At 64.8% G+C, this 114,054-nt stretch carries 98 protein-coding genes and 5 pseudogenes (2 of these 103 running past the window's edge); 68 read left to right on the top strand and 35 right to left on the bottom strand.

Annotation, left to right across the window (positions count from 1 at the left end):
* On the bottom strand, positions 1-1,381 hold the 5' portion of the coding sequence (locus L0U84_RS28135; RefSeq protein WP_233854902.1) for a phospholipase C. Its footprint begins 452 nt before the window's first position; 1,381 of the gene's 1,833 nt are visible here — the first part of the coding sequence; its start codon is at positions 1,379-1,381; its stop codon lies off the left edge, out of view.
* A gap of 325 nt (positions 1,382-1,706) precedes the next feature.
* Between L0U84_RS28135 and L0U84_RS28130 the strand changes: the two are divergent.
* The 6 genes and pseudogenes from L0U84_RS28130 to L0U84_RS28105 form a co-directional block, all read left to right on the top strand.
* Positions 1,707-1,829, top strand: a pseudogene (locus L0U84_RS28130) (YXWGXW repeat-containing protein); the annotation flags it as partial.
* A 257-nt stretch (positions 1,830-2,086) separates the two neighbouring features.
* A pseudogene (locus L0U84_RS28125) lies at positions 2,087-2,665 on the top strand (RNA polymerase sigma factor); the annotation flags it as partial.
* A complete protein-coding gene (locus L0U84_RS28120; RefSeq protein WP_233854898.1) occupies positions 2,662-3,078 on the top strand; it encodes a hypothetical protein in 417 nt (138 codons plus the stop codon). The pseudogene L0U84_RS28125 and the gene L0U84_RS28120, both read left to right, overlap by 4 nt.
* On the top strand, positions 3,075-3,587 hold the full coding sequence (locus tag L0U84_RS28115; RefSeq protein WP_233854896.1) for a periplasmic heavy metal sensor: 513 nt from the start codon (positions 3,075-3,077) through the stop codon (positions 3,585-3,587). The genes L0U84_RS28120 and L0U84_RS28115 overlap by 4 nt, the downstream gene beginning before the upstream one ends.
* 83 nt (positions 3,588-3,670) lie before the next feature.
* The gene (locus L0U84_RS28110; RefSeq protein WP_233854894.1) at positions 3,671-5,239 is read left to right on the top strand and encodes a DUF1800 domain-containing protein; all 1,569 of its coding nucleotides are present in this window, start codon (positions 3,671-3,673) and stop codon (positions 5,237-5,239) included.
* A 5-nt stretch (positions 5,240-5,244) separates the two neighbouring features.
* Positions 5,245-6,393 carry a DUF1501 domain-containing protein gene (locus tag L0U84_RS28105; protein WP_233854892.1) on the top strand — a complete coding sequence of 383 codons (1,149 nt, stop codon included), beginning with the start codon at positions 5,245-5,247 and terminating at the stop codon, positions 6,391-6,393.
* 88 nt (positions 6,394-6,481) lie between these two features.
* On the opposite strand, the gene L0U84_RS28100 is transcribed toward L0U84_RS28105, so the two are convergent.
* A complete protein-coding gene (locus L0U84_RS28100; RefSeq protein ID WP_233854890.1) occupies positions 6,482-6,997 on the bottom strand; it encodes a flavin reductase in 516 nt (171 codons plus the stop codon).
* Positions 6,998-7,173: 176 nt separating this feature from the next.
* On the opposite strand from L0U84_RS28100, the gene L0U84_RS28095 reads away from it, so the two are divergent.
* Entirely contained in the window at positions 7,174-8,250 is a 1,077-nt protein-coding gene (locus tag L0U84_RS28095) for an IS110 family transposase (protein ID WP_233856842.1), read from the top strand.
* A gap of 273 nt (positions 8,251-8,523) precedes the next feature.
* Here L0U84_RS28095 and L0U84_RS28090 read toward each other — a convergent pair.
* A pseudogene (locus tag L0U84_RS28090) lies at positions 8,524-9,760 on the bottom strand (RNA-guided endonuclease InsQ/TnpB family protein).
* Between the two features lie 23 nt (positions 9,761-9,783).
* On the opposite strand from L0U84_RS28090, the gene tnpA reads away from it, so the two are divergent.
* A complete protein-coding gene (gene tnpA / locus L0U84_RS28085) occupies positions 9,784-10,200 on the top strand; it encodes an IS200/IS605 family transposase (protein ID WP_233854888.1) in 417 nt (138 codons plus the stop codon).
* A 158-nt stretch (positions 10,201-10,358) separates the two neighbouring features.
* Here tnpA and L0U84_RS28080 read toward each other — a convergent pair whose 3' ends face one another.
* On the bottom strand, positions 10,359-11,753 hold the full coding sequence (locus tag L0U84_RS28080) for an LLM class flavin-dependent oxidoreductase (RefSeq protein WP_233854886.1): 1,395 nt from the start codon (positions 11,751-11,753) through the stop codon (positions 10,359-10,361).
* A gap of 292 nt (positions 11,754-12,045) precedes the next feature.
* On the opposite strand from L0U84_RS28080, the gene L0U84_RS28075 reads away from it, so the two are divergent.
* From L0U84_RS28075 to L0U84_RS28065, 3 genes and pseudogenes are all read left to right on the top strand, one after another.
* Positions 12,046-12,336, top strand: coding sequence for a nucleotidyltransferase family protein (locus tag L0U84_RS28075; protein WP_233854884.1), 291 nt, complete (start codon positions 12,046-12,048; stop codon positions 12,334-12,336).
* Positions 12,333-12,718 (top strand): annotated as a pseudogene (locus L0U84_RS28070) (HepT-like ribonuclease domain-containing protein). The gene L0U84_RS28075 and the pseudogene L0U84_RS28070 overlap by 4 nt, the downstream one beginning before the upstream one ends.
* Positions 12,719-12,746: 28 nt before the next feature.
* Complete coding sequence (locus tag L0U84_RS28065) at positions 12,747-13,316, top strand: helix-turn-helix domain-containing protein (protein ID WP_129960960.1); 570 nt, start codon at positions 12,747-12,749, stop codon at positions 13,314-13,316.
* 117 nt (positions 13,317-13,433) lie between these two features.
* Here the strand turns inward: L0U84_RS28065 and L0U84_RS28060 are convergent, their stop codons facing one another.
* On the bottom strand, positions 13,434-13,811 hold the full coding sequence (locus tag L0U84_RS28060; protein WP_233854882.1) for a BON domain-containing protein: 378 nt from the start codon (positions 13,809-13,811) through the stop codon (positions 13,434-13,436).
* A 459-nt stretch (positions 13,812-14,270) separates the two neighbouring features.
* Here L0U84_RS28060 and L0U84_RS28055 point away from each other — a divergent pair, with 459 nt between their 5' ends.
* Positions 14,271-15,056 (top strand): IclR family transcriptional regulator, encoded by a 786-nt coding sequence (locus L0U84_RS28055; protein WP_233856840.1) that lies wholly within the window; start codon positions 14,271-14,273, stop codon positions 15,054-15,056.
* A gap of 39 nt (positions 15,057-15,095) precedes the next feature.
* On the opposite strand, the gene L0U84_RS28050 is transcribed toward L0U84_RS28055, so the two are convergent.
* Positions 15,096-16,901, bottom strand: coding sequence for an acyl-CoA dehydrogenase (locus tag L0U84_RS28050; protein ID WP_233854880.1), 1,806 nt, complete (start codon positions 16,899-16,901; stop codon positions 15,096-15,098).
* A 276-nt stretch (positions 16,902-17,177) separates the two neighbouring features.
* Between L0U84_RS28050 and L0U84_RS28045 the strand changes: the two genes are divergently transcribed.
* From L0U84_RS28045 to L0U84_RS28025, 5 genes are all read left to right on the top strand, one after another.
* Positions 17,178-17,951: an SDR family oxidoreductase gene (locus L0U84_RS28045; protein WP_233854878.1), complete on the top strand. Its 774-nt coding sequence runs from the start codon at positions 17,178-17,180 to the stop codon at positions 17,949-17,951.
* 65 nt (positions 17,952-18,016) lie between these two features.
* On the top strand, positions 18,017-19,240 hold the full coding sequence (locus L0U84_RS28040; protein WP_233854876.1) for an acyl-CoA dehydrogenase family protein: 1,224 nt from the start codon (positions 18,017-18,019) through the stop codon (positions 19,238-19,240).
* 80 nt (positions 19,241-19,320) lie between these two features.
* Positions 19,321-21,027: a long-chain fatty acid--CoA ligase gene (locus L0U84_RS28035; RefSeq protein ID WP_233854874.1), complete on the top strand. Its 1,707-nt coding sequence runs from the start codon at positions 19,321-19,323 to the stop codon at positions 21,025-21,027.
* On the top strand, positions 21,024-22,580 hold the full coding sequence (locus L0U84_RS28030) for a class I adenylate-forming enzyme family protein (protein WP_233854872.1): 1,557 nt from the start codon (positions 21,024-21,026) through the stop codon (positions 22,578-22,580). The genes L0U84_RS28035 and L0U84_RS28030 overlap by 4 nt, the downstream gene beginning before the upstream one ends.
* Before the next feature lie 50 nt (positions 22,581-22,630).
* Entirely contained in the window at positions 22,631-23,536 is a 906-nt protein-coding gene (locus L0U84_RS28025; RefSeq protein WP_233854870.1) for an SDR family oxidoreductase, read from the top strand.
* A gap of 81 nt (positions 23,537-23,617) precedes the next feature.
* Here the strand turns inward: L0U84_RS28025 and L0U84_RS28020 are convergent, their stop codons facing one another.
* The 6 genes from L0U84_RS28020 to L0U84_RS27995 form a co-directional block, all read right to left on the bottom strand.
* The gene (locus L0U84_RS28020) at positions 23,618-24,802 is read right to left on the bottom strand and encodes an ABC transporter substrate-binding protein (protein ID WP_233854868.1); all 1,185 of its coding nucleotides are present in this window, start codon (positions 24,800-24,802) and stop codon (positions 23,618-23,620) included.
* Between the two features lie 74 nt (positions 24,803-24,876).
* Positions 24,877-25,584 carry an ABC transporter ATP-binding protein gene (locus tag L0U84_RS28015; RefSeq protein ID WP_233854866.1) on the bottom strand — a complete coding sequence of 236 codons (708 nt, stop codon included), beginning with the start codon at positions 25,582-25,584 and terminating at the stop codon, positions 24,877-24,879.
* On the bottom strand, positions 25,571-26,335 hold the full coding sequence (locus L0U84_RS28010; protein ID WP_233854864.1) for an ABC transporter ATP-binding protein: 765 nt from the start codon (positions 26,333-26,335) through the stop codon (positions 25,571-25,573). Before L0U84_RS28010 ends, L0U84_RS28015 begins: the two co-directional genes overlap by 14 nt.
* A complete protein-coding gene (locus L0U84_RS28005) occupies positions 26,328-27,350 on the bottom strand; it encodes a branched-chain amino acid ABC transporter permease (protein ID WP_233854862.1) in 1,023 nt (340 codons plus the stop codon). Before L0U84_RS28005 ends, L0U84_RS28010 begins: the two co-directional genes overlap by 8 nt.
* Positions 27,347-28,210 carry a branched-chain amino acid ABC transporter permease gene (locus L0U84_RS28000; RefSeq protein WP_267940060.1) on the bottom strand — a complete coding sequence of 288 codons (864 nt, stop codon included), beginning with the start codon at positions 28,208-28,210 and terminating at the stop codon, positions 27,347-27,349. Before L0U84_RS28000 ends, L0U84_RS28005 begins: the two co-directional genes overlap by 4 nt.
* A gap of 439 nt (positions 28,211-28,649) precedes the next feature.
* Entirely contained in the window at positions 28,650-29,741 is a 1,092-nt protein-coding gene (locus L0U84_RS27995; protein ID WP_233854858.1) for a porin, read from the bottom strand.
* 666 nt (positions 29,742-30,407) lie between these two features.
* Here L0U84_RS27995 and L0U84_RS27990 point away from each other — a divergent pair.
* The 5 genes from L0U84_RS27990 to L0U84_RS27970 all read left to right on the top strand — a co-directional run bounded on the left by L0U84_RS27990 (position 30,408) and on the right by L0U84_RS27970 (position 35,452).
* Positions 30,408-30,722, top strand: a complete 315-nt coding sequence (locus L0U84_RS27990) for a hypothetical protein (protein WP_233854856.1) — start codon at positions 30,408-30,410, stop codon at positions 30,720-30,722.
* 230 nt (positions 30,723-30,952) lie between these two features.
* Positions 30,953-32,080, top strand: coding sequence for a VIT1/CCC1 transporter family protein (locus L0U84_RS27985; RefSeq protein ID WP_233854854.1), 1,128 nt, complete (start codon positions 30,953-30,955; stop codon positions 32,078-32,080).
* A gap of 261 nt (positions 32,081-32,341) precedes the next feature.
* Positions 32,342-33,517 (top strand): quaternary amine ABC transporter ATP-binding protein, encoded by a 1,176-nt coding sequence (locus tag L0U84_RS27980; protein ID WP_233854851.1) that lies wholly within the window; start codon positions 32,342-32,344, stop codon positions 33,515-33,517.
* Entirely contained in the window at positions 33,510-34,412 is a 903-nt protein-coding gene (gene choW / locus L0U84_RS27975; RefSeq protein WP_233854849.1) for a choline ABC transporter permease subunit, read from the top strand. The genes L0U84_RS27980 and choW overlap by 8 nt, the downstream gene beginning before the upstream one ends.
* 41 nt (positions 34,413-34,453) lie before the next feature.
* Entirely contained in the window at positions 34,454-35,452 is a 999-nt protein-coding gene (locus L0U84_RS27970) for a GlxA family transcriptional regulator (protein ID WP_233854847.1), read from the top strand.
* Between the two features lie 31 nt (positions 35,453-35,483).
* Here the strand turns inward: L0U84_RS27970 and L0U84_RS27965 are convergent, their stop codons facing one another.
* On the bottom strand, positions 35,484-36,566 hold the full coding sequence (locus L0U84_RS27965) for a GlxA family transcriptional regulator (RefSeq protein WP_233854845.1): 1,083 nt from the start codon (positions 36,564-36,566) through the stop codon (positions 35,484-35,486).
* A gap of 337 nt (positions 36,567-36,903) precedes the next feature.
* Here L0U84_RS27965 and L0U84_RS27960 point away from each other — a divergent pair, with 337 nt between their 5' ends.
* The 6 genes from L0U84_RS27960 to L0U84_RS27935 all read left to right on the top strand — a co-directional run bounded on the left by L0U84_RS27960 (position 36,904) and on the right by L0U84_RS27935 (position 43,939).
* Positions 36,904-38,298 carry an L-serine ammonia-lyase gene (locus L0U84_RS27960; RefSeq protein WP_233854843.1) on the top strand — a complete coding sequence of 465 codons (1,395 nt, stop codon included), beginning with the start codon at positions 36,904-36,906 and terminating at the stop codon, positions 38,296-38,298.
* A 58-nt stretch (positions 38,299-38,356) separates the two neighbouring features.
* Entirely contained in the window at positions 38,357-39,601 is a 1,245-nt protein-coding gene (locus L0U84_RS27955) for a sarcosine oxidase subunit beta family protein (RefSeq protein ID WP_233854841.1), read from the top strand.
* Between the two features lie 17 nt (positions 39,602-39,618).
* Positions 39,619-39,942, top strand: a complete 324-nt coding sequence (locus L0U84_RS27950) for a sarcosine oxidase subunit delta (protein WP_233854839.1) — start codon at positions 39,619-39,621, stop codon at positions 39,940-39,942.
* Positions 39,939-42,941: a sarcosine oxidase subunit alpha family protein gene (locus tag L0U84_RS27945; protein ID WP_233854837.1), complete on the top strand. Its 3,003-nt coding sequence runs from the start codon at positions 39,939-39,941 to the stop codon at positions 42,939-42,941. Before L0U84_RS27950 ends, L0U84_RS27945 begins: the two co-directional genes overlap by 4 nt.
* Positions 42,931-43,587: a sarcosine oxidase subunit gamma gene (locus tag L0U84_RS27940; protein WP_233854835.1), complete on the top strand. Its 657-nt coding sequence runs from the start codon at positions 42,931-42,933 to the stop codon at positions 43,585-43,587. Before L0U84_RS27945 ends, L0U84_RS27940 begins: the two co-directional genes overlap by 11 nt.
* Positions 43,588-43,675: 88 nt before the next feature.
* Complete coding sequence (locus L0U84_RS27935) at positions 43,676-43,939, top strand: hypothetical protein (RefSeq protein WP_233854833.1); 264 nt, start codon at positions 43,676-43,678, stop codon at positions 43,937-43,939.
* A 12-nt stretch (positions 43,940-43,951) separates the two neighbouring features.
* On the opposite strand, the gene ampC is transcribed toward L0U84_RS27935, so the two are convergent.
* A complete protein-coding gene (ampC, locus tag L0U84_RS27930) occupies positions 43,952-45,133 on the bottom strand; it encodes a class C beta-lactamase (protein ID WP_233854831.1) in 1,182 nt (393 codons plus the stop codon).
* Positions 45,134-45,410: 277 nt separating this feature from the next.
* Between ampC and fdhA the strand changes: the two genes are divergently transcribed.
* Positions 45,411-46,610, top strand: coding sequence for a formaldehyde dehydrogenase, glutathione-independent (fdhA, locus tag L0U84_RS27925; protein WP_233854829.1), 1,200 nt, complete (start codon positions 45,411-45,413; stop codon positions 46,608-46,610).
* 110 nt (positions 46,611-46,720) lie between these two features.
* Here fdhA and L0U84_RS27920 read toward each other — a convergent pair whose 3' ends face one another.
* Complete coding sequence (locus L0U84_RS27920) at positions 46,721-47,716, bottom strand: GlxA family transcriptional regulator (RefSeq protein WP_233854827.1); 996 nt, start codon at positions 47,714-47,716, stop codon at positions 46,721-46,723.
* Between the two features lie 418 nt (positions 47,717-48,134).
* Between L0U84_RS27920 and L0U84_RS27915 the strand changes: the two genes are divergently transcribed.
* The 10 genes from L0U84_RS27915 to L0U84_RS27870 all read left to right on the top strand — a co-directional run bounded on the left by L0U84_RS27915 (position 48,135) and on the right by L0U84_RS27870 (position 60,569).
* Complete coding sequence (locus tag L0U84_RS27915; RefSeq protein ID WP_233854825.1) at positions 48,135-49,409, top strand: serine hydroxymethyltransferase; 1,275 nt, start codon at positions 48,135-48,137, stop codon at positions 49,407-49,409.
* A gap of 18 nt (positions 49,410-49,427) precedes the next feature.
* On the top strand, positions 49,428-50,399 hold the full coding sequence (locus L0U84_RS27910; protein ID WP_233854817.1) for a dipeptidase: 972 nt from the start codon (positions 49,428-49,430) through the stop codon (positions 50,397-50,399).
* A 34-nt stretch (positions 50,400-50,433) separates the two neighbouring features.
* Positions 50,434-50,973, top strand: coding sequence for a DUF5943 domain-containing protein (locus L0U84_RS27905; RefSeq protein ID WP_233854815.1), 540 nt, complete (start codon positions 50,434-50,436; stop codon positions 50,971-50,973).
* Between the two features lie 25 nt (positions 50,974-50,998).
* Positions 50,999-53,062 (top strand): NADH:flavin oxidoreductase, encoded by a 2,064-nt coding sequence (locus tag L0U84_RS27900; RefSeq protein WP_233854805.1) that lies wholly within the window; start codon positions 50,999-51,001, stop codon positions 53,060-53,062.
* 2 nt (positions 53,063-53,064) lie between these two features.
* Positions 53,065-54,990 carry a (Fe-S)-binding protein gene (locus L0U84_RS27895; protein ID WP_233854803.1) on the top strand — a complete coding sequence of 642 codons (1,926 nt, stop codon included), beginning with the start codon at positions 53,065-53,067 and terminating at the stop codon, positions 54,988-54,990.
* A gap of 7 nt (positions 54,991-54,997) precedes the next feature.
* Positions 54,998-56,182 (top strand): electron transfer flavoprotein subunit alpha/FixB family protein, encoded by a 1,185-nt coding sequence (locus tag L0U84_RS27890; RefSeq protein WP_233856838.1) that lies wholly within the window; start codon positions 54,998-55,000, stop codon positions 56,180-56,182.
* A complete protein-coding gene (locus L0U84_RS27885; RefSeq protein WP_233854801.1) occupies positions 56,179-56,958 on the top strand; it encodes an electron transfer flavoprotein subunit beta/FixA family protein in 780 nt (259 codons plus the stop codon). The genes L0U84_RS27890 and L0U84_RS27885 overlap by 4 nt, the downstream gene beginning before the upstream one ends.
* Positions 56,959-57,029: 71 nt before the next feature.
* Positions 57,030-58,316, top strand: a complete 1,287-nt coding sequence (locus L0U84_RS27880) for an aromatic ring-hydroxylating oxygenase subunit alpha (RefSeq protein ID WP_233854799.1) — start codon at positions 57,030-57,032, stop codon at positions 58,314-58,316.
* Between the two features lie 34 nt (positions 58,317-58,350).
* Positions 58,351-59,526 carry a hybrid-cluster NAD(P)-dependent oxidoreductase gene (locus L0U84_RS27875; RefSeq protein WP_233854797.1) on the top strand — a complete coding sequence of 392 codons (1,176 nt, stop codon included), beginning with the start codon at positions 58,351-58,353 and terminating at the stop codon, positions 59,524-59,526.
* A 185-nt stretch (positions 59,527-59,711) separates the two neighbouring features.
* Positions 59,712-60,569 (top strand): glycine betaine ABC transporter substrate-binding protein, encoded by an 858-nt coding sequence (locus tag L0U84_RS27870; RefSeq protein ID WP_233854795.1) that lies wholly within the window; start codon positions 59,712-59,714, stop codon positions 60,567-60,569.
* A 67-nt stretch (positions 60,570-60,636) separates the two neighbouring features.
* Here L0U84_RS27870 and purU read toward each other — a convergent pair whose 3' ends face one another.
* The gene (purU, locus tag L0U84_RS27865; RefSeq protein WP_233854793.1) at positions 60,637-61,512 is read right to left on the bottom strand and encodes a formyltetrahydrofolate deformylase; all 876 of its coding nucleotides are present in this window, start codon (positions 61,510-61,512) and stop codon (positions 60,637-60,639) included.
* Positions 61,513-61,648: 136 nt separating this feature from the next.
* Entirely contained in the window at positions 61,649-62,563 is a 915-nt protein-coding gene (locus L0U84_RS27860) for a LysR family transcriptional regulator (protein WP_233854791.1), read from the bottom strand.
* A gap of 109 nt (positions 62,564-62,672) precedes the next feature.
* On the opposite strand from L0U84_RS27860, the gene L0U84_RS27855 reads away from it, so the two are divergent.
* The gene (locus tag L0U84_RS27855) at positions 62,673-63,314 is read left to right on the top strand and encodes a glutathione S-transferase family protein (RefSeq protein WP_233854789.1); all 642 of its coding nucleotides are present in this window, start codon (positions 62,673-62,675) and stop codon (positions 63,312-63,314) included.
* A gap of 43 nt (positions 63,315-63,357) precedes the next feature.
* Positions 63,358-64,314, top strand: a pseudogene (locus L0U84_RS27850) (pyridoxamine 5'-phosphate oxidase family protein); the annotation flags it as partial.
* A 70-nt stretch (positions 64,315-64,384) separates the two neighbouring features.
* Here L0U84_RS27850 and L0U84_RS27845 read toward each other — a convergent pair.
* Positions 64,385-64,789, bottom strand: a complete 405-nt coding sequence (locus L0U84_RS27845) for a helix-turn-helix domain-containing protein (RefSeq protein WP_129961001.1) — start codon at positions 64,787-64,789, stop codon at positions 64,385-64,387.
* A 401-nt stretch (positions 64,790-65,190) separates the two neighbouring features.
* Positions 65,191-65,457, bottom strand: coding sequence for a hypothetical protein (locus L0U84_RS27840; protein ID WP_233854787.1), 267 nt, complete (start codon positions 65,455-65,457; stop codon positions 65,191-65,193).
* A 44-nt stretch (positions 65,458-65,501) separates the two neighbouring features.
* Here L0U84_RS27840 and L0U84_RS27835 point away from each other — a divergent pair, with 44 nt between their 5' ends.
* The 3 genes from L0U84_RS27835 to L0U84_RS27825 all read left to right on the top strand — a co-directional run bounded on the left by L0U84_RS27835 (position 65,502) and on the right by L0U84_RS27825 (position 69,358).
* Positions 65,502-65,924: a hypothetical protein gene (locus L0U84_RS27835; protein WP_233854785.1), complete on the top strand. Its 423-nt coding sequence runs from the start codon at positions 65,502-65,504 to the stop codon at positions 65,922-65,924.
* Positions 65,925-66,126: 202 nt separating this feature from the next.
* Positions 66,127-67,599 carry an ISNCY family transposase gene (locus L0U84_RS27830; protein WP_442794054.1) on the top strand — a complete coding sequence of 491 codons (1,473 nt, stop codon included), beginning with the start codon at positions 66,127-66,129 and terminating at the stop codon, positions 67,597-67,599.
* 295 nt (positions 67,600-67,894) lie between these two features.
* Positions 67,895-69,358: an amino acid permease gene (locus tag L0U84_RS27825; RefSeq protein ID WP_233854783.1), complete on the top strand. Its 1,464-nt coding sequence runs from the start codon at positions 67,895-67,897 to the stop codon at positions 69,356-69,358.
* Positions 69,359-69,467: 109 nt separating this feature from the next.
* Here the strand turns inward: L0U84_RS27825 and L0U84_RS27820 are convergent, their stop codons facing one another.
* Complete coding sequence (locus L0U84_RS27820; RefSeq protein ID WP_233854781.1) at positions 69,468-70,445, bottom strand: LysR family transcriptional regulator; 978 nt, start codon at positions 70,443-70,445, stop codon at positions 69,468-69,470.
* Between the two features lie 105 nt (positions 70,446-70,550).
* Here L0U84_RS27820 and L0U84_RS27815 point away from each other — a divergent pair, with 105 nt between their 5' ends.
* The 8 genes from L0U84_RS27815 (at position 70,551) to L0U84_RS27780 (ending at position 81,155) form a co-directional block, all read left to right on the top strand.
* Positions 70,551-71,570: an asparaginase gene (locus tag L0U84_RS27815; protein WP_233854779.1), complete on the top strand. Its 1,020-nt coding sequence runs from the start codon at positions 70,551-70,553 to the stop codon at positions 71,568-71,570.
* A gap of 10 nt (positions 71,571-71,580) precedes the next feature.
* The gene (locus L0U84_RS27810; RefSeq protein WP_233854777.1) at positions 71,581-72,345 is read left to right on the top strand and encodes an amino acid ABC transporter ATP-binding protein; all 765 of its coding nucleotides are present in this window, start codon (positions 71,581-71,583) and stop codon (positions 72,343-72,345) included.
* Positions 72,346-72,403: 58 nt separating this feature from the next.
* Entirely contained in the window at positions 72,404-73,240 is an 837-nt protein-coding gene (locus tag L0U84_RS27805) for a glutamate ABC transporter substrate-binding protein (RefSeq protein ID WP_233854768.1), read from the top strand.
* Positions 73,241-73,270: 30 nt separating this feature from the next.
* The gene (locus L0U84_RS27800; RefSeq protein ID WP_233854766.1) at positions 73,271-73,924 is read left to right on the top strand and encodes an amino acid ABC transporter permease; all 654 of its coding nucleotides are present in this window, start codon (positions 73,271-73,273) and stop codon (positions 73,922-73,924) included.
* Complete coding sequence (locus L0U84_RS27795; protein ID WP_233854764.1) at positions 73,921-74,817, top strand: amino acid ABC transporter permease; 897 nt, start codon at positions 73,921-73,923, stop codon at positions 74,815-74,817. The genes L0U84_RS27800 and L0U84_RS27795 overlap by 4 nt, the downstream gene beginning before the upstream one ends.
* Before the next feature lie 446 nt (positions 74,818-75,263).
* Complete coding sequence (locus tag L0U84_RS27790) at positions 75,264-76,472, top strand: efflux RND transporter periplasmic adaptor subunit (RefSeq protein WP_233854762.1); 1,209 nt, start codon at positions 75,264-75,266, stop codon at positions 76,470-76,472.
* A gap of 11 nt (positions 76,473-76,483) precedes the next feature.
* Positions 76,484-79,681 (top strand): multidrug efflux RND transporter permease subunit, encoded by a 3,198-nt coding sequence (locus tag L0U84_RS27785; protein WP_233854760.1) that lies wholly within the window; start codon positions 76,484-76,486, stop codon positions 79,679-79,681.
* On the top strand, positions 79,674-81,155 hold the full coding sequence (locus L0U84_RS27780; RefSeq protein WP_233854758.1) for an efflux transporter outer membrane subunit: 1,482 nt from the start codon (positions 79,674-79,676) through the stop codon (positions 81,153-81,155). The genes L0U84_RS27785 and L0U84_RS27780 overlap by 8 nt, the downstream gene beginning before the upstream one ends.
* Positions 81,156-81,221: 66 nt before the next feature.
* On the opposite strand, the gene L0U84_RS27775 is transcribed toward L0U84_RS27780, so the two are convergent.
* Entirely contained in the window at positions 81,222-82,640 is a 1,419-nt protein-coding gene (locus L0U84_RS27775; protein WP_233854756.1) for a trypsin-like peptidase domain-containing protein, read from the bottom strand.
* Between the two features lie 328 nt (positions 82,641-82,968).
* On the opposite strand from L0U84_RS27775, the gene L0U84_RS27770 reads away from it, so the two are divergent.
* The 6 genes from L0U84_RS27770 to L0U84_RS27745 all read left to right on the top strand — a co-directional run bounded on the left by L0U84_RS27770 (position 82,969) and on the right by L0U84_RS27745 (position 88,313).
* Entirely contained in the window at positions 82,969-83,490 is a 522-nt protein-coding gene (locus L0U84_RS27770) for a 2,4'-dihydroxyacetophenone dioxygenase family protein (RefSeq protein WP_233854754.1), read from the top strand.
* 106 nt (positions 83,491-83,596) lie between these two features.
* Complete coding sequence (locus tag L0U84_RS27765) at positions 83,597-84,898, top strand: MFS transporter (protein WP_233854752.1); 1,302 nt, start codon at positions 83,597-83,599, stop codon at positions 84,896-84,898.
* 13 nt (positions 84,899-84,911) lie between these two features.
* The gene (locus tag L0U84_RS27760) at positions 84,912-85,640 is read left to right on the top strand and encodes an SDR family NAD(P)-dependent oxidoreductase (RefSeq protein WP_233854750.1); all 729 of its coding nucleotides are present in this window, start codon (positions 84,912-84,914) and stop codon (positions 85,638-85,640) included.
* 84 nt (positions 85,641-85,724) lie between these two features.
* A complete protein-coding gene (locus tag L0U84_RS27755; protein ID WP_233854748.1) occupies positions 85,725-86,582 on the top strand; it encodes an IclR family transcriptional regulator in 858 nt (285 codons plus the stop codon).
* Between the two features lie 146 nt (positions 86,583-86,728).
* Positions 86,729-87,772, top strand: coding sequence for a rod shape-determining protein (locus tag L0U84_RS27750; RefSeq protein ID WP_013091688.1), 1,044 nt, complete (start codon positions 86,729-86,731; stop codon positions 87,770-87,772).
* 22 nt (positions 87,773-87,794) lie between these two features.
* Positions 87,795-88,313 carry an SLATT domain-containing protein gene (locus L0U84_RS27745; protein ID WP_233854746.1) on the top strand — a complete coding sequence of 173 codons (519 nt, stop codon included), beginning with the start codon at positions 87,795-87,797 and terminating at the stop codon, positions 88,311-88,313.
* 42 nt (positions 88,314-88,355) lie between these two features.
* Here L0U84_RS27745 and L0U84_RS27740 read toward each other — a convergent pair whose 3' ends face one another.
* Entirely contained in the window at positions 88,356-89,051 is a 696-nt protein-coding gene (locus L0U84_RS27740; RefSeq protein ID WP_233854744.1) for a YceH family protein, read from the bottom strand.
* A gap of 132 nt (positions 89,052-89,183) precedes the next feature.
* Positions 89,184-89,579 carry a PaaI family thioesterase gene (locus L0U84_RS27735; protein WP_233854743.1) on the bottom strand — a complete coding sequence of 132 codons (396 nt, stop codon included), beginning with the start codon at positions 89,577-89,579 and terminating at the stop codon, positions 89,184-89,186.
* A 142-nt stretch (positions 89,580-89,721) separates the two neighbouring features.
* On the opposite strand from L0U84_RS27735, the gene L0U84_RS27730 reads away from it, so the two are divergent.
* Positions 89,722-89,976 carry a BON domain-containing protein gene (locus L0U84_RS27730; protein WP_233854742.1) on the top strand — a complete coding sequence of 85 codons (255 nt, stop codon included), beginning with the start codon at positions 89,722-89,724 and terminating at the stop codon, positions 89,974-89,976.
* 165 nt (positions 89,977-90,141) lie between these two features.
* Here the strand turns inward: L0U84_RS27730 and L0U84_RS27725 are convergent, their stop codons facing one another.
* Positions 90,142-92,535, bottom strand: a complete 2,394-nt coding sequence (locus tag L0U84_RS27725) for a phosphoketolase family protein (protein WP_233854741.1) — start codon at positions 92,533-92,535, stop codon at positions 90,142-90,144.
* A gap of 291 nt (positions 92,536-92,826) precedes the next feature.
* On the opposite strand from L0U84_RS27725, the gene L0U84_RS43850 reads away from it, so the two are divergent.
* Together L0U84_RS43850 and L0U84_RS27720 are read left to right on the top strand one after the other, a co-directional pair.
* Positions 92,827-92,958, top strand: a complete 132-nt coding sequence (locus L0U84_RS43850; RefSeq protein WP_267939964.1) for a hypothetical protein — start codon at positions 92,827-92,829, stop codon at positions 92,956-92,958.
* A 114-nt stretch (positions 92,959-93,072) separates the two neighbouring features.
* The gene (locus L0U84_RS27720) at positions 93,073-93,603 is read left to right on the top strand and encodes an ankyrin repeat domain-containing protein (RefSeq protein WP_233854740.1); all 531 of its coding nucleotides are present in this window, start codon (positions 93,073-93,075) and stop codon (positions 93,601-93,603) included.
* A 69-nt stretch (positions 93,604-93,672) separates the two neighbouring features.
* On the opposite strand, the gene L0U84_RS27715 is transcribed toward L0U84_RS27720, so the two are convergent.
* From L0U84_RS27715 to L0U84_RS27700, 4 genes are all read right to left on the bottom strand, one after another.
* Entirely contained in the window at positions 93,673-94,371 is a 699-nt protein-coding gene (locus tag L0U84_RS27715; RefSeq protein WP_233854739.1) for an HAD family hydrolase, read from the bottom strand.
* Between the two features lie 74 nt (positions 94,372-94,445).
* A complete protein-coding gene (gene gnd / locus L0U84_RS27710; protein ID WP_233854738.1) occupies positions 94,446-95,480 on the bottom strand; it encodes a phosphogluconate dehydrogenase (NAD(+)-dependent, decarboxylating) in 1,035 nt (344 codons plus the stop codon).
* Positions 95,481-95,695: 215 nt separating this feature from the next.
* Positions 95,696-97,039, bottom strand: coding sequence for a sugar efflux transporter (locus L0U84_RS27705; RefSeq protein WP_233854737.1), 1,344 nt, complete (start codon positions 97,037-97,039; stop codon positions 95,696-95,698).
* Between the two features lie 351 nt (positions 97,040-97,390).
* The gene (locus L0U84_RS27700; RefSeq protein WP_233854736.1) at positions 97,391-97,687 is read right to left on the bottom strand and encodes a DUF2628 domain-containing protein; all 297 of its coding nucleotides are present in this window, start codon (positions 97,685-97,687) and stop codon (positions 97,391-97,393) included.
* 172 nt (positions 97,688-97,859) lie between these two features.
* Between L0U84_RS27700 and L0U84_RS27695 the strand changes: the two genes are divergently transcribed.
* From L0U84_RS27695 to L0U84_RS27685, 3 genes are all read left to right on the top strand, one after another.
* Positions 97,860-98,180 carry a thioredoxin family protein gene (locus L0U84_RS27695; RefSeq protein WP_233854735.1) on the top strand — a complete coding sequence of 107 codons (321 nt, stop codon included), beginning with the start codon at positions 97,860-97,862 and terminating at the stop codon, positions 98,178-98,180.
* A 22-nt stretch (positions 98,181-98,202) separates the two neighbouring features.
* Positions 98,203-98,622, top strand: coding sequence for a secondary thiamine-phosphate synthase enzyme YjbQ (locus L0U84_RS27690; protein WP_233854734.1), 420 nt, complete (start codon positions 98,203-98,205; stop codon positions 98,620-98,622).
* Between the two features lie 97 nt (positions 98,623-98,719).
* Positions 98,720-99,739: a class I fructose-bisphosphate aldolase gene (locus L0U84_RS27685; protein WP_233854733.1), complete on the top strand. Its 1,020-nt coding sequence runs from the start codon at positions 98,720-98,722 to the stop codon at positions 99,737-99,739.
* Positions 99,740-99,988: 249 nt separating this feature from the next.
* Here L0U84_RS27685 and L0U84_RS27680 read toward each other — a convergent pair whose 3' ends face one another.
* The gene (locus L0U84_RS27680) at positions 99,989-102,133 is read right to left on the bottom strand and encodes a hybrid sensor histidine kinase/response regulator (protein ID WP_233854732.1); all 2,145 of its coding nucleotides are present in this window, start codon (positions 102,131-102,133) and stop codon (positions 99,989-99,991) included.
* 263 nt (positions 102,134-102,396) lie between these two features.
* Here L0U84_RS27680 and L0U84_RS27675 point away from each other — a divergent pair, with 263 nt between their 5' ends.
* Together L0U84_RS27675 and L0U84_RS27670 are read left to right on the top strand one after the other, a co-directional pair.
* Positions 102,397-104,022 carry an FAD-dependent oxidoreductase gene (locus tag L0U84_RS27675; protein ID WP_233854731.1) on the top strand — a complete coding sequence of 542 codons (1,626 nt, stop codon included), beginning with the start codon at positions 102,397-102,399 and terminating at the stop codon, positions 104,020-104,022.
* Positions 104,023-104,099: 77 nt separating this feature from the next.
* A complete protein-coding gene (locus L0U84_RS27670) occupies positions 104,100-104,273 on the top strand; it encodes a hypothetical protein (RefSeq protein WP_233854730.1) in 174 nt (57 codons plus the stop codon).
* A gap of 92 nt (positions 104,274-104,365) precedes the next feature.
* Here L0U84_RS27670 and L0U84_RS27665 read toward each other — a convergent pair whose 3' ends face one another.
* The 3 genes from L0U84_RS27665 to glgX all read right to left on the bottom strand — a co-directional run bounded on the left by L0U84_RS27665 (position 104,366) and on the right by glgX (position 109,059).
* Positions 104,366-106,432 (bottom strand): AI-2E family transporter, encoded by a 2,067-nt coding sequence (locus L0U84_RS27665; protein WP_233854729.1) that lies wholly within the window; start codon positions 106,430-106,432, stop codon positions 104,366-104,368.
* Positions 106,433-106,527: 95 nt separating this feature from the next.
* Positions 106,528-106,704, bottom strand: coding sequence for a DUF2934 domain-containing protein (locus L0U84_RS27660; protein WP_233854728.1), 177 nt, complete (start codon positions 106,702-106,704; stop codon positions 106,528-106,530).
* Between the two features lie 141 nt (positions 106,705-106,845).
* Positions 106,846-109,059 (bottom strand): glycogen debranching protein GlgX, encoded by a 2,214-nt coding sequence (gene glgX, locus L0U84_RS27655; protein WP_233854727.1) that lies wholly within the window; start codon positions 109,057-109,059, stop codon positions 106,846-106,848.
* A 295-nt stretch (positions 109,060-109,354) separates the two neighbouring features.
* Between glgX and L0U84_RS27650 the strand changes: the two genes are divergently transcribed.
* A complete protein-coding gene (locus tag L0U84_RS27650) occupies positions 109,355-109,777 on the top strand; it encodes a PRC-barrel domain-containing protein (protein WP_233854726.1) in 423 nt (140 codons plus the stop codon).
* Positions 109,778-110,144: 367 nt separating this feature from the next.
* Here the strand turns inward: L0U84_RS27650 and L0U84_RS27645 are convergent, their stop codons facing one another.
* From L0U84_RS27645 to L0U84_RS27635, 3 genes are all read right to left on the bottom strand, one after another.
* Positions 110,145-110,621, bottom strand: coding sequence for a response regulator (locus L0U84_RS27645; RefSeq protein WP_018425151.1), 477 nt, complete (start codon positions 110,619-110,621; stop codon positions 110,145-110,147).
* Positions 110,622-111,065: 444 nt separating this feature from the next.
* Complete coding sequence (locus L0U84_RS27640; protein ID WP_233854725.1) at positions 111,066-112,739, bottom strand: ATP-dependent DNA ligase; 1,674 nt, start codon at positions 112,737-112,739, stop codon at positions 111,066-111,068.
* A 10-nt stretch (positions 112,740-112,749) separates the two neighbouring features.
* The gene (locus L0U84_RS27635) at positions 112,750-113,832 is read right to left on the bottom strand and encodes a ligase-associated DNA damage response exonuclease (protein ID WP_233854724.1); all 1,083 of its coding nucleotides are present in this window, start codon (positions 113,830-113,832) and stop codon (positions 112,750-112,752) included.
* A gap of 159 nt (positions 113,833-113,991) precedes the next feature.
* Here L0U84_RS27635 and L0U84_RS27630 point away from each other — a divergent pair, with 159 nt between their 5' ends.
* On the top strand, positions 113,992-114,054 hold the start of the coding sequence (locus L0U84_RS27630) for a YihY/virulence factor BrkB family protein (RefSeq protein WP_233854723.1). It continues 840 nt past the right edge of the window; only the first 63 of its 903 coding nucleotides appear in the window; it begins with the start codon at positions 113,992-113,994; its stop codon lies off the right edge, out of view.

Raw genomic sequence — 114,054 nt, 5'->3', positions numbered from 1 at the left:
CGTCGTACGCAATGATGACGGCGGTGTTCTTCCACTCGGGCTGCTGTTCGAGGAAGTTGATCACCTTGGTGACGAACGCCTGCTCGTCGAGCGGGTCCGAGTACCCTGGGTGGCCGTCGCTGACGCCCGGCGCCTTCAGGAAGTTGACCGACGGGTAGTTGCCGGTCTTCACCGCGGTGAAGAAGTCGTCGATGTCGTACTGGTGATGCACCGGGGTCGCGCTGCTATCGAGCGGATCGGTCGCGCCGATCACCGCTGTCGACGACGGCCGCGTATGCGCGAGATTCGCCGTGCTCGCGTAGTACTGGAACCACGCGTGGTGCTGCACGTAGTCGGCCTCGCTTGCGTTGAGCACCTGCGAGAACGTCGAGCGCGCGCAGCCGGTCGTGCCGTTCGCGTTGACGGTCTGCAGATTGAAGCCGGCCATGAAGCCGCCCCACGTGATGTTCTTCTCGTTCAGCAGGTCACCGATGTTCCTGTTTTTCGACGACATCGCACCGGTCACCGTGCTGCCCGCCGCGATCGTGCAGGTGTCGCCGGTCGGGTCGAGATCGCCGATCAGCGTGTTGCCGCCGGCGGAGTCGGGGATCGCGTTGTCCGACGTGCCGCCCGTCACGATCACGCCGTTGTTCTGGCCAGACACGACCTCGATTGCGCCGGGCGTCGAAGGTCCGTAAGTGTCCGTGTACGCGTTCTGGTTCATCGCGAAGTTCTGCGCGTAGTTCCACATTGCGGTGACCGTGTTGCCGTCGAAGTAGCCGAGCACCTGGCCTCTCGTCGCGAGCGCGCCAGTGCCGCTCGCGATCGTCGTATCGCCCCCCGTGAACAGCGGGAACGAATCCATCGCGCCGTTGTTATAGGCGAGTTGCTCGGCCGCGTACGCGTGGTCCTGGTCCGACGTATTCGCTTGCGAGCGGTCGAGGCGGAACGGCAGCAGGTCCGCGGCCGGCAGGCCGAGACCCGCGATCGCCACGCTGCCGACCGTGCGGCCCGCCGTGTTCGGCGAGCTTGCCAGCGCGTTCGGGTTCGACGTCAGAAGGTTGTTGCTGCTGAGGTTGTTGACCGTGGGTGTGCCCGCGGCCGCGGTGAATTGCGGTTCGCCGGCCGGGTTGGTCGCTTGCGGATAAGTGCCGAAGTAGTGATCGAACGACACGTTCTCGCCGTAGATCACGACGAGGTGCTTGATCGGTGTGGCGGTCGCGAGCGCGTCCTGAGCGGAGACGGAGGCCGCCGGCGACGATACTCCTGCCGGCGACGATGTTCCGGGGGGCGACGATGCACTCGCGGTCGACGCGGCGGACGTGGTGCCGCTGTTGTTGCCGCAGCCCGCGAGCATCAGCATCGCGGCGAACGGAATGGGTAACAAAGCTCTACGGGACATGTGACTGACTCCAGATTCGACCTGCCCTTGCAGCGTTTCCATCGACAGATATGGAGATTCGCCGCGGAATTTGGGTAAGAAATGCCGTTGCTGTTACTGTTGTTGCCGCGATCAAGCTGCCGAAGATTTCAGCAGTCCGCGATTAAAGAATCGAGCCGCAAACATTACGGCGGCTATCGTTTTCCATTCATATCTCTGACTTCCGGTTCGCGTTGTGCTAACCGTGAAGCGCTTTCATTCCGTCGCACTTTTTTTTGCAGGCAGAACGCCGGATTTTCCCATGCTGACACGTTGAAAAGAAACGGAGGGCCGCTGGCGCTGAGATCATGGCCGCTATGTGCGGGTGCCGGGCCACTGGCAGCCGGTGCGCGTCGGCTATCACTGGGTGCCCGGGCATTGGGCGCAACGTGGGCCGCACTGGCGCTGGATCGAAGGACATTGGGCTTGAGCGAGGTTTGCGATGAAAACACTCGTGATGATTCTGCTGGCAGCCTCGCTCGCAGGCTGTGTAGTCTATCCGGCACGTCCGGCCTATTACCGGCCGGCGGTCGTCGTATATTGATCGCGAACGTGATACCAGACCGGATAGCGGTGCAGCGGCAGGAAAACCATAACAACACGACAGCTTAAGGAGCGGCGGCAAGTGAACGACGTTGATCCCGTGATGCGGCCCGCACGTGAAAGCACGCGCGCACTGTCGCGACGGAGCCGCGCGCCTTGAGCGAAGCACCGCAAGATCCGGACGCCGAACTGATCGCGCGGGTGGGCCGCGAGGAGCCCGGCGCGGTGCGCTCGCTGGTCGCACGCAAGTTGCCGCGGCTGCTTGCACTCGCCACGCGCATGCTCGGCGATCGCATGGAAGCGGAGGACGTCGCGCAGGAGGTCTTCGTGCGAATCTGGAAACAGGCGGCCCGCTGGCGTGACGGCGAAGCGAAGTTCGACACGTGGATGCATCGGGTTGCGCTCAATCTTTGCTATGACCGTCTGCGGGGCCAGCGCGAAGACCCGAGCGACGAACTGCCCGATTCGGCCGATCCCGCCGCGCTACCCGACGCGCGGCTCGAAGCGCGTGCCGACCACGCGCGCGTGCGCGCGGCGCTCGCCGCGCTGCCGGCGCGACAGCGCGAAGCGCTCGTGCTGACCTATTACCAGGAGATGTCGAACCTCGACGCTGCCGCCTTGATGGGCGTCAGCGTCGATGCGCTGGAAAGTCTGCTGACCCGCGCGCGCCGCAACCTGCGCGCTCAACTGGCCGGCAGCGGCCTTAGCAAGGACAAGCCATGACGCCCGAAAGATTCCATCAGATCGTTGCAGCGTACGGCGCCGACGCGCGTCGCTGGCCGGAGCGCGAACGCGAGGCCGCGCAGACATGGGCACGCGCGCATCGCGCCGAAGCCGACGCGGCGTTGAGCGACGCGGCCGGCCTCGACGCATGGCTCGCCGCGGACCAGCTCGAGCCGCCGAGCCTCGAACTGCAGCGCCGCATCATCGACGACGCGCCGTCGCGCCGGCCGGCCGCGCGCTGGCGTTTATGGTGGTCGGGCGCGGCGGTCGCAGGGGTCGGGCTGCTCGGTGGCGTGGCTGGCGCGTTCGCGGTGTCGTTCTTCGTACTGACCGAGAACGCGCCGGTCGTGCATGAATCCTCGTATCTGACTTCGAGCTTCGGCGGCACCTCCGCCGATTGGAGCGGCGAATGAAAGGGTGCTCGTGGAAATTTGCGCTGCTGGGCTCCGCGGTGCTCAACGTGTTCCTGCTCGGCGCGATCGCCGGTGGCGCGTATCAGTGGTTCGCCGCGCACGGTGCGAACCAGCCCGTGGCGGCACAGGACCAGCGCGCGCTGCGATTCGCCGCCGAGCCGCTGTCCGCGCAGCAGCGGCAGGCGTTCATCGACGGTTTGAAGAACGCGCGGCGCGAGGGGCGCGAGTATGCGCGCGACGCTCGCGAAGGGCGTCGCGAGGTGCTGCGCCTGCTAGCCGCTCCGCAGTTCGATCGTGCCGCGCTCGATGCCGCGCTCGCGCGCACCCGCGCGGCCGACAGCAGCCTGCGCGCGATGGTCGAAGCGAGCGTCGCCGATTTCGCGGCGACGCTGACGCCCGAGGAGCGCGTCGAATTCGCCGAGAGTCTGAAACTGCGTGGGCAATGGCGCGAAGCGCAGCCGGCGCCGAACGCGAAGAAGCCGGGGGCGAATGCCGCGTCGGGCGAATAAAAAAATGTGTGCGATGACGACGGATTTCGGCATGTCGGCCGTTTAACGGACATGCAGGCGTCCGACCTGCCGACGAGGATCGTATGGCCAACTCACCGAACCTGAATGCCGCGGCGATCGCACTGAACCGCTTCGGCCTCGGCGCACGCGCCGACGATACGCCGCCCGCCGATCCGAAGGCCTGGCTGCTCGCGCAGTTCGAGCAGTATCAGCCGAGACCGGATGCGTGGGCGAACCAGCCCGATTCGATCGCGTTGTCGACGCAGCTCGTGCAGCAGCGCATGCAGATCGAGCAGCAGGCGAAACAGAGGGCGGGCGAGAAGACAAGCTCGAGCCAGGATGCAAACAACGGCGCAAACATCGGCGCCACGAACAACGCGACGAACACCATATCGAACAATGCGACCAGGAGCGCAAGCACTGTCGTAGTGCCTGGCCAGTCCGACGCACAAGCGGCCAAACAATCCGAGCGAAAGGCATTTCGTGCCGAAATACTCGACATGTACCGCTCATCGGTCAATGCACGAGTCGCTAGTGCGCTGAGCACGCCGACGCCGTTCATCGAACGTCTCGTGCATTTCTGGGCGAATCACTTCGCAGTGTCGACCGAGAAACCGGGCGTCGCGGCGCTCGCCGGGTCGTTCGAAGCGGAGGCGATTCGCCCGCACGTGCTCGGCCGTTTCGAGGACATGCTGGTCGCTGTCGAGCGTCATCCGGCCATGCAGTTGTTCCTCGACCAGACCCGCTCGGTCGGTCCCGACAGCATGGCCGCGCTGCGCGCCGCGCAACGCAATCCGGACAACAAACGCGGACTCAACGAGAACCTCGCGCGCGAAATCATGGAGCTGCATACGCTCGGCGTGCGCAGCGGCTATAGCCAGGACGACGTGACCGAGTTCGCGCGTGCGCTGACCGGCTGGAGCCTCGTCGGCAATCCGGGGAACGGCGGCCTCAATGCGAACCGGCGCGCGCTGGAGCAGAGCGGCGCACCCGGCAGCTTCGTGTTTCGTCCCGCGCTGCACGAGCCAGGCTCGCGCACGATCATGGGACGCCGCTACGACGAAGGCGGCGAACAGCAGGCGCTCGCGATCCTGCACGACCTCGCGCACGCGCCGGCCACCGCGCAGCATATCGGCACGAAGCTCGCACGCCATTTCGTCGCGGACAATCCGCCGGCTGGTGTCAGCGCACGTCTGGCCGATGCGTTCACGCGCAGCGGCGGCGATCTGCCGACCGTCTATCGCGCGCTGATCGATACGTCGCAAGCGTGGTCGCCGAACCCGGTGAAGTTCAAGACGCCGTGGGAGTGGACCATCTCGTCGATGCGCGGACTCGGCTGGCACGACCTCGGCAATCTGCAAAGCGCGCCGATCCTCACGCAGCTCGGCCAGCCGGTGTGGCGTCCCGGTTCGCCCGCGGGCTACGACGATATCGCCGCGAGCTGGGCCGCACCGGATGCGCTCGTGCGCCGCGTCGAGGTCGCGCAACGTTTCGCCGCGCGCGTCGGTGACCGGCTCGATGCGCGCTCGCTCGGCCAGAGCTTGCTGGCCGGCTCGCTCAGCGAGCCGACGGCGACGGCGGTGTCGCGCGCGGAAAGCGCGTCGACCGCGATCGCGCTGCTGCTCGTATCGCCCGATTTTCAACGGAGGTGAATGCCATGCTGTCACGCCGCCAGTTTCTGAGCGTCGCTGCTGCCGGTGCCGGCGCGCTGCTCGTGTCACCGCGGATTGCGTTCGCGCATGTCGCGACCGACCGCCGCTTCGTATTCGTGATCCAGCGTGGCGCGGCCGATGGGCTGAACATCCTGGTGCCGTACGCGGACCCCGCGTATGCGACGCTGCGCGGACCGCTCGCGATCGATTCGTCGAGCGCGCCGCATCTGGACGGCACGTTCGCGCTGCATCCGGCGCTCGCGCGGATGGCGACGCTGTACGCGAACCGCGAGGCGTTGTTCGTGCACGCGGTCGCCTCGCCGTATCGGGACCGCTCGCATTTCGACGGACAGAACGTGCTGGAAACCGGCGGCACATCGCCGTATCAGACGAAGGACGGCTGGCTCAACCGGCTCGCCGCGCAATTGCCCACCACCCGGGAAAACGCGATCGCGTTCGCGCCGACCGTGCCGATGGCGCTGCGCGGCCCCGCTTCGGTGACGTCGTATGCGCCTTCGGCGTTGCCGCAGGCGCCCGACGATCTGCTCGCGCGCGTGTCGCAGTTGTACGAGCAGGACGCGCAGTTGCGTCCGCTGTGGGAATCGGCGATGGCGGCGCGCGGCCTCGCGGGCGATGCGGGCGCGCGCCAGGACCCGGCGAGCCTCGGCAAGCTCGCGGCCAGTTTTCTGGCGCGCGACGACGGTCCGCGCATCGCGATGATCGAAACCGGCGGATGGGACACGCACAGCGCGCAGAACGCCCGGCTCGCGAATCAGCTGAAGGCGCTGGACACGATGCTCGCGGCGCTGCGCGACGGCATGGGAGCATCGTGGAGCAAAACCACGGTGCTGGTCGCGACGGAGTTCGGCAGGACCGCGGCCGCAAATGGCACGGGCGGCACCGATCACGGCACCGGCTCGGTCGCGATGGTGCTGGGCGGGTCGGTGCAGGGCGGACGCGTGATTGCGGATTGGCCGGGCCTCGCGCCGCATCAGTTGTATCAGTCGCGTGACCTGAGGCCGACCGCTTCGCTCGATGCGTTGATCGCCGGCACCGCGAGTGAAAGTCTCGGGCTCGATCCCGAACGCACCGCGGCGGCGCTGTTTGGCCGAACGGTCGCGGGCAGACCGATGACGGGCGTCGTGCGGGCGTGATCTGCCGATTGAACCGCGGCGTGTGCCACACGATGGCATGAACGCGCGATGGGCGATCGAGGGGCCCAAATCAGCAGGCAGTGCGAACTTATCGCGCGCAGGCGGACGCGTCGGATTGGCTCGCCACGACCGCATGCGTCGCGTGAACCGAGCGCTCGCCGACGCGATGATAGCGGGGTCCATAGTAGATCAGCGCATCGCCCGCGCCCTGCGTGCGCGCGGCCTTCACCGCGCAGAAGAACACCGTGTGCGTGCCGACTTCGGTCACCGACTCGATCTCGCAGTCGAGCGACGCGAGTGCGTGCTGCAACACCGGCGCGCCGGTCGCCAGAGTGTCCCATTGCGCGGCGGCGAAGCGTTCTTCGATCGCGAGCGCGCTCGTGGCGAAGTGCGCGGCCAGCGTCTGCTGCTCGCCGCTCAGCACGTTCACGCACAGCTTGCCGTTGGTACGAAACGCCGCGTTGTTGCGGCTGCCGCGGTTGATGCAGATGAGCAGCGTGGGCGGCTCGTCGGTGACGCCGCAGACCGCCGACGCGGTGCAGCCCGCAAGGCCGGCTTCGCCATCGCTGGTGATGATGTTGACGGCCGCGCCAAGCCCGGCCAATCGCGTCGCGGAACGTGCTCTTTTGACATCCTCCCCGTCCTAAAGAAATCCTAAAGAACGGGGATTCCTACGGGTGCGCAAGCACCTTCGAATTAGTAAGGACTTTCCCGATCTCGTGGCATAGCGATATGCCAGGATGATTGGTGCTGGGCAACCCATCTGAGAAGGGGAAAGTCATGGACAAGATTACTCGTATCGGCGTGGATCTGGCCAAGAACCTGATCCAGGTGCACGGCGTGGACAGCATGGAAGGCGTGGTGGTCAGGAAAGCCATCTCACGGCAGAAGTTTCTCGAATGGTTTGCCAACCTCGCGCCATGCCTGGTCGCAATGGAAGCGTGCAGCGCAGCCCACTACTGGGCGCGCAAGCTGCGCGCGCTCGGCCACGAGGTTCGGCTGATCGCGCCGCAGCTCGCCGCGCCATACCGCAAGGGCGGCAAGCACGTGAAGAACGACAGGCTGGATGCCGAGGCCATCTGCGAGGCCGCGAGCCGGCCGCATATGCGTTTCGTGGCCGTCAAAACGGCAGACCAGCAAAGCGTGCTGGTAGTGCACCGGATGCGGGACGGTTTCGTCGAGGAGCGCACCGCGCTCGTCAACCGGCTGCGCGGTGAGCTTGTCGAGTTCGGCGTGTTCCTGCCGCAAGGCATCGACGCATTTCGTGGCCACTTCGTCGAAGCGCTGGAGGACGGGGACACTGAACTGAACGGTGTCGCGCGCACTGCGTTGCTGCGAGGCTGGGAGCACCTGCAGGCCCTCGACCAGCAAATCGCCTGGTGCGACGCGCAAGTCGCCACGCACGTGAAGCACGACAGCAATGCGCAGCGCGTTATGGCAGTCATCGGCATCGGGCCGCTCACCGCGTCGGCCGCGGTGGCGACCGTCGGCGACGCTCACCTGTTCAAGAACGGCCGCCAATTTGCCGCCTGGATCGGCACGGTGCCCAAACAGGCGAGCAGCGGCGGCAAGACCCGGCTGGGTCGCATCACCAAACAGGGCAACACGTATCTGCGCACGCTGCTGTTCCAGGGCGCGCGCTCGGCGGTAGCGAGCGCACATCGACGAACCGACCGCCTCTCGCGCTGGATCGTTCAGCTCCAGGCACGCGCCGGCTGGTATCGAACGCTGGTGGCCGTCGCCAACAAGCACGCGCGCATCCTGTGGGCGATTCTTGCCAAGGGCGAGCGCTTCGATCCGTCGTACGTGCCCACCCGAGCCCCGCTGGTCGGGACCGCAACCGGCATGATCGAATAGATCAAGGATAGAGCCCCCCGCAACCCCAAAGTCGGAAACTCCGCATACAAGGATTCAACAGGTATGGATAGCGACAGGTCAGACCGGCAGCAGGCGAACTCGTGGAACCCGCAGGCGACAGATTTCATGTGTGCGCCGTCCTTCGGATGGAGTCCTGCTGCGCGGTTACTATCCGGGCCCGGGCACCGTAACGATAGTGCCCAACAAGGCCGCTTATAGGTGTGCAGTCTGTCTCGCCGCTCAATGCCAAATGTGTCCCCGACCACATGGGAGTCAAACGAATGGATGAATGAACCCCGAGCTTGCAAAAAAAGGAAAGTCCTTATAGGTGGGTTCCTGCTTCTTCGAGCGGCCCGACTGCACCCTCTCTCCACAGGCTGGAACGGCGTGCCCCGCCGCTAAAACATTGATCGCGCCGACGTGATCGGCGTTTGCCGTATGACCACACTTGATGCAGGCGAACAGCGCCTGTGCCTTGCGGTTCTCGGCTGAAATATGGCCGCAGCACGGGCATGTTCGGCTCGTGTTCTTCGGGTCTACGGCGACAAAGTAACCGCCACGCCGTCTTGTACTCCAGTTGCCGACGAAACTCGCCCCAGCCCTGATCCAGAATGGACTTGTTGAGGCCCGACTTCGCACGGACATTGCGGCCCGGCGCGTCGGCGGTGCCCTTTGCAGACTTGCTCATGTTGCGAACCTGCAAGTCCTCGACGGCGATCATCGCGTGGTTTTTGCTGATCGTATTCGATGCCTTGTGCAGGAAGTCTGCTCGCGCGTTTGCGATGCGAGCGTGGATGCGTTGAATGCGGGCCTTCGCCTTCTTCCAGTTCGCGGAGCCTTTGACCTTACTAGCCATGCGGCGCTGATACTTCGCGAGACGATGCTCGTGCTTCTTGATGCTGGCGAGCGGCGCGATGTACGTGCCGTCGCTCAGCGTCGCGAAGCGGGCTACACCGACGTCGATGCCGACAGCAGGGCCGTGCGGCACCGGCTGATCGACTTCACGTGCTGTGAGGATGGAGACGTACCACTTGCCCGCGCGCAGCGAGACGGCCGCGCCGCGGACTTCGCCGAGCACGACGCGGCTGTTGCGGTAACGCAGCCATCCGAGCTTCGGAATCTTAATGCGCCCGTTTCCGCTATCGACCGCAATCTGGTTCTTGTCGGGGAACAGGAAACTATCGCGCTCGCCCTTGCGCTTGAAGCGCGGAAACGATGCGCGTCCCTCGAAGAAGTTTCGATAGGCGCGGTCCAGCGCTTCGACTGCCTTGTTGAGCGCGTGACGCGGAGCATCCGACAGCCACGGCGTATCGGTGCTGTTTCGCCATTCCGTGAGTTGCTTTTCGACCGCGTACTTGCCGATGAACTTGCCGCCGGCATCGTAGTTTTCTTTCTGCAACGCCAGCGCCTTGTTGTAGACGAACCGGCATGCGCCCGCAAACTGGCGCATCTTGCGCGCCTGCTCGCCGGTCGGCATCAGTTCGAATTTAAAGGCTTGGAGTCGTAGCATAGGCGCATAGTATAATTTGGTCTATGAGCAAAGACAACGACATTCGGCACGGTAGGCACTGCGTTTTCAAGATGCACGTCCATTTGGTCTTCGTGACGAAATACCGTCGCGGAGTATTCACGAAACAGATCATCGACGACATGCGCGGCGTCTTCCTCAGCGTGTGCGCCGACTTCGAAGCAGAGCTAGTGGAGTTCGACGGCGAAGACGATCACGTTCACCTGTTGGTGAACTATCCGCCGAAGGTCGCCGTTTCGGCGCTGGTGAACAGCCTTAAGGGCGTGTCCAGCCGGATGATCCGCAAGAAGAATTATCCGAGCATCCGCACGAAGCTATGGGGCGGTGCGTTATGGTCGCCGTCCTATTTCGCCGCGTCTTGCGGTGGCGCTCCGATTTCTATCGTGCGCCAATACATAGAACAGCAGCGAACGCCGCACTAGCGCCTCAGAAGGACGCCTTCCGCGTCCGCGCTGTCCTTCCCCGGCCCGAAGGCCGAGGCTTGTCGCGCACCTGGTCAACCTGGGGGCCTCTCGCTGGAAGTCGGGGCGCCGCCGCATGACTTGCACGCGACTGCGTTCGTTGAACAACGGCGGTCGCGTCAGCCGCGAGCCTCGTCGGCCGGCGCCGCCGCGCAAGCTGGCGAACGGAAGCGCGCCGCGGTGTGACTGGCGGGCAGCCGCGCATGGCCGAACAGCTTTTCGCGCAGCGTGCCGTCGCGATACGCGCGCTTGTACGCGCCACGTTCCTGCAGCAGCGGCACGACCAGTTCGATGAAGTCGTCGAAGCACTCCGGCACCACGGTGCGCGACAGATTGAAGCCGTCGACACCGGTCTCCTCGGTCCACGCAATCAGCTCGTTCGCGATCTTCCCGGCCGAGCCGACGAGCGGCTGCTGGCGGCTGCCGAGCACCATCTGTTCGAGCAGCTTGCGCCTCGTCCATTGCGGACCGGCCGCGCGCGTCATTGCTTCGACGTTCGACACGATCGCCTGGCTTTTGCCGGTTTCGATCGGCTCGTCGAGGTCGTAGCGCGCGAAGTCGATGCCGAGCGATGCGGCCGCGTGCACCAGCGCCGCCTCGGAGCTCACATAGCGGCGGTACTCTGCGAATTTTTCCTGCGCTTCCTGATCGGTGCGGCCCGTGATGACGGTCTGGCCGAGCAGCACCTTGATGTCGTCGGCGCGGCGGCCGCCTGCGACCGCGTGTGCGCGAATGTCGTCGACGATCGTCTTGACGGCCGGCTTCGCCTGGCCGTTGACGAACACGCACTCAGCGTGTGCCGCCGCGAACTGTTTGCCTCGCGCCGACGAGCCGGCCTGATACAGCACCGGCGTGCGTTGCGGCGACGGCTCGGCGAGATGCATCGCATCGACGCGATACTGCTTGCCGTGGTGATGGATCACGTGGACTTTCGACGCGTCCGCGTAGACCCCGCGCGCCTTGTCGCGCAGCACCGCGCCGTCTTCCCAGCTGCATTCCCACAGCTTGTACACGAGCTCCATGTACTCGTCGGCGAGATCGTAGCGGTCGTCGTGCGCCATCTGTCCGCTCAGGCCGATCGCGCGCGATGCGCTGTCCAGATAGCCGGTCACGATGTTCCAGCCGACCCGGCCGTGCGTCAGATGATCTAGCGTCGACATGCGGCGCGCGAACAGAAACGGCTGCTCGACCGACAGATTCGACGTGACGCCGAACGACAGATGCCGTGTGACCGCGGCCATCGCCGGAATCAGCAACGTCGGATCATTGACCGGCACCTGCACGGCGCCGCGGATCGCCGCGTCGGGACTGCCGCCGTAGACGTCGTAGACGCCCACCACGTCGGCGAAAAAGATGCCGTCGAACAAACCCGCTTCGAGCTTGCGCGCGTAATCGGTCCAGTACTGCAGATCGGTGTAGCGCGTGGACTGGTCGCGCGGGTGGGTCCATAGCCCTTGCTGGATGTGGCCTACGCAGTTCATGTCGAACGCGTTGAGAACGACTTCCTTCGGCATGGTGTGTTCCGTCTGATGAGCGGGTTCGGACGATGGCGTTGCGTTTAATATAGTGGACGAAAAGCACTATGCAAGACTTTGTTCGGTGGGAGTGCCGCTTCCAGAGGGCGAAGCGGCTGAACTTGTCCGCGCTGATCGTGGCGCTGCTGCGTCAAAGGTAATCAGCTTCGCGTAGACCGTTCCTGGGCAGCAAACCCGCCACGGCAACCAGCATGGCACGGGAAGTGAAGGCATTGCGAGTCTCGACTCAATCGCTTATCGTCTCGATCAGTTTCGACAAGAAAGGATGCCCATGCGACCGTCCGTTGTGCTCGACATGAAGCGCGGCGTAGTGCGCGAAGCGACGAGCCGCTTCCGCGCAGCGAACCCGCGCGTGTTCGGCTCGGTGCTGCACGGCACCGACCGGGACGGCAGCGACCTCGATCTGCTGGTCGATGCGCTCCCCGGCGCGACGCTGTTCGACCTGGGGGGCTTGCAGGATGAGCTGGAAGCGCTACTCGGCGTCCACGTCGATCTGCTGACCCCGGCCGACCTGCCGCTCAAGTTCCGGGCAAAGGTGCTTGCGGAGGCGCAGCCGGTATGAACGAGAACCGCTTGCCGGACTACCTCGATCACATGCAGCAAGCCGCAACCGATGCTTGCAGCTTCGTGCAGGGGCAGGCCAGGGACACTTCCTTGGGGACAAGCGCACCCAGCGGGCCGTCATCATGAGCCTCATCATCATTGGCGAGGCCGCCACGAAAGTCATGGATCGCTATCCAGACTTCGCTCAGGCGCACCCCGAAGTGCCGTGGCGTAGCATGCGCGGGATGCGCAACCGCATCGCGCACGGCTATTTCGATATCAACCTTGATGTGGTGTGGGACACAGTGCAAACGGCGCTACCCGAGCTACTGAAACAACTGCCCGCCGCGTGCCAGGATGCCGAAGACGAAGACCGCAAGGACGATGGATTGGAGCCATGACCCCCACTTGCGCAATCACGCCCCCGCCATGTCCGAATCCTCCGCCATCGATCTGACCCAGGCGATCTCCGCGCGCGTGAAGACCGAGCGCGAGGCGCGCAACTGGTCGCTCGCCGAGCTGGCCGAGCGCTCGGGTGTGTCGAAGGCGATGATCAGCAAGATCGAGCGAGGCGAGGCGAGTCCGACCGCGACGGTGCTCGGGCGGCTGTCTGGCGCGTTCGGGCTGACACTGTCGACGTTGCTCGCGCTCGCCGAACAAACCGGCGAGCGGCTCGTGCGTCATGCGGACCAGTCGCTGTGGGAAGACCCCGAAACCGGCTATACGCGGCGGCGTATTTCACCGCCGACCGGTGGCGTGCTGGAACTGCTCGAAATCGAATTGCCGATCGGGGTGAGGGTGCCTTATCCGTCGGACGCGTTCGTGTTTCAGCATCAGCAGATCTGGGTCACGCAAGGGGTGCTGACGTTTCGCGAGGGCTCGCTGACGTACCGGCTCGAAGCGGGGGACTGCCTGCAACTCGGTGCGCCGGTGGAATGCGAGTTCTTCAATGGCGGCACTGAGGTGTGCAGATATGTGGTGGGCCTGGTGCGGCGCTGAGGTGTGCCAGGTTATGTCCAGCGGTCCAGATAGCAGGACGAGGAGCAGGGACTAGCGGGAGACACCACATGCATCGCAGCTTCGCGGTGCTCCCGTTCGCGAGTCGAATGCCGACGCTCAGCTTCCACCACTTCCGCGCGACGGGAAGTTCAGCGTGAGCTTGTTGGTCACCGAGGTGACGCCTGGCACGCCTTTCGCCACGTCGGCAGCCTGCTGGATCATGCCGCTCTCAGGCACCGAGCCGCTCAACGTCACTGCGCCACCGCGCGCCCGCACGAACACGTTCGACACGTTGAAGCCCTGTGCTCTCGCGAGCGCGTGCCGCACGTCGCGGCCGAGCTTGCGATCCGCCGCGCGCGTCGATGGCGCGGCGGTGGCCGGCGCGGCTGCCGTGGCGGCAGGCGCCTGCGCGTCGCTCGCCTGGGCGTAGGCGCTGGATGCGCTCGCCACGCACAGGGCAATACCGAGCGCCTTCAAAAGATTGAGTGTTTTCACGGTTTAACCATCCTCGATAAGTTGAGTTCGCTTCGTTGCATGTTAAAAACGTCGCGCTTTGTCGAGCTGGTCTGGACTCTGGGAAGCTGCTGTCTTGTACATGAGTGGGGGTTTCGGCGCTTCCGGCGCGTTTAAACGATACTCCAGGCAGCGCGGTGCCACTGAAAATTCTGGCGCGACGCGCGCGGGAAGCGGTGTCGCGCCGGTTTTCGACGCGATGATTTACATCCGCAACGCACCCCGGGCACACGTCAAGAACGTCCCACGTTTCAGACTATAATTTCGCATCCCGGATCGTGACGATCCATCCCACGGCTCGCATCATCATCAGCAGGCGGCCGTTTCGCGGGAGCCTGATTCGCCTTGAGCAAAACCCACCACGGCCCGGCCGATCTTCCCGACCACCACCTCAGTTCCGACGCCGACCCGGCGTCCACAAAAGCACCCGCCGCGCTCGCGATGCGCACCGCGCATGAATTGCACAAGGACGACCGCCATTTCGTCACGGCGCTCGCGCGCGGACTCGAAGTGCTCGCGTGCTTCCGCTCCGGCGACAAATCGCTGAGCAACCAGGAACTCGCGGCGCGCTGCAGGCTGCCGAAATCGACGGTGTCGCGGCTCACCCACACGCTGACGTTGCTCGGCTATCTGATCCATCTGAAGGAGAGCGGCAAGTACCGTCTCGGCACCGCGTCGCTGGCGCTCGGCAGCGCGATGCTCGCGCGTCTCGACGTGCGCAAGATCGCGCGGCCCGTGATGCAGGAACTCGCCGACGTATCCGGTGCGACCGTTTCACTCGGCACGCGCGACCGTCTGTCGATGATTTACGTCGAAAACTGCCGCGGCTCGGTCGCGCTGACGCTGACCCTCGAAGTCGGCTCGCGCATTCCGGTCGCGACGTCGGCGATTGGACGCGCGTGGCTCGCGGCGATTCCCGAGCACGAGCGGCTCAGTTTCATGGAGCAGGTGCGCGAACTCGATCACATCGCGTGGCCGAAGACGCGGCGCGGCATCGAGAAGGCGTTGGATGACTACCGCACGCTCGGCGTGACGACCTCGTTCGGCGACTGGCAGAAGGACGTCAACGGCATCGCGCGCGCGTTTCAGCCGGGCGGCGAATTGCCGGTCATGGCGATCAACGTGGGCGGGCCGGCGTTCAAGCTGTCGAAGGAGTTTTTGCTCGAAGAAGTGCGGCCGCGCCTGATCGATGTCGTCACCCAATTGGAAATCGCGCTGGCGCATTGAGCGGCAGCGCTACTCTCGCGTACCGCGCGGGGTCGGCCATCAAAACCACTGCGGCTCCATGCTGAGCGTGGTGTCATCGAGCGTGCGCAACGGCGCGAGCATCGACGCGACGCGCGGCAACTCGCAACGGAAGAACCACTGGCACGCGTGCAGTTTGCCGCGATAGAAGTCCTGATCCGCCGCGCCGTTCGCGCGCGGCAGCGCGGCGCTCGCCACTAGCGCCTGCCGCAGCCACGTCCACGCCATCACGACATGTCCGAATGCTTCGAGGAACGCGTTCGCGTTGGCGAGCGCGCGGTCGGCGTCGCTGGCGAGCGCGGGCAGCAGCGCTGCGAGCGTGTCGCTCAGATCGGCCCATGCGGCGCCGAGCGCGTCGGCGTGAGCCCGTAGCGGCGCGTGCTCGCGCGCGGCGTCGATCGTGCGCTGTAGCTCACGTGCGAGCAGCTTCAGCGCCGCGCTCTGTTTCATCGTGACCTTGCGGCCGAGCAGGTCGATCGCCTGAATGCCGTGGGTGCCTTCGTGAATCATGTTCAGGCGATTGTCGCGATAGAACTGCTCGACCGGATATTCGCGGGTGTAGCCATAGCCGCCGTGAATCTGGATCGCGAGGCTGTTCGCTTCGAGACACCATTGCGACGGCCACGACTTGACGATCGGCGTCAGCAGATCGAGCAGCAGCGCTGCCTCGGCGCGCGCGGTGTCGCTTTCGCCGGTGTTCTGTTCGTCGACGAGCCGCGCCGCGTACAGGCTCAACGCGTAAGCCCCTTCCACATAGGCCTTTTGCGCGAGCAGCATGCGGCGCACGTCGGCGTGTTCGATCAGCGGCAATTGCGGATCGAGCGGGTTCTTGTTGGTCGGATGACGTCCTTGCGGCCGCTCGCGCGCGTATTCGAGCGAGGCCAGATAGCCTCGATAGCCGAGCATCACCGCGCCGAGACCGACGCCGATGCGCGCCTCGTTCATCATATGGAACATACAAGCGAGCCCTTGATGCGGCTCGCCGACCAGTTCGCCCACGCATTCGCCATGCTCGCCGAACGACAGCATCGTCGAGGTCGTGCCGCGCCAGCCCATCTTGTGAATCAGGCCCGCGAGCGCGACGTCGTTGCGCTCGCCGCGGCTGCCGTCGTCGTTGACGCGGAACTTAGGCACCGTGAACAGCGAAATGCCCTTGACCCCCGGCGGCCCGCCCGGAATGCGCGCGAGCACCAGATGCACGATGTTCTCGCTCAACTCGTGATCGCCGCCCGAGATGAAAATCTTGTTGCCGCGAATCGAGAAGGTGCCGTCCGGGTTCGGCGTCGCGGTGCTCGTCAGATCCGACAGACTCGACCCCGCCTGCGGCTCGGTCAGCGCCATCGTGCCGAACGCGCGGCCTTCGAGCAGCGCGCCCAGGTACTTGCGCTTCTGTGCCTCGGAGCCGAACCGTTCGATCACGTTCGCGTTCGCGCTCGTCAACATCGCATAGGACGACGTCGCGATGTTGGCGCTTTTGAATAGCGACAGGCAGGCGAACGAAATCACCGCAGGCAACTGCATGCCGCCCCATTCGTAATCTTTGCCCGCGGCGAGAAAGCCGGTCGCGCGCAACGCGTCGAGCGCGTCCTTGACCTCGTGCGGCATCGTTACGCGCTGCCCGTCGAACTGCGGCTCGTGCTCGTCGGAGAGCCGGTTGTGCGGCGCGAATTTCTCGACCGCCACCGCGTATGCGGTTTCGAGCGCCGCGTTGAAAGTCTCGCGGCTGTGATCGGCGTGACGCGGGCGCTGCGTGAGCGTCTCGGCTTCGAGCACCTCGAACAGCTGGAATTCCAGATCCCGCGTGTTGATGATCAGCGCATCTTGCATCGATGAAAGCCCGTTTAAAGGTAAGCCGCTGTGCGGAACCGCATCGCGAGGCGCGTCGTTCGGTGCTCGCTGATGCGTACCGCTTCAATGGCGTGGATCGTTGGAAAAACGCGCTATGCGGGGAAGTCCCGAGGAACCGCGCGCCGCCGATGCACGTCAGTTTATAACTTAAAACGAATGATCGTGCTTTTATTTACATGCCGAATTTCGGCACGTATGATGGTCGAAAACCGTGGAATCGGAATCTGCATAGCAGAACAACTGGAGGAGCGACGCATGTCAGTGAAGGACCTGTTTCAACTCGACGGCAAGGTTGCCTTGATCACCGGCGGTTCGCGCGGGCTCGGTCTGCAAATGGCCGAAGCGCTCGGCGAAATGGGCTGCCGCGTCGCGATCACCGCGCGCAAGGCCGGCGAACTCGAGGAAGCGAAAGCGCATCTGCAGGGGCGCGGTATCGAAGTGCGGACCATCATCAACGATCTGCAGCGCTTCGAGGGCATTCCGGGTCTCGTCGACGAGGTCATGGGCGCGCATGGGTGCATCGATATCCTCATCAACAACGCGGGTGCCACCTGGGGCGCGCCCGCCGAAGATTACCCCGACGACGCGTGGCACAAGGTGATGAATCTGAACGTCAACGCGCCGTTCTTTCTCGCGCGCGAAGTCGGCAAGCGCAGCATGATCCCGCGCCGCGCGGGCAAGATCATCAACGTCGCGTCGGTGGCCGGCTTGAAGGGCTCGCCGCCGGGCATGAACACGATTGCCTACAACACGTCGAAGGCCGCGGCGATCAATTTCACGCGTGCGCTGGCGGCGGAGTGGGGCAAGTACAACATCAACGTCAACGCAATTTGCCCGGGCTTCTTCCCGTCGAAGATGTCGGCGGGACTGCTCGACAAGCTCGAAGACGCGATCGTCGCACGCACGCCGCTGCGGCGGCTCGGCGGCGACGAGGATCTGAAAGGCCCTGTGGTGTTTCTCGCGAGCGAGGCGTCGCGGCACATCACCGGTCAGTATCTGGCGGTGGATGGCGGTTCGATCATCGTCTGAGTCCGCGCAACGTTCTGGCGCCGCACGCGACGCGTGCGGCCGAATAACAACCCTGGAGACGTTGCATGAATTTCGAGTACTCGGACAAGGTCAAGAGCCTGCAGAAGCGTCTGACCGCGTTCATGGACGAATACGTGTATCCGGCCGAAGCGGTGTTCGAAGCGCAAATGGATGCCGCGCGCGAAGCCGGCAATCGCTGGCAGCCCGCGCCGGTGATCGACGAGTTGAAGGAGAAAGCGAAAGCCGCCGGTCTGTGGAACCTGTTTCTGCCGGAATCGAAATACGGCGCCGGGCTCACGAACCTCGAATACGCGCCGCTATGCGAAATCATGGGGCGCTCGCATATCGGCGCCGAGCCGTTCAACTGCTCGGCGCCCGACACCGGCAACATGGAGACGCTGGTGCGCTACGCGAGCCCCGAGCAGCAACAGCAGTGGCTGCTGCCGCTGCTCGACGGCTCGATCCGCTCGGCGTTCGCGATGACGGAGCCGGAGGTCGCGTCATCGGATGCGACCAATATCGCCGCGAGCATCGTGCGCGACGGCGATCACTATGTGCTGAACGGCCGCAAATGGTGGACCTCGGGCGCGAACGATCCGCGCTGCAAGATCCTGATCTTCATGGGCAAGTCGAATGCCGATCATCCGAACCGCCATCAGCAGCAATCGATGATTCTGGTGCCGATGGAAACACCGGGCGTCAAAGTGCTGCGTCATCTGCCGGTGTTCGGTTACGACGACGCGCCGCACGGTCACGCCGATATCGTGTTCGACAACGTGCGCGTACCGGCGAGCAACATGCTGCTCGGCGAAGGACGCGGCTTCGAGATCGCGCAGGGTCGGCTAGGTCCTGGCCGTATCCATCACTGCATGCGCCTGATCGGACGCGCCGAGCGCGCGCTCGAAGCAATGTGCCGTCGTTCGCTCGATCGCGTCGCATTCGGCAAGCCGATCGCGGAGCAGGGCGTGACGCGCGAGCGGATCGCGAACGCGCGGATCATGATCGACCAGACGCGTTTTCTGGTGCTGAACGCCGCGTACAAGATGGACACGGTCGGCAACAAGGACGCGCGCCAGGAGATCGCGATGATCAAGGTCGCGGCGCCGGGCATGGCCTGCCAGGTGATCGATTGGGCGATGCAGGCGCACGGCGGCGGCGCGGTCAGCGACGACTTCGGTCTCGCGCGCGCCTACGCGAGCTCGCGCACGCTGCGTTTCGCGGATGGTCCCGACGAAGTGCATCGCAATGCGATTGCGAGCATGGAACTAGGGCGTTATCTCGAACGCTGAGCCCAGGTCGCTTTTCAATTCACGAACCCCACGCGTGACGGGTCGCGCGCACGCGTGCGCAGAAAAAGCCGGAGACGCCCATGAACGAACGCCATTACCCGCATTGGCCGCCGCAAGTGCCGCTGCATCTGACGCTGCCGCACACCAATCTTTACTACAACGCCGAAGTCTCGGCGGCGCGTTTTCCCGACAAGCCGTTCATCATCTATTACGACTCGCCGATCACGTTCGCCGAGTTCAAGGACGAGACCGAGCGTCTCGCCGGTTTTCTGCAGCACGAGTGCGGCGTGAAGTCCGGCGATCGCGTGTTGCTGTACATGCAGAACAGTCCGCAGTGGATCGTCGCGTACTACGGCATTCTGCGCGCGAACGCAGTGGTGGTGCCGGTCAATCCGATGAACATGGGCACGGAGCTCGCGCACTACGTCGAGGATAGCGGCGCGACGACGATCATCGCGCCGCAGTGTCTGTTCGACAACGTCGAGCCGTTGATCGGCGATGGGCCGGAGCAGGGGCTCGAGCATGCGATCGTCGCGACATATAGCGATTATCTGAAACGGCCGTCGCCGATCGCGGTGCCCGAATTCGTCGCGGCGCCGCGCAAGAGGATCGAGCGCGCGGGCGTCACGGCGTGGCAGGATGCGCTCGATCGACGCCTCGCGCCCGGTCCGCTCACCACAGGTCCCGACGATCTGTGTGTGATGCCGTACACGTCGGGCACGACCGGCCGGCCCAAGGGCTGCATGCATACGCATCGCAGCGTGATGAGCACGCTGCTTGGGGGCTGCGTGTGGTTCGGCGCGGTGGCCGATGGCGTGCATCTGTCGGTGCTGCCGTTTTTTCATGTGACCGGCATGCAGGGCGGCATGAACAGTGCGGTGTATTCGGCCACGACGATCGTCGTGATGTCGCGCTGGGATCGGGATTGCGCCGCGGTCTGCATGCAGCGCTACCGGATCAGCGCGTGGCAGTCGATCTCGACGATGATGGTCGATTTCCTGTCGAATCCGCGGCTCGGCGAATACGATCTGTCGAGCTTGTCCGGCGCGCGTGGCGGCGGCGCGGCGATGCCTGACGCGATCGCGAAGAAGCTGAAGACGCTGACCGGGCTCGACTACGTCGAGGGCTACGGCATGTCGGAGACGATCGCGGGCACGCACATCAACCCTCCGCATCGTCCGAAGCCGCAGTGTCTCGGCATTCCGGTGTTCGACGTCGATTCGCGCGTGATCGATCCGGTCACGTTGCAGGAGTTGCCGCAAGGCGAGACCGGCGAGATCGTCGTCAACGCGCCGCAGGTGATGCGCGGCTACTGGCGCAATCAGAAGGCCACCGACGAAGCGTTCATCGAACTCGACGGCAAGCGTTTTCTGCGCACGGGCGACCTCGGTCATATCGATGAGGACGGTTATTTCTTCATGACCGACCGCCTCAAACGCATGATCAACGCGTCGGGCTACAAGGTCTGGCCGGCCGAGGTCGAGGCGCTGATGTACCGCCATCCGGCGATTCACGAAGTCTGCGTGATCGGCGTGAAAGACGAAAAGCGTGGCGAGACCGTCAAGGCGCTGGTCGTGCCGACGGCGGCGCAGGCAGGCAAGATCGGCGCGCAGGAGATCATCGACTGGGCGCATCAACAGATGGCCGCGTACAAGGCGCCGCGTATCGTCGAGTTCGTCGCATCGTTGCCGAAATCGGGCAGCGGCAAGATTCTGTGGCGCAAGCTGCAGGAGGAGGATGCGGCGCGCGCGGCTGCTCAGGCCGGCAACGGAGGCGCCGCGCAATGAATTGGCTCGATAGCTTGATGGACGAACCGTTCGTCTGTATCACCGACATGCTGCGTCGCTTTGCGAAAACGCGTGGCGAGCACGCGGCGTTGATCTGCGGCGACGAGGTCGTCACCTACGCGGCGCTCGATGCGCGCGTCGAGCGCTTCGCCGCCGCATTGCAACGCGATGGCATCGAGCCTCGCGATGCGATCGCGCTGTGTGCGAGCGCATCGGTCGATTACGTGGTCGCGTTTCTCGGCGGCTTGCGCGCGGGCGCCGCGGTCGCGCCGCTCGCGCCTTCGTCGAGCGCGGCGAGCCTTGTCGCCATGATCGGAAATTCGGCTGCGCGGCTGCTGTTTCTCGATGCCGACGTGAAGCGCCTGCTCGATCCGGTCGCGGCGGACATCGGCGCAACACCGGTCGCGCTCGATGGACACGCGGGCAGCGTGGCACTCGACGCATGGCTCGCACCGCAAGGCACCGCGCCCACGCCGGTGACGATCGATCCGGCATGGCCGTTCAACATCATCTACTCGTCGGGCACGACCGGCACGCCGAAGGGCATCGTGCAGTCGCACGGCATGCGCTGGGCCTACGCGGTGCGCAGCGTCCAACGCGGTTATGGTCCCGACGCGATCACGCTGATCTCCACGCCGCTCTATTCGAACACGACGCTGGTGAGCTTCATGCCGACGCTGACCTTCGGCGGCACCGTCGTGCTGATGCCGAAGTTCGAGGCGACGCGCTACCTCGAACTCGCGCAACGCCACCGCGTCACGCACACGATGCTGGTGCCGGTGCAGTATCAGCGCCTGATGGCGCATGCGGAGTTCGACCGCTATGACCTGTCGAGTTTTCAGGCGAAGTTCTGCACGAGCGCGCCGTTCGCCGCGAGCCTGAAGGCCGACATCGTGCGCCGCTGGCCGGGTCGTTTGACCGAGTACTACGGGATGACCGAAGGCGGCGGCTCGTGTCAGCTCGAAGCCGATCAGTGGCCGGACAAGCTGCATTCGGTCGGCCGGCCGATGGAGGGGCACGACATCCGCCTGATCGACGAACGCGGCAACGAGGTGCCGATGGGCGAGGTCGGTGAAGTGGTCGGCCATTCGCCGGCGATGATGACCGGCTACTACCGCCAGCCCGACAAGACCGCCGAAGCCGAGTGGTACGACCCGAGCGGCAAGCGCTTCATTCGTACCGGCGACATGGGCCGCTTCGACGCCGACGGTTTTCTGACGCTGCTCGATCGCAAGAAGGACATGATCATTTCGGGCGGCTTCAACGTGTACCCGAGCGATCTCGAAGGCGAGTTGCGCCAGCATCCCGAGGTCGCGGACGCGGCCGTGATCGGCGCGCACTCGGAGCAATGGGGAGAGACGCCGGTCGCGTTCGTCGTGCCGCGTGCGCACGCGCGGATCAGCGCGGCAGGGCTGCTCGAATGGGTGAACACGCGGGTGGGCAAGATGCAGCGGCTGTCTGCGCTGACGTTTCTCGACAGTTTGCCGCGCAGCCCGATCGGCAAGGTGCTGAAGCGGGAGTTGCGTGAGCAGTTCTATCCGGTTTCGCGTTGAGGTATCACGCTCGAAGCGCAATCCCAATCAATTCTGAAACAGGACAACGCATGAACCAATTCGCAGACAAGGTCGCGGTGATCACGGGCGCGGGCTCAGGCTTCGGCCGCGAGTTCGCGCGGCTCGGCACGAAGCTCGGCATGCGGCTCGTGCTCGCCGACGTGCAGCAGGATGCGCTCGATGAAACCCTCGCCGAAGTCACGGCGTCCGGCGCACAGGCGATCGCGCGCCGCGTCGACGTCGCGAACGGCGACGAGGTCGACGCGCTCGCGCGCGCCACGCTCGATGCGTTCGGCGGCGTGCATCTGGTGTTCAACAATGCGGGCGTCGGCGGCAACGGCGGGCTCGTGTGGGAGAACACCGAGCGCGACTGGCAGTGGCTGCTCGGCGTCAATCTGTGGGGCGTGATACACGGCGTGCGCGCGTTCACGCCGCTGATGCTGGATCAGGCGAAGCGCGATGCCGGCTATCGCGGGCATATCGTCAATACGGCGTCGATGGCGGGACTGCTCGCGCCGCCGCTGATGGGGCCGTACAACGTATCGAAGCACGCGGTCGTGGCGCTGACCGAATCGCTGTACCAGGATCTATCTCTTGTCACGCAGCAGGTCGCGTGCTCGGTGCTCTGTCCGTACTTCGTGCCTACCGGCATCGCGAACGCGCAGCGCAACCGTCCGGCCGATCTCGCGAACGACACGGCGCCGACGCTGTCGCAACGCGTCGCCCGTTCGTTGAGCGAGAAGGCGGTCAGCTCGGGCAAGATCAGCGCGCAAGCGGTCGCGGCGATGGTGTTCGATGCGATCCGTGACGAGCAGTTCTATATCTACTCGCATCCGCATGCATTGAATGCGGTGAAGACGCGTGCCGAAGATATCGTCACGCCGCGCAATCCGACCGATCCGTTTGCCGAGCGGCCGCAGGTGCGCGAGCAGATCGTGGCGGCGTTGCGGGGATAGAAGGTCAAACGTAAAGCACAAACAAAAGCGCCGTGAACTGAAATTCACGGCGCTTTTTTCATGCGGGGCTGACCGCGCCCGTTACTTCGCCGCCGTCAGCGAACTCAGCGTCGCCTCCTTCAACTGTCCACCCTCGACCACCGCCGCGAGCGGATTGCCGAGCACGAAGCCGCCATGCTCGTCGACCCCCGCCACGCTTTGCGGGTTGTTTTGCGGCGGCAGTGCCTTCACGGCCTTGTCGAACTGATTGCGAATCGCGGTGGCATCGCTGGTCGTGCCGGCGAGTTTCATCGCGAGCGCGGTCGCATACACGGCCGTGTAATTCAGCGACACCTCCTGGCTAGGATCACGCCCGCCGTGCGTCTTGCGGAACCGCTCGACGAACGACTTCGCGTTCGGCGTCGTGTCGTCGGCGAGCGGCAACACGCCGATCGCGCCGTTCAGCGGTGTGTAGCCGTTCGTGACCTTCGCGACTTCGTCGAGCTTGGCCTGGTCCATGACGATGAAGCCGCCCTTGAAGCCGAGTTCGCGCGCCTGCTGCGCGACGAGGCCGGTCGGCTCCGACGGTCCGCCGATGAACATCACGTCCGGCTTTGCCGCGAGCACGCGGCTCACGCCGCTGTAGAAATCCGTCGCGCGGTTATACGACATCGCGTTGTCCGCGACGATCGTGCCGCCGGCCGCTTCCCACGCGGGCTTGAACGCGGCGACCCAGACCTTGCCATAGTCGGTATCGGTCGCGGCGAGCGCGGCCTTCTTGCCGTACGTCTTCATTTCATACTTGATGAACGAGTCCAGATACGACGTGAACGCGGGCGGAATGTGCACGGTCAGCTTGTTGCCACGCTCGCTGATCTGCGGCACGCTCGTGTACGACAGCAGCAACAGCTTCTGCTGCTCGTTACTGGTCTGCACCGCGAAGCCGCCGCCCGAATGCGGCACCAGCACGACCACGGCTTGCTGCTCCTGGGCGAGACGCCGCGCGTTGATCGCGGTTTCGCTCGGATTGTATTTGTCGTCGAGCGGCACGATTTCGAGTTTGATCTTTTTGCCTGCGACGTCGATGCCGGCCTGGTTCACATCGGCGGCGGCCATCTGCATGCCGTCGAGCACTTCCTGGCCGTACTTCGCCGCGCCGCCGCTCAGCGGACCGGAGTAGCCGATGTGCACGACCTGCTGCGCCATCACGGCGCCGCAGCCGAACAGGGCGGTGGCGGCAGCGATCGCAAGCAGTCCGGCGCGAACGCTCGGGCGTTGGTTCGTCATACGTGTCTCCTATGGAATGTCCTGAATGACCAGGTGTTGTTCGAATGCGCGCGCATCGGCGCGTCCAACCCGCTTTATCCGCCGACGTACGCGCGCCGCACCGCCTCGTTGTTCATCAGGCTCGCCTGATCGCCTTCGAGCACGATGCGGCCGTTTTCGATCACGTACGCGCGGTGCGCGATCTTCAGCGCGGCGAACGCGTTCTGTTCGGCGAGCAGTACCGTGGTGCCCGCGTGGTTGATCTGCTGGATCACGTCGAAGACCTGCTTGACGACGAGCGGAGCCAGGCCGAGCGACGGTTCGTCCAGCAGCAGCACTTTCGGCCGCGCCATCAGCGCGCGGGCAATCGCGACCATCTGCTGCTGACCGCCAGAGAGCGAGCCGGCCGCGTGATCCTTGCGTTCGGCGAGCAGCGGAAAGAGGCTGAACACGTGTTCGAGATTGCGCCGGTTGCCGGCGCTGTCGCCGCGATGCACGTACGCGCCGAGCGTGAGGTTCTTCAGCACCGACATGCCCGGAAACAGCTTGCGTCCCTCCGGACACTGGATCACGCCGCTCCTCACGATTTGCGCGGGCGTCATGCCGAGCAGTTCGCGGTTTCCCAACCGCAGGCTGCCCGCGGCCGCACGGCGCAGGCCGCTGGTCGTCAGGAAGATCGAACTCTTGCCCGCACCGTTGGCGCCGAGCAGCACGACGAGTTCGCCGTCGCCGGCATGCAGGCTGATGCCGTCGAGCGCGCGGAAACTGCCGTAATCGAGCGATACGTTGTCAAACTTCAGCATGCTCGCTCCCGAGGTAAGCGTCGATCACGGCCGGGTTCGCGCGAATCTCGGCAGGCGTGCCCTCGGCGATCTTGCGGCCGTAGTTCAGCACCATGATGCGGTCCGCGAGCTTCATGATCATGTTCATCTTGTGTTCGACGAGGCACACCGTGACGCCGTGTCGGACGAGCTTGCGGATCAGCTCGGCCAGGCCTTCGGTCTCCTCGGGATTGACGCCGCCGGCGGGTTCGTCGAGCAGCATCAGGCTCGGCTCGGTGGCGAGCGCCAGCGCAACCGCGACGCGCTTGCGCTCTTCCTGCGAGATGTCGCCGGCGAGCCGATCGGCGAGCGCGGACAGGCCGACGAAGTCGAGTGCTTCGCGCGCCTTGTCGCGGCAGATGCGCTCTTCGTGCTTCAGACGCCGCGTATGCAAAAGTACGTCCCACAGCCCCGATTGCGTGCGCAGCCGGTGGCCGACGATCAGGTTGTCGAGCACGCTCGCGCGATCGAATAGCGCGGTCGACTGAAACGTGCGTGCGACGCCGAGCCGCGCCATGCTGTCGGCGCCGAGCTTCGTCACGTCCTCGCCTTTGAAAACGATCCGTCCTGAACTCGGCAGATGCGTGCCGCTGATCAGATTGAAGAACGTGGTCTTGCCCGCGCCGTTCGGTCCGATGATCGCGTTGATCCTGCCTGCCTCGATGCGCGTGCTGACGTCGTCGACCGCGACGAGACCGCCAAAGCGCTTGCTGAGCGAGTCGATTTCAAGCATGCCGGTCTCCATGCGTGGGCTGCGGCTGCTGCGTCGAATGAACGGTGCTGCGGCCGTTGGCCGGTACGGCACGCCGCGCGCGCCGATGCTTGCGCGACTGATACAGCCCGACGATGCCGTTCGGCAGAAATATCACCAGCGCGATCAGGATCGGACCGAACACCACGAAGCGATACTCCTGCAGGAACTGCAGGTACTGCGTGAGCCAGGGCACCAGCAGCGCGCCGAGCAGCGGACCCGCGAGCGTGCCGATGCCGCCGACCAGCATGTACATCGTCATGTCGAACGTATGCTCGACGCCCGCGAGGTCCGGGCCGAGGAAGCGCACGGCGCCCGCATAGAGTCCGCCCGCGAGCCCGGCATAGACGACCGACAGCACGAACGCGAGCACCTTGTTGCGCATCAGGTTGATGCCGAGCGATTGCGCGAGGCCGTCGCTGTTGCGGATCGCCATGAAGGTGCGGCCGACGAGCGAGTTGACGATGCGATGCATCAGCCACACGCCGAGCACGAGGAACGCGAACGTCAGGTAGTACAGCGCGCGGGGCGTGTCGAACGACACGAGGCCGAAACCCGACGGCGCAGGAATGCCGATGATGTCCGTCACGCCATGCGTGAGCGAGTCCCACTTCTCGATCACGAGAAACATGATGTAGCCGACGCACAGCGTGAAAATCGAAAAGTAGTGGCCACGCAAACGCAGCGACACGAGCCCGACCACTGCGCCGAACACCGCGACCACCGCGCCGGCCGCGACGAGTGCGAGCCAGAACGGCACCTGATGATCGACCGTCAGGATGCCCACCGTATACGCGCCGAGCGCCATGAAGCTGCCGTGCGCGAGATTGAACTGGCCGGTGTAGCCGGTGATCAGGTTCAGGCCCACCGTCGCCAGCGCGAAGATGTACGCGGTGGACATCACGGTCAGCATGTAGTCGTTGGTCGCGGCGAACGGAAACGCGAGCCCTAGCGCGAACAGAAGTGTCCAGCCCGTCTTGCCCTCGAAGAGTCTCATGATGCGCGCAGTTCCCTCGTGAAGAGTCCCTGGGGACGTACCGACAGAATCACCACCAGCAGCACGAACGCGATGATGTCCTTGTAGTCGGTCGAGATATAGAAGGCGCCGAAGCTCTCGGCCATGCCGATGATGAGCCCGCCGACGATCGCACCCGGCACGCTGCCCATGCCGCCGAGAATGATGATCACGAACGCTTTCAGGATCACGAGCTGACCCATCGCCGGATAGACGAGGTTGATCGGCGCATAGAGCGTCGCGGCGACGGCCGCGAGCAGGCCCGAGATGCCGAACGTGAGCATCGTCACCTTGTTGGTGTCGATGCCCATCAGCGATGCGCCTTCGCGATCCTGCGCCATTGCGATGATGCTCGCGCCGATCACGGTGAAGCGCAGGAACAGCTGCAGCAGCACGACGAGCGCGAAGGCCGCGCCGATGATCAGCAGCCGCTGCAACGGCGCGCTGACGCTGCCGAGCTCGACGATGCCGGTATAAGGCGCCGGCATCCGGTGAAAATCCGCGCCCCAAAGTGCTTGCGCACCGGCTTCGAGAAACAGCAGCAAGCCGATCGCGGCGATCATCGGATGCAACTCGGAGGACTTGCGCAGCGGATGAAACACGAGCCGCTCGGCTAGGATCGCCAGCAGGGCGACCGCGATGCCGGAGCCGATCATCGCGAGCCAGTAGTTCAGGCCGAGCCGGCTCATCAGATAGAACGACACGAACGCGCCGACCATGTAGAACGCGCCGTGCGCGAAGTTCGGCACAGCAAGGATGCCGTAGACGAGAGTGAGACCCAGCGCGACGAGGCTGTAAATGCCGCCTAGCGTCAAGCCGTTGAGGACCTGCTGCAAGAACATATCCACGCTTCGACATCCTCCCACTGGGACACACAGGGTGCGCATCGTGTTGGCTTTCGGCGCGTGCCGCGGCACTTCAATCCGGACGACGACAGCCGATGCTTGAAAACGCACCTTCGGCTGCGAACTGCGCATCGCGAAGGGCGGCGGAGCGGAACAAATTTGGCACGGGCGTTCGCTTTCCGTCAATCAATTTTTGTGTGGAGTTGTTCTGCATTGCGGATTATTGGGGAAGTCACTGAGGTCGCGGATGAAGACCGCATAACCGCATGTTTTCGCGCGCGGAGCCACGCGCACAGCATTGGGTGCCGCCGGCTTCGAGACAGGATCCGTTGGATCGGGCGCGACCCGCGACAGTGCTTCATCAATGCTCCGATTCTGCAATGCAGAATGTTCACGCCCAATCCGGCGCGCCGCTCGCGCGGCGCACCTGCTTCGTTCAGAACGTATGGCGGATGCCGATGTTCACGCCGGCGGTCGTGCCGGTCGGCAGGTTCAGCGCGTTGTTGACCGACAGCCCCGTATGCATGCCGCCGTGATTGGTCACGAAGCCGACCTGCGCATACGTGACCGTCGCCTTCGACAACGAATACAAGAGCCCGGTCGACGCGAGGATCGAATTGTTCGCCCCTTCGTTCGCATCGCGCGTGACCCAGATGCCTGCGTCGATATTCAACGCTGGTGTGATGCCGTAGCTCGCGCCGCCGGAGAAGACGCGATTGTTGAACGAGCCCGCGACCTTGTACTGCGTGTACGACGCCTTCAAGGTCAGGTTGGAGAACGTATAGCGCGCACCGAGCGCGCGGCCCATGAATTCGACTGCGCTAGGTATCGCGATCGCCGCGGCGCTGCCGCCCGCGTTGCCGCTGTAGAGCGCGCCGTCGATCGTCAGGCCGCCCAGGTGATAGCGCAGACTCGCCGAGTATTGGCGGCCTGCCTGGAAGTCGCCCGCGGTGCCGCCGAATGCAAACATCGCGCTCGCCTGCAAGCCCGCTATTTCCGGCGACGTGTACGAAATGCCGTTCGGGTTGAACAGACCCGTCACGTAGACGTTGTTCAGATAGGTGACGAGGCCGCTGCCGAAGTACGCCATCTCGCGCGGATCGAAGTCGTACACCGACAGGAAGAACGGCGAGAACTGCAAGCCCGCTTTGACCGTACCGAAGCGGCTGTCGATGCCGATCCACGCCTGGCGGCCGAACAGGTTGCCGTTCGAGTTGTTCAGCGAACCGTTGGCGACGCTGAAGCCGCTTTCGAGCTGGAAGATCGCACGCATGCCGCCGCCGAGATCCTCGGCGCCCCGCATGCCGAAACGCGAGCCGGACAGGCCGCTATCGGTGAACGAGTATTGATGACCGGCGCTCTGACCGGTGGCCGCGTTGAGCGTTTTGTTCGTGTACAGCAACGATGCGTCGACGATCCCGTACAGCGTCACGCTGCTTTGCGCATGGGCTCCCTGCGCCGCGCCTAGCGCACATGCACCCACCAGACCAAGAATGGCTCCCACCCTGTTGCAATGACTTGCCGGCATGCTGCGTGTCTCCTTGTTTTTACGTTGTCGGGCAAACGGTGAAACGGGTTCTGCAGTGCGCTGCGCGGTGCAATTTCGGCGGGCAATGACGCACCCCGGCAATCCGATAAGGAATGCCAATGTTCGGGTGGACTGCGGGGAGTACGAATCGGCTCGAAGGCGCTTCTTGTGTTTTGCTGCTCTCCTGTTGGCGGATGTGTCGAGCGATGAACGGCCGCTCCGATTCGATTTGCTTGCGCACGAAATGCATGCGAAATTTGGCACGACCGTTCGTGCTGTGTCAACGAGGGAAACCGCCAGAAGTACTGCAATGCAGGCGTGAATAGGGAAAGTACCTAAATCGAAAGATGCGTTTCATTTGCATCGTAAGTCTTTGTAATAGAGAAGGATTTGCCGATTACGATGTTTGAGGAGGGGTAAGGATGTACCGTCGCATAGTTCTGCAATGCAGAAACAAATAGGATTGGGCGTTAGGGGATTCCGCCTGTGGATCGCCGATGATGGAGCGACGAACCGGGGCATCGACCCTTGCCACCCGCGTCCCGCTATTTGACTGTAAGCTTCCGTTGACGGGTTCGCGGCCACGCCGCGCGACCCGCTTTGGTGGTTCACGATTCGCAGACGGACTCGTACGTTATTGCCCATTCTTTTTAAGGAATATCCGTTATGAAGAGCTTCGCGATTAAACGAATCATGCTTGGCGTCTCGGTCGTCGCACTGGTGGCCGGCACGATGCCGCTCGCGCTCGCACAGGGTTCGACGGATGCCGCAGCCCAGGAAGGCGCAACGAGCGCCCCGAAGCCGACCAAGGCCGAGCGCAAGGAAGCGCGCAAACAGGCTCGCGCGAAAAAGAACGCCGAGCTGAAGAAACTCGAAGAGGCGGGCTACCAGCCGGCGCAGAACGATCCGAACTATCCGGACAAGCTGCAGGCGGCGCAGAAGAAGGCCGGCGTTGGCGCTGCCGCACCGGCCAGCCAGTAACGGACGAGCGGACGCCCGGCGCGATGTTGATCATCGATGAAGCGCCGGGTGTTTTCGAGGTTCACACTATCGCGATTCCGTACGGCATTCGATTCGCTGTCCGGATGCGGGTCAATCGCAGCCAATCAATATTGCTTCTCGCTCACCCCAAGCTTTAGGGCTTTTCCGGCCGCTGTTCACGGATCGGTTAGGCTTTGCCGTCAGCAACGCGATCCGCGGGGAACGTGATCATGGCAACGAAGCATGAAGTGAAACGCTACAAGGCGAATCTCTCCGACGAACTGCACAGCGCCGCCCTCTATGAGACGCTTGCGAACGTCGAGAAAGACGAGACCCGCAAGCAGGTCTATCAGGATCTCGCGCAATCCGAACACAGCCACGCGCAAGTGTGGGCCGACAAGCTCAGGGCCAACGGCATCGAACCGAAAGGCCATGGGCATGCGGTCAAAACGCGCCTGATGAAGGGGCTCGTGCGCCTGTGCGGCGCGGACTTCGTTCTGCCGACGCTCGCCGCCGCCGAATACGCGGACCGCAACAAATATCAAGGCCAACGCGACGCGGGCCGCATGTCGGCTGATGAGCATCATCACGCGGCGGTCGTGCAAACGCTCGCGAGCACCGGCAATTCCAAGCTGTCGTCCGGCGCGCGTATTGCCGAGGCCGAGTCGTGGCACAAGGGCGCCGCGTCGGGCAACGATCTGCGCGCGGCGGTGCTCGGCGCGAACGATGGTCTCGTGTCCAACTTCTGCCTGATCATGGGCATCGCCGGCGCGGGCACCGGCAACAAGGCGATCCTGTTGACCGGCCTCGCCGGGCTGATCGCCGGGGCCTGTTCGATGGCGCTCGGCGAATGGCTTTCGGTCACCAATGCGCGCGAACTCGCGAGCACGCAGATCGCGAAGGAAGCCGAGGAGATCGAAGAACAGCCCGAAGCGGAGGAGCACGAGCTCGCGCTGATCTACCGCGCGAAAGGGCTCGACGCGAACGAGGCGAAACGCGTGGCCTCGCAGATGATGCGCGACAAGGACAAGGCGCTCGACACCCTCACGCGTGAGGAGCTCGGTCTCGATCCGGCGGAACTGGGCGGCAATCCGTGGTCGGCGGCGGGCGTGTCGTTCTGTCTGTTCTCGCTCGGCGCGATTTTTCCGGTGATGCCTTTTCTGTGGACGCACGGCGTCAGCGCGATCGTGCAGTGTGTCGTGCTGAGCATGCTGGCGCTCGCGTCGATCGGCGTGTTCACGTCGCTGTTCAACGGCCGCAGCGCGGGCTTTTCGGCGCTGCGCCAGATCGTCATCGGGCTGATCGCGGCGGGGTTTACGTTCGGCGTCGGACGTTTGCTGGGCGTTTCGATTTCCTGAGCGGTTCACCCAGCGCGAGCGCGTCGCGCTCGCCGCCGTCCGGGAGCGAGGCTTGCTCTGTCGCGACACACGCCGCGCGCTGGTCAATCCGCGCCAATCCCTTCTCCCATAAGGCTTTCCTCGCCGCGTCGAGTGCTCATGGCGCGCCCGGGTGTCGCATTTCCACATGTGGTTGTCGGAATTAGTCGGCTAGTCGCACTTTTTTCTGGCAACTATGTAGGCACAGCGCGGACGGACGTCCGCAAGCGAGGAGAGCAACCGATGAATTCCCCCAAGGTCGTGGTCGAAGGGCTGTGCAAGGTCTTCGGCAGTAACCCGAAACAGGCGCTCGCGATGCTGGCCGGCGGCGCCACGAAAGAGGAGGTGTTTGCCCGCACCGGCCAGATCGTCGGCGTTCACAACGCGTCGTTCGAGGTTCGCGAGGGCGAGATCTTCGTGCTGATGGGCCTGTCCGGCTCAGGCAAGTCGACGCTGATTCGCCTGATCAATCGGCTCGTCGAGCCGAGCGCCGGCAAGGTGCTGATCGACGGCCGCGATGTTGCGAGCGTGCCGCGCGCCGAACTGACAGCGCTGCGCCGCAAGGATATGAGCATGGTGTTCCAGTCCTTCGCGCTGATGCCGCAGCGCAACGTGCTGGCCAACGCGGCGTTCGGGCTCGAAGTCGCGGGCGTCGGGCGCAAGGAGCGCGAGGCGCGGGCGCTGACGGTGCTCGAGCAGGTCGGGCTCGCAACGTTCGCGCACAAGCTGCCCGCCGAGCTGTCGGGCGGCATGCAGCAGCGCGTCGGGCTCGCGCGGGCGCTCACGGTCAACCCGTCGCTGATGATCATGGACGAGGCGTTCTCCGCGCTCGATCCGCTCAAGCGCAAGGAGATGCAGAACGTGCTGCTCGATCTGCAGCGCGAGCAGCAGCGCACGATCCTGTTCGTGTCGCACGATCTGGAGGAGGCGATGCGCATCGGCACGCGCATCGCGATCATGGAGGGCGGGCGCGTCGTGCAGATCGGCACGCCGCAGGAAATCATCAAGAACCCGGCCGACGACTACGTGCGCGCGTTCTTCGAAGGCATCGACACGAGCCGCTATCTGACGGCCGGCGATCTGATGCAGACCGACGCCGTGCCGCTGATGCATGCGCCGCAGGTCGATGCGGCGAGTGTGGCCGCGACGCTGAACGGCAGCGCCGACTACGCGTTCGTGCTCGACAGCGAGCGCAGGCTCCGCGGCTTCGTGTGCCGCGACGCGACGGGCAGCGCGTCGCCGCGGCTCAACCAGATCGAATGCATTCACCGCAGCACGCCGCTCAACGACGTGGTCGAGCGCGTGGCGGCGAGCCGCGCGCCGCTGCCGGTCGTCGAAGCGGACGGCTCCTACTGCGGTTCGATCAACCAGACGAACGTGCTGAACGTTCTTACGCGCCATCGAGGTTCACATGTCTGAAGTCATTCCACTTGGCGCCTGGGTCGATCACGGCGTTCACTACCTGCTCGATCACGATGCCCAGACCTTCGACACGATCGGCAAGGTCATCGAAAGTTTCGCCGCGGCGGTCGAGCACGGTTTGCAGGCCGTGCCGATGTGGGCGCTGATGGCGTTCTTCGTCGGCATCGGCTTGTGGCGGGTCGGCTGGCGCTTCGCGCTGTTCACGCTGGCGGCGCTGCTGTTGATCTACGGCACCGGCTTCTGGGATCAGATGGTGATCACGCTCGGCCTCACGCTGTCGTCGACGGTGATCAGTCTCGTGCTTGGCGTGCCGCTCGGCATCTGGATGGCAAAGAGCCGCACCGTCGAAATGGTCGTGCGCCCGGTGCTCGATCTGATGCAGACGATGCCCGCATTCGTCTATCTGATTCCGGCCGCGATGCTGTTCGGCCTCGGCCGCGTGCCGGGCATCCTGTCGACGGTGATCTTCGCGATGCCGCCCGCGGTGCGTCTGACCGCGCTCGGCATCAAGCACGTGAATCACGAAATCGTCGAAGCGGGGCAGGCGTTCGGCTGCACGCCGTGGCAACTGCTGTACAAGGTGCAGTTTCCGAACGCGCTGCCGTCGATCATGACCGGCGTGAACCAGACCATCATGATGGCGCTGTCGATGGTGATCATCGCGTCGATGGTCGGTGCGGGCGGTCTCGGCAACGACGTGCTCGCGAGCATCCAGCGGCTCGATATCGGGCTAGGCTTCGAAAGCGGCATGTCGGTCGTGATGCTGGCGATCATCCTGGACCGCATCACCGAGAGCTTCGGCCGGGCGCCGGGCAAGGCACGCGCACCGCTGTTCGCGGGATTGCGCAATGCACTGAGAGTGCGCCGGGAACCGGCGGCGCAACACGGCTGATACGCTGATACGCTGATCAGATGCACCTGTCCGACGAGCCTATGAAACGCGATGCAATCGCCGCAGCCGAAGCCGAAGCAGATGCGCGCCTGTCCGCGGTCGCGCACGTAGGCTTCCTGACGCTGCCGAACTTTTCGATGATCGCGTTCACGAGCGCGGTCGAGGTGTTGCGCATGGCGAACTACGTGGGCCGCGCGCAGCACTACCGGTGGTCGGTGATCACGCCGGACGGCGAGCCGGCGAGCGCGAGCAATGGCATCACGGTGAAGCCGACCACCACGCTCGCCGAGGCCGGCATGCCGGATCTGCTGTTCGTGTGCGCGGGCTGGCACGTGCGCGAGTATGTGAACGACGCGGTGATCGCGTTGCTGCGCGAGGCGGCCGCGCACCGCGTGCCGCTCGGCGGCATCTGCACGGGTCCGTATGCGCTGCTCGCGGCCGGGCTCCTCGACGGCTATCGCGCGACCGTGCATTGGGAGGACATGTCGCCATTGCACCAGCGCTATCCGCACGTGCATTTCGACGACGAACTGTTCGTGATCGACCGTGACCGGCTGACCTGCACCGGCGGCACCGCGCCGCTCGATCTGATGCTGCATCTGGTCGGCATGCGGCTGGGGGCCGCGGTGGCCGCGCAGGTGTCGGAGCAGTTCATCGTCGAGCGGATTCGCGGCTCGACCGACTACCAGCACATCCCGGTCGACGCGCGGGTCGGCCTGTCGCGGGCCGAACTGATCGAAGTGGTGCGGCTGATGGAAGCGAACATCGAGGAGCCGCTCTCGCTCGATGAACTCGCGCGGCTCGTCAACCTGTCGCAGCGCCATTTGCAGCGAATGTTCAAGCTGTTCCTGAACGTGTCGCCGACGCATTACTACCTGAGCCTGCGGTTGCGCCGCGCGCGCGACCTGCTTCGCAATACCGACACATCGATCGCGCGCGTGACCACCGTGTGCGGTTTTCATTCGCCGTGTCATTTCAGCAAGGCGTATCGCGCGCAGTTCGGGCATGCGCCAAGCGTCGAGCGGCGCTCGTCGGAGTAGCGCGCGCGGGGCTCTTGCATGCCGCGCGAATTCAGATTGCCTGCGCGCGGCCCGGAAACGTTTCGTCGTAGCACGAGCCGTCGTCGGCTTGCGCCGCTGTGCCGCGCTGCTCTCGATACATCATCGGCGGCACGCCGAACTGTTTGCGGAATTCCCGTCCCAGGTGCGAGGCGTCCGAAAAGCCGCAGCTCGACGCGATATCGGCGACGGTCTTGTCCGAACTCGTCAACAGCCACGCGGCGGTGCGCAGGCGCACCAGCTTCGCGTAGGCCTGCGGCGCCTTGCCGGTCTGCGCCTTGAACAGCCGTTCCAACTGGCGCGGCGACAGATCGAGCTTGCGCGCCAGTTCATCGAGCGACAGCGCGCGGCCTACGTGCTGCTCCATCAGCAGAATCGCGCGCTTCACCTTCGGATGCGAGGCCGGCGCGAGACCGGGCGGATGCGGCTGCGGCGCGTTACCTTTCTGCATGTCGTCGACCAGCAGGATGCGCAGCGCCTTCTGCACCGTGGCGGTTTCGAAATGCCGCAGCAGGATCGCGGCGGCGACGTCGATCGATGCGCGCCCGCCCGAACACGTGATGCGCCGCCGGTCGATCACGAACAACCGGTCCGCGACCAGCATCTGTTCGTCGACCGACGGAAAGCGCTCGATGAAATCCCAGTAGTGAAACCAGCTCACGCAGATTCGATAGCCGTCGAGCACGCCCGCGCGCATCAGCGAAAACACGCCGGTGCACATGCCGACCAGCGTCGCGTCGCGGGCGGCGGCGCGACGGATGAACGCAAGCGTCGCCTCGCTCGCGGCCGGCCCCGAGTGCAGCAATCCGCCGACCACCACCACGTAGTCGAACTTCTCGGCGGTGTCGAAGGTTTCCCACGGCGTGATCTGGATGCCGCAACTCGCGCGCACCGGAGCAAGGGTTTCCCCGATCACGCTCCACGAACAGCGCACCGGCTTGCTGAAGTCGCCTTCGTCGGCGGACAGGCGCAGCAGGTCGACGAAACCGGAGAAAGCGGTCAGCGTGAAGTTCGGCAGCAGGATGATGCCGAAGCGGATGCGCTGCTTCGTGGCAGTGTCGAGCGAGGGAGGGACGAGCGTTTCAGCGGAATTCATGCGCGCGGCGGATCGGCGAAAAGAGCTGCGAAAGAGGAACGAAGGTTACCCGAATGGGTGAAGACAAGCATAGCACCGCGGACCCTCGGCAATGCCGGTCGTAATCGGAGCGCCTGTCGCAAATGCGTCGCAAGCCATCGCAAATGCGTCGCGACGCCTGGCGGGCGGCCCGCCCCGAGGCTCACTTGACGATGCCATCCCACCGCGATGCCGTTTTTATTCTATCGATCCGGGCCGCCGTGCGGTGCAATAGGCGCACATTCCATCCGGGCGCCCGAATCAGGTTGAAGCGCTTCCGGCCATCGCAATGTTCAGGACACAACGCACAAGGCAAGCCATGAACGTCAGCGTCTTCGATCTGTTCAAGATCGGCATCGGTCCGTCCAGCTCGCACACGGTCGGGCCGATGATCGCCGCGTGCCGCTTCGCGTCACATATCGAGGACGCGAATCTGCTCGGCTTCGTGCGGCGCGTCAGAGCCGAGCTGTTCGGCTCGCTCGGCGCGACCGGCAAGGGCCACGGCAGCGACAAGGCGGTGCTGCTCGGGCTCGAAGGCAATCTGCCCGACCGGCTCGATCCCGACCTGATCGAGCCGCGGTTGCAGGCGATCCGGGCGACGAGGCAACTCGTGCTGCTCGGCAAGCATCCGGTCGCGTTCGACGAGCGCGAGCATATCGGCTTCTACCGCAAGCTGATGCCGGGCGCTCCGGGTTCGGGCTTCGCGCATCCGAACGGCATGCGCTTCCAGGCCTTCGACGAAAACGGTCAACTGCTGGTCGAAAAAGAGTATTTCTCGATCGGCGGCGGCTTCGTCGTCAATCGCGACGGCGATCGCGTGAACGGCCAGCGCACGAGCACCGAGGTGCCGCATCCGTTTCGCACCGGCGCCGATCTGATGCGCGTGTGCCGCGAAAGCGGTCTGTCGATTGCCGAAGTGACGCTGCGCAACGAATGCGCGACGCGTTCCGAGGCCGAAGTGCGCGAAGGCCTGCTGGCGATCTGGCGCACCATGGCCACGTGCGTCGAGCGCGGATGCAAGGTGAGCGGCGAGTTGCCCGGCCCGATGCACGTGAAGCGCCGCGCGGCCGAGCTGAGCGAGCGTCTGCGCGCACGCTCCGAAGAATCGCTGCGCGATCCGCTGTCGATGCTCGACTGGGTCAACCTGTACGCGATGGCCGTCAACGAGGAAAACGCCGCGGGCGGCCGGGTCGTCACCGCGCCGACCAATGGCGCGGCCGGCGTGATTCCGGCGGTGCTGCACTACTACGTGAAGTTCATGCATGCGGCGAACGACGCCGGCATCGTCGACTTCCTGCTGACCGCCGCGGCGATTGGCATCATCTACAAGGAAACCGCGTCGATCTCCGGCGCCGAAGTGGGCTGCCAGGGTGAAGTGGGCGTGGCCTGCTCGATGGCCGCCGCGGCGCTCGCGGCCGTGATGGGCGGCACGCCCGCGCAGGTCGAGAACGCCGCCGAAATCGGCATGGAACACAACCTCGGCATGACCTGCGACCCGGTCGGCGGGCTCGTGCAGATCCCGTGCATCGAGCGCAACGCGATGGGCGCGATCAAGGCGATCAACGCGGCGCGCCTCGCGATGAAGGGCGACGGCAAGCACGTGGTGTCGCTCGACAGCGTGATCCGGACCATGCGCGAGACCGGCGCCGATATGAAGACGAAATACAAGGAGACGTCGCGCGGTGGCCTCGCCGTGAACGTCATCGAATGTTGAACCTCCCGCAATACCAGCAAAACCGCATCAGCATCAGCAAACCCGCAAAGGACCGACGATGAGCCGCTATTCGATATTCAGCCTGCTGCGCAACGGAATGTCGTATCACGAGAACTGGGAGCGGCAATGGCGCAGCCCCGAGCCGAAGCGTGAGTACGACGTCGTGATCGTCGGCGGCGGCGGGCACGGTCTCGCGACCGCGTACTACCTCGCGAAGGAGCACGGCGTGCGCAACGTCGCGGTGATCGAGAAGGGCTGGATCGGCGGCGGCAATACCGCGCGCAATACGACGATCGTGCGCTCGAACTATCTGTGGGACGAATCCGCCGCGCTCTACGAGAAGGCGATGAAGCTGTGGGAAGGGCTCTCGCAGGATCTGAACTACAACGTGATGTTCAGCCAGCGCGGCGTGATGAATCTCGCGCATACGCTGCAGGACGTGCGCGACACCGAGCGCCGGGTCAACGCGAACCGCCTGAACGGCGTCGACGCCGAATTCCTCACGCCCGCGCAGATCAAGGAACTCGAGCCGACCATCAATCTGAACAGCCGCTATCCGGTGCTCGGCGCGTCGATCCAGCGGCGCGGCGGCGTGGCCCGGCACGATGCGGTGGCTTGGGGTTTCGCGCGCGGCGCGGATCAGGCCGGCGTCGATATCGTGCAGAACTGCCAGGTCATCGGCATTCGCCGCGACGGCAGCCAGGTGACGGGCGTCGAGACCACGAAGGGCTTCATAAAGGCGAAGAAGGTCGCGGTAGTCGCGGCCGGCAACACGTCGACGCTCGCCGATATGGCCGGCGTGCGGCTGCCGCTCGAAAGCCATCCGTTGCAGGCGCTGGTGTCCGAGCCGATCAAGCCGGTCGTCAACACGGTCGTGATGTCGAATGCGGTCCACGCGTATATCAGCCAGTCCGACAAGGGCGATCTGGTGATCGGCGCGGGCGTCGATCAGTACACGGGCTTCGGGCAGCGCGGCAGCTTCCACATCATCGAGGGCACGCTCGAAGCGATCGTCGAAATGTTCCCGGTGTTTTCTCGCGTGCGGATGAACCGGCAGTGGGGCGGCATCGTCGACGTGTCGCCGGACGCGTGCCCGATCATCAGCAAGACCGATGTGAAGGGGCTGTATTTCAACTGCGGCTGGGGCACGGGCGGCTTCAAGGCGACGCCCGGTTCCGGATGGGTCTTTGCGCACACGATCGCGAAGGACGAGCCGCATCCGTTGAACGCGCCGTTTTCGCTGGATCGGTTCTATACCGGTCATCTGATCGATGAGCATGGCGCTGCCGCCGTGGCCCACTAAGCGACAAGGAGACACAAATGCTTTTGATCGAATGCCCGTGGTGCGGTCCCCGCGCCGAAACCGAATTCTCCTGCGGCGGCGAGGCGGACATCGCCCGCCCGCTCGACACCGAATCGCTCACCGACAAGGAATGGGGCGACTATCTGTTCATGCGCAAGAACTCGCGCGGCGTGCATCGCGAGCAATGGTTCCACACCCAGGGCTGCCGCCGCTGGTTCAAGGCGCAGCGCGACACCGTCAGTTACGCGTTCCAGGGCTATCAGACGTTCGAGCGACCTTTGCTGGCGCTGGACGGTAACGATGCACAGGCAGGCAACAAGCAAGAGGGCAAAGCATCATGAGCCAGAAAGACCGACTCCCGACCGGCGGGCGCATCAACCGCGCGATCGCGCTGAGCTTCACGTTCAACGGCGTCGAATATCAAGGCTTTCAGGGCGATACGCTCGCGTCGGCGTTGCTCGCGAACGGCATGCATTTCGTCGCGCGCAGCTGGAAATATCATCGGCCGCGCGGCATCGTGACCGCGGGCGTCGAGGAGCCGAACGCGGTCGTGCAACTGGAGACCGGCGCCTACACCGTGCCGAACGCGCGGGCCACCGAGGTCGAGTTGTATCAGGGGCTCGTCGCGAGCAGCGTGAACGCGAAACCGAGCATCGAGAAGGACCGCATGGCGATCAACCAGAAGATCGCGCGCTTCATCCCGGCGGGCTTCTACTACAAGACCTTCATGTGGCCGCGCAAACTCTGGCCGAAGTACGAGGAAGCGATTCGCGACGCGGCCGGTCTCGGCACCGCGCCGCAACACCGCGACGCGGACCGCTACGACAAGTGCTTCGCGCATTGCGACGTGCTGGTGGTCGGCGGTGGCCCGACCGGGCTCGCGGCTGCGCATGCGGCGGCCTTGTCCGGCGCGCGCGTGACGCTCGTCGACGATCAGCCCGAACTCGGCGGTACGCTGCTGTCGTGTGGCGCGGAGATCGACGGCAAGCCCGCGTTGAAGTGGGTGCAGAAAATCGAAGACGAATTGCGGCAAATGCCCGACGTGAAGATCCTGAGCCGCAGCACCGCGTTCGGCTATCAGGACCACAACCTCGTCACGGTCACGCAGCGTCTGACCGATCATCTGCCGGTGTCGCAACGCAAGGGCACGCGCGAGCTGCTGTGGAAGATCCGCGCGAAACGGGTGATTCTGGCGACCGGCGCGCATGAACGGCCGATCGTGTTCGGCAACAACGATCTGCCCGGCGTGATGCTCGCGTCGGCGGTGTCGACCTATCTGCATCGCTACGCGGTGCTGCCGGGGCGCAACGCGGTCGTGTTCACCAACAACGACGACGGCTATCAATGCGCGCTCGACCTGAAAGCGGCCGGCGCGCAAGTGACCGTCATCGATCCGCGCGCGGGCGAATCGAAGGGCACGCTGCCCGTGCTCGCGCGCCGCCATGGCATCAAGGTGATGAGCGGCACGGTCGTCACGGCCGCGCACGGCAAGCTGCGCGTCGCGTCGGTGTCGCTCGCGTCGTACGCGAAAGGGCAGATCACGGGGCAACAGGGCGAGCTGCCCTGCGATCTGCTCGCGATGTCGGGCGGCTGGAGCCCGGTGCTGCATCTGTTCGCGCAGTCGGGCGGCAAGGCCCATTGGCATGACGACAAGGCCTGCTTCGTGCCGGGTAAAGCGGTTCAACCCGAGACCAGCGTCGGCGCCTGCGCCGGTGACTTCACGCTCGGCCAGGGCATCCGTTTCGCGGTCGACGCCGGCGTCGAAGCGGCGCGCGCGGCCGGGCACATCGTCGCGCGGCCGAAGCCGGTGCAGGTCGCCGAACTGAGCGAAGCGAAGCTGGAACCGCTGTGGCTCGTCGGCGGACGCGAGCTGGCCACGCGCGGGCCCAAGCAGTTCGTCGATTTCCAGAACGACGTCGCGGCGGCCGACATCTTCCTCGCGGCGCGTGAAGGCTTCGAATCCGTCGAACACGTGAAGCGCTACACCGCGATGGGTTTCGGCACCGACCAGGGCAAGCTCGGCAACATCAACGGCATGGCGATTCTCGCGCAGGCGCTCGGCAAGACCATTCCCGAGACCGGCACGACGACGTTCCGGCCGAACTACACGCCGGTCACGTTCGGCACGTTTGCCGGGCGCGAATTGGGCGAATTGCTCGACCCGGTGCGCAAGACCGCGGTGCATGAATGGCATGTGGAAAACGGCGCGGCGTTCGAGGACGTCGGCAACTGGAAGCGTCCGTGGTACTACCCGAAGGCGGGCGAGGACATGCACGCGGCGCTCGCGCGCGAATCGCTCGCGGTGCGCACGAGCGTCGGCATTCTCGATGCGTCGACGCTCGGCAAGATCGACATTCAGGGCCCCGACTCCGCGAAGCTGCTGAACTGGGTATACACGAACCCGTGGACCAAGCTCGAAGTCGGCAAGTGCCGCTACGGCCTGATGCTCGACGAAAACGGCATGATCTTCGACGACGGCGTGACCGTGCGCCTCGCCGAGCAGCACTACATGATGACGACTACCACCGGCGGCGCCGCGCGGGTGCTCACGTGGCTCGAGCGCTGGCTGCAGACCGAATGGCCCGACCTGCGCGTGCGGCTCGCGTCGGTCACCGATCACTGGGCAACTTTTGCGGTGGTCGGACCGAAGAGCCGCAAGGTGCTGCAAAAGATCTGCGACGACATCGACTTCGCGAACGACGCGTTCCCGTTCATGACGTATCGCGAAGGCACCGTCGCGGGCGCGGCGGCGCGCGTGATGCGCATCAGCTTCTCGGGCGAACTCGCTTATGAAGTGAACGTGCCGGCCAACGTCGGACGCGCGGTGTGGGAAGCATTGATGGCCGCGGGCGCGGAGTTCAACATCACGCCGTACGGCACCGAGACGATGCACGTGCTGCGCGCTGAGAAGGGCTACATCATCGTCGGCCAGGATACGGATGGCTCGATGACGCCGCACGACCTCGGCATGGGCGGGCTCGTCGCGAAGTCGAAGGACTTTCTCGGCAAGCGCTCGCTCGCCCGCTCGGACACCGCGAAGGCGGGGCGCAAGCAACTGGTCGGGCTGCTATCGGAAGATGCATCATTCGTGATACCCGAGGGTTCGCAGATCGTCGCCGGTCCGTTCCAGGGCGACACCGCGCCGATGCTCGGGCACGTCACGTCGAGCTATTACAGCCCGATTTTGCAGCGCTCGATCGCGATGGCGGTCGTCAAGGGCGGTCTCGACAAGATCGGCACGACCGTCACGATTCCGCTCTCGAGCGGCAAACAGATCTCAGCGAAAATCGCGAGTCCGGTGTTCTACGACAGCGAAGGAGCACGTCAACATGTGGAATGAAACAGGCGGAACGGTGTCGATAGTGGACCGCACGCTCGGGCGGCAAAACGGCGCGTGGCAGGAGTCGCCGCTGGTCGGCGCGCAAGGGCTGCTGAAGCAGCATCAGGCCAACGCGACTGCCGCGTTCCGGCTCGGCGAGCGGCCGTTTCTCGAACTCGTGAACGTGCGCGGCGATACGCGCGACGCGGCGTTCATTCGCGCGGTGGAACAGGTGATTGGCTGCAAGCCGCCGGAGAAGGCAAATACCGTCGCGCGCGGCAACGGCTACGACATGGTGTGGCTCGGTCCGGACGAATGGCTGGTGCGTTCGGAAGCCGCGCACGATGCGACGCGCACGGCGCCGTTGCAGGCGAAGCTCGGCGCGGCGTTCGCGGGCGTGTTCGCCTCGGCGGTCGATATCGGCAGCGGCTTTACGGTGCTCGAAATCACCGGCGCGCGGACGCGCGACGTGCTCGCGCGGGGCTGTCCGCTCGATCTGCATCCAAAGCTATTCGGCGTGGGGCAGTGCGCGCAGAGCCATTATTTCAAGGCGTCGATCACGTTGCTGCCCACGGGCGCGGACAGTTTCGACATCGTCGTGCGCCGCAGCTTCGCGGACTACTTCGTCAGGATCATGCTCGACGCCGCCGAGCCGCTGATGTCCTGATCGACGAGCCGATCGCTCCGCTGATACACGGCGGCCCGTGTGTGCAGGCACCGGCCGCCGCTTGCTTCGATTCTTCTTCATCTTCGCCATGACGTCGACACGTGTCGCCACCGCGCGTCTCACGGCGCTCGCGTGCGATCAGCGCGATGCCGGCGCCGCGCTCGCGCTGCTCGATCAGAGCATCGCGCTGCGTCATCGGCGCATTGCGCTGATCCGCTATCTGCTCGCGCGGGAGCTCGGTGCGCCGCTCGAAGCGCGGCATCACGCGTACGTCGAGAAAATCGCGGCCCGCCTGAGCACGGATGCGCTTGCGCGGATCGCCGGCGCCGCGCGTGCGCGGCTGCGGACCTAGGTTCACTGCCTGTCACTGCTTGCCGCCATCCAGCGCCGTGAGGATCTGATGCGCGGCGCTCACCCGCGCTTCAATGGGGAAATTGCGGTTGGCGAGCATCACGATGCCGAGGCGCTTTTGCGGCACGAACGCGACATACGCGCCGAAGCCGTTGGTCGATCCGGTCTTGTTGATCCAGACGTTCTGCTGCGGCGGCAGCGGCGGCTTGATTGCGCTCGACGGCGAGCCATCGAGGGCCATCTGCATTGAATTGCCGGCCAGCAAGGTCGGCAATGCGACCGGATACGGGTACTGCTCCCAGATCAGATCCTGGGTCAGCACGCCGGCCTGGAAGTAGCCGGTATGCGTGTCCGTGATCGCGCGCTGGAACTGACTGTCGAGCGGGATCAGGTTCATGTTCGCCTGCACGAACCGCAGCATGTCGGCGGCGGTCGATTTCACCCCGTACGCTTCGGCGGAAATCACGCCGCCCGTCAGGCGGATCGGCGCACCGTCTTTCGTATAGCCCTGCGCGTAGTCCGGCATTTTCGCCGCGGGGACATCGATGTAGGTGCTCTTCATGCCGAGCACCGGAAACACGCGCTGCTGCATCAGCGCGGTGAAGTCCTGCCCCATGGTCTTCGCGGTGATCAGGCCCAGCGTGCCGATGCCGGGATTCGAGTAGGTGCGGAACGTACCGGGCGCATGAGCGGGCTGCCAATCGTGGAAGTACCGCAGCAGTTGCGCGTCGTTGTGGATGTCGTCCGGCACCTGGAGCGGCAGACCGCCGGGCGTATGCGTGCCGAGGTTCAGCAGGCTCACTTTGCCGAACGGCCGGCCGCGCAGCGTGGGCAGATACCGCTCGGTGCCGTCGGACAACGACAGCTTGCCGTCGAGCTGCGCATACGAAGCGAGCGTCGCCGTGAAGGTCTTGCTGACCGAGCCGAGTTCGAACAGCGTATCGCGGGTGACCGGCTTGGCGGTTTGCGTCGATGCGACGCCGTAGTTGTACACGTAGGGCTTGCCGTCCTCGATCACGCCGACCGCCATGCCGGCGATATGGTACTTCGCCATCATCGGCCGGATCGCGGCATCGACGGCGGACTGCAGTTGCGCGGTGCCGGGCTCGGCCGCGTGGCCGGCGGGTGAGCTCGCGTACAGCGTGAACAGCGCGAACGTGGCGGTTGTTATCAGTTTGAGCGCTCGGGTCTTCATGGCAAACGGGGCCTTGGTCGGGAGTGTGAATCGGCGCAGCGCCGATTCGATCGAGGCTGCACTATCCGACTTTTGCGAACCGCTGGCAAACGAGGATATGTTGCGCGGGGGTAAAGAAAAAGTTGTGGGCACCAGCGCGGGCGATACCGCCGTTGTCGGTTGCAGCCAAACGCGTGTCGTGTTCGGCACAGGCGTCGCCGCGGGCGGCCGCTACGCTGGTGAAACGGCGCGCCATGCAGCGTGCGGGCGCGCCGCTCACGAACATGGAGACGAGACAATGAGCAGCAATCGCGGCGTCGTGTATCTGGGGCAGGGCAAGGTCGAAGTGCAGTCGATCGATTATCCGAAGATGGTCGATCCACGCGGCCGTTCGATCGGCCACGGCGTGATACTGAAGGTGGTGAGCACGAATATCTGCGGTTCCGATCAGCACATGGTGCGTGGCCGCACGACCGCCGAGGTCGGCCTCGTGCTCGGGCACGAGATTACCGGCGAAGTGATCGAGGTAGGGCGCGACGTCGAGACACTGAGCGTCGGCGATCTGGTGTCGGTGCCGTTCAACGTCGCGTGCGGACGCTGCCCGACCTGCAAGGCCCAGCATACCGGCGTGTGCCTGAACGTGAATCCGTCGCGCGCGGGCGGCGCGTATGGCTATGTCGACATGGGCGGCTGGATCGGCGGCCAGGCCGAATACGTACTGGTGCCATACGCGGACTTCAATCTGCTGAAATTCCCGGACCGTGCGCAGGCGATGGCGAAGATCCGCGACCTGACCTGCCTGTCCGACATTCTGCCGACCGGCTATCACGGCGCGGTGATGGCCGGCGTAAAGCCCGGCGCGACCGTCTATATCGCTGGCGCGGGGCCGGTCGGCATGGCGGCGGCCGCGTCCGCGCGGCTGCTGGGCGCGGCCTGCACGATCGTCGGCGACATGAACGAGGCGCGCCTCGAGCATGCGCGCAAGATGGGCTTCCAGACCATCAATCTGTCGAAGGACGCGACGCTCGGCGAACAGATCGAGCAGATCCTCGGCAAACCCGAAGTGGATTGCGCGGTGGACTGCGTCGGCTTCGAAGCGCACGGCCACGGCAGCAACGGCTCACACGAGGAAGCCCCGGCCACGGTGCTCAATTCGCTGATGGAAATCACCCGCGCGGCTGGCGCGATCGGCATTCCCGGACTCTACGTGACCGACGATCCGGGCTCGGCCGACGCCGCCGCGCGCCGGGGCAGCCTCAGTTTGCGTTTTGGCCTGGGCTGGGCCAAGTCGCATTCGTTCCACACCGGGCAGACGCCGGTCATGAAGTACAACCGCGATCTGATGCAGGCGATCCTGTGGGATCGCTTGCCGATCGCCGATATCGTCAACGTGACGGTGGTGTCGCTCGACGATGCGCCCGAGGGCTACCGGCAATTCGACGGCGGCGCGCCGAAGAAGTTTGTGATCGACCCGCATGGGCTATTGAAGGCGGCTTGAGGTTCGCTGGCCGCTAAAGCGCTGCGTGGCCTGCTGCGCACGCATCGCTTGAAGCGACGCACGCGCTGAACGGATACCCCGTTCAGCGCGTGCGTTCATTTGTTCATCGATCAAGCCGCCAACACCGGCGCGCTGGAGAGCGAAGGCGCCTGCTTGCGACGCTCGCGCGTCGGCGCGGTGCCGAACGCGTCGCGATAGCTCTTCGAGAAGTGGCAGGCCGACTGGAAGCCGCACGCCATCGTGATGTGCATGATCGACATGTCGGTTTGCAACAGCAGTTCGCGCGCGCGCCGCAGGCGCAGCGTCAGGTAATAGTGCGTGGGCGTCATGCCCAGATGCTCGCGGAAGAGGCGCTGCAACTGCCGTTGCGACATGCCAGCGAGCCGCGCCAGTTCCTCGCGCGACAGCGGCTCCTCGATGTTGTTCTCCATCAGCGAAATCACTTCGAACAGCGACTTATTGGCCGAGCCGAGCCGCGCGACGAGCGGCATCTTCTGCTGCGCGCTGGTGTCGCGCACGTGTTCGACGATGAACTGCTCGGCGATCTGCGTGACTCGCGCGGTACCGACGCGCGGCGCGATCAGGTTCAGCATCATGTCGAGCGGTGCGACGCCGCCGGTGCAGGTGACACGATCGCGATCGATCACGAACAGCTCTTTCAGAAAGCGCGTATCGGGAAACTCCTCCTTCAGCGCCGACATGTTTTCCCAATGAATCGCGCACGCATAACCGGCCAGCAGGCCGGCGCGCGCGAGCGCATAGGTGCCCGTGCACAGGCTGCCGAGCACGCAGCCCATGCGTGCGAAACGGCGCAGCGCGGACAGATGCTCGGCGGTGGTGGAGCGCTGCACGTCGATGCCGCCGACCACGAACACGATATCGGGTTGCCCGACGCATTCAACCGGACCCGTGTCGACGGATAGTCCGTTGCTCGCCATGACCGGTCCGCCCTCGGGACTCACGATCGACCAGCGGTAAAGCGGCTGGCCCGTCAGATAGTTCGCCATGCGCAGCACTTCGATCGCGTTCGTGAAGGCGATCATCGTGAAGTTGGGAACCGGCATGAATGCGAAATGCGACAACGATGCCGTGCGATCGGTGGACATGGGAACGGGAAATCCTGATGTGAATGTCGCGTCGCCGTGGGGAGGGCGACTAGCTTAATTCTGAGGATCAGGGCAACTACCGTGCCATCAGGCTAAACCCTCGGATGCTGCGCACAAAGCCTGGAATATCTAAGCAATCAACTGATGGAACCGCTTCCGCCCGGCACCAGAACGGCGCCGCAGCGCCGGGGCGGCGCACCCGATCGGCGCAGCGAGTCTGCGTTGTAGTGCAGCGCCGGGCGCGCGGAGCACGCCGACTTGTCGAAAAAGGACGCGCATGGCGGAAAAGGCAAAGAACGCGTCTGAATTCGTAAATCGACGCGCGCGGCGGAGGTCAAGAATAGATCCAAGGCAAAGCGGTGGCGTTAGCCCGCCAGCAAGCCGCAGCGGCCTCCCGTCAACGTCTTACGGACCTTCCATGTCGAACCCGAATCCCTTCTTCGAAGACTCGCTACCGGCGCGCGATCCGGCGGTGCGCGGCGCCATTCTGAAAGAGCTCGAGCGTCAGCAGTCGCAGATCGAGCTGATCGCGTCGGAAAACATCGTATCGCGCGCAGTGCTCGACGCCCAGGGTTCCGTGCTGACCAACAAGTATGCGGAAGGGTATCCGGGCAAGCGGTACTACGGCGGTTGCGAATACGTGGACGAGATCGAGACGCTCGCGCTCGATCGTATCAAGCAACTGTTCGACGCGAAGTTCGCCAACGTGCAGCCGCATTCCGGCGCGCAGGCCAACGGCGCGGTGATGCTGGCGTTGACGAAGCCGGGCGATACGGTGCTCGGCATGTCGCTCGACGCGGGCGGCCATCTGACGCACGGCGCCAAGCCCGCACTGTCGGGCAAGTGGTTCAACGCGGTGCAGTACGGCGTGCGGCGCGACACGATGCTGATCGACTACGAGCAGATCGAGGAACTGGCGCAACAGCACAAGCCCACGTTGTTGATCGCCGGTTTCTCCGCCTATCCGCGCGCGCTCGACTTCGCGCGGCTGCGCTCGATCGCCGACGGCGTCGGTGCGAAGCTGATGGTGGACATGGCGCATATCGCCGGTGTGATCGCGGCGGGCCGTCATGACAACCCGGTCCCGCATGCGCACGTGGTCACGTCGACCACCCATAAGACCTTGCGGGGTCCGCGCGGCGGCTTCGTGCTGACCAACGACGAAGAGATCGCGAAGAAGATCAACTCCGCCGTGTTCCCGGGCTTGCAGGGCGGCCCGCTGATGCACGTGATCGCTGGCAAGGCGGTCGCCTTCGGCGAGGCGCTGCAGCCCGGCTTCAAAACCTATATCGATAGCGTGCTCGCGAACGCGCGGGCGCTCGGCGACGTGCTGAAAGCGGGCGGCGTCGATCTGGTGACGGGCGGCACCGACAACCATCTGCTGCTGGTCGATCTGCGGCCGAAGGGGCTCAAGGGCAACCAGGTCGAACAGGCGCTGGAGCGCGCGGGCATCACCTGCAACAAGAACGGCATTCCGTTCGATACGGAGAAGCCGACCGTCACCTCCGGCATCCGCCTCGGCACGCCGGCCGCCACGACGCGCGGTTTCGGCGTCAGCGAGTTCCGCGAGGTCGGGCGTCTGATCGTCGAGGTGCTCGATGCGCTGCGTGCGTCCCCCGAAGGCGATACCGCAACCGAACGACGCGTGCGCCGCGAGATTTTCGCGCTGTGCGACCGCTTCCCCATCTACTGAGTACGCGTGGAGCAAACGATGAGTCAATTGCACGAGAACAGCATCATCATCGACGGGCTGAACATTTCGAAGTTCGAGCGCTCGGTGTTCGAGGACATGCGCAAGGGCGGCGTGACCGCGGTGAACTGCACGGTGTCGGTCTGGGAAAGCTTTCAGAAGACCGTCGACAACATCGCCGAGATGAAGCAGCAGATTCGCCAATACAGCGAGATTCTCACGCTAGTGCGCACCACCGAAGACATCTTCCGCGCGAAGAAAGAGAACAAGACCGGCATCATCTTCGGCTTCCAGAACGCGCATGCGTTCGAGGACAACCTCGGCTATATCGAGGCGTTCAAGGATCTCGGCGTCAACGTCGTGCAGCTTTGCTACAACACGCAGAACCTCGTCGGCACCGGTTGCTACGAGCGCGACGGCGGTCTGTCCGGTTACGGGCGCGAAGTGATTCAGGAGATGAACCGCGTCGGCATCATGGTCGATCTGTCGCATGTGGGCGGCAACACGTCGTCGGAGGCGATCGCGGCGTCGAAGAAGCCGGTCTGCTATTCGCATTGCTGCCCGTCCGGGCTCAAGGAGCATCCGCGCAACAAGAGCGACGAGCAGCTGAAGGAGATCGCGGATGCGGGCGGCTTCGTCGGCGTGACGATGTTCGCGCCGTTCCTGAAGCGCGGACCGGATGCAACCGTCGAGGACTACATCGAGGCGATCGACTACGTGGTGAACCTGATCGGCGAAGACCAGGTGGGCATCGGCACCGATTTCACCCAGGGCTACAGCACCGAGTTCTTCGACTGGATCACGCACGACAAGGGCCGTTATCGCCAGTTGACGAATTTCGGCAAGGTCGTGAACCCCGAAGGCATTCGCACGATCGGCGAGTTTCCGAACCTCACAGCGGCGATGGAACGCGCCGGCTGGAGCGAGACGCGCATCCGCAAGATCATGGGCGAAAACTGGGTACGGGTGTTCGGCGAAGTCTGGAAGGTGTGAGCCTTTTTGCAACGGATAAAAACGGAGTTCCCACATGCAACCTCAACTGCCCATCGACGTGAATCCGGACACCGGCGTCTGGACCACCGACGCGCTGCCGATGCTGTACGTGCCGCGTCATTTCTTCACCAACAACCACGTCGCCGTCGAGGAAGCGCTCGGCCGCGACAAGTACGCGGAGATTCTCTACAAGGCCGGCTACAAGTCCGCGTATTTCTGGTGCGAGAAGGAGGCGAAGCAGCATGGCCTTGCCGGCATGGCGGTATTCGAGCACTACCTGAACCGTCTGTCGCAGCGCGGCTGGGGTCTGTTCAGGATCATCGAAGCCGATCCGGCGAGCTCGCATGCGCGCATCGAACTGCGCCACTCGTCGTTCGTGCTCGCGCAGCCGGGCAAGACCGGCAAGCTCTGCTACATGTTCGCCGGCTGGTTCGCGGGCGCGATGGACTGGGTCAACGATACGGCGCCCGACGGCGCGCGCAAGGGGCCGCCGTCGCAATCGAAAGAAGCACGCTGCGCGGCGGAAGGACACGAGCACTGCGTGTTCGAAGTGTCGCCGCTCTCCTCAATCTAAACCGGGCATTCCGAGGTCGATCGCGATGCGTTACCCGAACCTTTTCAAGCCACTCACGTTGAACAAGCTGACGCTGCGCAATCGCATCGTCAGTACCGCGCATGCGGAGGTCTATGCGGAGCCGGGCGGCCTGCCCGGCGATCGTTATATCCGCTACTACGAGGAAAAGGCCAAGGGCGGCGTCGGACTCGCCGTATGCGGCGGCTCGAGCCCGGTGTCGATCGACAGCCCGCAAGGCTGGTGGAAGTCGGTCAATCTCGCCACTGATCGAATCGTCGATCCGCTCGCGCGGCTCGCCGAAGCGATGCATGCGCATGGCGCGAAGATCATGATTCAGGCCACTCACATGGGACGCCGTTCGGCGTTTCACGGCGAGCACTGGCCGCATCTGATGTCGCCGTCGGGCGTGCGCGAGCCGGTGCATCGCGGCAACGCGAAGATCATCGAGGTCGAGGAGATCCGCCGAATCATCGGCGACTTCGCGGCGGCCGCGAAGCGCGTGAAGGATGCGGGCATGGACGGCATCGAGATCTCGGCCGCGCACCAGCATCTGATCGACCAGTTCTGGAGCCCGCGCACCAACTTCCGTACCGACGAATGGGGCGGCTCGCTCGAAAACCGTCTGCGTTTCGGCGTCGAAGTGTTGCAGGCGGTGCGTGCGGAGGTGGGCGCCGACTTCTGCATCGGCCTGCGCATGTGCGGCGACGAATTCCATGAGGACGGGCTCAATCACGAACAGCTGAAGGAAATCGCCCAGGCGATGAGCGAGAGCGGTCTGATCGACTATCTCGGCGTGATCGGCTCCGGTGCCGACACCCACAATACGCTCGCCAACTGCATGCCGCCGATGGCGCTGCCCCCCGAGCCATTCGTGCATCTCGCGGCCGGCATCAAGCAGGTCGTCAAGGTACCGGTGATGCACGCACAAAGCATTCGCGACGCGGGCCAGGCCGAGCGGCTGCTCGCGAGCGGCATGGTCGATCTGGTCGGCATGACGCGCGCGCAGATCGCCGATCCGCATATGGTCATCAAGATCCGCGATGGCCGCGAGGATGAAATCAAGCAGTGCGTCGGCGCGAACTACTGCATCGACCGTCAGTACAACGGGCTCGACGTGCTGTGCGTGCAGAACGCCGCTACTTCGCGCGAAGCGACGATGCCGCACGTGATCACGAAGTCGCGTGGGCCGAAGCGCAAGGTCGTGGTGGTCGGCGCGGGCCCGGCGGGGCTCGAAGCGGCGCGCGTCGCGAAGTCGCGCGGTCACGACGTGGTGCTATTCGAGAAGAACGACTGCGTGGGCGGCCAGATCATGCTGGCGGCGAAGGCGCCGCAGCGCGAGCAGATGGCGGGCATCGTGCGCTGGTTCGACATGGAGACGAAGCGCCTCGGTGTGGACCGCCGTCTCGGTGTCGCCGCCGACGAGCAGACCATCATGGCCGAGAAGCCCGACATCGTCGTGCTCGCCACCGGCGGTTCGGCGTTCACGTCGCAGGTTCCGGCGTGGGGTGTGGACGCGGGGCTCGCGGTCAGTTCGTGGGACGTGCTGGCCGGCAGAGTCGAGCCGGGCAAGAACGTGCTCGTGTACGACGGCGTCAGCACGCATGCGGGCGCGGGTGTCGCCGATTTCATCGCGAGCCGCGGCGCGAACGTGGAGATCGTCACGCCCGACGTGAAGGTTGCCGACGACGTCGGGGGCACCACGTTCCCGATCTTCTATCGCCGTCTGTACGCACAAGGCGTGATCCATACGCCGAACTACTGGCTCGACAAGGTGTACGAGGAAGACGGCAAGAAGATCGCCGTGATCCGCAATGAGTACACGGAGGAGCAGGAAGAGCGCGCGGTCGATCAGGTGGTGATCGAAAACGGTAGCACGCCGAACGACCAGCTTTACTGGAAGCTGAAGCCCGAATCGCTCAATCGCGGCCAGGTCGACGTGCACAAGCTGTTCGCGTCCGAACCGCAGCCGTGTCTGGATGAAGAACTCGGCAACGGCCGCTTCCTGCTGTTCCGCGTCGGCGACTGCATTTCGATGCACAACATTCACGGCGCGATCTACGACGCGCTGCGCCTTTGCAAGGATTTCTGACGATGAGCCCCGTGTTTGTCATCACCGTCCTGCTGTGGGTGTCGATGGCCGGCCTCGCGTTCGCGCTGGCGCGCCGCGCCGCCTACTGGCGCGAAGGCCGCGCGAGCGTCGCGGGCGCCTATGGCTGGACCAATCTGCTCAAGATCCCGAAACGCTACTTCGTCGACCTGCATCATGTGGTCGCGCGTGATCCGTATATCGCCCGTACGCACGTCGCCACGGCCGGCGGAGCGATCCTCGCGATGGCGCTGGTGTTCGTCAACTACGGACTCGCGATCTACTCGGCGTGGCTCGACAAGCTGATCTTTCTCGCCGCGCTGGCGATGCTGATCGGCACGGTGTTCGTCTGGCGCCGCCGGCACGGTGCGAAGACGGTGCCGGCGCGGCTCTCGCGTGGACCGTGGGATCAGTTGCCGTTGCTGCTCGGCGCGTTCGCGCTCGGTCTCGCGCTGTTCATCGCGCTGCCGGCGACGGCGATGTCCGGCGCGCTCGCGGTGCTCGTCGCGCTGCTGATCGCGGCGGGCGCGTTCACGATGACGTTCGGCGCGGCGCGCGGCGGGCCGATGAAGCATGCGTTGGCGGGTCTGCTGCATCTCGCGTTTCATCCGCGTCAGGAGCGCTTTGCCGATGCCACCGCGGCGCGTAACGCTAGCGACGCCGTACCGCCCACCGCGCTGAAAGCGCCGCTGCTCGACGCGAAAGAATATGGTGTCGGCAAGCCGGTCGAGTTCCGCTGGAACCAGCTGCTCAGCTTCGACGCCTGCGTGCAATGCGGCAAGTGCGAAGCGGCGTGCCCCGCGTTCGCGGCGGGTCAGCCGCTCAATCCGAAGAAGCTGATCCAGGATCTGGTGACCGGCATGGTCGGCGGAACCGACGCGCAGTACGCGGGCAGCCCGACGCCCGGCATTCCGGTCGGCAAGCATGGGGGCGCCCCAGGCAAGCCGCTGATCTCCAGTTTGATCGAAGCGGACACGCTGTGGTCCTGCACGACCTGCCGTGCCTGCGTGCAGGAGTGCCCGATGCTGATCGAGCACGTCGACGCGATCGTCGACATGCGCCGCAATCAGACGCTCGTCGAAGGCAACGTGCCGGGCAAGGGGCCGGCGACGCTCGCGAATCTGCGCGAGACCGGCAGCATCAACGGCTACGACATCGGCGCGCGCTACGACTGGGCCGTCGATCTGCAGGTGCAGGTCGCGCAGCCGGGCCGTCATGTGGACGTGCTGCTGATCGCCGGCGAAGGCGCGTTCGACATGCGCTATCAGCGCACGCTGCGTGCCCTCGTCAAGGTGCTGAACCGCGCGGGCGTCGATTACGCGGTGCTGGGCGGCGTCGAAACCGACACCGGAGACACCGCGCGGCGGCTCGGCGACGAAGCGACGTTCCAGCAACTGGCCGGTGCGCTGATCGGCACGCTCGCGCAGTACTCGTTCACGCGCATCGTCACCGCCGATCCGCATGTGCTGCACAGCCTGCGCAACGAGTATCGGGCGCTCGGCGGCTTCTATCAGGTGCAGCATCACACGGCGCTGATCGACGAACTGATCGCGAGCGGCAAGCTGTCGCCGCGCGCGGCCGCCGCCGTCGCGGAGCGCAACATCACGTATCACGACCCGTGCTATCTGGGCCGCTACAACGGCGAGACGGAGGCGCCGCGCCGCGTGCTGAAGAGCATCGGCATCAAGGTAATCGAGATGGAGCGGCACGGCCTGCGCGGGCGCTGCTGCGGTGGTGGCGGAGGCGCACCGTTGACCGATATTCCCGGCAAACGGCGGATTCCCGATATCCGTATCGACGACGCGCGCGCGAGCGGCGCCGAAATCGTCGCGGTCGGCTGTCCGAATTGCACGGCGATGCTCGAAGGGGTGGTGGGGCCGCGACCGGAAGTGCTGGACGTGGCCGAACTGGTCGCCGCGGCGCTGGAGTAACGCGATGATGAATACGCTCAAACGAATCGATCCACGCCGGCCGTTCACGGTGACGGCACACGGGCTCCGGCGCATCACGCTCGGCGTCGTCGGCATCGCGGGCGCTGACGGTGGCACGCTGGCGGACGCACGTCACGCCGCGCATCTCGAACAGCCGAAACCTCGCCGCACGACGCTCACGCCGCATCACGTACTGCTGGTCGCGGCGCACACGGACCGGGGCGCGCTCGATGAACATGCGCGCCAGACGCTCGCGGCCGCCGCGCTGATCGCGGACGCGCACACCGAAGTCGTGCTGCTGGTGTTCGGCGAATTCACCGGCGATGCCGCCGCGCTCGGCGCCGACAAGCTGATCGAATTGCCGATGTTCGATCGCCGTATGTACGCACCGGCCGATGAACTGAACGCACTGGCCGCCTGCATCGCGGCCTACTCGCCAGCCCATGTCTTCGTGCCCGACAACGCGACCGGCGACGGTGACCTCGGCCGGCGTTACGCGGCAGCCGTCGATGCAAGCGTCGCGACGCACGTCGTCGAGATCGATGCCGGGCATGTGTCCACTTACATCCGCGCGAATACGGCGTACGCGAGCCGCGCGCTGCCCGAAGTCGTGCTGCTCGAGCCGAATGCGGTCGATCCGAAGCTGCCGTTCGTCGGCGCGGGCGAGCGAGTCGCGTGGCGCTTCGACCGTGAGGCGGACAGCGCGGTCGCGCAACCCGCGATACGCGATCTCGGCATCGACGAAATCGACGCGGCGCAGGTCGCGCTGGAAGAGGCGGATTTCATCGTGTCGGCGGGCAACGGCGTGAGTGACGTGCCCGCGTTCGAGCGGCTTGCGACGACCCTCGGCGCGGCGATCGGCGCGAGCCGCGTCGCCGTCGACGACGGCAAGTTCACGCGCGACAAGCAGATCGGCGCGACGGGTAAGACCGTCGAGGCGAGCGTCTATATCGCGTTCGGCATCTCCGGCGCGGTGCAGCATCTGCAGGGCATCAAGGATTGCCGCCATGTGATCGCGGTCAATCTCGACGCGAGCGCGCCGATCGCCAAACGCGCGAATCTGACCGTGATCGCGGACGCGCAGGAAACCATCGCGGCGCTCAACGAGGCGGCGGCCGCGGCGCGCGGCGCGCGCGCGACTTCGGCCGCGCTGCTGCAACCGGGCAAGCTTGCCGAGGGAGTGTTCGCATGAAGATCGCCGTGCTGGTTTCAATCGGACGTCATCCGGTCAGCGGCGTCGCGCGCTACAGCCGCAACGATGCGGCGGCGTTGACGCTGGCGCTGTCGCTCGCCAGAACGCATGGTGCGACACTCGACGTGCTGCACGCGGGCGATCCGTCGAGCGCCGCGTTGAACGAGTATCTGGCGCTCGGCGCGGGTTCGGTCGAAGTGCTCGACATGCCGGCGGACGCCGATCCGGCGCCGCAACTCGCCGCGCGTTTGCGCGGCTACGAACTGGTGCTGACCGGCACGCGCGCCGAAGGCGGCTTCGATAGCGGCATGCTGCCGTATCGCGTCGCGCATGCGCTGGCGGTGCCGCTCGTCGGCGCCGCCGTCGATCTCGCACTGCGCGACGGTTGCGCGCAGGTCCGGCAGTTCATGCCGAAGGGTTTGCGACGACGCGTCGAAGTGCGGCTGCCCGCCTTGATCGCCGTGCATCCGCTCGCGAACGTCGCGACCTCGTACGCGTATGCACGGCTGCGCGAAGGCACGATCGAGCGCGCCGTTGCGTCGGGCGCCGCCGCGCGGCACGCCAACACTCCCGCACAGTCCGCATGGACCGTCGGCCCCGTCACCGCGAAACCGGTGCGGCTCGCCGCTGCCGAAAAGCGCTCGGGCCACGCCCGCATGCTGTCGGCGACGACGACCGAGAGCCGCGGCGGCAGCGTCGTAATTGAAGGGAGTTCCGTCGAAAAAGCACAAGTGATTCTCGCGTATTTGCGCGAGCATCAACTGGTGGATTACTGAATTCCAGTTCGGCCAGCATGCGCCAGGAGGGCCTGGCGCGGCGCCAGACGTGACACGCAACGGAGCACACAATGAAAGTTTCCGCAGACGTTCGCGCAATGATCGAACGCCGCAAGCAGAATTACACGCTGGAAGCGCCGTTCTATACGAGCGAGGATATTTTCGCGCTCGATATCGACGCGATTTTCCGCCAGCACTGGATTCAGGTCGCGGTCGAGCCCGACGTGCCCGAACCGGGCGACTACGTGACGGTCGAGATCGGTCTCGATTCGATCCTGATCGTGCGCGACGACGACATGCAAATTCGCGCGTTTCATAACGTGTGCCGCCATCGCGGCGCGCGTCTGTGCAATACCGGCAAGGGCTCGCTCGGCAATATCGTCTGTCCGTATCACAGCTGGACGTATAGCCTCAATGGCGACCTGATGTTCGCCGAGCACATGGGGGAACAGTTCGACCGCTGCAAACATAGTCTGAAAGCGGTGCATGTCGAGAATCTCGCCGGACTGATTTTCATCTGCCTCGCCGAGCAGCCTCCCGCCGATTTTTCCGTGATGCGCGCCGCGATGGAGCCGTATCTGTTGCCGCACGATCTGGCCGGCTGCAAGATCGCCGCTTCGATCGACATCATCGAGGAGGGCAACTGGAAGCTGACGATGGAAAATAATCGCGAGTGCTATCACTGCGTCGCGAATCATCCCGAGCTCACCATCTCGCTGTACGAATACGGCTTCGGTTATCAGCGCAGCCCGGCGAACGAGGAAGGCATGGCCGCGTTCGAGGCGACGGTCGCGCGTCGCACTGCGCAGTGGGAGGCGATGCAGTTGCCGTCGGCGGAAATCGACCGGCTCGCCGATCTGGTCACCGGGTTCCGTACGCAACGTCTGCCGCTCGATCGGGACGGCGAATCGCAGACACTCGACGCGAAGGTCGCCTCGAAGAAACTGCTCGGCGGGCTCGAGCATGCTGATCTCGGCGGGCTGTCGTTCTGGACCCAGCCGAATTCGTGGCATCACTTCATGAGCGACCACGTCGTCAGCTTCTCGGTGATTCCGCTGTCGGCCGGCAAGACGCTGGTGCGCACCAAATGGCTCGTGCACAAGGACGCGCGCGAAGGGATCGATTACGACGTCGACAATCTGACCGCCGTGTGGCGCGCGACCAACGACCAGGATCGCGCGCTGGTCGAATATTCGCAGCGCGGCGCGACGAGCAGCGCGTATGAGCCGGGTCCGTATTCGCCGTTCACCGAAGGACTCGTCGAAAAATTCTGCGAGTGGTATATCGGCCGCCTCGCAGACTACGACGCGAACCCGCAGACGTCGCACGACGAGAAAGTCGTGTCGTTCGTGCGCTGAGCTAAACACCGCAATGACGAGCGGGGGGACAACCATGATGCGCGATCAGGCGATGTTTCAACCGGGCATCGAGCAGACTTCACAGTATCGAACTGGCGCCGCGAGCCGCGTCACGCAGCCACGCTTCTGGGACGCGCTGCCCGCGCGCTGGAATAGCGACGCGGACGACACGCTGGAGTGCTGCCAGGTTCGCAGCGAGACGCACGACGTGAAGAGCTTCTTCTTCCGCGCGCCATCCGGCCGGGCCTTCGTGTTCGAGCCGGGGCAGTTCATCACGCTGGAGCTGGAGATAGACGGCGAGCGGATCAATCGCTGCTATACGATTTCGTCACCGCCCACGCGGCCGCATACGATTTCGATCACCGTCAAGCGCGTGCCGGGCGGCCCGGTGTCCAACTGGCTGCACGACCATCTGCATGCGGGCATGCAGGTGCGCGTGCTGGGTCCAGCCGGCGAATTCACTTGCGCGCGGCACCCGGCGCGCAAGTTCCTGTTCTTGTCGGCGGGCTCGGGCATCACGCCGTTGATGTCGATGAGCCGCACGCATCATGAACTCGGCGAGGACAGCGATATCGTCTTCCTGCACAGCGCGCGCACGCCGGACGACATCATCTTCGCGCGCGAGCTCGATCTGATCGCCGCCAATCAGGCGCATTTCCGCACCGCGTTCGTTTGCGAGCGCGTGGGCGCGCGCACCAATTGGCCCGGCATCACCGGGTTTCTGACGCTGCCGCTGCTGAAGCTGATCGCGCCGGATTTTCTGGAGCGGGAGATTTTCACCTGCGGCCCAGCGCCGTATATGCAGGCGGTGCGCAATCTGCTCGATGAAGGCGGCTTCGATCGCCAGCACTATCACGAGGAAAGCTTCTCGTTCGAGACCGTCGGTGAAGCGGCCGCGCATGTCGCCGACGCGCCGTGCGATGAGCCCGCGCCGGTCGAAACCGCGACGCGCTTCAAGGTGAGCTTTACGCGCAGTCATCGCGAGATCGAGTGCGGTAGCGGCCAGCATGTGCTCGATGCGGCGAAGCAGGCGGGCGTGCGGCTGCCGGCATCGTGCACGCAGGGCATGTGCGGCACCTGCAAGGTGAAGCTCGTGTCAGGCGAAGTGGCGATGAAGCACGCGGGCGGTATCCGTCAGCGCGAGATCGATCAGGGCATGGTGCTGCTGTGCTGTAGCAAGCCGCTGACCGATCTCGTCGTCGACAAGTAATAACGATTGAAACACCACGAGAACACGGCAAAACACTGGGCGGATTTGCGTGGAAGTCGCATGCGGACAACTGCATGTCGCAAAACGACGCTACCTGGCAATTCTGGTTGGCGATTCTGAATGCGCGATGAGCGGTTCGATGGCAAACGCGTCAATGGGCAAATGGATCAAACGGGAGAACGTCGATGAGACTGATCGGAAAGGTAGTGGTGGCAAGCGCGTTGGGGTTGATGCTGACGGCGGTCAGTGCGGGTGTGTCGGCGGATGCGAAGCCGACCATCAAGATCGGTTACGTGGAGGGCTGGGACGATAGTGTCGCGACGTCGAACGTGGCCGCCGAAGTGATCGAAAAGCGCCTCGGTTATCAGGTGCAACTGGTGCCGGTGGCGGCCGGCGTGATGTGGCAGGGCGTCGCGCGCGGTGACCTCGACGCGACGCTGTCCGCGTGGCTGCCGGTCACGCACGGCGCGTACTGGAACAACTTCAAGGACAAGGTGGTCGACCTCGGGCCGAACTTCAACGATGCGAAGATCGGTCTGATCGTGCCGGACAACGCGGACGTGAAGAGCGTCGGCGATCTGCAGGCGAAGAAGTCGGAGTTCGGCGCGCGCATCGTCGGTATCGACGCCGGTGCCGGCGTGATGCAGAAAACCAGCGAGGCGATCAAAGCCTATGGCCTCGACTACCAGCTGATGCCGAGCTCCGGCAGTGCGATGACCGCGGAACTGGCGCGCTCGGAGGCGGCCAGCAAGCCGATCATCGTGACCGGCTGGAAGCCGCACTGGATGTTCGCGAAGTACAAGCTGAAATTCCTCGACGATCCGAAGAAGGTATTCGGTGAAGCCGAGCACGTGGACAGCGTGGTGAATCCCGAGCTCGAGAAAAAAGCGCCGACGGTGGTCGCGTTCCTGAAGAAGTTCCAATGGAAGCCGGGCGAGATCGACTCGGTGATGCTGGCCACGCAGAATGGCGAAAAGCCGGCCGCGGCCGCCGACGCGTGGATCAGCGCGCATTCGGACCGGGTGGACAGCTGGGTGAAGTGAGTCGGCAAGCGTCGGCCCGCGTCGGCGCCGCACACGAAAACGCCGCTTTTCAGCGGCGTTTTTCCGTTTACCGCAGCACCACGGTGCGCTCGCCGTTGATGAACACACGCCGCTCGACGAACGCCTTCACCGCGCGCGCGAGCGTGATGCATTCGACGTCGCGTCCGGTCGCGAGCAGCCGTTCGGGGCTGTACGAGTGATCGACCGGTTCGACTCCCTGCTCGATGATCGGACCTTCGTCGAGATCGTCGGTGACGAAATGCGCGGTGGCGCCGATCACTTTGACGCCGCGCGCATGGGCCTGATGGTACGGTTTCGCGCCCTTGAAGCCGGGCAGGAACGAATGGTGGATATTGATCGCGCGCCCGGCGAGCGCGCGGCTCGTTTCTCCCGACAGGATCTGCATGTAGCGCGCGAGAATCAGCAGTTCCGCGCCGGACTTGTCGAACAGTTCGAGCAGTTGGGCTTCCTGTTGCGGCTTCGTGTCGGCGGTAATCGGCAGATGATGGAACGGCAGGCCATGCTGCCGCGCGAGCGGTTCGAGGTCGCGATGGTTCGAGCCGATGCCGACGATGTCCATCTGAAGTTCGCCCATGCGCCAGCGAAACAGCAGGTCGGCGAGACAGTGTTCGAGTTTGGACACCATGATCAGCACCTTCGGCCGGATCGACAGATTGTGGATCGCCCAGGTCATCCGGAAGCGTTCGGCGATCGGCGCGAATTCCCGCTTCAGCGTGTCGAAATGAAGCTCGTCGTCGCGATCGACGTGGTGAAACACGCAGCGCACGAAAAAGCGCTCGCTGAGTTCGTCGTCGAATACGGTGAGTTCATCGACATAGCAACGATGCCGTTCGAGAAACCCGGCGACGGCGGCAACCTGGCCCGCCGCGCTCGGACAAGCGACGGTGAGAACCCCTTGAGCAGAACGGGAAACGGCGGACATAAGCTCTCCACATTGACGATCGGGCGAGGCCGCGGGGTGCGGCGCGCATCGTCGCAGTAGAGCAAATTGGGCGATTGCGGGGATAGAAGCTAACCGCCGTTGCGCTGGAACGGGAACGCCAGGCGGCTCTGCCGGGCTAATCCGCGGCGTCCGTCGCGAGCCTTCGCTTGAGCGTGTCGATCAATGCCCGCACTTTCGCCGGCGGGTGGCTCGTCGGTGGAAACACAGCCTGGATGCTTGCCGGTGCGGTCGCCCAGTCGGGCAGCAGCCGGATCAGCCGTCCGGCCGCGACGTCGTCCGCGATCGAAAAATCGGTCAACAGACCGAAGCCGCCGCCCGCGAGCGTCGCCGCGCGGCAGGCGTCGGCCGTGTTGACGCGCAACGCGGCCGCGCAGCGCACGCTCGCGGTTTTGCCGTCGGCGTGCCGCAGATCGAGCGTCAACGGATGCGGCAGCACCGACAACGCGCAATAGGGCAGAGCCTCCAGCGCGACCGGCGTGCCCGGCGCGCCCCACGTCCGCAGAAACGCGGGACTCGCGACGAGCCACTTGACGAAACTGCCGAGCTTCACCGCGCGATAGTTTGAATCCGCGAGACGGCCAAGACGGATCGCGACGTCGATGCCATCGGCGATCAGATCGACATAGCGGTCGCTGCTCAGTAGTTCGATGTCGAGTTGCGGATGCGTGCGGCGCAGTTCGACCAGCGCGGGTGCGACGACGAGTGTGCCGTAGTCGTTCGGCGCACTGACGCGCAGCGTGCCGCGCACCGGCGAGGTTTCCCCGCCGAGCGCGTTCAGCGCGTCCTCGGTGGCGCGCAGAATCTTCACGCTCGCCTCGTAGAAAGTGCGGCCCGCCTCGGTCACGCCGAGCCGCCGGGTGGTGCGCACCAGCAGGCTCGCGCCGACCTCCGCCTCGAGCCGCTGCATGTGCGTGCTGACCATCGTCTTCGCGAGTCCAAGCCGCGTCGCGGCGGCGCTCAGCGAGCCCGCGTCGATGACCGCGACGAAGATCGCGAGGCGGTTCAGGTTCACGCTGCGCACATCGGCCATGATCGATTGTCCATTCTCGCTTGACTGTGTTTCCCGGATTATCGGGCTTCCGCGCAACAGTGCCTACGCCTTATGCTCGGCCTGTCATTCAACCCATCCGGAGCCCTGCATGCCCGCCGCCAGACCCGCCGAGCCTATCAAGCTGTATACGACGCTGCTATCAGGCCACGGCCATCGCGTGAAGCTGTTTCTGACGCTGCTCGATCTGCCGTTCGAGGTCATCGAGCTGGATATGAAGGCGGGCGAGAACCGCACGCCCGAGTACCTCGCGCTGAACCCGTTCGGTCAGGTGCCGACGATCGAGGACGGCGAGCTCACGCTGTTCGATTCGAATGCGATTCTCGTCTATCTGGCGAAGCGCTACGGCGACGCGTCGTGGCTGCCGGAAGATCCGTCCGGCGCCGCGGCGGTGCAGCGCTGGCTGTCGCTCGCGGCGGGGCAGATCGCATACGGGCCGTGCGCGGCGCGGCTCGTTACCGTGTTCGGCGCGCCTCTCGATCACGAGCGAGCGAAGAAGATCGCCATCAAGCTGTTCGACGTGATCGACGAGGAGCTTGCCGGCAAACCGTTCGTGGCTGGCGAGCACGTCACGATCGCCGATATCGCCGCGCACACGTATATCGCTCACGCGCCCGAGGGCGGCGTGTCGTTGCGGCCCTATCCGAACATATGCGCGTGGCTGCGTCGCGTGGAGGCATTGCCGCGCTTCATCGCGATGCCGTCGACGAAGGCGGGCCTGCTGGCAGCGTGATACGCGTTTAACGGCGCGTCAGATCTTGCAAAGGAATCCGATCATGGCCGAGTTCGTTCTGTTGAATAACTGGGAAGCCGGCGCGTCGCCGTTTCATGCCGGCGAGCAGGACGCGCAGCAGCGTGCGGGTGTGCGCGAGGTGGCGGAGTCGATGGGACGCCGGGGCATTCGCCGTTTCATGCCGGAGCAGCATCGCGACTTTTTCACCGCGCAGCCGTTCGTCGTGATCGGCGGCGTGGATGCGAGCGGTCAGCCGTGGGCGACGCTGCGTGCGGGTGCGCCGGGTTTCGTGTCTTCACCGGATGCGCGGACCCTGCGGATCGAAGGCGGCGCATTGGCTGGCGATCCGCTCGGCGCGGCTTGGCGCGACGGCGCGCAGGTCGGGCTGCTGGGCATCGAGCCGCGCACGCGACGGCGCAATCGGGCGAACGGCGTCGTCCGGTCGGTGGATGGCGACACGTTGCGGGTCGAAGTCATGCAGAGCTTCGGCAATTGCCCGAAGTACATCCAGAGCCGCACGCCGTTTTATATCGAGCGCGACGCGGCCGCGACGAGCGCGCAGCCCGAAGTCGCCACGCATCTGAGCAGTGCCGAGCGTGAATTGCTCGCGAGCGCGGACACGTTCTTTATCGCCAGTGCGAATCTGAGCGAGGAAGCGGGGCTGGGGAAGGGCGTCGACGTGTCGCATCGCGGCGGCGCGCCGGGTTTCGTGCGCGTGGACGACGCGAATACGCTGACCACGCCCGACTACAGCGGCAACCGCTTTTTCAACACGATCGGCAACCTCGTGCACGATCCACGCGCGGGCCTGCTGTTTATCGACTTCGCGACCGGCGATCTGCTTTATCTGGCGGTGCAAGCGGAGATCATCTGGGAAGGCGACGACTTGGCGGCATTTGCGGGCGCCCAGCGGCTGGTGCGGTTTCATGTAAACGAAGTGCGGCGCAGCCGCGGCGCGTTGCCGTTCCAATGGTCGGAGGTCGAACTGGCGCCGCAGTTTCTGCCGAAAGTCCGAGAAAACGCATGACCCGGTGCGCACGCGCGTGCTTTAGCTGGGTACGGCGATCGATCTACTGCGCATTCCTGCCTAGCCGATAGGACACGCCGAGTCGGGTGGCCAGTTGCCACACATAGACTCGCGAGTACGAGATGCCGAACTGACGGCTGATCAGTTCGCGCATGCGGGCGTTGCTCCAACCGTCGGCGTCGAAGCCATAGTCTCGTGGCGAGGCCCTCAGCGCCTCGGCCAGCCAGTCCAGATCCGCCACCGCGAGCGCGGAATGGCGGCCGCCGACGCTCATGTTTCTGAGCGCATCGAGCCCGCCTTGCTCCAGCAATTTGCGATATCGCTCGACCGTGGTTTTGGCCATGCCCATCTGTTTCGCGACCTCGGCCGCAGCGACGCCGTCGAGCAGTTTTTTGCCCGCGGTGAGACGCCGTGCGACGGTCGGTAAATCCTCATTCAGTCGATGCATCGGAGAACTCCGCCGTTAGGTAGCTAACCTGACTGCAATCGGTCGCTGGGGTAGACAGAGAGAAGGGCGCGCCACTTACAGATAATCGAAAAATCGTCCGCTGTGTCCAAAAGAAAAAAAATCAATCGCGCCTTTCCTCCGATAGAAAATGACGCGAATTTCGCGTAAGGCGGTCGCACGAAGTTTTCTTTCTAAAATCTTAAAAATCTTCCTTGCGATTGAATTTAACGTTTGCTAACCTGATTGAACTCATTTAAAAAAACGTATCAATTCGACTTGGCTCGTTCTGGCGAGCCGGCATAACGTGAGGCCCCGTACGGCTTGAGGTTGGTCGTTTTTGAGTGCCGCGGCCTGACAGAAGCCTGGAGCGTTTCAATGCGTGGCTTCCGGTTTTGCGAATGTTATTCGAATGCATTTTTTCGATGCAGGGCGGAGATATTCGCCGCAGACCCGCGAGCAAGGTGCTGAAAATTGAAAACCCGTTCCCGTCGCTTTTCCAGCGGATTATAGGTGAACGTGGTATTCGCGCAGAGCGGTGCCGTGAATCCCGAAGCCAGTAACCATCTGCTTAATTTGGCTGTGTCGTTCAATACCCGAAAAAATGCTTTATGGCGGGCACTTTCTGATTCGTTATGCATAACCGCAATATGAGGTGACAGCACTTTCATCGGTTGGCATTCTGCGCTTGCAAGCAGGCGGTAAGGAGAACGACATGAACCCGGATAGGACCCGCGATATTGCCGCGATGCTATTGCGTGCCGCGAGGCGCAAAAGACTCGTGACTTATCAGGAACTGCACGCGCTTTTCGGTCGAGACGAACCGTTGCATAGCCGCTATCGCGCATTGGAGGACGCGGCGCGCTCGCTGAGCGATTGTGCGTCCCTCGACTATGGTTGCCTGATGAGCCTCGACAACGGCTTGCCGGGCGATGACTTTTTTAACCGCTTCAGGCACGGCCGGCCGCGAGAATACGAAAAGGTGATGGGCTTCGGATCGGCGGGACGCTCGACGACGAAGAAACGGCTGATTGCGGATGCCGAGCGTGTGCGGGTGTTCGAACATGCGTCGCAGAACGCGGCAGTTGGGAACGCAGCGAACACGTTGCGCCCGTACGCGGCGTCGAAATGCACGTAGCCCGTGTAAAGATCCGCCCAAACTGGGACGACGTTGGATGAAGTGGCCCGTGGGCCGCTTTTCGAAGCCTATCTAATTTGACATAAGATAAATTATCAACAACGATTTTGTAGGTCCCAAATAGAAATGTCGGGTTTCCGCTAAATAGAAATGTCGTGTTTTGGGTAGTTTGACTGCCGGACATCCGCTCAGGGAGCCGGCGATGAACGCGACTGGGACGATCACGATGACGATGCGTGAGATCGATCGGCTGAAGGTCATTCAGGCCGTGACCGAGTTCCGGCTCAAGCCGGGCCAGGCCGCCGAACGCCTGGGGTTGAGCGTGCGCCAGATCGAACGGCTGGTGTTGCGTTACGGCGCGGCCGGCGTGGCCGGGCTGGTGTCAGGCAAGCGTGGGCGTGCAGGCAACCACCAGCTGCCTGCCGGCAAGGCGCAGCGGGCGCTGGCGCTGATCCGCGAACGCTATGCGGATTTCGGGCCGACGCTGGCGCGCGAGAAGCTGCGGGAATGTCATGGTATCGAACTGGCGGTCGAAACGGTGCGCACGCTGATGATTGCCGCGGGACTGTGGGTGCCGCGCAGGGATCGCCCGCCGAAGGTGTACCAGCCGCGTAATCGCCGTGCCTGTCTGGGCGAACTGATCCAGATCGACGGCAGCGATCACCGCTGGTTCGAGGACCGGGCGCCCGCCTGCACGCTGCTGGTATTCATCGACGACGCGACCGGACGGCTGATGACGCTGCACTTCACGGCGACGGAGTCGACCTTCAGCTATTTCGAGGCACTGTCGAAGTATCTGGGCGCGCACGGCAAGCCGGTGGCGTTCTACAGCGACAAGGCCAGCGTCTTCTACGTGAAGCAACGCTCGGAGACGGCGGGCAAAGGCGTCACCCAGTTTGGCCGGGCGCTGTATGAGCTCAATATCGACGGATTCTGTGCCAACACGAGCCAGGCCAAGGGACGCGTGGAACGCGCGAACCAGACGCTGCAGGACCGGCTGGTCAAGGAGCTGAGGCTGCGCGGCATCAGCACGCGGGACGCCGCGAATGCGTATGCGCCCTCCTTCATCGCCGACTTCAACCGGCGGTTCGGCAAGCCACCCAGGAGCGACTACGATGCACACCGGCCGCTGCGCGACGACGAGGATCTGCGGCAGATCCTGGCCTACCGTGTCCCGCGCAGGATCTCGAATGCGCTGACGGTGCAGTACGATCGGGTGCTGTACCTGCTCGATGACACACCCGTCAGCCGGGGGCTCATGCATGAATATGTCGAGGTCGTCGAGTATCCCGATGGCGTGATCGAGGTGCAGGCCCGTGGCGAGGTACTGCCGTACCGGCAATATGACCGCATCACCCATATCGATCAGGGCGCGGAGATCGAGAACAAGCGCCTCGCGGGCGCACTGGAAGTCGCCCGCCGGGTTCAGGCCATCCGCGACGATCGCCGGGCAGCGGGCTCCCCATCACGCACGCACTGCGGCGAGCAGGTCCAGGCAAAGAAGGCGCTGATCGGGCTGAAGAAGCAGCGCGCAATCGAGGTCGCCGACCTTAATCAGGCGATTCTCGAAGTCAGCACAAAAATGAGGGACGGACGGGGGGCGGCTTCGCCGCCCCACCCCAAAACCTTGAAAAAAGACCGGAAACAGCGAGAAAAACCCGACATTTCTATTTAGCTGGCACCACGACGTTTGAACTTAGCGGGGACAGATTTTTGTAGTGGCTAAGTTGAAATGTCCGCTTCTAGCTCATTAGCGATGCCTGAGACTGAGCGGCTGAAGGCATGCGGATTTCACTTTGCTTTTAATCCGGCATAGACTGAATTCAGACTTTTTCCGTTAGACGCTTTCTCCGCATTTGCCGTGACCGTTGCCGTGCGCGGCGACGGATGTTTTTGTCGTGCTCCCACGGGCCGATGGCAGCCGAACCGGTTCGTGCCTAATCAACACTGAAAAAAAGGGACGACTTATCATGGCCTCTACCGGTTATATGGCACGCAAAAGCGTCGCTGATATCGTCGCCAGCGCCGACGCCGAAGAAGGCCGGCACCTGTCGAAAACGTTGGGCGCGACGAGTATCACCGCGATGGGCATCGGCGCGATCATCGGCGCCGGCATCTTCGTGCTGACGGGGACCGCCGCCGCGCAGTTCGCGGGGCCGGCCATCACGCTGTCGTTCGTGCTGGGCGGCATCGCGTGCGCGTTCGTCGGCCTGTGTTATTCGGAACTCGCGGCGATGCTGCCCGTGTGCGGCAGCAGCTATACGTACACGTATGCGACGCTCGGCGAGATCTTCGCGTGGATCATCGGCTGGGACCTGATCCTCGAGTACGCGATGGGCGCGGCGACCGTCGCGGTCGGCTGGTCCGGCTATATCGTGAGCCTGTTGCGCAACGTCGGCATCGACATTCCACCTACCCTCGCCGCCGCGCCCGGCACCGTCGTCAAACTGGCCGATGGCTCGACGGTCACCGGCGTCATCAACCTGCCAGCGGTGCTGATCATCGCGATCCTGACCATCCTGCTCGTGTTGGGCACGAAGGAATCCGCGCGCCTGAACAACGTGATGGTTGCGATCAAGCTGACCGTGGTGGTCGCGTTTATCGCCATTGGAGTGTTTTTCATCAAGCCGGAACACTGGCATCCGTTCATTCCCGCCAATACCGGCCAGTTCGGCAGTTTCGGCATGAGCGGCATCCTGCGCGGTTCGGCCGTGGTGTTCTTCGCATTCATCGGCTTCGATGCGGTGTCGACCGCCGCACAGGAAGCGCGACAGCCGCAACGCGACATGCCGATCGGCATTCTCGGCTCGCTGATCATCTGCACGGTGCTGTACATCCTCGTCGCCGGGGTGCTGACCGGCCTCGTTCCCTTTTCCGAGCTGAACGTTCCTGATCCGATCGCGAAGGGCGTCGACGCGATCGGGCTCACGTGGTTCGCGATCCTGATCAAGATCGGCGCGTTGACGGGACTGACCACCGTGATACTGGTGCTGCTCTATGGACAAAGCCGCATCTTCTTCACGATGTCGCAAGACGGCCTGTTGCCGCAGTTTTTCGCGAGTGTGCATCCGCGTCTGCAGACACCTTATCTGAGCCAGATCCTCATCGGCACCATCGTCGCGATCGTCGCCGCGCTGACACCAATCGGCGTGCTCGGCGAGATGGTCAGCATCGGCACGCTGTTCGCGTTCGTCCTCGTGTGCGGCGCGGTGATCTATCTGCGGCGCAGCGACTCCGAGGCGGCCCGCCCATTCCGGGCGCCCGGCGTGCCGGTCGTGCCGGTGCTGGGCATCCTGTTCTGCCTGCTGCTGATGGTCGGCTTGCCGCTCGTCACGTGGCTGCGGCTCGTCGTGTGGCTCGTGATCGGCATGACGATTTATCTGTCATACGGCCGCAATCATTCGGTGTTGCGGCATCCGGAGCTCAAAAGGTGAATGAACCGGGCTGGGTGTGCGACCGAATCGACGACCGAATCGACCGAATCGCGCGCCCAGCCCTGTCTCGTCACTCTTGCGGGATTGATCGCCTGTCGCGCTATTCCGTTCAAACCGCATCCGCCAGACACGGCACCAGACTCCGGTCGGGCAACTCTCCAATCCCCTTCAAACGCTGCGCCATGAATTCGCGCAGCACACGCACCTTCGTCGAGAAACGCCGGTTCGGCAGATAGGCCATATAGATTTGCCGTCCGGTCAGCGCGTTCTCGAGCCGATAGTCGGGCAGCACGACTTCGAGCTCGCCGCTAACCAGCAGATCGCGAATCAGCCAGATCTCGAACTCGGCGATCCCTAGCCCCGCGCGCGTCGTTTCGAGCAGCAGTTCCGAGTGGTCGGACTGGAGATTCCCCGAAGGCAGAATCGACTGCACCCCCTGCCCGTTCGTCAGATGCCAACGCGGATCGCCCTCCGGATGCAGATAGCGCAGGCAGTTGTGCTGCGCGAGATCGTCCGGCGTGCGCGGCCTGCCGCGTCGCGCCAGATAGGACGGCGCCGCGCACAGGATGCTGTCGTTGCGCGATATCGGCTGGACGATCAGGTTGTCCAGATAGTTTTCGCCCTCGTGGATGTCGAGATCGAAGCCCCCCATCACCATGTCGTTGTGGTTGTCGGTCAGGCGCAGATCGAGCTGCACGGCCGGGTAGAGCTCGAGAAACGGCGCCACGAGCGGCGCCAGATAGCGTCGGCCGAACGCGACCGGCGCGGTCAGCTTCAGCGGGCCGCTCGGCGCCGAATCGAGTTCCGCGACCACGCGCAGCGTGTCGTCGAGGTCCGCGATCATCGACACCGCGCGCGCGTGATACAGGCTGCCGGCTTCGGTCAGCGCGACGTGATGCGTGGAGCGATGCAGCAGCGTCACGCCCAGCATCGCTTCCAGCGCGGTGATCTTGCGCGCGATCGTCGAGGTGGCCACCTTCAGCTCGCGCGCAGCCGCCGAAAAACTCCCGAGTTCGACGATCCGCACGAGCGCGCGCATCGCGCTCAGATGGTCGAGACCGGCTTCCTTGATATTTTTTGAGGGCATCTTTGCGTTGCGTCCAATGCAAAACCATTTTCGAAAATACGTCTAAATGCTTTTTTTTGCAATAATTAAACTCGGCCTTGTCTGATCCAATTCAAAACGAATGCAATGACCCTCCCTTCGCACGTCCCGCTCGTCGTCGCCACCCGTAACGCTCATGTCGAGCGGATTCACTGGGGTTCGGTGGCGGTGGTCGATGCCTCCGGCGCGCTGCTGGCCCATGCGGGCGACCCGCACGCATGGGTGTTTTCCCGCTCGACGCTGAAGCCCTTCCAGGCGCTGCCCTTCGTACGTGACGGCGGCCCGGAGCATTTCGGCTTTACCGACGCCGAACTCGCGCTGACCTGCGCGAGCCACGGGGGCGAGGAGATTCACGTCGACGCGGTCACCGCGATGCTCGGCAAGATCGGCATGGCCGAGTCCGATCTGCGCTGCGGCGTCCACATGCCCGACTGCTACGGCGAGGACAATCTGCCGCCGCGCGGCAGCGTGTTCGACCAGCGTCATCACAACTGCTCGGGCAAGCACGCGGGCTTTCTCGGCTACTGCTGCATGCACGGCTACGCACGCGCCAGCTACCTCGAACGCGAGCACGAGTTGCAGCAGGAGATCGGCCGCGAAGTCGCCCGGCTCGCCGGGGTGCCCACGTCCGAGCTGTGGTTCGGCATCGATGGCTGCAGCGCGCCGAACCTCGGCATGCCTCTGTCGCGGCTCGCGATGATGTGGGCCAAGCTCGCCACCGGCGCATCGGGCGCAGGCGCCACCAGCGATGCGGCGCTCTCACGCATCTTCGCGGCAATGGCCGCGCATCCGCGGATGGTATCGGGCACCGGCCGCTGCGATCTCGCACTCGCCAACGCATCGAACGGCGACTGGGTCGCGAAGGTCGGCGCCGACGGCGTGCACACGGTCGGCGTGCGCAGCCAAGGCATCGGTGTCGCGGTGAAGATGGCCGATGGCGACTTCAATGCGGTCTACGCAACCACGATCGCGGTGCTTCGACAGCTCGACCTTCCGCTCGAAACCGAAGGCACGCCGCTCGCGAAATGGGCCGACCCGGTGCTGCGTAACGTGCGCGGCACGGCGGTCGGGCAACTGAAGGCCACCGTGCAACTGACATGGGCGTGAAGCGATGGGCATGAACGATAGTGCGCAGCTCAGCCAGCCCGCGGCGCTCGTCTCGCTGCGCGGCGTGAACAAGTCGTTCGGGGCGCAGCAGGTGCTGTTCGACGTCGATCTCGACGTCGCTCCCGGCGAAGTGGTGGTCGTGATCGGGCCGTCCGGCTCGGGCAAGTCGACGCTGTGCCGCTGTATCAACCGCCTGGAGACGATCGACTCCGGCGAGATCCTGCTCGCGGGCGAACATCTGCCCGAAGAGGGCCGCGCGCTGGCCGCGATGCGCGCGCAAATCGGCATGGTGTTCCAGTCGTTCAATCTGTTCTCGCATCGCACGGTGCTGCAGAACGTCGCGATGGGGCCGCGCAAGGTGCTGCGTCAGTCGCGCGAGGAAGCCGAGGCGCTGGCGCGCCGTCTGCTCGCGCGCGTCGGTCTCGCGCACAAGGCCGATGCGGTGCCCGCGGAGTTGTCCGGCGGTCAGCAACAGCGCGTCGCCCTCGCCCGCGCGCTCGCGATGCAGCCGAAGGTCATGCTTTTCGACGAACCGACGTCCGCGCTCGATCCCGAGATGGTGAGCGAGGTGCTCGCAGTCATGCTCGAGCTCGCGCAAAGCGGCATGACGATGGTCGTCGTCACGCATGAGATGGGCTTCGCGCGCCAGGCGGCGGACCGCATCGTGTTCATGGACGGCGGGCGCATCGTCGAAATTGCCGAGCCCGACGCATTTTTTAGCGCGCCTCGCTCGGAGCGGGCGCGCGATTTTCTCTCCAGGATCCTGGAGCACTGATTCTTATCGATAGACCCGGCAGGGCCACCCTGCCACGAATAACAGAGGAGATACCACCATGCGTTTGAAATCGATTGCAGTGCTGGCTTCGTGCGTCGCCGGCACTTTCTTCGCGGCACTCGCGCCGGCCCATGCGGAAACCTTCCCGGCCGATTCGACGATGGCGAAGATCCAGAAGAAAGGCAAGCTCGTGGTGGGCACGTCGCTCAATACGCTGATGTTCTCGGTGCGCAATCCGATGACGGGCCAGACCGAGGGTTTCGAAGGCGACCTCGCGCGCCTGCTCGCGAAGAAGCTGACCGGCTCCGAGGACAACGTCGAATGGGTGAAGACCACGACGGAGAACCGTCTGCCGTTCGTGCAGAACGGCCGCGTCGACGTGGTGATCGCGACGCTGACGATCAACGACGCGCGCAAGAAAGTGATCGGTTTCGCGGGTCCGTACTATGTGGCCGGACAGGACATTCTGACCAAGCGCGCTGATACGTCGATCCACAGCGTGACCGATCTGAACGGCAAGACCGCCTGCGTGCTGAACGGCACGACCGTCGAGGACAACGTGAAGAAGCTCGCGCCGCAGACGAAGTTCGTCACCTTCAACGACACGGCCGCGTGCGTCGAGGGTGTCGCAGACGGCCGCTTCGATGCATACGTCGACGACGGCGCGACGCTCGCGGGTGAATCGCTGCGTCAGCCGAACAAGTTCCGTATCGTCGGCAAGCCGTTCACGCAGGAGCCGTACGGCATGGGCGTCGCGAAGGACGACGCGGCGTTCCGGCAATGGATCGACACGCAACTCGAGCAGTCGATCAAGGACGGTACGTGGAACAAGCTGTACGCGAAGAACCTCGAAGGCACGCTCGGCAAGCCGCAGGTGCCGACGATCGAGCGTTGATCCGCTTCTGATTGCCGAGCCGCTGCCCGCATGGACTTTCTGCTTCCCCTGCTGCCGTTCACGTGGCGCTTCATCGAGGCGATGGGCGTCACGATCGAGCTGACCGCGCTGTCGTTCGCGATGGCGTTCGTGCTCGGTATCGCGTTGACCGTGATGGCCGTGTGCCCGCTCACGCCGCTACGCTGGTTCGCCGCGACGTACGTCGAAATCATGCGCATGACGCCGCTGCTCGCGCTGCTTCTGCTGTTCGTGTTCGGCTTGCCGAAGCTCGGCTTCATGTATTCGCTGACCACGTCGTCGGTGCTCGTGCTGGGCTTCTACACCGCGGCGTGGGTCGCCGAGGTGTTGAGGGCCGGGGTCAATGCGGTACCGGCCGGTCAGGTCGAGGCAGCGCGCAGCATCGGCATGCGTTTCGGCCAGGTGCTCGGGAACGTGGTGATTCCGCAGGCGATGCGCACCGTGATTCCGCCGCTCGGCAATCTGTTCGTCAATCAGATCAAGGCGTCGTCGATCGCGGCGGCGATCGGGGTGTTCGACATCACGTATACAGCGCAGCGCATCAACTTCGAAACCGCGCAGGCGGTGCCGACTTTCGCGGCCGCGATGGTCGCGTACATGGCGCTGACGATTCCTCTGGGTCTGATGATGCGCCGGCTCGAACGGAAACTGGCGGTGGCGCGATGAATCGGACGCCTATGCTTTACGAACCGGCGGGACCCCTTGGCCGCAAGCGGCAACGGATCTTTGCGCTGCTGAGCGCGCTGGCGGTGTTCGGCCTGCTGGTCGCGATCGGCATGCGCCTGCAAACGAGCGGGCAGTTCGACGCCGACAAGTGGGCGATCTTCCTGCATTGGGGCACCGCGAAGTTTCTGTTCGACGGGCTCGTATCGACGATCATGGCGGCCGCCTGCTCGGCGCTCGCCGCGTTCGCGCTGGCGCTGCCGCTCGCGCTGGGGCGGCTGTCGAAGCGTCCATGGATCGCCCGGCTCGCGGGTGCGTACATCGAGTTTTTCCGCGCGATTCCACTACTGCTGCTGATCCTGTTCATGGTGATCGAGCTGCCTGCGCTCGGTTTCGACTGGCCGGCGCTCGGCTTCCTCGTGTTCGCGATGGCGCTGCATCACTCCGCGCTGACGGCCGAGGTGGTGCGCGCGGGCATCCTGTCGTTGCCGCGTGGCCAGCGCGAGGCGGCGCTCGCGCTCGGCATGCGGCCTGCGCAGGCGATGCTGCATGTGGTGCTTCCGCAGGCTCTGCGCAGCATGTTGCCGGCGCTGATCAGTTCGTTGCTTGCGATCGTGCAGGACACGTCGCTCGGCTATGTGATTCCGTATGACGAGTTGCTGCATCGCTCGCAGGACGTGTCGAGCTATGCGCCGCAGTCGTTGCTGCAGGCGGCGTTTATCGTGACGATGATGTATGGCGTCGTCAGCGCGGTGCTGCTTTATCTGAAGCGCTGGGTGTTGCGGCGTCAGCGGCGGGCTCAGGCACGCAGCGCGGCGAAGCGCGGCAGCGCCGGTTCAGCCGATGTCGCGGAAAATGTGGCGGCGTCGATCGCGGCGATGAGTTCGCGGGAGTGAGCGCTGGGGTGTCGTTCATTGCCCTTTGATGCCCGCTGAATTGATCGTGGCACTGTGCTGGCAAAATCCGGGGCTCTTTTTATGTTCCTCGTGTGCGTCTTTCACAAATAATTGTGAACTCGAACAGAATGAATCGATGTCGAGAAATGCACACGAGCAGAAGCGCATTTCTATTGAAATATAAATAGAACCTCCATCGTTCCCTGTCTTCGACCTGACAGGGTGCGGCTTCTGCCGGCAGATTCGTGGCTCATTGCGAGTCCATTCCACTCGCGACAACCAAGAATAAATTGACAAGTCACCCAGACCCGGTAGGATCAACGGAAATCTTTTCCGCGCATTAACGCGCCCCGCACACGTTCTGAATAGTTAATTCGACCGCAAACCGTTAAAACCGTCACCGATCTCACGCGCAAAAAAGACTGCCTTGATCAAAGGAGTTTCTCTTGCTTTGCTCCGCATTCCGCCTGCGTAGTCGTGCCGTATCGCTTCTGATCATCGGTTTGCCGATCCTGCTTGCCGCCTGCAACGACCGGCAGCAAACTCCCACCGCCGCGTCGATGCCGCCGGTTCCCGTGCTCGTCGAAACGGTTTCCACCACCGCTGTCGCCGATATCGTCGAGTTGCCGGGCCGCATCGAGGCCGTGCGCACCGCCGAGATTCGCGCGCGCGTCGATGGCATCGTCGAGCGCACGCTCTATCAGGAAGGCACGGACCTGCCGGCCAACGCCCCGCTCTTTCAGATCGACGCGAGCGACTATCGCGCGCAGTTGCAGCAGGCGCACGCCGCGCTCACGCGCGCGAGCGCCGTGCGCGACAACGCGGCGTCGGTGGTGGACCGGTTCAAGCCGCTCGTCGGCCGTCATGCGGTCAGCGCGCAGGAATACGACGCCGCGCTCGCGACGATGCAGCAGGCGCAGGCCAATGTCTCCGATGCGCAAGCTGCGGTTTCGCTTGCGCAACTGCGGCTCGATCGCTGCATCGTGCGCACGCCGATCGCCGGGCGCGCGGGCCGCGCGCTCGTCACCGAAGGCGCGCTCGTCAGCGCGGGCGCGGCCACGCTGCTCACGCAGGTCAATCAGCTGACGCCGATCAACGCGGTGTTCACGCAGTCGAATACCGCGATGCTCGACGTCGAGCAGCAAATCCAGTCGGGCGCGCGCAAGCCGACCAGCATGAAGCACGTCGAGGTGCAGCTGATCCTCTCGAACGGCCAGGTTTACAACGAGCGCGGCTTTCTGGACTTCGCCGATCTCGTCGTCGATCCGTCCACCGGCACGCAGACGGTGCGCGCGCAGTTCGCGAATCCGGACCGCACGCTATTGCCGGGACAGTTCGTACGGGGGCGCATCATGGCGGCCGGCAATCTGCAAGGGATCCGGATTCCCGAGCGCGCGGTGCAGCTCGATAACGGCATCGCGAGCGTCGCGCTGGTCGCCGACGACGGCACCGTGATCCGCCGCAACATCGATCTCGGCGAACAGGGCGAAGGACGCTGGACCGTGCGCGACGGCCTGAAGCCGGGCGAGCGCCTGATCGTCGATGGCTGGCAGAAAGTGCAGCCGGGTCAGCGTGTCGACGCGCGGCCCGCGCCGGATGCGTCGCCAACCGCGCAGTCGGCCGCGTCCCCCGCTCCCGCTTCGTCCGCGCACTGACGGGCTCGCCGATGAATCGATTCTTCGTCGCCCGGCCGGTTTTCGCGTGGGTCATCGCCCTTTTCATCGTGCTGTTCGGCGCGATCGCGCTCGCGCTGTTGCCGGTCGAGCAGTACCCCGACGTCGCCCCGCCGTCGCTCAGCATCACCGCCGCCTTTAGCGGCGCAGACGCGAGCACGCTCGAGCGTACCGTCACGTCGATCGTCGAAGACGAGATGAACGGCATCGAGAATTTCCTGTACATGTCGTCGGTGAGCCGCTCGAACGGCACGATGCAGATCACCGTGGTGCTGAAGCCCGGCACCAATCTCGACATCGCGCGCACCCAGGTGCAGGACCGTCTGAGCCGCGTCGAGCCGCGCCTGCCGCTCGAAGTCCGGCAGGTCGGCGTGCGCGTCACGAAGGCGTCGTCGGGCTTTCTGATGCTGCTTGCGCTGCAGGCGACCGACGGCACCACCAGCGCCGTCGCGATGGGCAACTTCGCGTCGAACAACATCGTCAACGAGCTGCGCCGGATCGACGGCGTCGGCGACGTACAACTGTTCGGCTCGTCGTACGCGATGCGGATCTGGCTCGATCCGCGCAAGCTCGTGGGCTTCGGGCTGTCGGCGAGCGAGGTGCTGCAGGCGATCCAGGAGCAGAACAGCCAGACCGCGGGCGGCGGCCTCGGCGATCAGCCGATCGCCCCGGGCTCCGAATTCACCGCGCAGATCGTCACGCAAAGCCGCTTCACGACGCCCGAGCAGTTCCGCGAAATCATCGTGCGCGCGAATCCGGATGGCTCGACCGTGCGCGTGGGCGACGTCGCGCGCGTCGAACTCGGCAACGACAGCTATGGCAACCGCCTGAGCGTCAACGGCAAGGCGTCGGCCGGTATCGCGATCCAGCTCGCGAGCGGCGCGAACGCGCTCGCGGTCGCCAACGCGGTGCGCCAGCGCATGACCGAATTGCAACCGATCTTCCCGCGCGGCGTCACGTGGACCGTGCCGTTCGACACCACGCCGTTCATCACGACCTCGGTGCATGGCGTGATCCGCACGATGATCGAGGCGCTGCTGCTCGTGACCGTCGTGGTGTTCCTGTTCCTGCAGGACTGGCGCGCAACCGTGATTCCGACGATCGTCGTGCCGATCGCGCTGATCGGCACCTGCGCGGGGCTCTATCTGTTCGGGCTGTCGATCAACATTCTGTCCCTGTTCGGCATGGTGGTCGCGATCGGTATCCTCAACGACGACGCGATCGTCGTCGTCGAAAACGTCGCGCGCATCATGCGCGAGGAAGGGCTCGGCGCGCCGCGCGCAACGGTGAAAGCGATCGGCCAGATTTCGGGCGCGGCGATCGCGAGTACGCTGGTGCTCGTCGCGGTGTTCATTCCGATGGCGTTTTTTCCGGGCTCGACGGGCGGCATCTACCGGCAGTTCTCAGTCACGCTCGCGGTGTCGATCCTGCTGTCGACGCTGCTGGCGCTGACACTCGGCGCGGCGTTGTGCTCGGCGCTGTTGCGTAGCGAGAAGGCCGCCAGCGAGCGGCCGAAGAACCCGGCCTCACGCATGCTGCAGCGCGTGTTCGACGGCTTCAATCGCGGGCTCGACTCGGGCACCACGCGCTATATCGGCGGCGTCGATGCGATGTTGCGCTCGCCGTTGCGCTGGCTGCTGATGTTCGTCGCGGCCTGCGCGATCACCGCGTTTTTCTTCACGCGACTGCCGACCGGCTTTCTGCCGACTGAAGACCAGGGGCACATCTTCATCACCTACACCGGGGCGCCGGGTTCGACCGAACAGCGCACGCAGCGCGCAATCGACCAGGTCGAGGCGTTTTTGCGAACACAGCCGCAGGTGCGCAACGTCGCGTCGGTGACGGGCTTCAGCTTCTTCGGCCAGGGGCAATCGGCGGCACTGTCGTTCGTCGATCTGAAACCTTGGGACGAACGCTCGGGCGAGGCCAATTCGGCGAGCGCGCTGGTGCGTCGCGCGAATGCCGCGTTCCGGCAGATTCCCGAGGCGATCATTTTTGCGCTCGATCCGCCGCCGATTCCGTCGCTCGGCAACGCGACCGGCTTCACGATGAAGATTCAGGATCGCAGCGGCGTCGGCGGCGAGGCGCTGCAACAGGCCGCGCGGCGCATGATGATCGAGGCGGCGCAAAGCCCTCTTCTCGCGGGCGTGCGCGCCGAGGGCATGCCGGAGGCGCCGCAACTGTATGTCGAGATCGACCGCGTGAAAGCACGCGCGCTCGGCCTGCAGATCGGCCAGGTCAACCAGGCGCTGGCGCTGACGTTCGGCTCGAACTACGTGAACGATTTCGTGTTCGAGGGCAACGTGCTGCGCGTGCTGTTGCAGGCGGACGCCGAGCAACGCATGCGCGCGGAGGACGTGAGCGCGCTGCGCTTGCGCAACAACCGCGGCGAGATGGTGCCGTTCTCGGCGTTCTCGCACGTGCGCTGGATTTCCGGGCCGCAGCAACTCGAACGCTATAACGGCTTTCCGTCCGCGACGCTGTCGGGTCAGGCCGCGCCCGGCCGTTCGAGCGGCGCGGCGATCGCCGAGATGGAGCGCATCGCGTCGCACGTGTTGACCGGCAACCTGACCTACGAATGGACCGGCACCGCGTTCGAGGAAAAGCAGGCGAGCGGCCAGATCGGCATGCTGCTCGGCTTGTCGCTGGTGGTGGTGTTCCTGCTGCTCGCGGCGCTGTACGAGAGTTGGGCGATTCCGGTGGCGGTGCTGCTGATCATCCCGTTCGGCGTGATCGGCGCGGTGCTGCTGACGATGCTGCGTGGACTGTCCGCGGACGTGTACTTCAACATCGGCCTCGTCACGATCATCGGCCTTGCCGCGAAGAACGCGATTCTGATCGTCGAGTTCGCGATCAAGGAGGAATCCGAAGGAAAAGACGCGCTGGCCGCCGCGAAAAACGGCGCACAGCAACGCCTGCGCCCTATTCTGATGACGAGCGTCACGTTCGTGCTGGGCATGCTGCCGCTCGTGCTCGCGACCGGCGCGGGCGCGGCGAGCCGGCGTGCGGTCGGCACCGGCGTGATGGGCAGCATGCTGACCGCGACGATGTTCGGCATCTTCTTTACGCCGCTGTTTTATGTCGCCGCGCGTCGCTGGCTGAGCCGCAAGAAGCGCGACATCGATCTCGACGATGACGATGTGCCGACGGCCGCGCCGCGCGAATTGGGTGGAGGGCAGCGCGATGCATGAGAGCTTTCATAAGCGCCTGCTGCTGCCCCTTCTCTGCTGCTCGCTCGCGGCCTGCAACTTTGCGCCGAAGTATCAGCAGCCTTCACTGCCGATCGCCGATCACTTCGACATGACGGAGTCCGCCAATCCGGCCACCGCGCATGTGGCAAGCGAAGTCGACTGGCAGACCTTCTTCGCCGATCCGCAACTGAAGCTGCTGATCGAGGCGGCGCTCGAGCACAACCGCGATCTCGCCGCGTCGATCGCACGCATCGAACAGGCGCGCGCGTTCTATCGCATCCAGAATGCCGCGCGTCTGCCGCAGGTCAATGCGAACGGGAGCGCGACCCGCACCAAGGCGCCGCTCGGTTCGTTCGATCCCGAGTTCGACAACACCGACATCTCGGTCCAGTTCAACCAGTACAACGTGCAGGCCGCGGTGACGTCGTTCGAGCTCGATTTCTGGGGGCGTGTGCGCAACACCAGCGAAGCGGCGCGGCGCCGGTATCTGGCCACGGTCGACGCACAGCACGCGTTCCGTTTGTCGCTGATCGGCAATGTCGCGTCGAACTACTACGCGATCCGCTCCGGCGAGGAAGGCATCGAGCTTGCGCAACGGACGCTCGACAGCCGCCGCTACGCGCTCGACGTAGCGAAGATGCGACTCGATGCGGGCGTCACGTCGATGGTCGATTACGACCAGGCTGCCATTCTCGTCACGCAGGCGCAGACGCAACTGGCGGAGCTGCAACGGACCACCGCGCAGCAGCGCAATCTGCTCGACGTGCTGATCGGCGGGCCGCTCGGCGAGTCGTTACCGCATGCGCCGCCGATCGCCGACGCCGCGCAGTTCGGCGAGCTCGATGCGGGCTTGCCCTCCGCGTTGCTGATCGACCGGCCGGACATCCAGCAGGCCGAGCAGCAGCTTCGCGCGGCCAATGCCGACATCGGCGCGGCGCGCGCGGACTTTTTTCCGCGCATCGCGCTGACCGGCAGCTTCGGTTATGTGTCGCCGGAACTCGGTGATCTGTTCGTGCCGGCCAAGCAGGCGTGGTCGTTCGGCGCGCTGGTCGGCATGCCGATCTTCGATGCGGGCCAGCGCCAGGCTCAACTAGCGCAGGCGCGTGCGCGGCGCGACGAACTGGTCGCCGATTATCAGCGCACGGTGCAGAACGCGTTTCGTGAAGTGTCCGACGCGCTGGTCGCACGGCAACGCTACAAGGAGCAGATCGCGGCGCAGGAACAGGCGGTGCAGGCGCAGCGGCAACTCGCCGAAACGGCGCAACTGCGCTACGAAAATGGGATCTCGATCTATCTCGAGGTGGTGGATGCGCGACGCAATCAGTTTGCCGCCGAGCAGCAGCTGATTCAGCTTCGGGCGACGGCACTGCAGAATGGGGTATCGCTTTACGTCGCGCTGGGCGGCGGACCCGACGAGCCACAGAACGAATCGCAAAGCACGTCTCACGCGGAAGGGGCCCAACCGTCCAACTGAGGCACGAGCGCTGCATCAGCGCCGTGCCAGCCGCCGGCATTGCACCGGCGGGTTCAACTCAGCTCATCAGCCAAGCGTTACTTCGACCGACGCTTCTGCGCCGTCGCGCACTACGGTGACCGACACGCTGTCGTCCGCCTGAGCGATCATGCGGCGCAGTTGCTCGACGCCGTGAATCACCTTGCCATCGACGGCAACGATGATGTCGCCAGCCTGAATGCCGGCTTCTGCGGCCGGACCGGTGGCCTGCTGCACCACCACGCCGCCCGGCAGTTGCGCTTGCTGCTGCTCGTCCTGGCTCAGCGGACGCACGGCGACGCCGAGACGCGGACGGTATTGCTGCTGCGGCTGTTCCTGCTGCTCTTCACGCGGCGCGGCCGACGCCACGTCCGACGCTTGCTGCGCGCCCACCGTCACCGACAGCTTGCGTTCGCCGCCGTTGCGCCACACGCTGATCGTCGCTTCGCTGCCCGGCGACAGTTGCGCGACCTGACCGACCAATTCGGTGGCGTTGCCGATATGCTTGCCGTTCACGCCGACGATCACGTCGCCCTGTTTCAGACCTGCTGCGTGTGCGGGGCCATTCGGGTCGACCGAGCCGACCAGTGCGCCGCCTGTCGAGTCGAGGCCGAGCGCCTTCGCCTTGTCGGCGCTGAGCGGCTGTACGCCCACGCCGATGCGGCCGCGGGTAACGTGACCGGTGCTCACGAGCTGGTCTTTGACGTGCATGGCCGCGTCGATCGGAATCGCGAACGACAGGCCCTGGAAGCCGCCGGTACGCGAGTAGATCATCGAGTTGATGCCGATCACTTCGCCGTTCAGGTTGAACAGCGGACCGCCCGAGTTGCCCGGATTGACCGGGACGTCGGTCTGGATGAACGGGATCGGGCTATCGTCGGACATGGAACGCGATTTCGCGCTGATGATGCCCGAGGTCACCGTGCTGTCGAAGCCGTACGGCGAGCCGATCGCAACGACCCATTCGCCGACTTTGCTGCTGTCCGGGTTGCCGATCTTCACGGTCGGCAGATTGGTCGCGTCGATCTTGACGACGGCGACGTCGGTAGCCTTGTCCTTGCCGACCACGCGGGCATGGAATTCGCGGCCGTCGGTGAGCTTCACGCTCACGCTGGTCGCGCCGTCGACGACGTGATTGTTGGTCAGGATGTACCCGTCCTGGCTGATGATGAAGCCCGAACCGAGCGCTTCGCCGCCGCTCTTGCGTTGACCGTTTTCGTCGACCGACGCGGCTTCTTTCACGCCGATATGCACGACCGCCGCGCCATAGCGCGACACGATGCCGGAGAAGTCCGGTGCCGACGAGCGCGAGCCGACGATATCCGCCGCTGTGTGCAACGACGACGCCGAGCCCTGCGCGTCGTGCACCGACGCGTCGGCATTGCGATGGCTGAGCGCATACGCGCCGCCGATTGCGAGGACAACGCAGATCGCAGCGCTACCGCGCCAATAGTTTTTGGTGGTCATAGTCAGGGAATGTTGCGGAGGGTTACGTGGTGGATGCGTAATGTAGTGGCCTCCACTTAAAGCAGGCTTAAAGATGGTGTTCGATCAAAATGCGCGCGCAAGCCCTGTTTTAGGGGCTTTTTGCATGTCACGCGCTTTTTATGAGATAGCGGCACGTGCATCTTTCGCGCGATGTGAGAATGAGTGGCGACGTCGCTTGATGGTGCCCGACCAGTAATTTCCCCAGGATTGACCCCGCCGAAACCGGTTCCGATAATAGCCATATCGTGGACTTCATATCCACAATGTGGACATTGTTTCGTCCAGCACACTTCGCGAGGAATTTCCCATGCCAGAGGCCACTCAATCCGACCTGACGCCGTACCAGCTACCGTTCCCGAAGGAAGCGCAAAAGGAAATCGTCGTGCCCTTCGCGATTCCGACCGACGAACGCGTGTGGGTTCCGCAGGCCGAAAACGTGTCGTTCCGTCCGCTTTGCCTGAATGCGTCGCAGGGCTACTGGATGAATCTGCTGCGCGTGCGCCGCTCCGGCGTGTTGAGCCGGCATCGTCATCCGCAGGGCGTGCACGGCATGGTGCTCAAGGGCCACTGGCGATATCTGGAGCATGACTGGGTCGCGACCGAAGGCAGCTACGTGTACGAGCCGCCGGGTGAAACGCATACGCTGTACGTGCCCGAGGACGTCGAGGAAATGATCACGTACTTCCAGGTCAACGGCGTGATGTTCTATTGCGATCCTTACGGCAACTACACCGGCTACGAAGACGTGTTCACGAAGATCAACATGTGCCGCAAGCACTACGCGGCGGTCGGCCTCGGTGAAGACTACGTCGACCAGTTCATCCGCTAAAAAGCCGCGCAAGCCCCAAACAGCACCAAAAGCTACGAGACCGCAATACCGAAAGGCACAGCACCACCATTCCCACACAGCAGGACACATTGCGCAGGAGACAAACATGCTTCAGAAGTCGCAGCGTCTGAAACGTATCCAGGTGGTCGCCGTCACCTTCCTGACGGTGGCGGGCATCGTCAATTATCTCGACCGCAGCACGTTGTCGATCGCGAATCACCTGGTCAGTGACGAATTGCATCTGTCCGCTTCGCAGATGGGGCTGCTGCTGTCCGCGTTCTCGTTGTCGTACGCGTTCGCGCAGTTGCCGGTCGGCGCGCTGCTCGACCGTTTCGGTTCGCGCGTGATGCTCGGGCTCGGCATGCTCGTGTGGTCGATCGCTCAGGTCGCAGGCGGCTTCATCCAGACGCTCAATCACTTTCTGACCGCGCGCGTCGTGCTCGGCATCGCCGAGGCGCCGCTGTTTCCGGCCGGCGCAAAAGTCGTCAGCGAATGGTTCGCAGTTCGCGAGCGCGGCACGCCGATCGGCACTTTCATCTCGTCATCCACCATCGCGCCGATGATCGCACCGCCGCTGCTCACGGTGCTGATGCTTTCCTTCGGATGGCGAACGATGTTCGTGATCATGGGCGTCGTCGGCATCCTCGTCGCGCTCGGGTGGTACGTCGTCTATCGCAATCGCAGCGAAATCGCGCTGACCGAAGCAGAAACTGCGCATCTGAACGAAGGCACGACCACTCAGGAGAGCCCGCAGGGATTGAGCTGGTCCGAATGGGGCGCGCTCTTCAAGCTGCGTAACACGTGGGGCATGATCTTCGGCTTCATGGGCGTGATTTACATGGTGTGGCTCTATCTGACCTGGCTGCCCGGCTATCTGGAGCGCGAGCGCCATCTGAACATCGCGCACACCGGCTGGGTCGTCGCGATTCCGTATGTGTTCGGCACGATCGGCATGGCGAGCAGCGGCGTGATCGCCGACTATCTGTTGAAGCGCGGCATGGCGCCGATCCGCAGCCGCAAGTGGCCGCTGTGCGTCGGTCTCGTCGGTGCGGCCGCATTCACGGTGCCGGCCGCGTACACGCCGAGTACGACGATGGCGGTCGTCTACGTATCGCTCGCGATGCTGTTCGTGAACCTCTCCAGCGGCAGCGCCTGGGCGCTCGTCAGCGTCGCCGCGCCCCGCCATCTGGTGGCCTCGCTCGGCAGCATGCAGAACTTCGGCGGCTATCTGGGCGGCTCGTTCGCGCCGGTGATCACCGGCATCGTCGTCGATCAGACGCATTCGTTCGTCAACGCGCTGCTGATCAGCGCAGCGGTCGCGTTCGCGGCGGCGCTCGTGTATCTGTTCGTCGTCAAGGAAGTGGCGCCCGCACCGCTCCCGAGTTCGATCGAGACCCAACCCACCTGACGCGGCTTCTCACATGACATTCCAGAACCAGCTACTCGAAGGCAAGACCGCGCTCGTGACCGGCGGCTTGTCCGGCATCGGCGCGGCGATCGCCAACGCGCTCGCGCAACTGGGGGCGCATACGGTGGCGGCCGGTTTGCCGCTGCCCGACGGCGCGCCCGACATGCTCAATCGCGAGATCCCGCGCGTCACGCTCGATGTGCGCTCCGGCGACGCGGTAACCGACGCGGTGAACGCGTTCGAGCGTCTCGACATCGTGGTCAACTGCGCGGGCGTGATCAGCCGCGTCGAAGAACATCGGCTCGACGTGTTCGAACGCGTGATGGATATCAATCTGAACGGCACGATGCGCGTGTGCGCGGCCGCGCGTGAATTGTTGAAGGCGTCGGCGGGCTGCATCGTGAATACGGCGTCGATGCTGAGTTTTTTCGGCGGCGGCCTGGTGCCCGCGTATAGCGCAAGCAAGGGCGCGGTTGCGCAGCTCACGAAGTCGCTCGCGATCGCCTATGCGGCCGACGGCGTTCGCGTCAATGCGATCGCGCCGGGCTGGATCGCGACGCCGCTCACGCAGGCGTTGCAGGACGACGACGGCCGCTCGCAGGCGATCCTCGAACGTACCCCGCTGCGCCGGTGGGGCACGCCGGAAGAAGTCGCGCAGGTCGCGGTGTTTCTGTGCACGCCGGCCGCGTCGTTCATGACGGGCGCGATCGTGCCGGTCGACGGCGGGTATCTCGTCGCGTGATCGAGTCGTTGCGTGAAGCGCATCGCGCTCGTTTGACGCCATCGATATAGGCATAATTGCGTACCTCTGCCCTGCCTCCATGTGATGTCGAGTTCCGCTTCCAAACCCTCTTCTCGCGTTCGCACCGCCGGCCCCGCCGCCGCCGGCCGCGCCGAAAGCAAAGCCGACGCCAAGGCCGTCGCCGGTGCCGCCGCGTTCTCGAAGTTCATCGCGGTGCTGCAACTGATCGCCGATGCGCAAACGCCGCCCAACGTCGCCAAACTGAGCGCGGCGAGCGGCTATCCGCGCCCGACCGTGCATCGCATCGTCGCCGCGTTACAGGCGGAAGGGCTGATCATCGCGAGCGGCAGCGGCACCACCTTTGGCCTCGGACCGCGCCTGATCAATCTCGCGAGCCATAGCTGGGAGCGCTCGGACCTGCGGCTCGCTGCCGTCGATGCATTGATGAGCTTGCGCGATATCACATCGGAGACGATCCACCTGGCGGTGCCGAGCCAGGGCGAGATGGTCTACATCGAAAAGCTCGAAAGCCCGCACGCGGTGCGCATGGCCTCGCGCATCGGCACGCGGGTGTCGCTGACGTCGAGCTCGGTCGGTAAGGCGTATCTGGCGACACTGACCGTGGCCGAGCGCGAAGCGCTGCTGAAGCACGCGCCACTCGAACGCTTCACCGAGCACACGCTGACCGAGCTCGACGCCGTGCGCCGCGAGATCGATGCGACCGCGCAACGCGGCTACGCGGAAGATCGCGAGGAGAACGAAGTATCGATCTGCTGCTACGGCGCCGCGATTCGCGGCCCGGACGGCCGTGCGGCCGGCTGCGTGAGCATCAGCATGCCGACCTTCCGCCGTCGCGACGATGTGCAAGCCACTTACATCGAGCCGCTGCTGGCGGCATGCCGCACGATCGCGGCCCGGCTGGGGCCCGCGAGCGGCAGATAGCCGACGATAGTGCGGCCGCGCCCGTCGATAAACTGCTATTCTTGCTGTCGCGCGGCCGCTCTGGCCGCCCGCCGCGTGCAAGCGGCAGACCCCGACAAGCTCCCGGCGGCGCTCACGCGCGCGCCTTCGAAACGACAGGAATACGCATGTTCGGCTTTCTGCGCGGCTACTTCTCCAACGACCTCGCGATCGATCTCGGCACGTCGAACACGCTGATCTACATGCGCGGCAAGGGCATCGTGCTCGACGAGCCGTCGGTCGTGTCGATCCGCCAGGAAGGCGGGCCGAACGGCAAGAAGATCATCCTCGCCGTCGGCCGTGAAGCGAAGCAGATGCTCGGCAAGGTGCCGGGCAACATCGAGGCGATCCGCCCGATGAAAGACGGCGTGATCGCCGATTTCAACATCACCCAGCAGATGATCAAGCGCTTCATCCAGATGGCGCATGAGTCGCGGCTCTTTGCACCATCGCCGCGCATCATCATCTGCGTGCCGTGCGGCTCGACCCAGGTCGAGCGCCGCGCGATCAAGGAGGCCGCGCATAGCGCGGGCGCCTCGCAGGTCTATCTGATCGAGGAGCCGATGGCCGCTGCGACGGGCGCCGGCCTGCCGGTGTCGGATGCAACCGGCTCGATGGTCGTCGATATCGGCGGCGGCACCACCGAGGTCGGCGTGATCTCGCTCGGCGGCATCGTGTACAAGGGCTCGGTGCGCGTCGGCGGCGACAAGTTCGACGACGCCATCGTCAACTACATCCGCCGCAACTACGGCATGCTGATCGGCGAGCAGACCGCCGAGGCGATCAAGAAGGAAATCGGCTCCGCGTTTCCGGGCTCCGAGGTCATGGAGATGGAAGTCAAAGGCCGCAACATGTCCGAGGGCATTCCGCGCAGCTTCACGGTGTCGAGCAACGAAATCCTCGAAGCGCTGACCGATCCGTTGAACCAGATCGTGTCGTCGGTGAAGATCGCGCTCGAACAGACACCCCCGGAACTCGGCGCGGACATCGCCGAGCGCGGCATCACGCTCGCGGGCGGCGGCGCGCTGTTGCGCGATCTCGATCGCCTGCTTGCCGAGGAGACCGGCCTGCCGGTGTTCGTCGCCGAGGCGCCGCTGACCTGCGTGGTGCGCGGCTCGGGCATGGCGCTGGAGCGGATCGAGAAATTCGGCAGCTCGTTTTCCTATGATTGACGCGCGTGCCGAACCCTGAGCGATGACGACCCTGCCCGCCTATGAGCCGCCCGTCGACGAAACCGAGTTGCTGTTGAAATGGATTCGCCGCGCGCGCGAATCGCAGATGAGCCATTACGACATGGCGGACTTGCTATCGGCGCGCGAGCGCGGCATGGGCTGGCTCGTCACTGTACTGACGGCGTTCGTCGGCACGGCGGTGTTCGCGTCGCTGAGCGCGCCGCCGGTGTCGATCGAGATGCGGATTTTCGTTGGGCTCGTGAGTGTAGCGGCGGCGCTTTCAGCCGCGTTGCAGACTTTCCTGCGTTATGCGGAGCGTGCCGAGAAGCATCGCGCGGCCGGTGCGCGCTATGGCGCGGTGCGTCGGCGGCTCGAAGCGGTGTTTGCCGGCGACGCCGATGCGCGCGAAGCGCACTACCTCACCGCGATTCGTACCGAACTCGATCGTCTCGCCGAAGACTCGCCGAACGTGCCGCCGCGGATCTTCTATCGCACGCAGCGCACATTGCTGGCGGACAGGCCGCGCCGGCGCGACGCATGAAACGAGGGCCGGGCGCGTTTCCGGCTCCGCTTGCGTGTGAGATCACAAATCGTCTGCGCTGATACCCAGCTCCGTTGCCATGCGCCGCACGACGGCCTGCAGCCGGCTAACTTCTTCGGCGAGACGCTTCTGCTCGGCCTTCAGCGCCTCGAATGCGGACGGCGGCACGCTGTCGTCCTCGGCGAGCGAGGACTGCGCGGCTTCGCTGATGCTGACTTCACCGCACAGCAGATGCATCCAGCGATTCTCGCGCTCGCCCGCCACGCGCGACAACCGGATCACCCGGGGCGGATCGTTCGCGGCCAGTTCGTCGAGGAACGCCTCGACCGACGAAATATCGGCAAAGCCATGCAGGCGCGCGCTGTTCAGGCGCAGTTCCGCGGCCGTTTGCGGGCCGCGCAGCAGCAGTGTGGTGAGCAGCGCGATCGACTGTCCGGGCAGCCCGAGCACGCGGTTCATGTTGTGCTCGAAGCGCGGCACACGGCTGCTGCTGCCTTCGAACACGAGGCTCAGGCGTTTCAGGCCGTCGACGGCGGTCAGCACCTCGGCCTCGGTCGCGTTCATCACCGGCGCGCGGCCGGTCTTCTGATTGCAGCCGAGCGTCAGCGCGTTCAGCGACAACGGATAGCTGTCGGGTACCGTGTGCTGTTTTTCGACGAGCACGCCGAGGACACGTCCTTCGAGCGCGGTCAGCGCGCGCAGCGAGGGTCGGGAAGGAGCGTCGGGAGTCGAATTCATGGGGATGCGAGGTCTCGTGGATGATGCGCGCGCCGTTCGCGGCTGGACGGCGCGTTCTGTCAGGTGGGCACTATGATAAACGCGGCGGAGGCGGCGCGGTGAGCGAATCTGCACGACCCGCGCGGCCGGCGCTCAGGCGGTCTTCGAATACTTGAAGGTGCCCTGCGCGCTCGCGATCAGCAGCTTGCCGTCCACCCACGCTTCCGCGCGCGAAAAGAAAATCGAGCGGCCCGCGCGTTCGAGAAAGCCCTTCGCGGTGACCGACGCGCCGAGCCCCTTGTCCAGGTAGTTCGTGGTCAACGACAGCGTGAAGCCATGCCGCACCGGCTGTCCCGGCGGCGCATAGAGGCCCGCGTAGCCCGCGGCGGCGTCGAGCAGCGTTGCGATCGCGCCGCCTTGCAGCACGCCCTGACGATTGAGCTTGTTCGCGTCGATCGGCATCAGCAGTTCGGCGTAGCCGTCGCGCCATTGCGTCAGACGCACGCCGAGCGATTCGAGAAACGGGTTGTCGATGGGAAAGTCGGACATGATTCGGGCCTTGCCTGGGTCGGAACGAATCGTGAGCATACCCGCGAAACGAGCGGCGGCAGTGGCAAAGCCAGCACGCGTCGGCAAAACCCGCTGCATCTGCTAGTGTTGGTGGATCAGCATTCTGTTCCGTGGAAAATCCATGCGCTCCACAAGCTCGAAGTCGAGCGATTCTCCCCGTCTGACCGACGCGCAGATCGCGGCCGAAGCGGCGCGCCGTCTCGCGTGGGACTCGGCTGTCCCGCCGCATGCCGTGCGCGTGAAAGTCGCGCGGGGGCGCATCACGCTGTCGGGCGACCTTCAGCGCGAAGCACAGCGCGCCGCGATGCTCGAAGACGTGGCGCGCCTGTTCGGCGTCACCGCCATCGCGGACCGGACCGTCGTCAAATCGGCATAACGTGGGTCGAGTGGCTCGAGCGGCTCGAGCGGCTCACCCCTCCCCTGCCAACAGCAGTTCCCGGCAAGGCCGCGCGATCCGCCTTTCCTCCGCGGTGTGCAGCACCCTCACCTTGCCCGCCGGATCGCTCTCGATGAGCCCCGCGAACGCGGCGGCCGTCTTCGCTCAAGTTTTCCACGTCCAGTTGCGGATTTCCTCCTTGTCGATCCCTTCCTCGTGCGCATAGGCCAGATGCTCGATGATCTGCCCGCGCAGCCACTCCTTCGTATGATCGCCGACGCCGCGCAGCGACGGCACCCGATCGATCACGTCGATCGCCAGCGTGAAGCGGTCGACGCCGTTGATGATCGCGAGTTCGAGCGGGGTATTGATGTTGCCCTTCTCGTTATAGCCATGCACGTGAATATTCTCGTGATTTTGCCGGTTGTACGTGAGCTTGTGCACGAGCGTCGGATACGAGTGGAAGTTGAAGATCACCGGCTTGCTGGTCGTAAACAGCGAATCGAAATCGCGGTCGGACAGTCCATGCGGATGCGCATGCTCGGGCATCAGCCGGAACAGATCGACCACGTTGACGAAGCGGACCTTCAGCGTCGGGCAGCGCTCCCGCAGGATCTGTGCGGCGGCCAGCGCTTCCATCGTCGCGATGTCGCCCGCGCACGCGATCACGACGTCCGGTTCGACGCCCTGATCGGTCGACGCCCAGTCCCAGATGCCGATGCCCTTCGTGCAATGCGTGACGGCCGCGTTCATGTCGAGATAGTCCAGGTGCGGCTGCTTGTCGGACACGATCACGTTCACGTAGTCGCGCGAGCGCAGGCAGTGATCGGCGACGCTCAGCAGACAGTTCGCGTCGGGCGGCAGATAGATGCGCACCACATCGGGACTCTTGTTCGTGACCACATCGAGAAAGCCGGGGTCCTGATGCGTGAAGCCGTTGTGATCCTGGCGCCACACGATCGACGTGATCAGCAGATTGATCGACGGCACCGGCAGCCGCCAGCCGAGGTCGCGCTTGGCTTTTTCCAGCCACTTCGCGTGCTGGTTGAACATCGAGTCGATCACGTGCACGAACGCTTCGTAGGTCGCGAAGAGCCCATGACGGCCGGTCAGCACATAGCCTTCCAACCAGCCTTCGAGCGTGTGCTCGCTGAGTATCTCCATCACGCGGCCATCGGGCGACAGGTAGCCGCCGTCGGCGTCGCCCGGTTCGAACCCGGCGAGCCAGGTCTTGCCGGACGCCTCATACACCGCCTGCAGCTTGTTGCTCGACGTTTCGTCAGGACCGAACAGCCGGAAGTTCGACATGTTCTTGTGCATCACGTCGCGCAGGAAGGTGCCGAGCACCGCGGTCGGCGACGTATATGCCGCAGCCGGTTTCTTCACGGCCACCGCGTAGTCGCGAAACGGCGGCAAGTCGAGCATCTTGCACAGCAGGCCGCCGTTCGCGTGCGGATTCGCGCTGATACGACGCGCGCCTTCGGGCGCGAGCGCGCGCAGTTCTTCGACGAGCCGGCCGTTCGCGTCGAACAGCGTTTCCGGTCCGTAGCTGCGCAGCCACGCCTCGACGATCTGCAGGCTCTTGCGATTACTCACCGCATCGGCCACCGGCACCTGATGCGCGCGCCATGAGCCTTCCACCTCGTGACCGTCGACTTCCTTCGGCCCGGTCCAGCCCTTCGGCGAGCGCAGCACGATCATCGGCCAGCGCGGCCGCGCGGTGTCGTTGTTCTGCCGCGCATGCTGCTGGATCGCGCGGATTTCGCCGATGCACTGTTCGAGCGTCGCGGCCATCTGCTGATGCATCGTGTCGGGATCGTCGCCTTCGACGAAATAGGGCTTATGCCCGTAACCGACCATCAAGGCTTCGAGCTCTTCACGCGGAATGCGCGCGAGCAGCGTCGGATTGGCGATCTTGTAGCCGTTCAGATGCAGCACCGGCAGCACCGCGCCGTCGCGGATCGGGTTCAGGAATTTGTTCGAATGCCACGACGTGGCGAGCGGGCCGGTCTCCGCTTCGCCGTCGCCGATCATCACCGTGACGATCAGATCGGGGTTGTCGAACGCGGCGCCGTAGCCGTGCGACAGGCTGTAGCCGAGTTCGCCGCCTTCGTGAATCGAGCCCGGCGTTTCCGGCGTGCAATGCGAACCGATACCGCCCGGGAACGAGAATTGCCGGAAAAAGCGCCGCATGCCGGCTTCATCCTCGCTGCGGTCCGGATAAATCTCCGAGTAATGGCCTTCGAGGTAGCAATGCGCGAGGCTCGCCGGCGCGCCGTGGCCGGGACCGGACAGATAGATCACATCGAGATCGTGTTTGCGGATCAGCCGGTTCAGATGCACGAGCACGAAGCTTTGGCCGGCGTCGGAGCCCCAGTGACCGAGCAGCCGGTTCTTGATGTGCTCGGGCTTCAGCGCTTCGCGCAGCAGCGGATTGTCGCGCAGATAGATCATGCCGACCGACAGGTAATTGCACGCGCGCCAGTAGCGGTCGATGTTGCGCAGCGTGTCCGGGTCCAGAACTTGTGGCGGGGTGGGATGCGAGGTTGCTTCGGCCATGGCGTCACTCCTCGAAAACGACTGTCAGACAGGTTGGCGGATGATGCGGTAGTGGATGGGCGATGGCGAGCGGCGGCGGTTCGCGAGGCGGTTCGCGCGAATCGGCAGGACGTGGTTCGGTGCGCTCGAAACGAAGTCGCGGTGCGCGAGTCGAATGTACTAAGCTGCTCAAACGGGGCAAATGCCTTTTCGCCCTCGCAGTATGTCGCGCTGAATGTGGCATTCGTGCTGCATTTGCCTTACGCGAAGTGGTTTCTTTCGAGGTTCCTTTGTTTTAGGTCAATGGCCGTTATGTCGACATCTTCCAGTCCACTCAAAGTGCTCGTGATTCTGGTCCTTACGCTCGTGTTGACCTGCGTGGCGATCGCCATACCGATCGGCATATTCGGGCTGCTGATCAAGCTGTTCGGCGGCCACGGCTAGCGCGGCGCCGCCGCTGCCAGCGTACCCACCTGAGCGCCGCCGAATGTGTATGCTCGCCGAAAGACCGGGCGCGGCGGTTGCGTCGCGCCGCTGATTCAACGCAAGGAGAGTGCCTTGACCGACCGCACCGACAACCCGCCCGCATCGCAACCCGATCCTGAATTGCAGGCGCTCGCGCGCGAAGTCTTCGACCTCGCGCGGCGCGGCGATGCAACGATGCTCGCCGCCGTGATCGAGAAAGGTGTGCCGCCGAATCTGCGCAACGAGCGCGGAGACAGCCTGCTGATGCTCGCGAGCTACCACGGTCACGTCGACGCGGTGCGCACGCTGCTCGAACAGGGCGCTGATGCGAACCTGCGCAACGACGCCGGACAGACGCCGATCGCGGGCGCCGCGTTCAAGGGCTTCGACCAGGTGATCGAAACCTTGCTCGCGCATGGCGCCGACGTCGAAGGCGCATCGCCCGATGGCCGCACCGCGCTGATGATCGCGGCGATGTTCAACCGCAGCGCGATCGTCGATCTGCTGCTCGCGCATGGCGCCAACCCGCATGCGCGCGACGCGAACGGCGTCAGCGCGGCCGATGCCGCCGCACGGATGGGCGCGGCCGATACCCGGGCACGCCTGAATGCGCTGGGCGCATAACACTGCCACTCCACGCATGAGACGGCGCCCGTACCCAGCGCATACCGCGCACCTCAGGCGCTGCGCCGCCTAGTTGCCCTTCGCACTTTGCAACAGCGTTTCCACGTCGATCTCCGCCAGCTCGCCGATCCGCCCGACCGTCACGTCCGCGGGCGGATTGCTCGCGATCTCCTTCGCATCGAACGCATAGTGCCCCTGGCGCGGAAACACGGTGGTCAATCCCGCGCCCCATGCTTTCTTCATCGCGCTCAGAATTCGCAGCTTGTCGTCGACCATCACGTAATGGCGCGCCGGATAGCACTGCATCACCTGATCGAGCATCAACTCCTTGTGGATGTAGATCAGCACGCGCCCGTCGACTTCGTCCCACAGGCCCGAGCGCGAAATCTTGCGCGGCTGGAACACGACGTCCCCGTCCGACAGGATCACCGTCGGCCCGTGCTTGCCGACATGGCGCAGCGCATCGAGCGCACCCGGATAGAGCCGGTTCGCAAACGGATACTCGATCAGGAACGACGACATCAGCAAGAGACGCGTGTCGCGTGGATGCTCGGTCCGGTAGCGCTGCAGCGCGCCGAGGTAGTCGGCGTAGCCGAGTTCGGTGCGCAGGTTCTCGAAGATTTCCCAGTAGCGCGCACTGTTCTCTTCGCCGAACTGGCCCATCATGTGCGCGCGCAGATCCTGCAGCACGTGATCGTTGTCGAGCAGCGTGTTGTCGCAATCGAACAGAAACACGACGTCGTGCGGCGTGGCGGAGGTGACTGGCATCGGGGCTCCTTGTGGCAAGTTCGCGGGGACGGTTCGGCGGATCGGCGCGATGGCGCGCTCGTGGTTGGCCTCGGCTAGTTCGGTGCGCCGTCCGGCGCGGCGGGTTTTTCCGCGTGGCCGCCGAAATCGTGCCGCATCGCCGACAGCACGCGATTGGCGAAATCGGCGTCGCCGCGCGAGCTGAAGCGCGCGAACAGCGCCGCGCTCAGCACCGGCGTCGGCACGCCTTCGTCGATGGCCGCAGCAACGGTCCAGCGCCCCTCGCCCGAATCCGATACGCGGCCCGCGTAGCCTTTCAGTTCGGTGTCGCCGGCAAGCGAGCCGGCGATCAGATCGAGCAGCCACGAGCCGATCACGCTGCCGCGCCGCCAGACCTCGGCAATATCGGCAAGATTCAGATCGTACTGATACAGCTCGGGGTTGCGCAGCGGCGACGTCTCCGCATCGGCTTCGCGCGCTTGCCGGCCGGCATCGGCGTGGCGCAGCACGTTCAGGCCCTCGGCATAGGCGGCCATCAGCCCGTACTCGATGCCGTTATGAACCATCTTGACGAAATGCCCCGCGCCTTGCGGGCCGCAATGCAGAAAGCCCTGCTCGGCGGTGCTGGCGCCGGCCGCGCGACCCGGCGTCGCGCTCGCCGTGCCCGCGCCTGGCGCCAACGTCGAGAAGATCGGTTCGAGCCGTTTGACCACCTCGGCTTCGCCGCCGATCATCAGACAGTAGCCGCGCTCGCGCCCGGCGACGCCGCCGCTCGTGCCGACGTCCACGTAGTGAAGCTGGCGCGCGCCGAGTTGCTGGCCACGGCGGATGTCGTCGTGATAGTAGGAGTTGCCGCCGTCGATCACGACATCGCCCGGCTCGAGCAGCGGCACGAGCTTGTCGAGCGTCGCGTCGACCACGGCAGCGGGCACCATCAGCCATACCGCGCGCGGTTTGTCGAGCTTCGCGACGAAGTCTTCGAGCGAGCTCGCGCCGGCCACGCCTTCCTGCTTCAGCCTGTCGACCGCCGCCGGCTGCACGTCGTACACGATGCATTGCTGAGCGCCTTTGGTCAGGCGCCGCACCATGTCGGCGCCCATCCGTCCCAATCCAATCATGCCTAGCTGCATAGCTCGCTCCGATAGATGCTGGGTTGCGCCGCCAGATTGTCTGTTCGTCGTGTTGCGGCGGCGTGGCTGCCCTTAAGCATAGGCGCTGTGTCGTGAGCTACGCCGAATGTATCGAAGCAAGCCGCATTTTTTGCAGAGGTGCAGCGCGGCTCGAAGTTCCACGCAGCAGCACGTACGTCGTATTCGCACAAGAGCGAACGCGCCGTCGGCACGCGTCATTCGCTGCGCTCGGGCACGCGCGTGCCGCGGCGCGCGGCCAGCTTCGCGTATTGCGCAGCCGCAAAGCGCTTCAGCGCGCGCCACATCAGCGGATAGCGATAGCCGGGAACCGCGAACAGCACGAGCGCGCACAGCGCCAGCAGCCCGCAGAACAGGAACGTGCCGCGATAGCTGAACGCCTGGACCAGCAGCCCCGACAGCACGCCCGACAGAATCGAGCCGACCCGCGCCGCGTTGAAGAACAGCGCGGTCGCGCGTCCGGGCGAATGCGGCATCAGATCCTGCACGTAGGTCATGCCCAGGCACGAGGTCACGGCGACCACGAACGCGTTCAGCATCTGCATCGGAATCAGCATGCCGACGCTGCCGGCCATCGACATCGCGACGAAGTACACCGCATGCACGGCCGCGCACGCGGCGAGCCAGTTCGGCTTGTGCAGCGACGACGACTTCGCGCCGAGCGCGAGCATCATCGGGATTTCGGTGAGCGCGCCCAGGCCGAGCATCACCGACACGTCGAGATGCGTGCCGTTCAGACCGTGCACGATGTAGAGCGGCAGCACGATCATCGTCGCATTCGCGGCGAGGCCGAGCAGGGTCAGTGCGGTCACGGAGCGCAGGATGTCGTTGGCCGACGCGACCGGCAGCGTTTCGTGCGCATCTTCGCCGGGCTGCCTGAGCGGCGGCACGGTGATCGACGCGGACGGCTCCGACGCGGTGTCCTCGACCGTGTGATCGCCGAGATGGCTCTGCGGCTCCTGCATGCGCCAGACGATGAAGCCACAGGTCGCGAAGCTCGCGGCCGCGAACAGGAACAGGCCGGTGAAGCTCGTCGCGGCGAGCACCAGCGCGCCGACCGACGGCCCGAACACCCATGCGGCCGACAGGATCGTGCGCAGCGTCGCGCTCGCGAACACGCGCTCGGCGGGATCGGGCACCGGCAGCGCCGCGCGGCTGAACGAGAACACCATCGAAATCGCCGAACCGCCCGCGCCGATGAACACGATGCCGACCACGAGCAGCAGCCGGTAATCGCGCACCACGCACAGACACAGATAACCGAGCGCGGCGGCGATCAGCGCCGCCAGCAGTAACGGACGATGCCGCCCGCTCCTGTCGCTCCAGCGCCCGGCGGCCGTGCTCGCGAGCACACCGCTCGCGGCGATCAGCGTCATGAACACGCCGAGCCGGAACGGCGTCATGCCGGCGCGTTCGATGCCGAACAGCGACAGATACGGTGCGGTGAAGGACATCGCCACACCGAGCATCAGCGTGGCGGCGGCGAGCGGCTTGAAGCCAGGAATGCGAAGCAGGTCGAAAAAACGCGCAGTTTTCAACACGGGGACGGTGGCTCAGGTGGAGCGGGCCTCGAAGCGCGGTAAAACGCTCGAAGGCACGATAGGCGTCGCAGGCTCGGGGCCGGAACGACCGGGGCATTATCGACCCGGAGCACGGCTCGCGTAAACCCGCGAACCGCCGTCCCAAATCCGCAAGACGCGCACGACGGCATCGTGCTGCCCGCGCCATGCCGTGCCGATGCGCGCCGTTAGCGGCAAGCTGCCGGCACGCTCGCCGCTACTTGCCCTCAGTTGCGCGCATTTGCTGCGCTTGCGCCTTGTAGTCGTGGGTCGATTGAACCCAGCTTCGATCACATGCCTGCGTTCAACAATCCCCGCTTCAGCGCGAGTGCATCACACCACGACGTAGCCGCGCTGTTCGAGCGTCCAGCGATGCCACCGGTTGCCATATGCGCCGCATGCGAACGCGAACACGATCGACAGCGCGAAGCCGATCAGATCGGCCGTCTCGCCCCACAGACCGATGCCGAGCAAAATCACGTTGATACCGAGCATCACGAACGCGGCGAACCACATTCTCTTCGACAGCGCCCAGATGAAACCGAGCAGGCAGGCTCCCCAGCTGAAGCCGGTCGCGACGGCGATAGGATCCTTGTGTTGCGGATGTTGCAGATAGATTCGTGCGTTCATGTTTTGCGAGGTTCCGTGCGATGACGCGGCGCGTCGATCGGTCGAGCACGCGCGCACCGCTTTTTAACATGCCACGGCGACACCGCGCGCATCGGCGGCGCACGCCCGCTCCGCTGACGATCCGCGGCATAGCTGCTACCCTTGGCAGATCACGACCGCACGCGGAGCACGCATGACCTCCCCGACAGCTTATTCCCCGAAGGCCCCGACCCGCACCGAGCTCGACTCCCTGCCCGGCGTCACCGTCGTCGAATTCGGCACCGACTGGTGCGGCTATTGCCAGGGCGCGCAGGCGTCGATCCGCGAGGCGCTCGCGCCGCACGCGGGGCTGCGGCATCTGAAGATCGAGGACGGCCCCGGCCGCCCGCTCGGCCGCTCGTTCAAGGTCAAGCTGTGGCCGACGCTCGTGCTGATGCGCGACGGCGCCGAGCTCGCACGGGTGGTGCGGCCCCGCAGCGCCGAAGATATCGAGGACGCGTTCGCGTCGCTCTGACAATCGACATTCGAGCCCCATCATGCGCCAGGTCATCCATCATCTGAGCGTCCAGGCTCGCGGTCGCGGCCTGGTCGAATTTACCGACGACGCGCGCCGCTTCGTCGACGACACCGACATCCGTACCGGTCTGCTGACGGTGTTTTGCCGGCACACGTCGGCGTCGCTGCTGATTCAGGAGAATGCCGATTCGTCGGTGCGGCGCGATCTCGAGCGCTACTTCGAGAGCCTCGCGCCCGAGGACGACGCGCGCTACGAGCACGACACCGAAGGCCCCGACGACATGCCCGCGCATCTGCGCACGGCGCTCACGCAGGTGCAGCTATCGGTGCCCGTCGAGCATGGAAGGATGCTGCTCGGCACATGGCAGGGGCTGTATCTGTTCGAACATCGGCGTCACCCGCAGCCGCGCGATATCGTGCTGCATCTGCTCGGCGAATGAAGTCCGCTATCGCACCTACCCGTCACGCCAAGGAACCTGTCACCGGCTTTTCTCCGCACACCGCATCGAACGGAGCCTACCCAAGGGAGCACACCTCATGGACACCCGTAGCGAGCTGCAAGCCACCGTCAAAGCGATGGTTCAACCGGGCAAAGGTCTTCTCGCCGCCGACGAAAGCGGCCCGACCATCGCCAAACGCTTCAAGACGATCGGCCTCGAATCGACCGAGGAAAACCGTCGCGCGTATCGAAACCTGCTTCTGACGACGCCCGGCCTTGGCGAGTTCATCAGCGGCGTGATCCTCTACGAGGAAACGCTCGGCCAGAAAGCCGACGACGGCACGCCGTTCCCGCAAGTGGCCGCGGCGAACGGCATCGTGCCCGGCATCAAGGTCGACCTCGGCAAGGTGCCGCTCGCGCTCGCTCCCGGCGACGAGATCACCGAAGGCCTCGACGGTCTCGCTAAGCGCTTCGTCGATTACAAGCGTCAGGGCGCGCGCTTCGCCAAGTGGCGCGCGGTCTACAACATCACGGCGAGTCTGCCCAGCCGGCTCGCGATCGAGGCGAACGCCGATTCGCTCGCGCGTTACGCGGCGATCAGCCAGGAAGCCGGCATCGTGCCGATCGTCGAACCCGAGGTGCTGATGGACGGCGATCACACGGTGGAGCGTTGCGCGGAAGTGACCGAGGCCGTGTTGCACGAGGTGTTTCATGCGCTGCATCGGCATCGCGTGGTGCTCGAACATATCGTGCTGAAGCCGAGCATGGTGCTGGCCGGCGCCGAACATCAGCAGCAGTCGAGCACCGCGCATATCGCGGCGGCGACCGTGCGCGTGCTGATGCGTACGGTGCCCTCTTCGGTGCCCGGTCTCGTGTTCCTCTCGGGCGGCCAGTCGCCCGAGGAGGCCACCGCGAATCTCGGTGCGATGAACCGGCTCGGCGCGCTGCCGTGGAATCTGAGCTTTTCGTACGGGCGCGCGTTGCAGGAGCCGCCGTTGAACGCGTGGCGCGGTCAGCCGGGCAACGTGAAGGAAGCGCAGCAGGCGCTGCTCAAGCGCGCGCGTCTGAACGGCGCGGCCGCGCTCGGCAAGTATGACGCGTCGATGGAAAAGGATTGACCGCTGGCGAGTGACCGCGAATCCTCAGTCATCACCTCTCTGTACAAAACGTCTGGAGCCGACTCGCCGGGTGAGACCCGGCGCGTGACTCCAGCCGCTCTTCGGCATTCATACGCCGCGCTCACTGCCCCTTCGTATCGCTGCTTGCGTCGGCGCCCGGCGTATTGGTCGTGTCGGTCATGGGCTTCTTCGACTTCGAATGCTTCTTCATGTGCCCATGGACGCGATGCGCGAAACGGTCCCGCGGCATCAGGTGCCGCAAGCCACCAGCGCATGCAATTCGTCGATATTGAACGGCTTCGCGAGTATCGCGATGCCGAGCCGACGCGCGCGGTCGAGTTCGTCGGCGTAACCGGTCATCAGCGCGATCTTCTGCGACGGCCACGCGCTGCGGACCTTCTCCGCCAGGTCGATCCCGTTCAGCTTGCCCGGCATCTGGATGTCCGACAGCACCAGCTCGAAGCGCTCGCCGGCGCTCAGCACGTCGAGCGCCTGGTCGGCGGTCGGCTCGTGATGCACCTCGCAGCCGAAGGTTTCGAGCACCGCGGTCACGCCGGCCGCGACGTCCTCGTTGTCCTCGACGAGCAGCACGACCCCGGCCACCGCCGGCAGCGGCTGGCGTGCGTCGGCGTCGGCCTGCGCGGCGCCCTCGCGATAGCGCGGCAGAAAGATCCGCACCGTGGTGCCACTGCCCGGCACGCTGTCGATCTTCGCGGTGCCCCCAGCCAGCTCGGACATCGACAGCACCTGGGCGAGCCCGAGGCCGGTGCCCGAGCCGCGCAGCTTGGTCGTGAAGAGCGGCTCGAACGCGCGTCGCGCGACCGATTCGGGCATCCCTTCGCCGTCGTCGGAACAGGCGATCAGCACGTACTCGCCGTCCGGCAGCAGCGTATCGCTGCTGACCAGCCGATTGTTCTGGCAGCGGATCACGAAGCGCCCGCCGTGCGGCATCGCATCGTGCGCGTTCATCGCGATGTTCACGATCGCGAACTCGAGGTCGGTCGGATCGACGAGCACCTGCCACAGGTTCTCCGGCATGCGCAGCGCCAGCTCGATCGTGTCGCCGAGCGCCGCGTCGAGCAGCGGCACGGCACCCGGCAGCCAGCGCGCGAGCTCGACCGGTTCCTGCTTGAGCGGCTGCTTGCGCGCGACGCTCAACAGACGCCGCGTCAGCGCTTCGGCCGTGGCGGTGGCACGCTCGACCGCATGCACTTCCTTCTCGACATCGTTGTAATGCTTGAGCCGCGCGAGCTCGATGTTCGCCGCCACCACCATCAGCAGGTTGTTGAAGTCGTGCGCGACATTGGCGACCAGATTGCCGAGCGCGCCCATGCGCTGCAGTTGCCGGCTCGACGCCTCGGCCGATAGACGCATCGCGACCTCGCCCTGCCAGCGCTCCCACGCGCGGCGCTCAGCTTCGAGCTGACGCAACGAATAGAGCACGAGCCCCCAGATCGCGATGCAGGGCACCGCCGTCAGCGCCGCGATCAACAGAAAGTGGATACGCCACGCCGCCACGATCGACGACGTCGCATACGCACTTATCACATACAACGGATAGTCGCCAACGCGGCGAAACGCGAGCAGCCGCTCGATGCCGTCAACCGTCGAATTCAGACGCACGTGACCAAACAGCTGTTTGTCGCGCAACGCGGACATGAACGCGCTATGCATGGACAGCCGCGCGCCCGGCGGCCACGGCGGATAGCGCACCAGCAGATTGCCGTCCTGCCGGTATAGCGCGAGCGCGAGCGACGGATCGTGGTTGGTCAGATCGCGATAGAAGCGCGAAAAATATTCGTTGCGCAGCGCCACCGCGACCACCCCGAGAAACTGCCCGTCCGCGCCCGAGCGGCCGATCGAGGTCGTGAACACGTCGATCTTCGACTGCGCGCCGAACATCGGCATCGAGAAATACAACTGCGGACGCATCGCCTTCGCGGCGAGAAAGTCGTCGCGCTGGCCGATCGTCATCGCCGGCGCCGGATACGTGAGGCTCGACGCCAGCAGCTCGCCGTTCACGCCGAGCAGCGAGATCGATGCCACCTGCGGAAAATCGCCGCCGATGGTCTGCATGCGCTCGTGCAATTCGCGCTCGCGCGCACGGATCTGCGCGTCGTCGGAATTGCCGACCAGCTCGATCACGCGCGAGGCCATCTGCCGGTTCAAATCCAGTACCTTGACGGCCTGCTCCTCAGCCACGCGCGCGAGGCGGTCGATCATGTCGTTCGCATCGGAGATGCGGCGCTGGTAGTCGAAGTAGCCATAGCCCGCGAGGCAGGCCAACGGAAACACGATCGACACGGCCAGCACGATCAGCAGCACGCGCCGCGTCGCCGCGAAATTGCGTGACGGCATCAGTACATCGACTGCGACACGTTCTGCACGCTGCACGGTCACCCGCTCCATCAAATTTGCATGCGGTGAGGGAGGGCATTGCTGCCGAGTTCGCACGTCGCTGTTCGCGTGCTATTTCCCCTGTCTCGAAATTTACCGCAACTAGGCCTATCTTCCCAAGTAGATCGACAGCACTTCTCCCGCGCGCTCAGGCACATCGATTGCTCCCTTTTCGCTGCCTGATGGCAAGCCCATCTCTGTCCCCGCTCGCGACGCGTTGCCGTGCGCCGCGCGAGCGCTTCCTTTAGCGAGGCCTCACCATGTCCACCCCTGCCCGCCGCGTCGCGCGGCTATCGGAATTGCCGGCGGACCGCGCGATACGCGTGACCGTGGACGACACGCCAATCCTGCTGGTGCGCGACGGCGACACCGTGCGCGCGTATTCACCTGATTGCCCGCATGCGGGAGGCCCGCTCGAGGAAGGCGCGCTGTGCCACGGCCGCATCATCTGTCCGTGGCACAAGGGCACGTTCGACGTCGCGACCGGCAACGTGCTGGAGCCGCCCGCGCTGCTGCCGCTCGATCGCTACCCGGTCACGCTCGATGGCGACGACGTGCTCGTATCGGCGGACAAAATCGCCGCGCCGGAACCGGCGTCCGGCACGCCGCCGGCCGATACGACTGCGCAAGCAAAGCACTACGTGGTGATCGGCGCAGGCGCGGCCGGCGCCGCCGCCTGTGCCGCGTTGCGCGAGTTCGGCTTCGAGGGCCGCATCACGTTGATCGGCGACGAAGCGCACGCGCCCTACGATCGCACCTCGCTCAGCAAATTCGTGCCGTCGTTTGAAATGGCGCCCGCCGACGTGCCGCCGCTGCTGCCGCCCGACTGGCTGCGCACGCACGGCGTCGAGCGGATCGTCGCGAAGGTCGCGCGGCTCGACGTGCCTGCGCGCACGATCCATTTCGAATCCGGCGCGGGCGCCAGCGAGCCAGACATCGCGCCGATGACCTACGACACCGCGCTGCTCGCGACCGGCAGCGTGCCGAAAGTGCCCGACATTCCCGGCTGCGAACTCGGCGGCGTGCACGTGCTGCGGCACCTCGACGATGCCGCCGCGTTGATCGACGCGCTCGGCGACGACGCCTCGCAAACCCGCGTCGCGATTCTCGGCAGCGGCTTCATCGGCCTCGAAGTCGCATCCGCGTTGCGCAAGCACGGTGTGCCCGTCACCGTGATTTCGCGCGACAAGGTGCCGTTCGCGAAGCAGTTCGGCGAGCGCGCGGGCCAGATGTTTCGCGCGCTGCACGAAAGCAACGGCGTGACGTTTCATCTCGACGCGCAGGTCGCGTCGCTCGAGGGAGACGAAGGCAACGTGCATAGCGTGATGCTCGACGGCGGCGAGGCCATCGCCGCCAATGTCGTGCTGCTGGGCACGGGCGTTGCGCCCGCGACGGGATTCGTCGACGGATTGCCGTTGCAGAAGGACGGCGGCGTGGTCGTCAATGCGGGCATGAACGCAGCGTGCGGTCTGTATGCGGCCGGCGATCTCGCGGTGTTCTCGCTGCACGAGAACCAGGAGCCGGTGCGCATCGAACATTGGCGCGTCGCGCAGCAGCATGCGCGCATCGCCGCGCAGAACATGTGCGGCGCGCGCAACCGCTATGTCGACGTGCCGTACTTCTGGACCTATCACTACGGCAAGAACTTCGAATACCTCGGCCACGCGAGCGAGTGGGACGAGATCGTCGTCGATGGCGACTTCGATCATCACCAGTTCATCGCGCTGTACGTGCGCGACAACAACGTTGACGCGGTGCTCGCCTGCGAGCGCGAAGCGCTGACCGCACGGCTTTCCGACGCGATGCGCGGCGGGCTGTCGCGTGCTGAGGCGCTCGCGATCATCGGCGCAGCGGCGCAAAGCGCGCCGGAGCGGGCCGCGTCGTGACGACGCGCACGCGGATCCGCGCGATCCGATGTCTTGCCGCGAAGTCTTGCCGTTCAACCTGGGAGGAAAGCACCATCATGACGACACACAAGGAAAAGCATCCGCACTCGGAAAAGAGCGAGAAACAGATCGACAAACAGGTGGAAGACAGCTTCCCGGCTAGCGACCCGCCGTCGACGGGCGGCACTACGAAGATCGAGCCGGAGCAGGACAAGGCAAAGTCCGGGCACGACAAGCCCGCTGGTCGCTAGTCGTTAGTCGCCAAACCGGCCAGGCCGGCGCGCGCGGCGAATGCAAGCGATCTCGCGCGCTGGTCGCACCTGTTCCCTTCTGAAGCCAGGCTTCAGCCATCCTCGAACTGCGGCTCCTTGAGCACCGTTCGCGTCGCATCGACGCGACGGCACGCGGCCAGCATCTGCTGCAACGACGTCGCCGAGCCCTCCGCTTCCAGCGAATCCTGCTGTTCCGCGCTCCACTGCTGCATCTCCTCGGGTGTCCAAAGGCCGACCACGATCGACACCTCCGGCAAGCGCGCGCGAATGCGCCGCACCAGATTGCGCAGATGCGAAGGCATGCCGTCGATCTGCAGATACAGAATGCAAACGATGCCGACGTCGCCCGCCTCGAGGCTGTCGATCGACGCGCGCGACACCGCCTCGTGCGGCAGCGAGCGCGCCGCGAAGCCGTGCTTGCCGAGCAACTGCAGCAGGATGACCGTCGCGAGCGCATCGAGCGGGCCACGGCCCGGCAGGCACAACACGCGGCTCGTCGGCGCATGCCAGGCGAACCCGGGCGCGGCGGTGGACGGTTCGCTGACCGGCGTCTGTTCAGGGCAGTGGGTCTGCTCTGGCGTGAGCATTGGGGTGCTGATGCCGCTGTTCGCTGCGGCGTTAGATTGCGGCGCCACCCGCGCGGCCCGCGCGTCGTCGGAGGGCGCGAGCGGCCCCACCGCACCCCGGTTCGCCTGCGTCGCATGCGGCGTGGGCTCGCGATCCTCGTAGCCGTCGAGGCCGTCCACGAGGTCGTTGGTCGTCGACTCGATGCGCGCGAGCTGCGCGCTCGTCACGCTGCCGCGTGTTACGTCGTTGGCCGCGAGCCGCAAGCCCTTGATCGCGACTTCGTCGTAATACGCAGACAGCGAGCGGTCGCGCAGCAGCACTTCGGCCTGCTCGATCGCTTCATCCGGATCGCCCGCGAGCGCGCGCTGATAGAAGTTTTCGACCGGCGTCAGCGCGGGCTGGTCGCCGAGCAGCACGTCGAGAAACTCGAGACGCCGCACATGCCGGCCGAGCACCAGCAGACACAGCGTCAACGGTGTGGACAGGATCAGGCCGATCGGCCCCCAGATCCAGCTCCAGAAGATCGCCGCGACCACCACCGAAAACGGCGACAAGCCCGTGCTGCGTCCATACAGCAGCGGCTCGACCACCTGCCCTACCGCCAGCTCCGCGACCACGAACAGCACCAGCGACCAGATCGCCGTCGCCCAGCCGGGACTGACCGCGGCGGCGAGCGCGGTGGGCAGCGTCGCCGCGATCCAGATGCCGACGTACGGCACGAGCCGCAGCAGCGCCGCCAGAATGCCCCACAGGATCGGGCTCGGCACGCCGATCAGAGCGAGCCCCGCGCCGATCACGACGCCAACGCCGGTGTTCACGCCGAGTTGCGACACGAAGTAGCGGCTCAGGCGCCGCGCGGTCTCGTCCATCACCGTGGTGGTGCGATGCAGGTCGCGCGAGCCGAACAGCCGGATCGCGCGATCGCGCAGGTCGTCGCGTTGCAGCAGGATCACGATCGTGACGACGAAAACGATGAACGCGGTTTCCAACGGACTGATGGCGGGCGACAGCACCCGTCGCGCGAGCTCGAACGGCGTCGGCACCGGCTCGCGCACCTCCACCGGCACCGCGGTCGACGCCTGCGGGCTCGCCGCGGCCGCCGCACCGTTCGGCGCTTGCGGTTGCGGCGGCTCGATCGTCGCGCGCTGCAACGCCTGCCCCGCCTCGCTCGCGAACCGGTTCAGCTTGCCGATCGTCAGACTGTGCACGGTGTCGAGCTTGTGCTGGATGGTCGCCTGATAGCGCGGCATGCCGGCCGCGAGATCGGTCAGCTGGGTGGCGATCATCGCGCACAGCAGCGCGATGACCGACACCGAAATCACGACTGCCGCACACACCGACGCGACATGGCCGAGTTTGAGCCGGCACAGCGCATCGGCGAGCGGCGCAACGAGAAAGCTCAACAGGATCGCGAGCGTGATCGGAATCATCACGGCGCTCGCAAAGTACAGGCACGCGACCGCGATCACGGCGACGCCGAACGTGACGAGGCCCTCGATGCCGAATGCGGTGGACGCCGCCTGAATGCGCGCGGCGGGGCTCGTGCCGCGCGGCTCGGGTGTGTCGTTCATGTCGTGGAGCGAAAGTCGGACGTGGGAAAACGGTCCCTGAGCCGCACGCGGTGCGGCGGCCCGGAGTCGCATTACTCAGTACTATTGAGCAATGCCTATTTCATCGTATCGCCCGACACCGGCCCGCTCTCGACCGGTGGTGCCTCCTTCTCGATCTCACTGCTCGCCTGCTCCCAGTATTGCTCGGGCGTGCCCTTCGGCTCGGCAGCCTGCTCCCACAGATAGTAGGCGCGCGTGCGGATCTGCTCGTCGATGCTCGGTTCCTGTTCCATTTGTTCCCCCAACCTGGCTGTTCGTGCGCGCGCTCCTGCCGTCGCGAAGATCGCAGACGCGTGCGTGTCGTCACCAGACGGGAAGAGCAAACGTTGTACCTGGGCTGCGCCCCGCTTCTGCAATGGGGCCGGCGTCGCTGATCAGCCTGGTGCGGACTCGGCTTCGTCGGAAGTCAGTTGCTCTTCGAGCCGGTCGAACACGCGTTGCGTCGCGCGGCTCGGCGCTTCGAGCGCGAACAGCAGCAGCGAGCGGCCGGTCACCTGGTACTCGTCACCCGCGCTGAATTGCGGCAGTTCGGCGCGCACCGGCATGTTGGTGTCGACGAGGCAGGTCCAGCGCTCGCCCTCGGGAATGTCGGGCAACGTGAAGTTGACGACGTCGTGATGCGCGTTCAGCACCAGCAATAAGGTCGCGTCGGACGCGAGACGGCGAATGCCGCTCGCCTGCGCGCGGCCGTCGATCACGAGGCCGAAGCAGCGCATCAACGAATCGGCCCACTGCTCGTCCGTGATGTCGGTGCCATCCGGCGATAGCCAGCGGGTGTCGGTCACGTCGAGCGTCTCGTTGTATTCGCCAGTCAGAAAACGGCCGCGCCGCAGCACCGGCAAGCGGTGGCGCAGCGTGGTCAGATTGCGCACGAACTCGGTGAGCGCGCGGCCGTCGTCGTCGATCGCATCCCAATCGACCCAGCTGATCTCGTCGTCCTGGCAATAGGCGTTGTTATTGCCCTGCTGCGTGCGGCCGAATTCGTCGCCGGCGAGGATCATCGGCGTGCCCTGCGACAGCAGCAGCGTCGAAAGCAGATTGCGCTTCTGGCGCTCGCGCTGCTGGCGGATGTCGGCGTCGTCGGTCGGTCCTTCGACGCCCATGTTCCACGACCTGTTGTCGGAATGGCCGTCGCGGTTGTCCTCGCCGTTTGCCTCGTTGTGTTTGTCGTTGTACGAGACCAGATCGTTCAGCGTGAAGCCGTCGTGCGCGGCGATGAAGTTCACGCTCGCCCACGGCCGCCGGCCGCGATGATTGAACTTGTCGCCCGACGCGGTGACGCGCGTCGCGAGATCGGCGGCGGTGCCCTCGTCGCCCTTCCAGTACGCGCGCACGGTGTCGCGGAAGCGATCGTTCCATTCAGCCCAGCCCGGCGGAAAACCGCCCACCTGATAGCCGCCCGGGCCGCAATCCCACGGCTCGGCGATCAGCCGGATGCTGGAGAGCACCGGGTCCTGGCGGCAACTGTCGAGAAAGCCGCCGCCCTCGTCGAAGCCGTGATCTTCGCGGCCGAGAATCGTCGCGAGATCGAAGCGGAAGCCGTCCACTTTCATCTCGGTGACCCAGTAGCGCAGACTGTCGGTCACCATCTGCAGCACGCGCGGATGCGACAGGTTCAGCGTATTGCCGGTGCCGGTGTCGTTGATGTAGTAGCGCGGCTCGTCGGGCATCAGCCGGTAGTACGACGCGTTGTCGATGCCCTTGAACGAGATCGTCGGGCCGCGTTCGTTGCCCTCGGCCGTGTGGTTGTACACGACGTCGAGTATCACCTCGAGATCGGCCTGGTGAAAACGGTCGACCATCTCCTTGAACTCGCCGACCGAATCCGTCGACGACGCGAAGAAACGCGGATCGGCCGCGAAAAAGCCGATCGTGTTGTAGCCCCAGTAATTCGTCAGACCCTTGTCGAGCAGATGATTGTCGTTGACGAACGTCTGGATCGGCATCAACTCGACCGAGGTCACGCCAAGGCTGCGGATGTAGTCGAGCACCGGCTGCTGCGCCAGACCCGCGAATGTGCCGCGCAAATGCTCGGGCACTTGCGGATGACGTTTCGTGTAGCCGCGCACGTGCGTCTCATAGAGAATTACGCGCTCCCATGGCAGCGCGTTGCGTTCCGGATGGCTCCACGAAAAATTCGCGTCGACCACCTTGCACTTCGGCACGAAGGGCGCGCTGTCGCGTTCGTCGAATGACAGATCGAGCTCTTCCGAGTCCAGCGTATAGCCAAAAATTTCCGGCGCCCATCTCAGCTCGCCGATGTGCGCCTTCGCATACGGATCCAGCAGCAGCTTGTTCGGATTGAAGCGATGCCCGTTCTCGGGCTCGTAAGGACCATGCACCCGGTATCCATAGACGTCACCCGGTTTGAGATTCGGTATGAATACATGCCATACCTCGTCGGTGTACTCGGGAAGCTCGATCCGTTCGAGTTCGTGCTGGCCGGTTTCATCGAACAGACACAGTTCGACTTTGGTCGCGTGCGCGGAGAACAGCGCGAAGTTGACGCCGCTGCCGTTCCATGTCGCACCGAGCGGAAAAGGCGTGCCTTCGGAGATGCGCGTCGAGTAGCTGGCTGGGGATGACATAGATGTTCTCAGTGGACGCAAGGAGTTTGGTATTTCAGGGTCGCGCGTGTGCTTTTTTTTCAACCGCCTTTCCACGTATTCGTTGCTGCTCGTGGTTCCAGTGTAGGCATTCGAGCCGCGCGCGCCGGACATTGCACAGCGCGCGAGGCAGCAGGCGGGCTCAGTGAGCAACTTTCGGGCCCGCCCCGAAGCCCATCTCCTCGACCAAACCCGCGGCACGCGATTTGCAGCATGGAAGCAGGCGTGCGCGCTCAGCGCGATTGACACGCCACGACAGCAAACAGGGAGAACCCAGATGATGCGCAACACGCAGATCAAACCGGTTGCCGCTTCCGCATCGCTTCTCGCCGCCATTACGCTAATTTCCGCGTTAGGCACGGGCGGCAACGCGTTCGCGCAAGGCGCCCCGCAGGCGATCACCGAAAAACGCACGGACGTCGTGCAACTCGCGAGCGGCTATCGTGCGTCGAAGCTGTCGGGTGCCGATGTGTACAACCGCACCAAGGACAACATCGGCACGCTCGATGATCTGATCGTGTCGCCGGGCACCGAGCGCACCACGTACGCGATCCTGTCGGTCGGCGGCTTTCTCGGCATGGGCAAGCATCTGGTCGCCGTGCCGTTCAACGATCTGCAGATCGACAACCGGCACGTCGTGCTGCCCGAGGCGACCAAGAAATCGCTCGAGGCGTTGCCGGAGTTCAAGTACGCGGATTGAGGTCGGCGTTGCCGCGTCGAGTCGATCGACGCGTGCGTGATCGCTTGCGGCCAAGCCGCCTTCGGTTCGACCACCTAAATAATCGGCGCGCCCCTCGTGACCCCAATCGTCGCCCCCGAGATGTAGCGCGCTTCAAACACGAACGCGCCGAGTCCACGGTCGTTCAGCAACGAGTGGGCCTGCATGCCATAGCGTGGGGAAGCCCCCGCTTGCCTGACAACGCGGGGGCTCTGATGGCTAAAGAAACTGCAACGGACAGAAAGGTGGCAACCAGATGGCAGACAAATGACAAACAGGATCGCAGAGAGCCGGGTGCGATTTCTGACGACGACCGAGCAGAAATGACTGAATCGTCAGTCAGTTTTCGCTAACAACGTGATTCAGATGATGGCTCCGCCGCATGCAACGCGGCCGCCGATTCGAGCACGCGCAGCAGACGCTCGGGCGTCAACGGCTTCGCGCAATGCGCGTCGAAGCCGGCGGCCTTCGCGAGCGCGCGGTCATCGCGCGACGCGAACGCGGTGCACGCGACCAGCAGCATGTGCGAAGTCTGCGGATGCGCGCGCAGACGCCGCGCGAGTTCGAGCCCATCGAGTCCCGGCATCTTGATGTCGAGCACCACCGCGAACGGCTGCCATTCGCGCGCGGTCTCGCACACGGCAAACGGATCGTCGAGCGCGCGGCATTCGAAGCCGTCGGCCATCAGTAGCATTTGCAGCGCGTCAGCCGCTTCCCGGTAATCGTCGACGACCAGCACGCGACGATGCGCGGCCATCGCATAGCGGATCGGCCGCCATACGAGCACGTCGTCGCTGCTGTCCACGTTGTCGTTGAACACAGTCATTTTTTCTCGCCCTTTTCCATTCGCCATGAATGGCATCTCGCGCGACGCGCGCAAGATTCGATCCCATGGCGTCTGCCAGACCACGACCAGGTTCTTGTTATTCCCGCTCCGCGCGGACGATGCCGCAGCCGGCGCGCCTCGTCGCTCATTCCAGCGTGCGATCACCCTGGAATGCGGGATTTAGCGTGCCCATTCATCACGGCGTTTGAATGACGGCGCTTGCGATGTGCGCACTGCGCAACATCGGTTGGCGCTCTGTCGTTGTGCAGTCCGCCTCGTTCAGTGGCGTCGCATGATATCGGTACTTCAACGGATTGAGGGGTCCACGCAATGCATGCCGCTAGCGCTCTTTTGGCGCAAATCGATGACGCGGTCATAACAAAAGGATAAGCGACGATGCCGATAAAAAAATGCTCGACACGTTAGGGGTTTGCGCTCAGCGGGTTATCCCGCACGATCATCGATGAAGCCCTTCAGCATCGCGAGCGTATCCGCGTCGTCGATATGTTTGTCCGTACGCCAGCGCAGCATGCGTGGAAAGCGCACGGCCACGCCGGACTTGTGGCGCGAACTCGCTTGTATTCCTTCGAAGCCGATCTCGAACACGAGCGTCGGCGTGACGCTCCGCACGGGGCCGAATTTATCGACCGTGGTCTTGCGCACGATCGCATCGACGCGACGCATCTCTTCGTCGGTGAGCCCCGAATAGGCCTTCGCGAACGGAACCAGCGTGCGCACGCCGTCGGCTTCGTCCCACACCGCGAACGTGTAGTCCGTGTAAAGACTCGCACGACGGCCATGACCGCGCTGCGCGTAAACGAGTACAGCGTCTACCGCATAAGGGTCGATCTTCCATTTCCACCATGTACCCGAAGCTTTGGTACGGCCGACGCCGTACATCGACTCGCGCTCCTTGAGCATCAAGCCTTCGACGCCGCGCGCGCGGCTCTCGTTGCGCAAGGCCGCGAGCGCGCTCCAGTCCGCACCGCTGACGAGCGGCGATACGCGCAGCAGACCACGCGCGAGCGTGCCATCGACAGAGGCGGCCAGCGCATCGAGCCGGGCGCGCCGTTCGGCGAGCGGGCTCATGCGCTGGTCTTGTCCGTGCGCTTCGAGCAGGTCGTATGCGAGCAGCGCGGCCGGCGAATCCGCGAGTATCTTGCGCGTCAGCGTCTTGCGGGCGATGCGCGGTTGCAGCCGCGCGAACGGCAACGGCGCAACCGCGCCGGGCTCCCACGCGAGAATCTCGCCATCGATCACGAAGCCATCCGGTAACGACTCGCCCAATGCCGCGACCTCGGGAAAACGATCGGTAATCAGATCCTCGCCGCGCGACCACAACCATACGCGGCCGCCGCGTTTGACGAGTTGCGCGCGTATGCCGTCCCACTTCCATTCGATCAGCCAGTGCGCGGGGTCACCGAGCGCGGCCGGATCGGTCTGCAACGGATGCGCGAGAAAGAACGGATACGGCAGGCCGAGCTCGCTGTCGTGTGCGGGCGCGTGCGCCTGGGTATCGTCGTCGGTCTGCGGCGCGATCAGACGCAGATAGCGTGCCGCGTCGGGCTTCTGTTGCGAATCGGTCCAGCCGACCATCCGTTGCGCGATCCGTTTGTGGTCGACGCCGGCCACTTCGGCCAGCGCGCGCACCACCAGTTGTCGCGCGACGCCGACCCGAAAGCCGCCGCCGATCAGCTTGGTCAGCAGGAAGCGGCCGTCCCAGTCGAGTTCGTCCCAGTAACTGAGCAGACGCGTGCGCAATTGGTCGGGCGGCAGGCCGCGCAACGGCAGCATGCGTTGCTCGATCCATTGCGTGAGACCCAGCTCGGAGTTGCGCTGCGCGGGCGGCAGGATATGCGCGATGGTCTCGGCCAGATCGCCCACCGCGTGATACGACTCCTCGAATAGCCACTCGGGCAGACCCGCGCGTTCGCGCGCGAGTTCGATCAGCAAACGCGTCGGCACCAGTTGCCGCGGCTTGCCGCCTGCGAGGAAATACGAGGCCCATGCGGCGTCTTCGGGTGCGGCTGCTGAGAAATAACCGGTCAGCGCCGCGAGCTTGTCGTGCGTCGACGTGGTGGCATCGAGCGCGGTGTAGAGAGCCGCGAAACGTTTCATACAGTGCCCGTCATGATTCGCTCGTCGTCGGCGCTTCGTCGGCTCCGGCCGCGTCGGCTTCGACGCTATCGTCGCCGTATTGCGTTTCGAACGCGCTCGCTTGCAGGCCCTGCTCGTTGAGCCAGCGCACCATCGGTTCGATCGAGCCATGCGTGACGATCACGCGCGAGGCGCCGCTCTCGCGTATCGCCGTTTGCAGACCCGGCCAGTCCGCGTGATCCGATAGCACGAAGCCGCGATCGACGCCGCGCCGGCGACGTGCGCCGCGCAGACGCATCCAGCCCGACGCGAACGCATCGCTGTAGTCGCCGAAACGCTTGAGCCACGCGCTGTTCTGCGCCGACGGCGGCGCGACGATCAACGCCTGCTTGAACACCGCCTTCTGTTTCGCGGCAATCTCGCCGACCAGACCGACCGGTGGCAGATGCACGCCCGCGTCGCGATACGCGCGATTGAGCGGCTCGACCGCGCCGTGGCAGAAGATCGGCCCGATTGCCGCATCGACGCTCGCGAGCACGCGCTGCGCCTTGCCGAACGAATAGCAGAACAGCACCGACGCGCGCCCTTCCGACGCGTTGTGACGCCACCATGAATCGATCGAATCGAACACGGTTTGCGGCTGATCCCAGCGATAGATCGGCAGGCCGAACGTCGATTCGGTGATGAACGTGTCGCAATGCACCGGTTCGAACGGGGCGCAGGTCGGATCGGCTCCGAGCTTGTAGTCGCCCGATGCGACCCACACGCGCCCCGCGTGCTCGATTCGCACCTGCGCCGAGCCGAGCACGTGCCCGGCCGGATGCAGCGACACGCGCGCCGCGCCGATCGTCAACGGCTCGCCGTAGTCGAGCGCATGCAACGATATGCCCGGCAGCCGCGACAGCAGCACGCCCGCGCCCGCGCGCGTGGCCAGATAGCGCTGATGACCGAAGCGCGCGTGATCGGAATGCGCATGCGTGATCACCGCGCGTTCGACCGGCCGCCACGGATCGATGTAAAAATCGCCGGCAGGGCAATACAGTCCCTCCGGCCGCGCGAGCACCAGATCGCTGGCTTGCGGCGCGCTGTTCGTCTGACGCGGCGGCTGATTCATCGGCTGTCCTCAGGAAGGGAACGCGATTCTCCGGACGCGGCCAAGCAAACTGTATGCCGCGCAATTGATGGCCCCGTTTCTGCTTACGGTATATAAAGCACACAGGCGTGTCGAGAGCGGCTGTCATCCGGCAGTGCCCGACGCGCATCGCGAGGCCTCATGCCGATCCTGCTCGACCAGCATGCGCTGTTGATCCTCAAACACCCGGGCCGCTTCCTGCTG

Source organism: Paraburkholderia sp. HD33-4, assembly GCF_021390635.1.
Lineage (GTDB): Bacteria > Pseudomonadota > Gammaproteobacteria > Burkholderiales > Burkholderiaceae > Paraburkholderia.
Note: the sequence above shows the minus strand (reverse complement) of the source record. Positions and strands in the feature narration are given on the sequence as shown.

Coding starts and splice junctions, on each gene's coding strand:
- L0U84_RS28120 (WP_233854898.1), top strand. CDS start 2,662: ATGACGCCCGAAAGATTCCATCAGATCGTTGCAGCGTACGGCGCCGAC.
- L0U84_RS28115 (WP_233854896.1), top strand. CDS start 3,075: ATGAAAGGGTGCTCGTGGAAATTTGCGCTGCTGGGCTCCGCGGTGCTC.
- L0U84_RS28110 (WP_233854894.1), top strand. CDS start 3,671: ATGGCCAACTCACCGAACCTGAATGCCGCGGCGATCGCACTGAACCGC.
- L0U84_RS28105 (WP_233854892.1), top strand. CDS start 5,245: ATGCTGTCACGCCGCCAGTTTCTGAGCGTCGCTGCTGCCGGTGCCGGC.
- L0U84_RS28095 (WP_233856842.1), top strand. CDS start 7,174: ATGGACAAGATTACTCGTATCGGCGTGGATCTGGCCAAGAACCTGATC.
- tnpA (WP_233854888.1), top strand. CDS start 9,784: ATGAGCAAAGACAACGACATTCGGCACGGTAGGCACTGCGTTTTCAAG.
- L0U84_RS28080 (WP_233854886.1), bottom strand. CDS start 11,753: ATGCCGAAGGAAGTCGTTCTCAACGCGTTCGACATGAACTGCGTAGGC.
- L0U84_RS28075 (WP_233854884.1), top strand. CDS start 12,046: ATGCGACCGTCCGTTGTGCTCGACATGAAGCGCGGCGTAGTGCGCGAA.
- L0U84_RS28065 (WP_129960960.1), top strand. CDS start 12,747: ATGTCCGAATCCTCCGCCATCGATCTGACCCAGGCGATCTCCGCGCGC.
- L0U84_RS28055 (WP_233856840.1), top strand. CDS start 14,271: ATGCGCACCGCGCATGAATTGCACAAGGACGACCGCCATTTCGTCACG.
- L0U84_RS28050 (WP_233854880.1), bottom strand. CDS start 16,901: ATGCAAGATGCGCTGATCATCAACACGCGGGATCTGGAATTCCAGCTG.
- L0U84_RS28045 (WP_233854878.1), top strand. CDS start 17,178: ATGTCAGTGAAGGACCTGTTTCAACTCGACGGCAAGGTTGCCTTGATC.
- L0U84_RS28040 (WP_233854876.1), top strand. CDS start 18,017: ATGAATTTCGAGTACTCGGACAAGGTCAAGAGCCTGCAGAAGCGTCTG.
- L0U84_RS28035 (WP_233854874.1), top strand. CDS start 19,321: ATGAACGAACGCCATTACCCGCATTGGCCGCCGCAAGTGCCGCTGCAT.
- L0U84_RS28030 (WP_233854872.1), top strand. CDS start 21,024: ATGAATTGGCTCGATAGCTTGATGGACGAACCGTTCGTCTGTATCACC.
- L0U84_RS28025 (WP_233854870.1), top strand. CDS start 22,631: ATGAACCAATTCGCAGACAAGGTCGCGGTGATCACGGGCGCGGGCTCA.
- L0U84_RS28020 (WP_233854868.1), bottom strand. CDS start 24,802: ATGACGAACCAACGCCCGAGCGTTCGCGCCGGACTGCTTGCGATCGCT.
- L0U84_RS28015 (WP_233854866.1), bottom strand. CDS start 25,584: ATGCTGAAGTTTGACAACGTATCGCTCGATTACGGCAGTTTCCGCGCG.
- L0U84_RS28010 (WP_233854864.1), bottom strand. CDS start 26,335: ATGCTTGAAATCGACTCGCTCAGCAAGCGCTTTGGCGGTCTCGTCGCG.
- L0U84_RS28005 (WP_233854862.1), bottom strand. CDS start 27,350: ATGAGACTCTTCGAGGGCAAGACGGGCTGGACACTTCTGTTCGCGCTA.
- L0U84_RS28000 (WP_267940060.1), bottom strand. CDS start 28,210: ATGTTCTTGCAGCAGGTCCTCAACGGCTTGACGCTAGGCGGCATTTAC.
- L0U84_RS27995 (WP_233854858.1), bottom strand. CDS start 29,741: ATGCCGGCAAGTCATTGCAACAGGGTGGGAGCCATTCTTGGTCTGGTG.
- L0U84_RS27990 (WP_233854856.1), top strand. CDS start 30,408: ATGAAGAGCTTCGCGATTAAACGAATCATGCTTGGCGTCTCGGTCGTC.
- L0U84_RS27985 (WP_233854854.1), top strand. CDS start 30,953: ATGGCAACGAAGCATGAAGTGAAACGCTACAAGGCGAATCTCTCCGAC.
- L0U84_RS27980 (WP_233854851.1), top strand. CDS start 32,342: ATGAATTCCCCCAAGGTCGTGGTCGAAGGGCTGTGCAAGGTCTTCGGC.
- choW (WP_233854849.1), top strand. CDS start 33,510: ATGTCTGAAGTCATTCCACTTGGCGCCTGGGTCGATCACGGCGTTCAC.
- L0U84_RS27970 (WP_233854847.1), top strand. CDS start 34,454: ATGAAACGCGATGCAATCGCCGCAGCCGAAGCCGAAGCAGATGCGCGC.
- L0U84_RS27965 (WP_233854845.1), bottom strand. CDS start 36,566: ATGAATTCCGCTGAAACGCTCGTCCCTCCCTCGCTCGACACTGCCACG.
- L0U84_RS27960 (WP_233854843.1), top strand. CDS start 36,904: ATGAACGTCAGCGTCTTCGATCTGTTCAAGATCGGCATCGGTCCGTCC.
- L0U84_RS27955 (WP_233854841.1), top strand. CDS start 38,357: ATGAGCCGCTATTCGATATTCAGCCTGCTGCGCAACGGAATGTCGTAT.
- L0U84_RS27950 (WP_233854839.1), top strand. CDS start 39,619: ATGCTTTTGATCGAATGCCCGTGGTGCGGTCCCCGCGCCGAAACCGAA.
- L0U84_RS27945 (WP_233854837.1), top strand. CDS start 39,939: ATGAGCCAGAAAGACCGACTCCCGACCGGCGGGCGCATCAACCGCGCG.
- L0U84_RS27940 (WP_233854835.1), top strand. CDS start 42,931: ATGTGGAATGAAACAGGCGGAACGGTGTCGATAGTGGACCGCACGCTC.
- L0U84_RS27935 (WP_233854833.1), top strand. CDS start 43,676: ATGACGTCGACACGTGTCGCCACCGCGCGTCTCACGGCGCTCGCGTGC.
- ampC (WP_233854831.1), bottom strand. CDS start 45,133: ATGAAGACCCGAGCGCTCAAACTGATAACAACCGCCACGTTCGCGCTG.
- fdhA (WP_233854829.1), top strand. CDS start 45,411: ATGAGCAGCAATCGCGGCGTCGTGTATCTGGGGCAGGGCAAGGTCGAA.
- L0U84_RS27920 (WP_233854827.1), bottom strand. CDS start 47,716: ATGTCCACCGATCGCACGGCATCGTTGTCGCATTTCGCATTCATGCCG.
- L0U84_RS27915 (WP_233854825.1), top strand. CDS start 48,135: ATGTCGAACCCGAATCCCTTCTTCGAAGACTCGCTACCGGCGCGCGAT.
- L0U84_RS27910 (WP_233854817.1), top strand. CDS start 49,428: ATGAGTCAATTGCACGAGAACAGCATCATCATCGACGGGCTGAACATT.
- L0U84_RS27905 (WP_233854815.1), top strand. CDS start 50,434: ATGCAACCTCAACTGCCCATCGACGTGAATCCGGACACCGGCGTCTGG.
- L0U84_RS27900 (WP_233854805.1), top strand. CDS start 50,999: ATGCGTTACCCGAACCTTTTCAAGCCACTCACGTTGAACAAGCTGACG.
- L0U84_RS27895 (WP_233854803.1), top strand. CDS start 53,065: ATGAGCCCCGTGTTTGTCATCACCGTCCTGCTGTGGGTGTCGATGGCC.
- L0U84_RS27890 (WP_233856838.1), top strand. CDS start 54,998: ATGAATACGCTCAAACGAATCGATCCACGCCGGCCGTTCACGGTGACG.
- L0U84_RS27885 (WP_233854801.1), top strand. CDS start 56,179: ATGAAGATCGCCGTGCTGGTTTCAATCGGACGTCATCCGGTCAGCGGC.
- L0U84_RS27880 (WP_233854799.1), top strand. CDS start 57,030: ATGAAAGTTTCCGCAGACGTTCGCGCAATGATCGAACGCCGCAAGCAG.
- L0U84_RS27875 (WP_233854797.1), top strand. CDS start 58,351: ATGATGCGCGATCAGGCGATGTTTCAACCGGGCATCGAGCAGACTTCA.
- L0U84_RS27870 (WP_233854795.1), top strand. CDS start 59,712: ATGAGACTGATCGGAAAGGTAGTGGTGGCAAGCGCGTTGGGGTTGATG.
- purU (WP_233854793.1), bottom strand. CDS start 61,512: ATGTCCGCCGTTTCCCGTTCTGCTCAAGGGGTTCTCACCGTCGCTTGT.
- L0U84_RS27860 (WP_233854791.1), bottom strand. CDS start 62,563: ATGGCCGATGTGCGCAGCGTGAACCTGAACCGCCTCGCGATCTTCGTC.
- L0U84_RS27855 (WP_233854789.1), top strand. CDS start 62,673: ATGCCCGCCGCCAGACCCGCCGAGCCTATCAAGCTGTATACGACGCTG.
- L0U84_RS27845 (WP_129961001.1), bottom strand. CDS start 64,789: ATGCATCGACTGAATGAGGATTTACCGACCGTCGCACGGCGTCTCACC.
- L0U84_RS27840 (WP_233854787.1), bottom strand. CDS start 65,457: ATGAAAGTGCTGTCACCTCATATTGCGGTTATGCATAACGAATCAGAA.
- L0U84_RS27835 (WP_233854785.1), top strand. CDS start 65,502: ATGAACCCGGATAGGACCCGCGATATTGCCGCGATGCTATTGCGTGCC.
- L0U84_RS27830 (WP_442794054.1), top strand. CDS start 66,127: ATGAACGCGACTGGGACGATCACGATGACGATGCGTGAGATCGATCGG.
- L0U84_RS27825 (WP_233854783.1), top strand. CDS start 67,895: ATGGCCTCTACCGGTTATATGGCACGCAAAAGCGTCGCTGATATCGTC.
- L0U84_RS27820 (WP_233854781.1), bottom strand. CDS start 70,445: ATGCCCTCAAAAAATATCAAGGAAGCCGGTCTCGACCATCTGAGCGCG.
- L0U84_RS27815 (WP_233854779.1), top strand. CDS start 70,551: ATGACCCTCCCTTCGCACGTCCCGCTCGTCGTCGCCACCCGTAACGCT.
- L0U84_RS27810 (WP_233854777.1), top strand. CDS start 71,581: ATGAACGATAGTGCGCAGCTCAGCCAGCCCGCGGCGCTCGTCTCGCTG.
- L0U84_RS27805 (WP_233854768.1), top strand. CDS start 72,404: ATGCGTTTGAAATCGATTGCAGTGCTGGCTTCGTGCGTCGCCGGCACT.
- L0U84_RS27800 (WP_233854766.1), top strand. CDS start 73,271: ATGGACTTTCTGCTTCCCCTGCTGCCGTTCACGTGGCGCTTCATCGAG.
- L0U84_RS27795 (WP_233854764.1), top strand. CDS start 73,921: ATGAATCGGACGCCTATGCTTTACGAACCGGCGGGACCCCTTGGCCGC.
- L0U84_RS27785 (WP_233854760.1), top strand. CDS start 76,484: ATGAATCGATTCTTCGTCGCCCGGCCGGTTTTCGCGTGGGTCATCGCC.
- L0U84_RS27780 (WP_233854758.1), top strand. CDS start 79,674: ATGCATGAGAGCTTTCATAAGCGCCTGCTGCTGCCCCTTCTCTGCTGC.
- L0U84_RS27775 (WP_233854756.1), bottom strand. CDS start 82,640: ATGACCACCAAAAACTATTGGCGCGGTAGCGCTGCGATCTGCGTTGTC.
- L0U84_RS27770 (WP_233854754.1), top strand. CDS start 82,969: ATGCCAGAGGCCACTCAATCCGACCTGACGCCGTACCAGCTACCGTTC.
- L0U84_RS27765 (WP_233854752.1), top strand. CDS start 83,597: ATGCTTCAGAAGTCGCAGCGTCTGAAACGTATCCAGGTGGTCGCCGTC.
- L0U84_RS27760 (WP_233854750.1), top strand. CDS start 84,912: ATGACATTCCAGAACCAGCTACTCGAAGGCAAGACCGCGCTCGTGACC.
- L0U84_RS27755 (WP_233854748.1), top strand. CDS start 85,725: ATGTCGAGTTCCGCTTCCAAACCCTCTTCTCGCGTTCGCACCGCCGGC.
- L0U84_RS27750 (WP_013091688.1), top strand. CDS start 86,729: ATGTTCGGCTTTCTGCGCGGCTACTTCTCCAACGACCTCGCGATCGAT.
- L0U84_RS27745 (WP_233854746.1), top strand. CDS start 87,795: ATGACGACCCTGCCCGCCTATGAGCCGCCCGTCGACGAAACCGAGTTG.
- L0U84_RS27740 (WP_233854744.1), bottom strand. CDS start 89,051: ATGAATTCGACTCCCGACGCTCCTTCCCGACCCTCGCTGCGCGCGCTG.
- L0U84_RS27735 (WP_233854743.1), bottom strand. CDS start 89,579: ATGTCCGACTTTCCCATCGACAACCCGTTTCTCGAATCGCTCGGCGTG.
- L0U84_RS27730 (WP_233854742.1), top strand. CDS start 89,722: ATGCGCTCCACAAGCTCGAAGTCGAGCGATTCTCCCCGTCTGACCGAC.
- L0U84_RS27725 (WP_233854741.1), bottom strand. CDS start 92,535: ATGGCCGAAGCAACCTCGCATCCCACCCCGCCACAAGTTCTGGACCCG.
- L0U84_RS43850 (WP_267939964.1), top strand. CDS start 92,827: ATGTCGACATCTTCCAGTCCACTCAAAGTGCTCGTGATTCTGGTCCTT.
- L0U84_RS27715 (WP_233854739.1), bottom strand. CDS start 94,371: ATGCCAGTCACCTCCGCCACGCCGCACGACGTCGTGTTTCTGTTCGAT.
- gnd (WP_233854738.1), bottom strand. CDS start 95,480: ATGCAGCTAGGCATGATTGGATTGGGACGGATGGGCGCCGACATGGTG.
- L0U84_RS27700 (WP_233854736.1), bottom strand. CDS start 97,687: ATGAACGCACGAATCTATCTGCAACATCCGCAACACAAGGATCCTATC.
- L0U84_RS27695 (WP_233854735.1), top strand. CDS start 97,860: ATGACCTCCCCGACAGCTTATTCCCCGAAGGCCCCGACCCGCACCGAG.
- L0U84_RS27690 (WP_233854734.1), top strand. CDS start 98,203: ATGCGCCAGGTCATCCATCATCTGAGCGTCCAGGCTCGCGGTCGCGGC.
- L0U84_RS27685 (WP_233854733.1), top strand. CDS start 98,720: ATGGACACCCGTAGCGAGCTGCAAGCCACCGTCAAAGCGATGGTTCAA.
- L0U84_RS27675 (WP_233854731.1), top strand. CDS start 102,397: ATGTCCACCCCTGCCCGCCGCGTCGCGCGGCTATCGGAATTGCCGGCG.
- L0U84_RS27670 (WP_233854730.1), top strand. CDS start 104,100: ATGACGACACACAAGGAAAAGCATCCGCACTCGGAAAAGAGCGAGAAA.
- L0U84_RS27665 (WP_233854729.1), bottom strand. CDS start 106,432: ATGAACGACACACCCGAGCCGCGCGGCACGAGCCCCGCCGCGCGCATT.
- L0U84_RS27660 (WP_233854728.1), bottom strand. CDS start 106,704: ATGGAACAGGAACCGAGCATCGACGAGCAGATCCGCACGCGCGCCTAC.
- glgX (WP_233854727.1), bottom strand. CDS start 109,059: ATGTCATCCCCAGCCAGCTACTCGACGCGCATCTCCGAAGGCACGCCT.
- L0U84_RS27650 (WP_233854726.1), top strand. CDS start 109,355: ATGATGCGCAACACGCAGATCAAACCGGTTGCCGCTTCCGCATCGCTT.
- L0U84_RS27645 (WP_018425151.1), bottom strand. CDS start 110,621: ATGACTGTGTTCAACGACAACGTGGACAGCAGCGACGACGTGCTCGTA.
- L0U84_RS27640 (WP_233854725.1), bottom strand. CDS start 112,739: ATGAAACGTTTCGCGGCTCTCTACACCGCGCTCGATGCCACCACGTCG.
- L0U84_RS27635 (WP_233854724.1), bottom strand. CDS start 113,832: ATGAATCAGCCGCCGCGTCAGACGAACAGCGCGCCGCAAGCCAGCGAT.